At 62.4% G+C, this 111,118-nt stretch carries 102 protein-coding genes, 5 tRNA genes and 5 pseudogenes; 44 read left to right on the forward strand and 68 right to left on the reverse strand.

Annotated features, from left to right (window positions below; translation table 11 throughout):
- The first annotated feature begins 117 nt into the window (after nucleotides 1–117).
- From IWX85_RS14140 to IWX85_RS14170, 7 genes are all read left to right on the forward strand, one after another.
- Complete coding sequence (locus IWX85_RS14140) at nucleotides 118–1,011, forward strand: branched-chain amino acid ABC transporter permease (protein WP_051983900.1); 894 nt, start codon at nucleotides 118–120, stop codon at nucleotides 1,009–1,011.
- A 245-nt stretch (nucleotides 1,012–1,256) separates the two neighbouring features.
- Entirely contained in the window at nucleotides 1,257–2,333 is a 1,077-nt protein-coding gene (locus tag IWX85_RS14145) for a branched-chain amino acid ABC transporter permease (protein WP_196870164.1), read from the forward strand.
- A 140-nt stretch (nucleotides 2,334–2,473) separates the two neighbouring features.
- On the forward strand, nucleotides 2,474–3,802 hold the full coding sequence (locus tag IWX85_RS14150) for an ABC transporter substrate-binding protein (protein WP_196870165.1): 1,329 nt from the start codon (nucleotides 2,474–2,476) through the stop codon (nucleotides 3,800–3,802).
- Nucleotides 3,803–3,934: 132 nt separating this feature from the next.
- On the forward strand, nucleotides 3,935–4,744 hold the full coding sequence (locus tag IWX85_RS14155; protein ID WP_036808708.1) for an ABC transporter ATP-binding protein: 810 nt from the start codon (nucleotides 3,935–3,937) through the stop codon (nucleotides 4,742–4,744).
- Between the two features lie 274 nt (nucleotides 4,745–5,018).
- A complete protein-coding gene (locus IWX85_RS14160) occupies nucleotides 5,019–6,269 on the forward strand; it encodes a phenylacetate--CoA ligase family protein (RefSeq protein ID WP_196870166.1) in 1,251 nt (416 codons plus the stop codon).
- Nucleotides 6,270–6,363: 94 nt separating this feature from the next.
- Nucleotides 6,364–7,359: a tripartite tricarboxylate transporter substrate-binding protein gene (locus tag IWX85_RS14165; RefSeq protein ID WP_036808692.1), complete on the forward strand. Its 996-nt coding sequence runs from the start codon at nucleotides 6,364–6,366 to the stop codon at nucleotides 7,357–7,359.
- 153 nt (nucleotides 7,360–7,512) lie between these two features.
- The gene (locus tag IWX85_RS14170) at nucleotides 7,513–8,526 is read left to right on the forward strand and encodes a tripartite tricarboxylate transporter substrate binding protein (protein ID WP_036808683.1); all 1,014 of its coding nucleotides are present in this window, start codon (nucleotides 7,513–7,515) and stop codon (nucleotides 8,524–8,526) included.
- Nucleotides 8,527–8,600: 74 nt separating this feature from the next.
- Here IWX85_RS14170 and IWX85_RS14175 read toward each other — a convergent pair whose 3' ends face one another.
- Nucleotides 8,601–8,894, reverse strand: coding sequence for a DUF1840 domain-containing protein (locus IWX85_RS14175; RefSeq protein WP_036808682.1), 294 nt, complete (start codon nucleotides 8,892–8,894; stop codon nucleotides 8,601–8,603).
- A 145-nt stretch (nucleotides 8,895–9,039) separates the two neighbouring features.
- On the opposite strand from IWX85_RS14175, the gene IWX85_RS14180 reads away from it, so the two are divergent.
- From IWX85_RS14180 to IWX85_RS14220, 9 genes are all read left to right on the forward strand, one after another.
- Nucleotides 9,040–9,792: a 2OG-Fe dioxygenase family protein gene (locus tag IWX85_RS14180; RefSeq protein ID WP_196870167.1), complete on the forward strand. Its 753-nt coding sequence runs from the start codon at nucleotides 9,040–9,042 to the stop codon at nucleotides 9,790–9,792.
- Between the two features lie 149 nt (nucleotides 9,793–9,941).
- Nucleotides 9,942–12,437, forward strand: coding sequence for a bifunctional salicylyl-CoA 5-hydroxylase/oxidoreductase (locus IWX85_RS14185; RefSeq protein WP_196870168.1), 2,496 nt, complete (start codon nucleotides 9,942–9,944; stop codon nucleotides 12,435–12,437).
- 194 nt (nucleotides 12,438–12,631) lie between these two features.
- Complete coding sequence (locus IWX85_RS14190) at nucleotides 12,632–13,111, forward strand: MarR family winged helix-turn-helix transcriptional regulator (protein WP_036813129.1); 480 nt, start codon at nucleotides 12,632–12,634, stop codon at nucleotides 13,109–13,111.
- A complete protein-coding gene (locus tag IWX85_RS14195; RefSeq protein WP_036808679.1) occupies nucleotides 13,108–13,962 on the forward strand; it encodes an enoyl-CoA hydratase family protein in 855 nt (284 codons plus the stop codon). The genes IWX85_RS14190 and IWX85_RS14195 overlap by 4 nt, the downstream gene beginning before the upstream one ends.
- Before the next feature lie 34 nt (nucleotides 13,963–13,996).
- Nucleotides 13,997–15,178 (forward strand): acyl-CoA dehydrogenase family protein, encoded by a 1,182-nt coding sequence (locus IWX85_RS14200; protein WP_036808675.1) that lies wholly within the window; start codon nucleotides 13,997–13,999, stop codon nucleotides 15,176–15,178.
- Nucleotides 15,175–16,809 (forward strand): AMP-binding protein, encoded by a 1,635-nt coding sequence (locus IWX85_RS14205; protein ID WP_196870169.1) that lies wholly within the window; start codon nucleotides 15,175–15,177, stop codon nucleotides 16,807–16,809. Before IWX85_RS14200 ends, IWX85_RS14205 begins: the two co-directional genes overlap by 4 nt.
- Nucleotides 16,806–17,246, forward strand: coding sequence for a thioesterase family protein (locus IWX85_RS14210; RefSeq protein ID WP_196870170.1), 441 nt, complete (start codon nucleotides 16,806–16,808; stop codon nucleotides 17,244–17,246). Before IWX85_RS14205 ends, IWX85_RS14210 begins: the two co-directional genes overlap by 4 nt.
- Nucleotides 17,243–17,638, forward strand: a complete 396-nt coding sequence (locus tag IWX85_RS14215) for a RidA family protein (protein WP_036808658.1) — start codon at nucleotides 17,243–17,245, stop codon at nucleotides 17,636–17,638. Before IWX85_RS14210 ends, IWX85_RS14215 begins: the two co-directional genes overlap by 4 nt.
- Before the next feature lie 599 nt (nucleotides 17,639–18,237).
- Nucleotides 18,238–19,401 carry a glycosyl hydrolase family 18 protein gene (locus IWX85_RS14220; RefSeq protein WP_231379783.1) on the forward strand — a complete coding sequence of 388 codons (1,164 nt, stop codon included), beginning with the start codon at nucleotides 18,238–18,240 and terminating at the stop codon, nucleotides 19,399–19,401.
- Between the two features lie 76 nt (nucleotides 19,402–19,477).
- Here the strand turns inward: IWX85_RS14220 and IWX85_RS14225 are convergent, their stop codons facing one another.
- Complete coding sequence (locus IWX85_RS14225) at nucleotides 19,478–19,936, reverse strand: response regulator (RefSeq protein WP_196870172.1); 459 nt, start codon at nucleotides 19,934–19,936, stop codon at nucleotides 19,478–19,480.
- 478 nt (nucleotides 19,937–20,414) lie between these two features.
- Nucleotides 20,415–20,927, reverse strand: a complete 513-nt coding sequence (locus IWX85_RS14230; protein ID WP_231379784.1) for a hypothetical protein — start codon at nucleotides 20,925–20,927, stop codon at nucleotides 20,415–20,417.
- Here IWX85_RS14230 and IWX85_RS14235 point away from each other — a divergent pair.
- Nucleotides 20,922–21,902, forward strand: a complete 981-nt coding sequence (locus IWX85_RS14235; protein WP_196870174.1) for an RcnB family protein — start codon at nucleotides 20,922–20,924, stop codon at nucleotides 21,900–21,902. The two genes, IWX85_RS14230 and IWX85_RS14235, sit on opposite strands and share 6 nt — an antisense overlap.
- A 114-nt stretch (nucleotides 21,903–22,016) precedes the next feature.
- Here the strand turns inward: IWX85_RS14235 and IWX85_RS14240 are convergent, their stop codons facing one another.
- From IWX85_RS14240 to IWX85_RS14305, 14 genes and pseudogenes are all read right to left on the reverse strand, one after another.
- A complete protein-coding gene (locus IWX85_RS14240) occupies nucleotides 22,017–23,324 on the reverse strand; it encodes a Y-family DNA polymerase (protein WP_196870175.1) in 1,308 nt (435 codons plus the stop codon).
- A 15-nt stretch (nucleotides 23,325–23,339) separates the two neighbouring features.
- Nucleotides 23,340–23,780 (reverse strand): LexA family transcriptional regulator, encoded by a 441-nt coding sequence (locus IWX85_RS14245; protein ID WP_196870176.1) that lies wholly within the window; start codon nucleotides 23,778–23,780, stop codon nucleotides 23,340–23,342.
- A gap of 188 nt (nucleotides 23,781–23,968) precedes the next feature.
- A complete protein-coding gene (locus tag IWX85_RS14250) occupies nucleotides 23,969–24,145 on the reverse strand; it encodes a hypothetical protein (RefSeq protein ID WP_196870177.1) in 177 nt (58 codons plus the stop codon).
- Nucleotides 24,146–24,406: 261 nt separating this feature from the next.
- Nucleotides 24,407–25,213 (reverse strand): annotated as a pseudogene (locus tag IWX85_RS14255) (IS630 family transposase); the annotation flags it as partial.
- Nucleotides 25,214–25,322: 109 nt separating this feature from the next.
- Nucleotides 25,323–25,748: a copper-binding protein gene (locus tag IWX85_RS14260; protein ID WP_370584296.1), complete on the reverse strand. Its 426-nt coding sequence runs from the start codon at nucleotides 25,746–25,748 to the stop codon at nucleotides 25,323–25,325.
- A complete protein-coding gene (locus tag IWX85_RS14265; RefSeq protein ID WP_196870178.1) occupies nucleotides 25,693–26,202 on the reverse strand; it encodes a DUF411 domain-containing protein in 510 nt (169 codons plus the stop codon). Before IWX85_RS14265 ends, IWX85_RS14260 begins: the two co-directional genes overlap by 56 nt.
- On the reverse strand, nucleotides 26,183–26,698 hold the full coding sequence (locus IWX85_RS14270; protein ID WP_196870179.1) for a plastocyanin/azurin family copper-binding protein: 516 nt from the start codon (nucleotides 26,696–26,698) through the stop codon (nucleotides 26,183–26,185). Before IWX85_RS14270 ends, IWX85_RS14265 begins: the two co-directional genes overlap by 20 nt.
- Nucleotides 26,699–26,891: 193 nt before the next feature.
- On the reverse strand, nucleotides 26,892–28,325 hold the full coding sequence (locus tag IWX85_RS14275) for a multicopper oxidase family protein (protein WP_196870180.1): 1,434 nt from the start codon (nucleotides 28,323–28,325) through the stop codon (nucleotides 26,892–26,894).
- A gap of 45 nt (nucleotides 28,326–28,370) precedes the next feature.
- Nucleotides 28,371–29,789: a TolC family protein gene (locus IWX85_RS14280; RefSeq protein ID WP_196870181.1), complete on the reverse strand. Its 1,419-nt coding sequence runs from the start codon at nucleotides 29,787–29,789 to the stop codon at nucleotides 28,371–28,373.
- A gap of 17 nt (nucleotides 29,790–29,806) precedes the next feature.
- Nucleotides 29,807–30,145, reverse strand: coding sequence for a hypothetical protein (locus IWX85_RS14285; protein ID WP_370584297.1), 339 nt, complete (start codon nucleotides 30,143–30,145; stop codon nucleotides 29,807–29,809).
- Between the two features lie 122 nt (nucleotides 30,146–30,267).
- A complete protein-coding gene (locus IWX85_RS14290) occupies nucleotides 30,268–30,672 on the reverse strand; it encodes a hypothetical protein (RefSeq protein WP_231379785.1) in 405 nt (134 codons plus the stop codon).
- Between the two features lie 267 nt (nucleotides 30,673–30,939).
- Nucleotides 30,940–31,116, reverse strand: coding sequence for a CopK family periplasmic copper-binding protein (locus IWX85_RS14295; RefSeq protein WP_231379787.1), 177 nt, complete (start codon nucleotides 31,114–31,116; stop codon nucleotides 30,940–30,942).
- A gap of 173 nt (nucleotides 31,117–31,289) precedes the next feature.
- A complete protein-coding gene (locus IWX85_RS14300; RefSeq protein ID WP_370584298.1) occupies nucleotides 31,290–32,756 on the reverse strand; it encodes a heavy metal sensor histidine kinase in 1,467 nt (488 codons plus the stop codon).
- Nucleotides 32,753–33,433 carry a heavy metal response regulator transcription factor gene (locus tag IWX85_RS14305; protein WP_036808623.1) on the reverse strand — a complete coding sequence of 227 codons (681 nt, stop codon included), beginning with the start codon at nucleotides 33,431–33,433 and terminating at the stop codon, nucleotides 32,753–32,755. The genes IWX85_RS14300 and IWX85_RS14305 overlap by 4 nt, the downstream gene beginning before the upstream one ends.
- Nucleotides 33,434–33,585: 152 nt before the next feature.
- Between IWX85_RS14305 and IWX85_RS14310 the strand changes: the two genes are divergently transcribed.
- A complete protein-coding gene (locus IWX85_RS14310) occupies nucleotides 33,586–33,957 on the forward strand; it encodes a DUF4148 domain-containing protein (protein ID WP_196870183.1) in 372 nt (123 codons plus the stop codon).
- A gap of 40 nt (nucleotides 33,958–33,997) precedes the next feature.
- Nucleotides 33,998–34,348 (forward strand): copper-binding protein, encoded by a 351-nt coding sequence (locus IWX85_RS14315; protein ID WP_196870184.1) that lies wholly within the window; start codon nucleotides 33,998–34,000, stop codon nucleotides 34,346–34,348.
- A 377-nt stretch (nucleotides 34,349–34,725) separates the two neighbouring features.
- Here the strand turns inward: IWX85_RS14315 and IWX85_RS14320 are convergent.
- The 29 genes from IWX85_RS14320 to trpE form a co-directional block, all read right to left on the reverse strand.
- Nucleotides 34,726–34,801: transfer RNA gene (locus IWX85_RS14320), tRNA-Phe, on the reverse strand.
- Between the two features lie 58 nt (nucleotides 34,802–34,859).
- The gene (locus IWX85_RS14325; RefSeq protein ID WP_036808577.1) at nucleotides 34,860–35,537 is read right to left on the reverse strand and encodes a response regulator; all 678 of its coding nucleotides are present in this window, start codon (nucleotides 35,535–35,537) and stop codon (nucleotides 34,860–34,862) included.
- Between the two features lie 80 nt (nucleotides 35,538–35,617).
- Nucleotides 35,618–37,906, reverse strand: a complete 2,289-nt coding sequence (locus IWX85_RS14330; protein WP_196870185.1) for an ATP-binding protein — start codon at nucleotides 37,904–37,906, stop codon at nucleotides 35,618–35,620.
- Entirely contained in the window at nucleotides 37,903–38,559 is a 657-nt protein-coding gene (locus IWX85_RS14335; protein WP_196870230.1) for a DUF4390 domain-containing protein, read from the reverse strand. The genes IWX85_RS14330 and IWX85_RS14335 overlap by 4 nt, the downstream gene beginning before the upstream one ends.
- Nucleotides 38,519–39,874, reverse strand: coding sequence for a 16S rRNA (cytosine(967)-C(5))-methyltransferase RsmB (gene rsmB, locus IWX85_RS14340; protein WP_196870186.1), 1,356 nt, complete (start codon nucleotides 39,872–39,874; stop codon nucleotides 38,519–38,521). Before rsmB ends, IWX85_RS14335 begins: the two co-directional genes overlap by 41 nt.
- A gap of 158 nt (nucleotides 39,875–40,032) precedes the next feature.
- A complete protein-coding gene (locus IWX85_RS14345; protein ID WP_370584301.1) occupies nucleotides 40,033–40,854 on the reverse strand; it encodes a M48 family metalloprotease in 822 nt (273 codons plus the stop codon).
- Between the two features lie 418 nt (nucleotides 40,855–41,272).
- On the reverse strand, nucleotides 41,273–41,866 hold the full coding sequence (locus tag IWX85_RS14350) for a LemA family protein (RefSeq protein ID WP_196870187.1): 594 nt from the start codon (nucleotides 41,864–41,866) through the stop codon (nucleotides 41,273–41,275).
- Between the two features lie 276 nt (nucleotides 41,867–42,142).
- Complete coding sequence (gene rpoC, locus IWX85_RS14355; protein ID WP_196870188.1) at nucleotides 42,143–46,357, reverse strand: DNA-directed RNA polymerase subunit beta'; 4,215 nt, start codon at nucleotides 46,355–46,357, stop codon at nucleotides 42,143–42,145.
- 75 nt (nucleotides 46,358–46,432) lie between these two features.
- Nucleotides 46,433–50,557, reverse strand: a complete 4,125-nt coding sequence (rpoB, locus tag IWX85_RS14360; protein ID WP_036808549.1) for a DNA-directed RNA polymerase subunit beta — start codon at nucleotides 50,555–50,557, stop codon at nucleotides 46,433–46,435.
- Between the two features lie 324 nt (nucleotides 50,558–50,881).
- The gene (gene rplL, locus IWX85_RS14365; protein WP_011803004.1) at nucleotides 50,882–51,259 is read right to left on the reverse strand and encodes a 50S ribosomal protein L7/L12; all 378 of its coding nucleotides are present in this window, start codon (nucleotides 51,257–51,259) and stop codon (nucleotides 50,882–50,884) included.
- An 86-nt stretch (nucleotides 51,260–51,345) separates the two neighbouring features.
- Complete coding sequence (rplJ, locus tag IWX85_RS14370; protein WP_036808547.1) at nucleotides 51,346–51,897, reverse strand: 50S ribosomal protein L10; 552 nt, start codon at nucleotides 51,895–51,897, stop codon at nucleotides 51,346–51,348.
- Between the two features lie 266 nt (nucleotides 51,898–52,163).
- On the reverse strand, nucleotides 52,164–52,859 hold the full coding sequence (rplA, locus tag IWX85_RS14375) for a 50S ribosomal protein L1 (RefSeq protein ID WP_036808544.1): 696 nt from the start codon (nucleotides 52,857–52,859) through the stop codon (nucleotides 52,164–52,166).
- Entirely contained in the window at nucleotides 52,856–53,290 is a 435-nt protein-coding gene (gene rplK / locus IWX85_RS14380; RefSeq protein ID WP_036813114.1) for a 50S ribosomal protein L11, read from the reverse strand. The genes rplA and rplK overlap by 4 nt, the downstream gene beginning before the upstream one ends.
- Before the next feature lie 176 nt (nucleotides 53,291–53,466).
- Nucleotides 53,467–54,066 carry a transcription termination/antitermination protein NusG gene (gene nusG / locus IWX85_RS14385; RefSeq protein ID WP_036808542.1) on the reverse strand — a complete coding sequence of 200 codons (600 nt, stop codon included), beginning with the start codon at nucleotides 54,064–54,066 and terminating at the stop codon, nucleotides 53,467–53,469.
- Nucleotides 54,066–54,449, reverse strand: a complete 384-nt coding sequence (gene secE / locus IWX85_RS14390; protein WP_196870189.1) for a preprotein translocase subunit SecE — start codon at nucleotides 54,447–54,449, stop codon at nucleotides 54,066–54,068. The genes nusG and secE overlap by 1 nt, the downstream gene beginning before the upstream one ends.
- Before the next feature lie 132 nt (nucleotides 54,450–54,581).
- A tRNA-Trp gene (locus IWX85_RS14395) sits at nucleotides 54,582–54,657 on the reverse strand.
- Nucleotides 54,658–54,734: 77 nt separating this feature from the next.
- Nucleotides 54,735–55,925: an elongation factor Tu gene (tuf, locus tag IWX85_RS14400; RefSeq protein ID WP_036807038.1), complete on the reverse strand. Its 1,191-nt coding sequence runs from the start codon at nucleotides 55,923–55,925 to the stop codon at nucleotides 54,735–54,737.
- Between the two features lie 81 nt (nucleotides 55,926–56,006).
- A tRNA-Thr gene (locus IWX85_RS14405) sits at nucleotides 56,007–56,081 on the reverse strand.
- A 72-nt stretch (nucleotides 56,082–56,153) separates the two neighbouring features.
- A tRNA-Gly gene (locus tag IWX85_RS14410) sits at nucleotides 56,154–56,227 on the reverse strand.
- A 100-nt stretch (nucleotides 56,228–56,327) separates the two neighbouring features.
- Nucleotides 56,328–56,413: transfer RNA gene (locus tag IWX85_RS14415), tRNA-Tyr, on the reverse strand.
- Between the two features lie 108 nt (nucleotides 56,414–56,521).
- A complete protein-coding gene (locus tag IWX85_RS14420) occupies nucleotides 56,522–57,259 on the reverse strand; it encodes a uracil-DNA glycosylase (RefSeq protein WP_196870190.1) in 738 nt (245 codons plus the stop codon).
- Nucleotides 57,260–57,274: 15 nt separating this feature from the next.
- Nucleotides 57,275–58,066 carry an indole-3-glycerol phosphate synthase TrpC gene (gene trpC / locus IWX85_RS14425; RefSeq protein ID WP_196870191.1) on the reverse strand — a complete coding sequence of 264 codons (792 nt, stop codon included), beginning with the start codon at nucleotides 58,064–58,066 and terminating at the stop codon, nucleotides 57,275–57,277.
- Nucleotides 58,059–58,253 carry a hypothetical protein gene (locus tag IWX85_RS14430; protein ID WP_081932564.1) on the reverse strand — a complete coding sequence of 65 codons (195 nt, stop codon included), beginning with the start codon at nucleotides 58,251–58,253 and terminating at the stop codon, nucleotides 58,059–58,061. The genes trpC and IWX85_RS14430 overlap by 8 nt, the downstream gene beginning before the upstream one ends.
- Nucleotides 58,246–59,289 carry an anthranilate phosphoribosyltransferase gene (gene trpD, locus IWX85_RS14435; protein WP_196870192.1) on the reverse strand — a complete coding sequence of 348 codons (1,044 nt, stop codon included), beginning with the start codon at nucleotides 59,287–59,289 and terminating at the stop codon, nucleotides 58,246–58,248. The genes IWX85_RS14430 and trpD overlap by 8 nt, the downstream gene beginning before the upstream one ends.
- Nucleotides 59,290–59,327: 38 nt before the next feature.
- Nucleotides 59,328–59,993, reverse strand: a complete 666-nt coding sequence (locus IWX85_RS14440; RefSeq protein ID WP_196870193.1) for a LysE family translocator — start codon at nucleotides 59,991–59,993, stop codon at nucleotides 59,328–59,330.
- Between the two features lie 15 nt (nucleotides 59,994–60,008).
- On the reverse strand, nucleotides 60,009–61,058 hold the full coding sequence (gene ltaE / locus IWX85_RS14445; RefSeq protein ID WP_196870194.1) for a low-specificity L-threonine aldolase: 1,050 nt from the start codon (nucleotides 61,056–61,058) through the stop codon (nucleotides 60,009–60,011).
- 57 nt (nucleotides 61,059–61,115) lie between these two features.
- Nucleotides 61,116–61,700 carry an aminodeoxychorismate/anthranilate synthase component II gene (locus IWX85_RS14450; protein WP_196870195.1) on the reverse strand — a complete coding sequence of 195 codons (585 nt, stop codon included), beginning with the start codon at nucleotides 61,698–61,700 and terminating at the stop codon, nucleotides 61,116–61,118.
- Entirely contained in the window at nucleotides 61,697–62,020 is a 324-nt protein-coding gene (locus tag IWX85_RS14455) for a chorismate mutase (protein ID WP_196870196.1), read from the reverse strand. The genes IWX85_RS14450 and IWX85_RS14455 overlap by 4 nt, the downstream gene beginning before the upstream one ends.
- A gap of 5 nt (nucleotides 62,021–62,025) precedes the next feature.
- A complete protein-coding gene (trpE, locus tag IWX85_RS14460; protein WP_196870197.1) occupies nucleotides 62,026–63,525 on the reverse strand; it encodes an anthranilate synthase component I in 1,500 nt (499 codons plus the stop codon).
- Between the two features lie 436 nt (nucleotides 63,526–63,961).
- Between trpE and IWX85_RS14465 the strand changes: the two genes are divergently transcribed.
- The gene (locus tag IWX85_RS14465; protein ID WP_196870198.1) at nucleotides 63,962–64,549 is read left to right on the forward strand and encodes a chalcone isomerase family protein; all 588 of its coding nucleotides are present in this window, start codon (nucleotides 63,962–63,964) and stop codon (nucleotides 64,547–64,549) included.
- Nucleotides 64,550–64,578: 29 nt separating this feature from the next.
- Here the strand turns inward: IWX85_RS14465 and IWX85_RS14470 are convergent, their stop codons facing one another.
- Together IWX85_RS14470 and IWX85_RS14475 are read right to left on the reverse strand one after the other, a co-directional pair.
- A complete protein-coding gene (locus IWX85_RS14470) occupies nucleotides 64,579–65,301 on the reverse strand; it encodes an HAD family hydrolase (protein ID WP_196870199.1) in 723 nt (240 codons plus the stop codon).
- Nucleotides 65,302–65,351: 50 nt separating this feature from the next.
- Entirely contained in the window at nucleotides 65,352–66,230 is an 879-nt protein-coding gene (locus IWX85_RS14475; RefSeq protein ID WP_036808498.1) for an MBL fold metallo-hydrolase, read from the reverse strand.
- 77 nt (nucleotides 66,231–66,307) lie between these two features.
- Here IWX85_RS14475 and IWX85_RS14480 point away from each other — a divergent pair, with 77 nt between their 5' ends.
- Genes IWX85_RS14480 through IWX85_RS14495 form a run of 4 tightly spaced genes read left to right on the forward strand, consistent with a single transcriptional unit; the run spans nucleotide 66,308 to nucleotide 68,192 of the window.
- Nucleotides 66,308–66,634, forward strand: a complete 327-nt coding sequence (locus tag IWX85_RS14480; RefSeq protein WP_196870200.1) for a helix-turn-helix transcriptional regulator — start codon at nucleotides 66,308–66,310, stop codon at nucleotides 66,632–66,634.
- On the forward strand, nucleotides 66,631–67,065 hold the full coding sequence (locus IWX85_RS14485) for a YeeE/YedE family protein (RefSeq protein ID WP_036808493.1): 435 nt from the start codon (nucleotides 66,631–66,633) through the stop codon (nucleotides 67,063–67,065). The genes IWX85_RS14480 and IWX85_RS14485 overlap by 4 nt, the downstream gene beginning before the upstream one ends.
- Before the next feature lie 9 nt (nucleotides 67,066–67,074).
- Nucleotides 67,075–67,527, forward strand: coding sequence for a YeeE/YedE family protein (locus IWX85_RS14490; RefSeq protein WP_036808489.1), 453 nt, complete (start codon nucleotides 67,075–67,077; stop codon nucleotides 67,525–67,527).
- A complete protein-coding gene (locus tag IWX85_RS14495; protein WP_196870201.1) occupies nucleotides 67,524–68,192 on the forward strand; it encodes a DUF599 domain-containing protein in 669 nt (222 codons plus the stop codon). Before IWX85_RS14490 ends, IWX85_RS14495 begins: the two co-directional genes overlap by 4 nt.
- A 21-nt stretch (nucleotides 68,193–68,213) precedes the next feature.
- On the opposite strand, the gene rpe is transcribed toward IWX85_RS14495, so the two are convergent.
- Nucleotides 68,214–68,906, reverse strand: coding sequence for a ribulose-phosphate 3-epimerase (rpe, locus tag IWX85_RS14500; protein WP_036808483.1), 693 nt, complete (start codon nucleotides 68,904–68,906; stop codon nucleotides 68,214–68,216).
- A 116-nt stretch (nucleotides 68,907–69,022) separates the two neighbouring features.
- On the opposite strand from rpe, the gene apaG reads away from it, so the two are divergent.
- From apaG to IWX85_RS14520, 4 genes are all read left to right on the forward strand, one after another.
- The gene (gene apaG / locus IWX85_RS14505) at nucleotides 69,023–69,418 is read left to right on the forward strand and encodes a Co2+/Mg2+ efflux protein ApaG (protein WP_036808473.1); all 396 of its coding nucleotides are present in this window, start codon (nucleotides 69,023–69,025) and stop codon (nucleotides 69,416–69,418) included.
- 22 nt (nucleotides 69,419–69,440) lie between these two features.
- Nucleotides 69,441–71,405, forward strand: a complete 1,965-nt coding sequence (locus IWX85_RS14510) for a site-specific recombinase (protein WP_196870202.1) — start codon at nucleotides 69,441–69,443, stop codon at nucleotides 71,403–71,405.
- A gap of 195 nt (nucleotides 71,406–71,600) precedes the next feature.
- Nucleotides 71,601–72,860, forward strand: a complete 1,260-nt coding sequence (locus tag IWX85_RS14515) for a cation:proton antiporter (protein ID WP_196870203.1) — start codon at nucleotides 71,601–71,603, stop codon at nucleotides 72,858–72,860.
- Nucleotides 72,850–73,989 (forward strand): YbdK family carboxylate-amine ligase, encoded by a 1,140-nt coding sequence (locus tag IWX85_RS14520; RefSeq protein ID WP_196870204.1) that lies wholly within the window; start codon nucleotides 72,850–72,852, stop codon nucleotides 73,987–73,989. Before IWX85_RS14515 ends, IWX85_RS14520 begins: the two co-directional genes overlap by 11 nt.
- 124 nt (nucleotides 73,990–74,113) lie before the next feature.
- On the opposite strand, the gene IWX85_RS14525 is transcribed toward IWX85_RS14520, so the two are convergent.
- Entirely contained in the window at nucleotides 74,114–74,611 is a 498-nt protein-coding gene (locus IWX85_RS14525; RefSeq protein ID WP_196870205.1) for a BLUF domain-containing protein, read from the reverse strand.
- A gap of 62 nt (nucleotides 74,612–74,673) precedes the next feature.
- Nucleotides 74,674–75,243 (reverse strand): hypothetical protein, encoded by a 570-nt coding sequence (locus IWX85_RS14530; protein ID WP_196870206.1) that lies wholly within the window; start codon nucleotides 75,241–75,243, stop codon nucleotides 74,674–74,676.
- A 166-nt stretch (nucleotides 75,244–75,409) separates the two neighbouring features.
- Between IWX85_RS14530 and IWX85_RS14535 the strand changes: the two are divergent.
- Nucleotides 75,410–75,789: pseudogene (locus tag IWX85_RS14535) on the forward strand (AIR synthase related protein); the annotation flags it as partial.
- Nucleotides 75,790–76,210: 421 nt separating this feature from the next.
- On the opposite strand, the pseudogene IWX85_RS14540 reads toward IWX85_RS14535, so the two are convergent.
- A pseudogene (locus IWX85_RS14540) lies at nucleotides 76,211–77,369 on the reverse strand (MFS transporter).
- Nucleotides 77,370–77,426: 57 nt separating this feature from the next.
- On the reverse strand, nucleotides 77,427–77,705 hold the full coding sequence (locus tag IWX85_RS14545) for a metal-sensing transcriptional repressor (RefSeq protein ID WP_196870207.1): 279 nt from the start codon (nucleotides 77,703–77,705) through the stop codon (nucleotides 77,427–77,429).
- 318 nt (nucleotides 77,706–78,023) lie between these two features.
- Between IWX85_RS14545 and IWX85_RS20485 the strand changes: the two genes are divergently transcribed.
- The 6 genes from IWX85_RS20485 (at nucleotide 78,024) to IWX85_RS14575 (ending at nucleotide 82,117) form a co-directional block, all read left to right on the forward strand.
- Complete coding sequence (locus IWX85_RS20485) at nucleotides 78,024–78,167, forward strand: hypothetical protein (protein ID WP_231379790.1); 144 nt, start codon at nucleotides 78,024–78,026, stop codon at nucleotides 78,165–78,167.
- 68 nt (nucleotides 78,168–78,235) lie between these two features.
- Complete coding sequence (locus tag IWX85_RS14555; protein ID WP_196870209.1) at nucleotides 78,236–78,973, forward strand: HupE/UreJ family protein; 738 nt, start codon at nucleotides 78,236–78,238, stop codon at nucleotides 78,971–78,973.
- 20 nt (nucleotides 78,974–78,993) lie between these two features.
- On the forward strand, nucleotides 78,994–79,662 hold the full coding sequence (locus IWX85_RS14560) for a transmembrane anchor protein (protein WP_196870210.1): 669 nt from the start codon (nucleotides 78,994–78,996) through the stop codon (nucleotides 79,660–79,662).
- A 361-nt stretch (nucleotides 79,663–80,023) separates the two neighbouring features.
- The gene (thiL, locus tag IWX85_RS14565) at nucleotides 80,024–81,010 is read left to right on the forward strand and encodes a thiamine-phosphate kinase (protein WP_196870211.1); all 987 of its coding nucleotides are present in this window, start codon (nucleotides 80,024–80,026) and stop codon (nucleotides 81,008–81,010) included.
- Nucleotides 81,011–81,026: 16 nt separating this feature from the next.
- Nucleotides 81,027–81,599, forward strand: coding sequence for a phosphatidylglycerophosphatase A (locus tag IWX85_RS14570; RefSeq protein WP_196870212.1), 573 nt, complete (start codon nucleotides 81,027–81,029; stop codon nucleotides 81,597–81,599).
- Nucleotides 81,596–82,117: a CinA family protein gene (locus IWX85_RS14575; RefSeq protein ID WP_196870213.1), complete on the forward strand. Its 522-nt coding sequence runs from the start codon at nucleotides 81,596–81,598 to the stop codon at nucleotides 82,115–82,117. Before IWX85_RS14570 ends, IWX85_RS14575 begins: the two co-directional genes overlap by 4 nt.
- Nucleotides 82,118–82,123: 6 nt before the next feature.
- On the opposite strand, the gene IWX85_RS14580 is transcribed toward IWX85_RS14575, so the two are convergent.
- The 3 genes from IWX85_RS14580 to IWX85_RS14590 form a co-directional block, all read right to left on the reverse strand.
- Nucleotides 82,124–82,402 carry a hypothetical protein gene (locus tag IWX85_RS14580; RefSeq protein WP_036808456.1) on the reverse strand — a complete coding sequence of 93 codons (279 nt, stop codon included), beginning with the start codon at nucleotides 82,400–82,402 and terminating at the stop codon, nucleotides 82,124–82,126.
- Nucleotides 82,403–82,407: 5 nt separating this feature from the next.
- Nucleotides 82,408–82,851, reverse strand: a complete 444-nt coding sequence (locus IWX85_RS14585) for an OsmC family protein (protein WP_196870214.1) — start codon at nucleotides 82,849–82,851, stop codon at nucleotides 82,408–82,410.
- Between the two features lie 153 nt (nucleotides 82,852–83,004).
- Nucleotides 83,005–83,790 carry a transferase gene (locus IWX85_RS14590; protein WP_196870215.1) on the reverse strand — a complete coding sequence of 262 codons (786 nt, stop codon included), beginning with the start codon at nucleotides 83,788–83,790 and terminating at the stop codon, nucleotides 83,005–83,007.
- A gap of 171 nt (nucleotides 83,791–83,961) precedes the next feature.
- Here IWX85_RS14590 and IWX85_RS14595 point away from each other — a divergent pair, with 171 nt between their 5' ends.
- A complete protein-coding gene (locus IWX85_RS14595; RefSeq protein WP_196870216.1) occupies nucleotides 83,962–84,825 on the forward strand; it encodes a class I SAM-dependent methyltransferase in 864 nt (287 codons plus the stop codon).
- 128 nt (nucleotides 84,826–84,953) lie between these two features.
- Here IWX85_RS14595 and IWX85_RS14600 read toward each other — a convergent pair whose 3' ends face one another.
- The 4 genes from IWX85_RS14600 to IWX85_RS14615 form a co-directional block, all read right to left on the reverse strand.
- On the reverse strand, nucleotides 84,954–87,836 hold the full coding sequence (locus tag IWX85_RS14600) for an Hsp70 family protein (protein WP_196870217.1): 2,883 nt from the start codon (nucleotides 87,834–87,836) through the stop codon (nucleotides 84,954–84,956).
- A gap of 402 nt (nucleotides 87,837–88,238) precedes the next feature.
- Nucleotides 88,239–90,110, reverse strand: coding sequence for an Hsp70 family protein (locus IWX85_RS14605; RefSeq protein ID WP_196870218.1), 1,872 nt, complete (start codon nucleotides 90,108–90,110; stop codon nucleotides 88,239–88,241).
- Nucleotides 90,107–90,670: a DUF2760 domain-containing protein gene (locus tag IWX85_RS14610; RefSeq protein WP_036813080.1), complete on the reverse strand. Its 564-nt coding sequence runs from the start codon at nucleotides 90,668–90,670 to the stop codon at nucleotides 90,107–90,109. Before IWX85_RS14610 ends, IWX85_RS14605 begins: the two co-directional genes overlap by 4 nt.
- A 449-nt stretch (nucleotides 90,671–91,119) precedes the next feature.
- Nucleotides 91,120–93,357, reverse strand: coding sequence for an NADP-dependent isocitrate dehydrogenase (locus IWX85_RS14615; RefSeq protein ID WP_036808442.1), 2,238 nt, complete (start codon nucleotides 93,355–93,357; stop codon nucleotides 91,120–91,122).
- A gap of 297 nt (nucleotides 93,358–93,654) precedes the next feature.
- Here IWX85_RS14615 and IWX85_RS14620 point away from each other — a divergent pair, with 297 nt between their 5' ends.
- Together IWX85_RS14620 and IWX85_RS14625 are read left to right on the forward strand one after the other, a co-directional pair.
- The gene (locus IWX85_RS14620; protein ID WP_081932560.1) at nucleotides 93,655–94,050 is read left to right on the forward strand and encodes a ribbon-helix-helix domain-containing protein; all 396 of its coding nucleotides are present in this window, start codon (nucleotides 93,655–93,657) and stop codon (nucleotides 94,048–94,050) included.
- 6 nt (nucleotides 94,051–94,056) lie between these two features.
- Nucleotides 94,057–94,476, forward strand: a complete 420-nt coding sequence (locus tag IWX85_RS14625) for a putative toxin-antitoxin system toxin component, PIN family (protein WP_196870219.1) — start codon at nucleotides 94,057–94,059, stop codon at nucleotides 94,474–94,476.
- Nucleotides 94,477–94,576: 100 nt separating this feature from the next.
- Here the strand turns inward: IWX85_RS14625 and IWX85_RS14630 are convergent, their stop codons facing one another.
- The 4 genes from IWX85_RS14630 to IWX85_RS14645 are packed head-to-tail and all read right to left on the reverse strand — an operon-like array spanning nucleotide 94,577 to nucleotide 101,109.
- On the reverse strand, nucleotides 94,577–97,696 hold the full coding sequence (locus IWX85_RS14630) for a DEAD/DEAH box helicase family protein (protein WP_196870220.1): 3,120 nt from the start codon (nucleotides 97,694–97,696) through the stop codon (nucleotides 94,577–94,579).
- Nucleotides 97,687–100,347: a site-specific DNA-methyltransferase gene (locus IWX85_RS14635; RefSeq protein WP_196870221.1), complete on the reverse strand. Its 2,661-nt coding sequence runs from the start codon at nucleotides 100,345–100,347 to the stop codon at nucleotides 97,687–97,689. Before IWX85_RS14635 ends, IWX85_RS14630 begins: the two co-directional genes overlap by 10 nt.
- A gap of 18 nt (nucleotides 100,348–100,365) precedes the next feature.
- The gene (locus tag IWX85_RS14640; RefSeq protein WP_036808424.1) at nucleotides 100,366–100,941 is read right to left on the reverse strand and encodes a hypothetical protein; all 576 of its coding nucleotides are present in this window, start codon (nucleotides 100,939–100,941) and stop codon (nucleotides 100,366–100,368) included.
- Nucleotides 100,942–100,965: 24 nt separating this feature from the next.
- Nucleotides 100,966–101,109: a hypothetical protein gene (locus tag IWX85_RS14645; RefSeq protein ID WP_196870222.1), complete on the reverse strand. Its 144-nt coding sequence runs from the start codon at nucleotides 101,107–101,109 to the stop codon at nucleotides 100,966–100,968.
- Between the two features lie 184 nt (nucleotides 101,110–101,293).
- Between IWX85_RS14645 and IWX85_RS14650 the strand changes: the two genes are divergently transcribed.
- Both IWX85_RS14650 and IWX85_RS14655 read left to right on the forward strand, forming a co-directional pair.
- Complete coding sequence (locus tag IWX85_RS14650; RefSeq protein WP_036808420.1) at nucleotides 101,294–101,566, forward strand: antitoxin; 273 nt, start codon at nucleotides 101,294–101,296, stop codon at nucleotides 101,564–101,566.
- 3 nt (nucleotides 101,567–101,569) lie between these two features.
- A complete protein-coding gene (locus tag IWX85_RS14655) occupies nucleotides 101,570–101,977 on the forward strand; it encodes a type II toxin-antitoxin system VapC family toxin (protein WP_196870223.1) in 408 nt (135 codons plus the stop codon).
- 171 nt (nucleotides 101,978–102,148) lie between these two features.
- Here IWX85_RS14655 and IWX85_RS14660 read toward each other — a convergent pair whose 3' ends face one another.
- The 3 genes from IWX85_RS14660 to IWX85_RS14670 all read right to left on the reverse strand — a co-directional run bounded on the left by IWX85_RS14660 (nucleotide 102,149) and on the right by IWX85_RS14670 (nucleotide 105,938).
- Complete coding sequence (locus tag IWX85_RS14660) at nucleotides 102,149–104,368, reverse strand: malate synthase G (protein WP_196870224.1); 2,220 nt, start codon at nucleotides 104,366–104,368, stop codon at nucleotides 102,149–102,151.
- Between the two features lie 68 nt (nucleotides 104,369–104,436).
- Nucleotides 104,437–105,222, reverse strand: a complete 786-nt coding sequence (locus IWX85_RS14665) for a sulfite exporter TauE/SafE family protein (protein ID WP_036808414.1) — start codon at nucleotides 105,220–105,222, stop codon at nucleotides 104,437–104,439.
- Entirely contained in the window at nucleotides 105,219–105,938 is a 720-nt protein-coding gene (locus tag IWX85_RS14670) for a haloacid dehalogenase type II (protein ID WP_051984221.1), read from the reverse strand. The genes IWX85_RS14665 and IWX85_RS14670 overlap by 4 nt, the downstream gene beginning before the upstream one ends.
- A gap of 187 nt (nucleotides 105,939–106,125) precedes the next feature.
- Between IWX85_RS14670 and IWX85_RS14675 the strand changes: the two are divergent.
- The 3 genes and pseudogenes from IWX85_RS14675 to IWX85_RS14685 all read left to right on the forward strand — a co-directional run.
- Nucleotides 106,126–107,000 (forward strand): annotated as a pseudogene (locus IWX85_RS14675) (hydroxymethylglutaryl-CoA lyase); the annotation flags it as partial.
- Between the two features lie 54 nt (nucleotides 107,001–107,054).
- Nucleotides 107,055–108,192: pseudogene (locus IWX85_RS14680) on the forward strand (CaiB/BaiF CoA transferase family protein).
- A 57-nt stretch (nucleotides 108,193–108,249) separates the two neighbouring features.
- Nucleotides 108,250–109,215, forward strand: a complete 966-nt coding sequence (locus IWX85_RS14685) for a LysR family transcriptional regulator (protein WP_036808411.1) — start codon at nucleotides 108,250–108,252, stop codon at nucleotides 109,213–109,215.
- 105 nt (nucleotides 109,216–109,320) lie between these two features.
- On the opposite strand, the gene IWX85_RS14690 is transcribed toward IWX85_RS14685, so the two are convergent.
- The gene (locus IWX85_RS14690; RefSeq protein WP_196870225.1) at nucleotides 109,321–109,956 is read right to left on the reverse strand and encodes a LysE/ArgO family amino acid transporter; all 636 of its coding nucleotides are present in this window, start codon (nucleotides 109,954–109,956) and stop codon (nucleotides 109,321–109,323) included.
- A gap of 133 nt (nucleotides 109,957–110,089) precedes the next feature.
- On the opposite strand from IWX85_RS14690, the gene IWX85_RS14695 reads away from it, so the two are divergent.
- Nucleotides 110,090–110,986 (forward strand): HTH-type transcriptional regulator ArgP, encoded by an 897-nt coding sequence (locus IWX85_RS14695; protein WP_196870226.1) that lies wholly within the window; start codon nucleotides 110,090–110,092, stop codon nucleotides 110,984–110,986.
- The last annotated feature ends 132 nt before the right edge of the window (nucleotides 110,987–111,118 follow it).

Consider the following 111,118-nt stretch of genomic DNA (forward strand, 5'->3'; position numbering starts at 1 on the left):
GCCAAAGCTGCTCAGCAGGTAATCCGTGTACAACTCCAGTTCAGAATTTTTCATGCGCGTAGGCTAACAGGACAGGCGGCTGCGTAAGGTCAGTTAGAAACTCTTATCGGCGGCCTGATGGCCGGCATGCTGTATTCGCTGGTAGCTCTGGGCTTTGTCCTGATCTACAAGGCGTCAGGCGTCTTCAACTTTGCGCAAGGCGCGATGGTGTTGTTTGCCGCGCTGGCCATGGCCAGGTTCTCGGAATGGATTCCGAAGTGGACCGGCATTGACAACCTCATCGTTGCCAACCTGATCGCCTTTGTGATTGCCGCCGTATGCATGTTCATCGTCGCCTGGCTGATCGAGCGGCTGGTGCTGCGCCACCTGGTGAACCAGGAAGGCGCCACGCTGCTGATGGCCACGCTGGGCATTGCCTACTTCCTCGAAGGCCTGGGCCAGACGCTGTTCGGCAGCAACATCTACAAGATCGACATCGGCATGCCGAAGGACCCGATCTTCATCTTCGACACGGTGTTTCCCGGCGGCATCCTGGTCAACAAGGAAGACGTGATTGCCGCTGCCATTGCCGCCAGCCTGGTCATTTTGTTGAGCGTCTTCTTCCAAAAAACCACCACCGGCCGCGCCCTGCGCGCCGTGGCCGACGACCACCAGGCGGCCCAGTCGATCGGCATTCCGCTCAACCGCATCTGGGTCATCGTCTGGTGCGTGGCCGGCATCGTGGCGCTGGTCGCCGGAATGATCTGGGGCTCCAAGCTGGGCGTGCAGTTCTCGCTGACGACGATTGCACTGCGCGCCCTGCCGGTGGTAATCCTGGGCGGGCTGACGTCGGTGCCCGGCGCGATTCTGGGCGGGCTGATTATCGGCGTGGGCGAAAAGCTGTCTGAGGTTTACCTGGGCCCGTATGTGGGCGGCGGCATCGAGATCTGGTTCGCCTATGTGCTGGCACTCGTATTTTTGCTGTTCCGTCCGCAAGGCCTGTTCGGTGAAAAGATCATTGACAGAGTATGAAAGCCCCCACGCTTTTCACTTCGTGTAATGCGCTGCCCCCCGAGGGGGCCGCTGCCCTTGCAGGGCGCCACGCCGCCAGAGACGGTGCATCTGAAGGCTGTCCAAGCACGCGCAGGCGTGTTTGGAGCCGCAGTCTTCAGCCCACGGCCCGGCAAAGCCGGTTCCGTGGCCCTGACTGGCTTGGAGCGGCTCAGCGTCGGCTGTATTTTGCCTTTTACATTTCGCTTCTTTAACCGAATACTCCCATGCTCTACAGAGAAAACGGCCAGTTCAAGACCACCTACCGGGCTGACCAGCAGATCTTCCCGATCACCCAGGACCGCATCGCCATTGGCCTGATGCTGCTGTTTGCCTTTGTCGGCGTGCCGCTGATGGCCAGCGACTACCTGTATGCCTCGGTCCTGCTGCCGCTGGTCATCATGTCGCTGGCGGCCATCGGGGTGAACATCCTGGTCGGCTACTGCGGCCAGATCTCGCTCGGCTCGGGCGCCTTCATGGCGGTCGGGGCCTATGGCGCCTACAACTTTTTTGTGCGCGTTCCCAACATGCCACTGATCCCGGCCCTGATCCTGGGCGGCTTGTGCGCCATGTCGTTCGGCATTTTGTTCGGCCTGCCCAGCCTGCGCGTCAAGGGCCTGTACCTGGCCGTGGCCACGCTGGCGGCGCAGTTCTTCAGCGACTGGATGTTCCTGCGTATTAAGTGGCTGACCAACGATTCGGCATCGGGCTCGGTGTCGGTCAACCAGTTGCAGGTGTTCGGCCTGCCGATCCAGAGCCCGGCGTCCAAATACCTGTTCTGCCTGGCCGTGCTGGTCATCGTCGCCCTGCTGGCCAAGAACCTGGTGCGCGGCGCCATCGGCCGCGAATGGATGGCGATTCGCGACATGGACGTGGCGGCTTCGGTCATCGGCATCCGGCCCATGTATGCCAAGCTCAGCGCGTTTGCGGTCAGCTCCTTCATCATTGGCATGGCCGGCGCACTCTGGGCCTTCATCTACCTGGGCGCCTGGGAGCCGGCGGCTTTCTCGGTCGAAATTTCGTTTCGCCTGCTGTTCATGGTGATCATCGGCGGGCTGGGCTCGATCATGGGCGCCTTCTTTGGCGCGGCCTTCATCGTCGTGTTGCCGATTGCCCTGAACCGCTTTTTGCCGGCCTTCATGGACCTGTTCGGCATCGAAATTTCCACCGCCGGCGTGTCGCATGCCGAGCTGATGATTTTCGGCGGGCTGATTGTCTGGTTCCTGATCGTCGAGCCGCATGGCCTGGCGCGGCTGTGGTCCATGGCCAAGCAGAAGATGCGCCTGTGGCCCTTTCCCCACTGAAGGCTGCGGGCGGCAGCACCGGCTCATGGAAAGTGCTTACTGGCAACTACCGATGGCCGTCGCCGCGCCCGCCGTGTTTACTCAATGAACAACAAGGTTTTTTCACCGTGCTTCAACACTTTTATTCCAAGGAGACATCCATGAAGCTTTCCAGACTCGTGATTGCCGCAGCCGTGGTCGCCACCGGAGCGGCCTCGCTGTCCACCAGCGCCTTTGCGCAGGCCAAGGAGCAGTTCTTCCCGCTGCTGTCTTACCGCACCGGCCCCTATGCGCCCAACGGCACGCCCTGGGCCAACGGCAAGCAGGACTACATCAAGATGATCAATGCCCGGGACGGCGGCGTCAACGGCGTGAAGATCACCTATGAAGAATGCGAAACCGGTTACGCCACCGACCGGGGCGTGGAATGCTACGAGCGACTGAAAAATCGCCCTGGCGTGGCGCTGATTGACCCGCAGTCCACCGGCATCACCTTTGCGCTGACCGAAAAAGCCCCGATAGACAAGATTCCGCTGCTCACGCTGGGCTATGGCCTGTCGGTAGCGCAGGACGGCATGGCGTTCAAGTGGAACTTTCCTTTGATGGGCAGCTACTGGACCGCCGCCGACATCCTGATCCAGCACATCGGCAAAAACGCCGGCGGCCTGGACAAGCTCAAGGGCAAGAAGATTGCACTGGTCTACCACGACAGCCCGTTCGGCAAGGAGCCGATTCCGCTGCTGCAGGAACGCGCCAAGATGCACGGCTTTGACTTGCAGCTGTTGCCGGTAACGGCACCCGGCGTCGAGCAGAAAGCCGCCTGGCTGCAGGTGCGCCAGGCCCGTCCTGACTATGTGCTGCTGTGGGGCTGGGGTGTGATGAATTCCACCGCCCTGAAGGAAGCGCAGGCCACCGGCTTCCCGCGCGACAAGCTGTATGGCGTGTGGTGGGCCGGCGCAGAGCCGGATGTGCGCGACGTGGGCGAAGGTGCCAAGGGTTACCAGGCACTGGCCCTGAACGGCTCGGGCACCGAATCCAAGGTCATGAAGGACATCCTCAAGCTGGTGCACGACAAGGGCGAGGGCACGGGTCCGAAAGACGAAGTGGGCTCGGTGCTGTACGTGCGCGGCGCGATCATCCAGATGCTGAGCATCGAATCGGTGCGCCGCGCCCAGGAACGCTTTGGCAAAGGCAAGGTCATGACCGCGGAGCAGGTGCGCTGGGGCATGGAAAACCTGAACCTCGACCAGAAAAAGCTGGACGCGCTGGGCTTTGCCGGCGTGATGCGCCCGATTTCGACCAGCTGCGCCGACCACATGGGCTCGACCTGGGCGCGGGTGCAGACCTGGGACGGCAAGAAGTGGAACATGACGTCGGACTGGTACCAGTCGGACGACCAGATCATCAAGCCGCTGGTCAAGGCCGGCTCCGAGAAGTACCTGGGCGACAAGAAGCTGACCCGCCGCGACGCAGCGGACTGCCAGTCCTGATGAGGACGTGCGTTCCTGGCATGGCGGCAACGCCGCGCCAGGAACGCCATGTGCGGCTTCCTGTGCGGAGCCGCCAGGCCAGAGGCTTGCGCGCAAGCCTCTGGCCTGGCACAGACACGGAAAAGAAACCTTATGGAACCGAAAAAAATTGTCCTGAACGTTAACGGCATCGAGGTGATCTACAACCATGTGATCCTGGTGCTCAAGGGCGTGTCGCTGCAGGTGCCCGAAGGCAGCATCGTCGCCATCCTGGGCGGCAACGGCGCGGGCAAGACCACGACGCTACGGGCGGTTTCCAACCTGCTGCAGGGCGAGCGCGGCGAGGTTACCAAGGGCTCGATCGAGCTGCGCGGCGAGCGCATCGAAAACCTTTCCCCGGCCGACCTGGTGCAGCGCGGCGTGGTGCAGGTGATGGAAGGACGGCACTGCTTTGCCCACCTGAGCATTGAGGACAACCTGCTGACCGGCGCCTACACCCGCAGCAACAAGGGCGAGATCGCTGCCAACCTGGAGAAGGTCTACACCTACTTCCCGCGCCTGAAGACGCGCCGCACGTCGCAGGCCGCCTACACCTCGGGCGGCGAGCAGCAGATGTGCGCCATTGGCCGCGCCCTCATGACCAACCCGAGCATGGTGCTGCTCGACGAGCCGTCGATGGGCCTGGCACCACAGATCGTGGAGGAAGTGTTCAACATCGTCAAAGACCTGAACACCCGCGAAAAGGTCACCTTTTTGCTGGCCGAGCAGAACACCAACATGGCGCTGAAGTATTCCGACTATGGCTACATCATGGAATCGGGCCGTGTGGTGATGGACGGCATTGCCAGCGACCTGGCCAACAACGAGGACGTGAAAGAGTTCTACCTCGGCGTCGGTGGCGGTGAACGCAAAAGCTTCAAGGACGTGAAAAGCTACAAGCGGCGCAAGCGCTGGCTGGCCTAGATATGGCCCCCACGCTCCCCACTTCGTGTGGTTCGCTGCCCCCCGAGGGGGCCGCTGCGCCTGCGGTCTGGCAAAGCCAGTCCCGCGGCCCTGGCTGGGTGGGGACGACAGCCTCCACGCTTGTCGGTTGTCGGACTGTGCTGCCTTCTGAACAGTCCGTTTCCCCTGGAGCCTTACAAAGCCGATTCCGTGTTGCTGGCGGGCGAATGCTGTCTGAGCCAATAACTTCAACCCGTATTTCAGCGTGCTTTAACGCTCAACCCAACACCCTTTCATGACATCACACCACATGGATGCGCTGGAAACCCGCGCCCCCGCCGAACGCGAAGCCGCGTTGCTGGCCGCCCTGCCTGCGCAGATTGCCCATGCGCGCAGCGCTTCCTCCGCATTTGCCCAGATTCTGGCGGGTATCGATCCGGCTGCAATCACCAGCCGCACCGCGCTGGCCATGCTGCCCGTCACGCGCAAGTCCGACCTGCTGGCGCGCCAGCAGGCCGGGCGCGCTGAAAACGTGTTCGGTGGCTTCAGCACCCTGGGCTTTGGCGCGGCCATGCCGCGCGTGTTTTCCAGCCCTGGCCCGATGTACGAGCCCGAAGGCACGCGGCGCGACTACTGGCGCATGGCGCGGGCGCTGTATGCGGCGGGTTTCCGGCCTGGCGAACTGGCACATAACAGCTTCAGCTACCACTTCGTACCAGCCGGCTCGATGATGGAAAACGGTGCGCACGCGCTGGGCTGCACCGTGTTCCCTGGCGGCACCGGACAAACCGAGCAGCAGGTCCAGGCCATGGCAGAACTCAAGCCGGCAGGCTACATCGGCACGCCGAGCTTCCTGAAAATCATTGTTGAAAAAGCCGCAGAGATGAAGATTACGCTGCCCAGCGTGACCAAGGCGCTGGTGTCGGCCGAAGCGTTTCCGCCCAGCTTGCGCGACTGGCTGGCAGCGCGTGGCATTGCCGCCTACCAGTGCTATGCCACTGCTGACCTGGGACTGATTGCCTATGAAACCGAGGCGCGCGAAGGCTTGGTGATTGACGAAGGCGTGATCGTCGAAATTGTGCGCCCCGGTACCGGCGACCCGGTGCTTGAAGGCGAAGTCGGCGAATTGGTCGTGACCACGCTGAACCCCGTCTACCCGCTGATCCGCTTTGGCACCGGCGACCTGTCGGCCGTGTTGCCGGGACACTGCCCGAGCGGTCGCACCAACACCCGCATCAAAGGCTGGATGGGCCGGGCCGACCAGACCACCAAGGTGCGCGGCATGTTCGTGCATCCGGCGCAGGTCGCCGAGATTGCCCGGCGCTTTCCCGAAGTCATCAAGGCACGGCTGGTGGTCAGCGGCGAGATGGCGAACGACAGCATGAGCCTGCGGGTCGAGACCCGCTCTACGCCGGCCGGGCTGGACCAGCGCATCGGCGACGCGATCCGCGATGTCACCAAGCTGCGCGGCAAGGTAGAGCTGCTGGCCCCCGGCAGCCTGCCCAACGACGGCAAGGTCATCGAAGACGCGCGCAGCTACAAATAGCCCACAAAGGGAATGTCCCTAAGTAGTTCCCGCGATGCGTCCCGCCCAAAGCCCTTTTAAACTAGTTCCGCTTGTGTAAAAAAAGGAAACATCAATGAAACAACTGTTAGTTCTTGCCGCCGCTGCTGCCACCCTCTTCTCGGCTTTCTCGGCCAGCGCCCAAACGTTTCCCGGCTCCAAGCCCATCACCTTCGTGGTGCCTTTTGCCGCAGGCGGCCCGACCGACCGCGTGGCGCGCGACCTGGCCGAAGCGATGCGCAAGTCCATGGGCGGCGGCGCCAACTTCGTGGTTGAAAACGTCAACGGCGCCGGCGGCACCATCGGCGCCAACAAGGCCGCCAAAGCCGCGCCCGACGGTCACACCCTGCTGCTGCACCACATCGGCATGGCAGCCGCGCCCAGCCTTTACCGCAAGCTGCAGTACAAGCCGCTGGAAGACTTCGAATACCTCGGCATGATCAATGAAGTGCCCATGACGCTGATCGGCAAGCCCCAGCTGGAGGCCAACACCTACCGTGACCTGGAAAACTACATTCGCACCAATGGCGGCAAGCTCAATATTGCCCATGCCGGGCTGGGTTCCGCCTCGCACCTGTGCGGCCTGATGTGGCAGTCGGCCATCAATGCCAAAGAGGCCATGACGACGATTCCGTTTGGCGGCACCGCGCCGGCCATGAATGCGCTGGTTGGTGGCCAGGTCGACATGATGTGCGACCAGACCACCAACACCACCGGCCAGATTGAAGCCGGACGCGTCAAGGCCTATGCGGTCACAACGACCAAGCCCCTGAGCAACAAGCTGCTCAAGGATTTGCCAACCCTGCAGGAAATGGGCCTGAAAGGCTTTGACCTGACCATCTGGCACGGTCTGTACGCGCCCAAGGGCACGCCGCCTGCCATACTGGCCCAGATCAATACCGCCTTGAAGCTGGCACTCAAAGACCCTGACTTCATCAAGAAGCAGGAAGGCCTGGGTGCTGTCCTGGTGACAGACAAACGTGTCGAGCCAGCCGCGCACAAGGCCTTTGTGACAGCCGAGATTGCCAAGCTAAGACCCGTGATTGAAGCCGCCGGCAAATTTGCCGACTGATACGCCCCGCTTTTTCTGCACAGCCGTCCGGTGCTAGCCGGACGGCTTTTTTCATGCCCGCTTGATGCGCGCCTCGTCTCGGGATTAACCCTGTTGAAAATGCAACCGCGCACCGCTATGGTGAAAGCCAAAACACAAACGGAGTCTCTGCTAATGCTTTCTTTCAAGCCAAATCGCCGCTCTGCGCTCAACTGGTCTGCACTTATAGCTACTTTTTTCATAGTGCACCCGGTTTGGAGCCAGACGGCATGGCCGAACCGCCCGGTCAAGATCATCGTGCCGTTTGCCCCCGGCGGCACCACCGACATCCTGGCCCGGGCCATGGCGCCCGAGTTGCAGAAGGCCTTCGGCCAGCCCTTCGTGGTGGAAAACCGCGCCGGCGCGGGCGGCAACATCGGCGCCGACGCGGTCGCCAAGTCGGCGCCCGACGGCTACACGCTGCTGATGGGAACCGTCGGCACGCACGGCATTAACAAGGCGCTGTACAGCCGGATGGCGTTTGACCCGCAAAAGGACTTTGCGCCGATCACGCTGGTGGCCGGCGTGCCCAACGTGATGGTGGTCAATGCCGAAAAAGCCAAAGCGGCCGGCATCAGCAACGTGGCCGACTTCATCCGCGTGGCCAAGGCCAATCCGGGAAAGTTCAACATGGCTTCCAGCGGCAACGGCACCTCGATCCACATGGCCGGCGAGTTGTTCAAGACCATGAGCGGCACCTACATGATCCATTTTCCTTACGGCGGCTCGGGCCCGGCCCTGATGTCGCTGGCCGGCGGCGACATGGACGTGATGTTCGACAACCTGCCGTCGTCCATGCAGCTGATCAAGTCGGGCAAGCTCAAGGCGCTGGCCGTGACCAGCGCGCAGCGCTCGGCCGCGCTGCCTGATGTGCCGACCGTTGAAGAGGCCGGCGGCCCGGCGTTCAAGGGCTTCGAGGCCAGTTCCTGGTTCGGCCTGCTGGCGCCTGCCGGGACGCCACCCGAGATTGTCAACCGCATCCAGCAGGAGGCGGCCAAATCGCTCGGCACGCCGGCCATCAAGGAAAAACTGCTCGCGCAGGGCGCCATTCCCGGCGGCAACACGCCCGAGCAGTTCGCGGCCTTCATCAATGCCGAACACAAGAAATGGGCGCAGGTGGTGAAGACCTCGGGCGCCAAGGTCGATTGACACCGCCCTTGTCGCCAGACGCAAAAAAGCCCCGTTGACGGGGCTTTTTTGCGTCTGGGCGGTCTGGTAAAGACCTACACGCCCCAGACCACGTCTTCGCCGACTTTATGGTTCCATTGCAGCATGTCGATGAAAGGCTTGGCGCGCTGGTGCAAACCCACGCCTTCCGGCACGATACCGGGATCGTCCTCACCGGACTCTTCGAGCGCAATTGCGGCCTCCAGCGCCTTGACAGCGGCCGGCATTTCTTCGGACTGGATGATGCCCTTGGGGGAAGGCGTCTTGCCGATGATCTCCAGCATCCGGCGGCCAATCGACTCGAGCATGATCACATCACCCATATTTTTTGATTTGAATCTGTACAGCATTAAATGCTCCTCTGGTTAAAACAGCGAGTTCATTATCTGCAGCTTTGGCAAGTCTGTATGTAGGCCGGAGGCATTTCATGCAGCCGCCAGCCGTGGCCGCGAAAGCCCGTTCGCCAGGCAGCCAGTGTCAAGCAAAATAGCGTCCATGTTCAATATCGCCACTGTTCAAAAACCCGCCGACCAGTCCCTTCGCCAGGACGGACTGAGCCTGCTGATGCCTGCCGACTTCACGAGCAGCCTGCAACTTCCCGTCCCCTTGTGGACACAGGAATGGCAGGCACTGACCGAGTCATGGAACCGGCTGCCGCCCGACGCGCACCTGTTGGATGGCGGCAACTACCGGCGGCGGCGCCATGCCTGCTTCGTTCAGAACCTGGACGGCAGCGCGCTTGAGCAGACGCCGCACCGGGCCCACTGGCAGCCGACCGACTACAACGCGCTGCATGGCGGCTTCGAGCGCTGGTTTGACCCGGTCGAGCCGGCCGTGGCCGAAGCACCGGCCTGGCAGGACCTGCTGGCCAGCCTGGGCCGGCTGTTTGCGCAGGTCAAGGCCGTGCCGCGCTGGTACATCGAAGCGCACCAGTTCCGCATTGACACCACCGAAGGCGTGGGCCGGCCCACGCCCGAGGGTGCGCACCGCGACGGCGTGGATTTCGTCGTCGTGCTGCTGGTGGCGCGGCGCGACGTCAAAGGGGGCGAAACCCGCGTCTTCGATGCCCACGGCCCGCACGGCATGCGCTTTTTGATGCAGGAGCCGCTGACGGCGCTGCTCATGGACGACGCGCGGGTGATCCACGAAACCACGCCGATCTTCCCGGCCGACGGCCAGGACCGGCAGCGCGGTGTGCGCGACACGCTGGTGCTGACCTACCGGGCAGGCGGCTTCCAGGCCCCCTGACAGGCGGGTGCCTGCATCGCCGGGCGCCCGTTTCCTTTTCATGTCCTGCATGTTCCCAAGCCTCGTGAGGGGCTGCCGTAAACCCGCTTGACGAATTTACTTTAACCTTAAACAATTAAGGCTAGATCAATTTACAAGGCGCGCGTTTCATGCACATCCTTTGCCTGGGCGGCGGTCCCGCCGGTTTGTATTTCAGCCTGCTGATGAAGCTGCAAGACCCGGCCATCCAGGTCACGGTGGTCGAACGCAACCGCCCTTTTGACACCTTTGGCTGGGGCGTGGTGCTGTCGGACCAGACGCTGGCCAACCTGCAGGCCGCCGACCCGGCCAGTGCGAAACTGATCGGCGACGCCTTCAACCACTGGGACGACGTCGAGATGTTCTTCAAAAGCACCGCAGTGCGTTCGGGCGGCCACGGTTTTTGCGGCATCGGCCGCAAGCGGCTGCTCAATATCCTGCAGGACCGCTGCCTGGAACTGGGCGTCGATCTGGTGTTCGAGACTGACGTGAGCGACGACCAGGCGATCGCGGTGCAGTACGACGCCGATATCGTTATTGCCAGCGACGGCCTGAACAGCCGCATCCGCAGCCGTTACGCAGCGACCTATCAGCCTGATGTGGAATTGCGCAACTGCCGCTTTGTCTGGCTCGGCACCCACAAGACCTTTGACGCCTTCACCTTCGCTTTCGAGCAGACCGAGCACGGCTGGTTTGCCGCCCATGCCTACCCCTTCGATGCCACCACCTCGACCTTCATCGTTGAGACGCCCGAAGCGGTCTGGAAGGCGCACGGCCTGGACCAGATGAGCCAGCAAGACGGCATTGCATTTTGCGAGCGCCTGTTTGCCCAATACCTTGACGGCAACCCGCTGATGAACAACGCCACCCATGTGCGCGGCTCGGCCATCTGGATCCGCTTTCCGCGCGTGGTCTGCGGGCGCTGGGTGCACCACGAAACCATACAAGGCAAGCGCGTGCCCATCGTGCTGATGGGCGACGCGGCGCACACCGCGCATTTTTCAATCGGCAGCGGCACCAAGCTGGCGCTCGAAGATGCCATCGAACTGGCGCTTTGCTTTGCCGCGCACCCTGAAACCGACGACGCGCTGCAGGCTTATGAAGCGCTGCGTTCGGTCGAGGTGCTGAAAATCCAGAACGCCGCACGCAACTCGACCGAATGGTTTGAAAACGTCGAACGCTACAGCGGGCTGGAAGCCGAACAGTTTTTCTATTCGATGATGACGCGCTCACAGCGCATCAGCCACGAGAACTTGCGGGTGCGCGACGCCGCCTGGCTGCAGAACTATGAGCAGTGGCTGGCTGAAAAAGCCCCCACGCTTTTTACTTCGAACAATGCGCTGCCCTCCGGGGGCGCTACTGCGCCTGCGGTCGGGCAAAGCCAGTCCCGCAGCCCCGGCTTGAAAGACGAGGCGCCGTCGGAGGGCGGGCCTGAACAGGCTGAGAACGAACGGGAAAGTGCGACGAGCGCCAAATTCAGGTCAGTGCCACCGATGCTGCTCCCCCTTAAAGTGCGCAGCTTGACGCTGAAAAACCGCATTGTGGTCTCACCGATGGCGACCTACAGCGCGGTTGATGGCGTGCCGCAGGACTTTCATCTGGTGCATCTGGGCGCGCGGGCGCTGGGCGGGGCGGCGCTGGTACTGGTTGAAATGACGTCGCCCGAGCCCGAGGGCCGCATCACGCCGGCCTGCACCGGCTTGTGGAACGACGAGCAGATGCTGGCCTTCAAGCGGATTGCCGATTTTGTCCATGCCTCGGGCACGGGCGCAAAGATTGGCCTGCAGCTGGGCCACAGTGGCCCCAAGGGCTCGACCCAGGTCGGCTGGGAGTCGCCCGATGAGCCATTGCCTGCGGGAAACTGGCCGCTGCTGGCCGCCAGCGAAGTAACGTACGGCCCGACCAACCAGGTGCCGCAGGCCATGACGCACGGCGACATGCAGCGCCTGAAGGACAAGTTTGTGCTGTCCACGCGGCGGGCCGTAGAAGCCGGTTTTGACTGGCTGGAACTGCACTGCGCGCACGGCTACCTGCTGTCGAGCTTCATCACGCCGCTGACCAACCAGCGCAGCGACGACTACGGCGGCAGCCTGGAAAACCGCTGCCGCTACCCGCTGGAAGTGTTCCGCGCGATGCGCGATATCTGGCCGGCGCACCTGCCGATGAGCGTGCGCATCTCGGCCCACGACTGGGCGCCCGGCGGCAACACCGACGACGATGCCGTGCAGATCGCCCGGCTTTTCAAGGCCGCCGGCTGCGATGTCATCGACGTGTCGTCGGGCCAGACCACGCGCGATGCCAAACCGGTCTATGGCCGCATGTACCAGACGCCGTTTGCCGACCGCATCCGCAACGAGGTCGGCATCCAGACCATGGCGGTCGGCGCGATTTCCGAGGCCGACCAGGTCAACAGCATCATTGCCGCCGGCCGCGCCGACCTGTGCGCCATTGCCCGCCCGCACCTGGCCGACCCGGCCTGGACGCTGCATGAAGCGGCCAAACTGCAAAGCCGGCAAGTGAACTGGCCGCTGCCGTATTTGAGTGGCCGGGACCAGCTTTACCGTGAAGTTTTCAAGCAAAAAGAGGCCTTTGCGCAGGTGGGCGGGGCGCAAGCAGCTGTCAAATAAGGAGTTTGCAGGGGGCCGTTCGGGTTAGCGCAGCGTAACCCGACATCCGCGTTTGTGACGGTGTCTCTCGGGTTACGCCTGCGGCTAACCCGAGAAACGCACGATTTAAATAAAAAGAGGCTCTAGCGCACAGCATTCGGGCGCAAAAAGCTATCAAAATCATAGTAACTATGGGCCAGGCCAAGGAAAATAAAATGGACATGGAAGCAAGAGGCCACAGCGAGCACCCGCAAGCCCTGCGGCTCTGGCTGCGCATGCTGACGCTCACGCAACTGGTCGAAAAACAGGTGCGCAGCCAGTTGCGCGAGCGGTTCGAAACCACCCTGCCCCGCTTCGACCTGATGGCACAGCTCGAACGCAACCCCGACGGCCTGAAGATGAACGAGCTGTCACGCCGAATGATGGTGACCGGTGGCAACGTGACCGGCATCACCGACCAGCTGGTGGCCGAAGGACTGGTCGAGCGGGTCGAGGTTTCAGGGGACCGCCGCGCCTACCGGGTGCGCCTGACGCCGCGTGGCCGCAGCCTGTTTGGCGAGATGGCACACCAGCATGAAGGCTGGATCGTGAGCGCATTTGAAGGGCTTTCGCCCGAAGAAGTCCAGGCATTGCACCAGCTGCTGGGCAAGGTCAAGCAGCATTACAAAGACACCCCACTGGAAACTGCAGCATGAAGCACTACATCGGCCCGGCCAACCCCATGCATGCGCAGTTTGATGCGCTGGCACATCACCAGGCGCAGCACTTTGCCTATGCGTTTGACGGCGGCGTTGCCACCTTGACGCTGAACCGTCCGGAGCGCAAAAACCCGCTGACCTTTGAGTCCTATGCCGAGTTGCGCGACCTGTTTCGCGCACTGCACTACGCGACCGACGTGAAAGCCATCGTGCTGACGGGTGCCGGCGGCAATTTCTGTTCGGGTGGCGATGTGCATGAAATCATCGGACCGCTGACCAAGATGCGCATGCCCGAGCTGCTCGAATTCACCCGCATGACCGGCGACCTGATCAAGGCGATGCGCGGGTGCCCGCAACCCATCGTGGCGGCGATTGACGGCATTTGCGCCGGTGCGGGCGCCATGATGGCGCTGGCCGCCGACCTGCGGCTGGGAACGGCGCAGGCCAGGACCGCGTTCCTGTTCACCCGCGTCGGGCTGGCCGGCGCCGACATGGGCGCCTGCGCGCTGCTGCCACGCCTGATCGGCCAGGGCCGCGCGTCGGAGCTGCTGTTCACCGGCCGCGCCATGACGGCGGGCGAAGGTCTGCACTGGGGCTTTTTCAATGCGCTGCATGAGGCCGATGCGCTGCTGGGTGCGGCGCACACGCTGGCGCATGAACTGGCCAGCGGCCCGACCTTTGCCCACGGCATGACCAAGACCATGCTGCACCAGGAATGGGCCATGACGCTGGACCAGGCGATCGAGGCCGAGGCGCAGGCGCAGGCGATCTGCATGCAGACGCAGGACTTCACCCGCGCGTACCAAGCCTTCGCCGCCAAGCAAAAACCGGTGTTCCAGGGCGACTGAACCCGCCCCTCACGCGCACAGAAAGACCTTGACCATGACACCCACGACCGCCCACCTGGCGCTGCCTTTCTTTGACGACGTTCACCGCGAACTCGGCCCCCGGCTGGTCGACTGGATTGCCGGCCAGCAGGTGGACGAAAACGATGACCGCAAAGCCTGCAGGGAATGGGTGAAGCGGTTGGGCGACAGCGGCTGGTTGCGCTATTGCGTCCCAAGCGGCAGCGATGGCGCACTGGGCGGAGCACTCGACACGCTCGACTCGCGCGCGCTGGTCATCCTGCGCGAAACGCTGGCCTTTCATTCGCCGCTGGCCGATTTTGCGTTCGCCATGCAGGGCCTGGGCAGCGGCGCGATCACGCTGGCGGGCACGCCGGCGCAGCAGGCCGCCTACCTGCCGCAGGTCGCCAGCGGCGCAAAAATCGCCGCCTTTGCCTTGAGCGAAGCCGATGCCGGGTCGGACGCCGGCGCGATGACGACCCGCGCGACCCAGGTCGAGCGCGGCTGGGCCGTTAACGGCAGCAAGTGCTGGATCAGCAACGGCGGCATCGCCGATTTCTACGTCACCTTTGCCAAGACCGACCCCGGCGCGGGCACGCGCGGCATCACCGCCTTCATTATCGACGCCGCCGCGCCCGGCCTGGACGCCAGCGAGCACATCATGGTGATGTCGCCGCACCCGCTGGCAACGCTCCAGTTCACCGATTGCCGGCTGGATGGCGCTGCGCAACTCGGGCTGCTCAATGGCGGCTTCCGGCTGGCGATGCAGACGCTGGACATCTTTCGCGCCTCGGTGGCCGGTGCAGCGCTGGGCATGGCGCGGCGCGCACTGGCCGAAGCGGTGCGACATGCCAAGACCCGGCAGATGTTCGGCCAGACGCTCGCCGACTTTCAACTGACGCAGGCCAAAATTGGTGAAATGGCAGCCTTGGTGGATGCGGCGGCGCTGCTGACCTACCGCGCCGCCTGGCTGCGCGACGAAGGCGAACGTCTCGGCAACCCGGTGCGGGTCACGGCAGAAGCGGCGATGGCCAAGATGACGGCCACCGAAAACGCCCAGCGCGTCATCGACATGGCGCTGCAGATGCACGGCGGCCTGGGCGTGAAAGTCGGCACCAAGGTCGAAAGCCTGTACCGCGACATCCGCTCGCTGCGCATTTATGAAGGCGCGACCGAAGTCCAGTTGCTCATCATTGGGAAGGCGGTATTGCAGTCATGACGTCCCTTACACACCCTGCGTCCGCGCAAACCGACCGCTTTGTGCAGGAGCGCCTGCCGCCGCCCGGGCAGTGGCCCATGCTGGACTATTCACTTTTGCCCGGCCTGCACATTGCGCCACAGGCCAACCTGGTCGAGGTTTTGTTCGCGCGGGCTTTCCAGGCCGGTCATGCCGGCAGGCCGATGCTGCGCTCCGACCGGATCACGCTGAGTTATGCCGACGCGCTGGACCGCGTCAACCGGATTGCGCAGGTGCTGACGGAAGACTTCAAGCTGGTGCCGGGCAACCGCGTGTTGCTGCGCGGCGGCAACTCCATCGGCATGGCGCTGGGCTGGCTGGCCGTGGTGCAGGCAGGCCTGGTTGCCGTAGCGACGATGCCGCTGCTGCGCGCCAAGGAACTCGGCGAGATCATCGAAAAAGCCCGGCCGGCGCTGGCGCTGTGCGATGCCACCTTGCGGGAAGAGTTGCAGACCGCCCAGTCGCACGGCGGCACACTGCAAGCCATCATTCCTTTCAACCTGATGCGCGAGCCGGGCTGCATGGCCGTGCTGGCCTCGCAAAAGGACGGCCATTTCACGCCCTGCCCGACATCCAGCGACGACGTTGCCATGATGGCCTTCACCTCGGGCACCACCGGCCAACCCAAGGCGGCGGTGCACAGCCACCGCGACGTGCTGGCCGCCTGCGAAGCCTGGCCGCGCCATGTGCTCCAGGCGCAACCCGACGACATCGTGATGGGCTCGCCGCCGCTGGCCTTCACCTTTGGCCTGGGCGGCCTGCTGATCTTTCCGATGTGGGCCGGCGCGTCGGTCTATTACCCGTCGATTGCCTACACCCCCGAGGCGATGGTCAAGCTGGTGAAACAGGTGGGGGCGACGATCTGCTACACCGCACCGACGTTCTACCGCCAGATGGCCGCGTTTGCCCGGCAGCATGGCGTACCCGACTTGCGGCTGTGCGTCAGCGCCGGCGAAAGCCTGCCGGACGCCACGCGCCAGCTCTGGAAGGACGCGACCGGCATCGAGATCATTGACGGCATTGGCGCGACCGAGATGTTTCACATCTTTATTTCCTCGACGCCCGACGACATCCGCCGGGGCGCCATCGGCAAGGTGGTGCCCGGTTACACCACGAAAGTGGTGGATGACAGCGGCGCAGAAGTGCCGCGCGGCCGCATCGGCCGGCTGGCGGTGATCGGCCCGACCGGGTGCCGCTACCTCGACGATGCGCGCCAGCTGAACTATGTCAAGGACGGCTGGAACTACCCCGGCGACGCCTTCATGCAGGACGCCGACGGCTATTTTTTCTACCAGGCCCGCGCGGACGACATGATCATCACGGCGGGCTACAACGTGGCCGGACCGGAAGTCGAAGACGCGCTGCTCAAGCACCCGGCAGTGGCCGAATGCGGCGTGGTGGGCATGCCCGATGAAGACCGGGGCATGGTCGTCAAGGCTTTCGTGGTGCTCAAACCTGGCCAGACGGGCGACGCCGCCATGGTCAAGACCCTGCAGGACCACGTCAAGGCCATGCTCGCGCCCTTCAAGTACCCGCGCCAGATCGAATTTCTGCCCCGGCTGCCGCGCACCGAAACCGGCAAGCTGCAGCGTTTCAAGTTGCGCCAGCCATGAACTTCACGACGCAAAAACGGGTGCGATTTCACCATTGCGACCCGGCGGGCATTGTTTTTTATCCACAGTTTTATGTCCTGCTGCATGAGGTGCAGGAAGATTTCCTGGCCCACATCGGCTACCCCGAACATGAAATGATTGCCGGCGGACACGGCGTGCCCATCGCCGACATGAAAACCGAATTCCTCGGCATGTGCCGCCACGGCGATCTGCTCACGGTCACGCTGGCGCTGACCCGCATCGGTGGCGCCAGCCTCGGCATGCACTATGAAATTCAAGCTTCTGCGCAGGCTGGACAAGCACAAGGCGCTATTAAATTAAGATCGCATGGCGTGGTGGTCTATTCCGACATTCCGCACGGCAAACCGGTGCGAATTCCCGACGGCCTGCGTCAGGCCTTGCTGCCCTATCTTCAGACAACACCGCAAACGCCATGATCACCAGACTCCAGCCGCCCGACTGGGCCGAACCCAAGGGTTATGCCAATGGCATTCTGGCGCGCGGCGCCCTGCTGTTTGTCGGCGGCCAGATCGGCTGGAATGCGCAGCAGCGGTTTGAAAGCGACGATTTCGTCGCCCAGACCCGGCAGGCCCTGCAAAACATCGCGGCCGTCCTGAAGGCTGGCGGCGCCGGTCCCGAGCACATGGTGCGCATGACCTGGTACATCGTTGACCGGGTCGAATACAACGCCCGGCTGAAAGACATCGGCGTGGTCTACCGCGAGGTCATGGGCCGGAACTTCCCGGCGATGACCTGTGTGCAGGTGGCCGCGCTGGTTGAGGCGCAGGCCCAGGTCGAGATCGAGGTGACGGCCGTGCTGCCGGCCTGAATCACACGGCGCAGGTGCCCTCCTAGATCAAGGCGATGCAACGCTTTTTCTGCCGGGCCCGGAGACCCCAGGCCAAAGACCGGCCGGTCCATCGGATCAGCTTGCCTCATTTTGACGTGATCGCAACAAGTTGTTGCTAGCGGTTTACCTCGCGTTAACACAATCACTGGCAAAAACCATGTATTTCAGAGTCTGAAAAAGTCATTTTCGACCTGCTGCGGAACACTTTTCTCCTCTAGGCAGCCGTTGTATAAGAGGTTTTGGCGCCTTTGGGGGCAGGCCTGAAGCCCCGCGATACCCCCACCCCGTATTGCTGTTACTTTATATTTCGCTCGAAACCCCGTGTTACTTCACGCGGGTTGACCCCCCATAGCTCGACGGACAAAATCCGTTCACTTTTCGTTCACCGGCTTATTTGCCGCCTTCGAATGAATTGCAGCCGGGGGAAGCATCGCTTGATAACGCGTGCCCTGCCCTGGTTTCGCCGCCCGGCGCCAGGCTGAATTATCAGCACTTTCTGGTCGCCAGGCTCCCATTTAATCCGCAGTTATTCGGTTCATTCATTGGATCAAATGATCCTTCCACGTCCAAAATTCAACATGATGCATTCACGTCCAAAACTCAACTCGATCACCAAAGCCCTGACTGGCGCGCTTGTCCTTTGCCTGAGCCAGGCAGCCAGCGCGGCTGAGGTAGCCCCGTACTTTCATTCATGGGGCGGTTCGTTGAATGATGCGAAACAATCCGTTGGCATGAACAGTGCCATCCTTTCCTTTGCCACCACCAACGGCAGCTGCGCGCTGGTGCCGGACCTGACCAACAAGCTGGAGGATGCACGCAACTACGTCGCGGCCGGCGGACGGCTGCTTATTTCGTTTGGCGGTGCGCATGGCGTGTATGCCGAAGTTGCCTGCAGGAACGATGACCAGCTGTTCAGCCTGATGGAAAATCTGATGCGCGATTCGAACAGCCGCCGCTTCGATTTCGACATTGAAGGCCATCAGTTGAAGGATGTGGAAGCCACGGCCCGCAGGGCGCGTGTTCTGGCGCGGCTTCAGGCGAAGTATCCTGACCTGTATATTTCCTTTTCCTTGCCTGGCTGGCTGCTGGGCTTTGACCCGAATTCCATGAATTTATTGAACACGACCGTGGCAGCCGGCGTGCGAATCGACATGGTCAACGTGATGACGCAGAGCTTCGGCGTGCAGAACCTGCAGACCATGGTGCCGTCCTCCACGGTGGGCGAAGCGTCGGTCATGACATTCCGCGCTGCGGTGAACCAGATGACGGCGGTCTTTCGCAACAAGACCCAGGCACAGCTTCACGCCATGATGGGGATCACGCCCATGATTGGAAAGAACGACGACGGTTCGACCTTCACACTTGACGATGCGTACACGGTTGCCAACTTTGCCAAGCAAAACGGCGTGGGCCTGATTTCCTACTGGTCCTTTCAAAGAGACCGCGCGCAATCCAGCAACGGCTCGACCAACCTGGGCTCGTTCAGCGGTGTGGCGCAATCTGACTTCCAGTTCTACAACATCTTCAATTCTTCCGGCGGCTTTGTGACCGCAGCCGCAGCTCCGGCGCAGGCAGCCGCCGTGGCGGGAACCTGCAGCGCTGCAGGGTGGAGCCAGGGCAAGCAGTATGCGGCGGGCAGCATCGTGTCCTATCCGGACAGAAAGCTGTATATCGCCAAGTTCGCCAACCCTGGCTACAACCCGACCATCAGCACCTATTACTGGTCGCAGTACGTCTGCTAAAGGCGGCAGGCCCGGCCTTGAACTGGTTTCAGGCACGGGCCCGTGATGCGCAAAGCCCAAGGTTCGGCGAAAAACTTTAGGCGGCATGCCCCGGTTTCCGGGAGCGTGGCGGCGCTTTCAGTTTGCCAGGCGGCAAAGGCTTTTCGATGTCTGCCCACGCCTGATGGTTTGCGCTTTCCTCGAACACGAAAGTCGTGAACTCATCGAGTTCCGTTGACTTGTCAAAAAAAGCATCGGCACCGGCAGACATGCACAGTTCACGCATTTGCGGGGTCGGATAATTTGTCAGCACGACAACTTTCTGCGCCAACGTCGGTTGGAGGTGCTTGATCACCTCAAGCCCGTTGCCTTGGGCAAGCCACAGGTCAACCACCACCACATCCCAGGAACGCTGGTGCGTGCTCAGCCAGCGGCAGGCCTCACATTCGCTTCCCGACGAACCGATCACCTTGGTATTGGTCAATTCCTCAAGGGCTTCGGCCAGCCATTCCAGAATGATCGGGTTGTCTTCAACAAGGTAGATTCGCAAGTGCATGAACAAGGGTAACCAGCGCACGGCAGGCAAATGTAGGACGCCGGCCTTGCTGCGCCTAAGGCTGGTACGCCCTTTGTGCCTGTTCCTTCGGCAGGCCGGACACCTGCGGCGCACCCGGCATCGGCCATTCGAACACTATGTGCGGCCACGCCCATAGTGTTTCATCGCGGCGTGTTATTTTCGGCAGAAAACCCCCGACACGACAGGCTTGCCGTGTTCGTTCTGGCCAGCCAACCTGTTTTTAACACCAAATAGGCCTCTGGCGCAGGCGCAGAAAGCGCGAATAACTATAAATTTAATAGCAAATAATTGTCCGGAGCATTGACTGCCGCGAGGAACAGCCAAGGGTGACTTCACGCTGGCTTCCACAGCTCCGATGCAGCTTGCGTACTGGGCGATCGAAGCGTCGGTGGAGTCCCTTGATCGCAAGCAAACGGCTTGAAACGCCAGGAACATTGACACCATGATGAACGAGTTTTTAGCCCACAATCGCGACAACCTGATTGCCAGGTGCATCGAAAAAGTCGCCAAAAGACCAAAGCGGGCCACTACCGTGCAGCAATTGAAAAACGGCGTCCCGATGTTCATCGACCAGTTGACCAGTTGACCAGTTGACCAGTTGACCAGGACACTGAAAGCCGAGCAAGACAATGAAGACGGCGTCAGCCTTCAAATTTCCGGCCCGTCGGGCGGCGATGTCTCGAGGTTGTCTGAAATGGGGATCACTGCGGCGGCGCATGGCAAGGCGTTGCTGCACCTTGGCTACAGTGTGGACCAGGTCGTGCATGACTATGGCGACCTCTGCCAGGCCATCACCGACCTGGCCTTCGAGCGGGATGCGCCTTTCAGCATCGACGAATACCGAACCTTGAACCGTTGCCTGGACAATCCCATTGCGGATGCCGTGAGCGAATTCAGCGCCCAGCGCGATGCGGCCATCACGGCGCAGCAAAGCCTGCATGAGAACGAGCAGCTGGGTTTTTTGATGCACGAGTTGCGCAATGCGCTTGGAGCAGCAAGCCTTGCGGCCACCGCCATGGAGATAGGCAACCTGACACCGGCAGGAGCCACAGGCGCGGTGCTAAAGCGCAGTCATGCACCCATGGCCAGGCTTATCAGCAACGCGCTGAACGAAGTGGTCGTCGAAGGCAGAGATCCCTGTCAACAGCAGCCCCTTTCGCTGGCATCTTTCATTGCCGACGCCAAAAGTGACGCCGATCTGGAAGCCGGCACCGCCAACACGCATGATGCGGGTCGGTGTGCCATTTGCCCCCTGCCCGGGCAAGTCGAGCCCAGCGGGGCAGCAACATGCGCGCGTATCCTACACACGCCCATCAGCGGCGGCGTGAAACTAACTGATGAGCTTATTTCGAGCTTGATGGACTACACAATGACCTGCTTACTGCCCTCTACCACCCCACGCCGCCTTGTCGCGCTGGCCATGGCATCCCTTTTCCTTGCAGCAGCCCCCAGCTTTGCCAAAGACCACGGCGACGAGGGAAACGGCGAGGGAAAACACGCGCAGAAGGAATACCGAAAGGCCCAAAAACACGCGGACAAGGAATATGCCAAGGATCTCAAGGATGATCAGAAGCACGATGCAAAAGCCCAGAAGCAGGCCGAAAAGCGTCAACGTGAAGACATCAAGCAAGGCCGCTACTTTGATGACGGGCAACGTACCTTGGTGCGCCAGTACTACACCCAGACCTATGGCAATGGCAAAAACTGCCCGCCGGGGCTGGCCAAAAAGCACAACGGCTGCCTGCCTCCGGGGCAAGCCCGCAACTGGCAAGTCGGCCAGCCCGTGCCCAGGGGCGTGATGTTTTACACGGTTCCCCAGCCCGTGATTCGCCTGTTGCCGCCTGCCCCATACGGCTACCGTTACGCCCGAATCGGCGGCGACATCGTCCTGGTGCAGCAACAAAACAACCTGATCGTGGACATCATCATCGGCCTGCTCGGCTGATCTGACCCGCGCAGGCCAGGCAGCGGGCATCGCGGGCGAGGTGGCAGTGATGCTTGCGGGGCGGGCTAGATGAAAGCGATCCGGATATGCTGCAAAATTTCCCCAGACAGTTCTTCATGCCCGTACCACCGGCATGTCTGCCCAGCACGTCGTATACCCCGGCGTGAGCCTTTCCTGCTTCATCGCCCAAGCCTTCGGGTCCCCGGCCAGCCCGCTACTGGCCATCTGCACCGTGCCCCGGCCGTAGCGTAGGTTGAGGTCGTCCATTGCGGTCATCAAGCGGCCTCTCTGGCTTCTTTCAGGCACCTCGCCACGCTCCAAATCCAGCGCTGCCTGCTGCACTGTCGTGGGCTGCAATTCCAGCAGCATGACCCCTGCCTTGGCCATCTGGTAACCCGGCCGGTAGATGGCACGAAGCCCCCTGAGCGCTGCCGCGACGATCACGCCCGTATCGGCGCTGGCCCGGCGAAGCGGCATGCTCACTGTGCGGCTGTACTGGGGCGCTTGCCGAAACGGACTGGTGCGAACAAACACCAGCACTTGATGGGTCAGGCTGCCCTGGCGGCGCAGCTTGTACGCTGCCCGGCTGGCAAACTCAGTGACGGCTTGGCTCAAGTCCATCAGGTCCGTGACCGGCTGCCCGAATGAACGGGTGCAGGCGATCTCCTGCTTGCGCGCCGGCGCAAGGTCAAGCCCAATGCACGCCATGCCCTGCAACTCGCGCACCGTGCGCTCCAGCACCACCGACCAGCGCCTGCGCACCATCGCCGGGTCCAGCCGGGCCAGGTCCAGCGCCGTATGGACACCGCTTTCCTTGAGCTGCGCCGTCATGCGTCGCCCGACACCCCAGACCTCGCTCGCGGCCGTGGCGGCCAGCACCTCATTGAGCGCTGCGGACGTGAGTTCGGCCAGGTTGCACACCTGGGCCAAGCCTGCCGGGTAGCTGCCGGGCTTGCGTTCGGCGGTCTTGGCGACATGGTTGGCCAGCTTGGCCAGTGTCTTGGTCGCGCCCATGCCCACGCAGCAGGGAATGCCAATCCAGTCCAGGATGCGTGTCCGCACCTTGAAGCCGCGATCTGCCAGGCAGCCGCGCACGCCCGCGAGGTCAATGAACGACTCGTCAATCGAGTAGATTTCCTGCGCAGGCCCCAACCCGGCGGCCAGGCTCATCATGCGGTCGCTCATGTCCCCATAAAGGGCAAAGTTGGCCGACAAGGCCACGAGACCAGCCGATTCGGTCAAGTGCTCGATCTCGAACCAGGGCGCGCCCATGGCGATCCCCAACGCCTTGGCTTCATTGGACCGGGCGATGGCGCAGCCGTCGTTGTTGCTGAGCACCACCACCGGGTGGCCTGCCAGGCTGGGGCGAAACACCCGCTCGCAACTGACATAAAAATTGTTGCCATCCACCAGGGCGTACATTGCGCAGCCCTTTTTTCAGGCAGTGAACTGCTTGATGCAGGCAGTGACCACGCCCCAGACCTCGATGGTCTGCTCGCCATGGGGAACGATGTCGGGATACGTTGGATTGGCAGCCTGCAGCTTGGTGCGCCCCCCCGACTGGTACAAGCGCTTGACGGTGAATTCGCCATCGACCACTGCCACGACGATATGCCTGTGGCGCGGCGCCATGGCCCGGTTCACCACCAATATGTCATTGTCAAAGATGCCCGCTTGCACCATCGAGTGGCCACTGGCGCGCAGCAAGAAGGTTGCCTGCGGATGCGTGATCAGCACCTGCGTGAGGTCGATGCGCTGGGCGCCCAGGTCTTCGGCTGGCGATGGAAAACCGGCGCAGACCCGGCTGATGAGCAGTCTTGCCAACAGCGGCGCTTCGGAAACGGGCACCGGTCGGGTTGGCGAAAATATACTGGTCATACATACAGTATAGGCCGCCCCATGTGTTTCCCCCGTCTGTTTCTAGCTCGACTGTTAGAAAAGCTGTGGACGCAACATCAGGCGCATCGGTCCAGGACAGCAAAAAGCCCGCACATGGCGGGCTTGGGCGGTGCAGTGAACTGCGGCTAAAAGTCAGTGGTTCCCTGCGGGGAACGGGCCGATCTGCCTCAAGGCGTGGTCTTTTTTTCGCCATGCTTGTGGGGTCCGGTCGGGGAATTGGGCGAACTCTTTTTGGCTTGTGCCTTGTCGCCTGTCTTGCCGGTGGCTGCAGTTTTATTCGGTGAATGGTTTTTACCGCCTTGGGAGTCTTTGGTGTTTTGAGGCATCTTCGTTCCTTGGGTCATGCGGCTGAACCATTTCAACCGGTCTGCACACTCTAGGCAGACACCCAGCGCTGCGCTGTGGGAAAAATAGCATCTGCCCGTAGGACGCGGTCATTAGTTTTCCGCCATGACGCACAGTGTCGTCCCGCCCCTGACGCGGCGCTCGACCCTGCAAATGCTGCTTCGCCTTTTGCCTAGTCTTGGCTGGCACGGAACAGCCGCGTTGCAGCGGAGGACCAAACCGCTCGCGCGGTCAGCCACCGACAAGACCGTAGTGTCGCGTCACGAAGCCATTGTCGGATAAAGGCGTTTGCGCTTGATGCGGGCGCCCTGGGTGGTGAATTGCCAGTTGACCTTGGCCTGCTCGGGGGCAAACGCCTCGTACAGTGAGGCCGGTGTGTGCGTGTTGAGGTTGTCCATGACCAGCGTGATGCGCGCAGCTTCGGGGTAGCTCGCTGCGATGGCCTGCACGAACAAAGCCCAGTCCGCTTTCGTTCTGCGCTCTGTGACCTTGCTCAAGCGTCGTCCGGCCAGCGGCTCGCTCGCCCTGAAGACCTTGCACGCCCCGCAGCGTTCGTATTCGTAGTCATGGCGCTCGGGGCGCCCCGGCGCCGCTGCAATGGGCTCGCGGGTTTCACGAATCAACTGCCGTGGCGTCTCGTCCATGCACACCACCGGGTGCCTGACATCGTAAGGCCTGCCGTAGATGTCCAGCACTTGTTCCATGGCTGCCACGAAGGCGGCGCTGGCCTGGGGCGCAATCACCCAGCCGATTTTTCTCCACGGCTTAAGTTCATTTTTGTTAGCGCCCGCCGGACCGTCTCGTGAGACACGCTGTCGATGTATTCGAGCGCCACCAGCCGATCGGCCAGCAGCCGCAGCGACCAGTGTGCCTGGCCGTCAGGGGGCTCCGAGCAACTCATGGCCACCAGTTGCGCTTCCAGGCGGCCATCGACCTTCAGCGCGTACGCGCGCTGCGAAGCCTGACGGTTCAGGGCCAGTTCCCGGCTTCTCCTGAACAAACTTCTTTTTCACCCGGTCCACCTTGCGCTCGCTCACGCGCAGCATCGCCGCAATGCCGCGGCTCCTGGATGGACAGAATAACGTCACGACTCTCCGGGACCATACACCTGGTCTGACACGGAGTGGTGCTAATGAGACCACCGGGAACCGGCTTGCTTCCCCGACGGCTTTGCCCTCATTTGACGGGTTGAATATCCGTCACCACCATGGCACCACCGGCTTTTTCTGCTTTAAAACGGATCTTTTCCCCGACCTTTGCTTTTTCCAGCAGGACAGGGTCCTTGACCTGGAACACCATGGTCATGCCCGGCATGTCCAGATTCTTGATCTCCCCGTGCTTGATGGTGATTTTCTTGTTGTCCAGGTCAACTTTTCGGATTTCGCCTTCTGCCATGTCGGCGGATGCCGCCATGGGCATGTCCTTCTTGGCATCGCCCATGGGCATGGCGCCACCGCCCGAAGGCATGTTCGTTTGTGCCGAAACAGTACCGGCCAGCAGGGCGGTTAGAAGCAGCAAAGCGTTGAATTTTTTCATGATGATTCTTTCAGGATTTGACAGAAGATTTGGAGGCGTAAGACTGGTAAATGCGCGAGTTGCCATCGGCCAGAACGAGCAGCACATCGTAGGCATCCCGGGTGTCGCCCATTTCCATGCCCGGTGAGCCCATCGGCATGCCGGGTACGGCCAGGCCGAGTGCCTTGGGTTGCTCACGCAGCAATCGGCGCAATTCTTTCGCCGGAACATGCCCCTCCACCACGTAGCTGCCCAGACGCGCGGTGTGACAGGAACCAAACTTGGCATTCAAACCAAATTTCTGACGAATGGGTGCCGTGTCTTCGACGTCATGGGTCACCACCTCAAAGCCGCTCTTGCGCAGATGCGCCACCCATTCATGGCAGCAGCCACAGCTTGGCGTTTTCCAGACGGTGATCTGGTTCGCGCTGCCAGCAGCCAGTGCGCGCAAGGGCTGCGTCAAGACGGCAGCGCCCACCAGTGCAAGCGACATCTTCAATGCGAAGCGGCGGGAAATCGTATCAATGCTTGTTGTCGACATGGCCATTTCCTTTGGATTGCGCCTTGCTGCTTGCCACATTGACCACACCCTTCATGCCGGCGTCAAAGTGGCCAGGCTGCAGGCAGGCAAAGTCCACCTTGCCGGCCTTGGTGAAATGCCAGATGATTTCGCCGCTTTTGCCTGGCGCGACCGTGACCATGTTTTCGTCGGCATGTTCCATCTCGGGATTTTTCTTCATTACCTCGTAGTGGTCCTTGAGCTCCTTGGCGGTTCCCAGCACCATTTCGTGCTTGACCTGGCCCGAGTTTTTGGCGACAAAGCGGATAGTTTCACCCTGTTTGACCGCGATTTTTGAGGTGTGAAAGCGCATGTCGTCGGTCATGTCGACGTTCACGGTGCGCGTCACATTGGAGGCGACGCCGGGCTTGCCGATTTCATCGACACCGCCATGGCCGCCTGCGTGGTTGCCTGCAGCCATGGCCGTTATGGCCAGAAAAAGGCCGGGAATGGCGATCAGGAGGTTGCGTGATTTCATGAAATACCTTTCAAGGGTGGAAATGAAAAAAGTGTGGTGGCCGGGCCAGTGCCAGCTTGCACGTTGGATGCATGGCTGAGATTTTGAGAAAAACAGGCTGTAGCGCAAGCAGGCAGAGCGCTAACAGCTATTATTTTTATAGTGAACCGGTTTTGCATCGGATGCCTTTTTTTGAGCAATGGCTTGCTGACGGTCAGTGTTTCATACCGCCCATACCGCCCATACCGCCCATGACGGGCTTGCGGACCTGAACTTCGACTTCTTTCGCCGGCATGTTTTGGGCTTTCATGGACTGGCCGCCTTCGGCTGCAAAGCGTGCCGGATGGGGCAAGGCGCCAGTCCATTCATAAGCCACTTCACCTGCCGGGTGCTTGTACCAGCCCGGGTCCTTGTAGTCGCCGGGCTTCTGGTCCTTGCGCACCTTGACCATGCTGAACATGCCGCCCATCTCGACCGAGCCGAACGGGCCCTCGCCGGTCATCATCCTTTCGGTGTTGTCCGGCAAAGGCATTTCCATCTCGGCCATGTCGGCCATGCCGCGCTCGCCCATCACCATGTAGTCGGGAATGACGTGGGTGATGTCGCGGGCGACCTTGCGGTGATCGACGCCGATCAGGGTCGGCACGTCGTGGCCCATCGCGTTCATCGTATGGTGGCTCTTGTGACAATGAAAGGCCCAGTCGCCTTCCTCGTCGGCCAGAAACTCGATTTGCCGCATCTGGCCCACAGCCACGTCGGCAGTCACCTCGGGCCAGCGGCTGGCCCTGGGTGTCGGGCCGCCGTCGGTGCCGGTCACCGTGAATTCATGGCCGTGCAGGTGCATCGGGTGATTGGTCATGGTCAGGTTGCCGATGCGGATGCGCACCTTGTCGTTCTTTCGCACCACCAGCGGGTCAATGCCCGGAAAGACCCGGCTGTTCCAGCTCCACAGGTTGAAGTCAAGCATGGTCATGATCTTGGGCGTGTAGGCGCCGGGGTCAATGTCGTAGGCATTGAGCAAAAACACGAAGTCGCGGTTCACCTCGTCGATCAAGGGGTGCCGGGCCCGGGGGTGCGTGATCCAGAAACCCATCATGCCCATGGCCATCTGCGTCATCTCGTCGGCATGCGGGTGGTACATGAAGGTGCCGGGACGTTTGGCCACGAATTCATAGACAAATGTCTTGCCGACCGGAATGGCTTTTTGCGTCAGGCCCGACACGCCATCCATGCCGTTGGGCAGGCGCTGGCCGTGCCAGTGCACGCTGGTGTGCTCGGGCAGCTTGTTGGTGACAAAGATGCGCACCCGGTCGCCTTCGACCACTTCGATCGTCGGCCCTGGCGACTGGCCGTTGTAGCCCCACAGGTGCGCTTTGAAGCCAGGCGACATTTCGCGCACCACGGGTTCGGCCACCAGGTGGAATTCCTTCACGCCAGCGTTCATGCGCCAGGGAAGCGTCCAGCCGTTGAGCGTGACCACCGGGTTGTAGGGGCGGCCCGTGCTGGGCACCAGCGGCGCCATGGTGTCGGGCGTGGTCTGAAAGACGGGCTCGGGCAATGCGGCCATGGCCACCCGGCTCACCGCAGCGGCGGCCACCGCCGTGGTGATGGCGCCTGCACCGGTCAAAAAATTTCTTCTGTTCGTCATAGGAGTTTTATTCAATGTGTTTCGTGAATCTGGGCGTGACTGGATTCAGTGGCCAGCTGCGTCGCCACCACCACCGACAGCAGGCGCGGCCATGGCCAATGCGGTCGGTTTGCCGGTCATGGACGCGGCGAGCGCGGCATCGGCCAGCCAGAACTGCTGGTAGGCGTTGAGGGCGGCGGTGACGCTGGCGATCTGGTCGCGGTTGTCGGCCAGCAACTCGAACACGCCGATCAGCATGCCGTTGTAGCGCAGGATGTTTTCATCGGCCATGGTTTTGCGCAGCGGCACGATTTCATCGCGGTAGTGGCGCGCCACGTCGTAGGCGGTGCGGTAGGCCGAATAGCTTTCGCGCAACTGCGACGATGCGCCGCGAACCGTGCTCTCGTAGCGGTGGACCGCTGCCAGCGACTGGGCGTTCATGGCATCGCGCTTGGCCGTGCCCCAGTCGAAGATCGGCAGTCGAATGGCCAGCTCGTAGCCTTTGCGCGGTGTGCTGGTGCCTTCGGCATTGTCAAATACCGTATCGCGGCGCACGCCAAGCTCCACGTCCACCAGACTGGTGACCAGGTTCAAACCTTGCGATTTTCCTGCCATCTCGAGCTGGTTGCGTGCGATCTGCACATCCAGCCGCTGCTGGGGGGCGTTGGCATTCACCACGGCGGCCTGCAAAGGTTCCTTGGGCAAGTCGGGCAGGCGATCGGGCAGCTTGAGTTGACCGGCTTGTGCGTCGGTTAGTCCCAGTTGCCGAATCAATTCTTCCCTGGCGGCGGTGCTGGCATGCTGGCTGGACGCCAGCTGGGCTGCGCTGTCGGCATAAAAGCTTTGCTGGCGCGCGCGCTGCAGCTTGGTGAAATTGCCCACCTGCTGCATGCGCTTGGCCAGTTCGGCGCTCGCCTGCGCGCTGCGGTTGACCTGGTTTGCATAGGCCAAAGACTGCTGTGCGGCAACAGCGCGCACCCATGCCTGGCGAACCTGGGTGACCTGCTCCACCACATTGGCGCTGAGCTGTACCCTGGCTTGCGCCATCTGGCCCCGTGAAATCTCCAGGCGCCGTGGCAGCGTCAGCAAGTCCAGCAGGCCAAACGACAGCAGGCGGCCCAGCTCCAGTTCGTCGGCAAAGCGGATGCGCTCGAACGTGAAGACCGGGTTGGCGATGCGGCCGGTCTGGTTGGCCTGGGCCATGTCGGCCCAGCTTTGCGCCAGCAGGCTTTGCACCGCCGGGCTGTTGGCCAGTGCCAGCTGAACGGCGTCATCCATGCCCAAGGGATTGGCCAGCAACTCACTGCTCAGCCTGGCTCTGGCTTGCGCTTGCTGCTGGGTACGACTGAGTTCAAGCTTTCCTTGGGTAAACGTGCCTGTGGTGTCGTTGGTGTCCCGCACGGCCTGGTCCATGTTGACCGATGCGCAGCCCGCCAGCACCAGGCTGGCCGCCGCCAGGGTGGTCAATCGAAAAATATTTTTCATGGTGTTTGTTGTTCCTGTCACGGTTTGGCCGGTGCTGCGCCGGAATCGGGCTTGCCAGAGCCTTCTGGCGCCTGCGGTTGACTGGCTTCCTTGGCGTACTCGCGCCAGCCACCGATGCGCGCGGTGGTGTCGTTGGCGTCTTTCCAGTTGACCGTCTTTTCGTCGGTGTAGCGCTGGTAGCCCTCAAGTGCCGAGCGGTAAGCGGGCAGAGCCGCTGGGGCCGTCGCGGCTGAAGCGCCGGGGTTTGCGGGGGAAGCTGCAGAAGCAGGCGCTTGTGCACTGACCTGGGTGGTCCACAGGGACGCTGACAGCACAACCAGTGCAGCAGGCAATTTTGAATAGAGGTAAATGCTCACAGAAATCTCCTGAAATACAAGCAGTGCGATGGGGAAATTGCGGTTGTCCGGGCACGCCGCCAGGTGTGCAAACCCAAAGGGCCGTGCCGGCAGCAAGTACAGGCCCAGTACGGGCCTGGAAATCAGGAAATCGGCGGTTTTTGGTCGCGTGCAGCTTCTGCACTGGCGAATTGGGCAACTTCCGCGCGAGGCAGTGTGCCCAGGTTGAATGCAGCAGAGTCAGTGGCTGGCACGGGCGACAGCGCCACCGTATGGCATGCCTGGCAAGCGCTGCAGGACTCACAATGCGTGTCTGCTGCGTGGGGATTACGTCCCGACGCATGGTCCAAGCACTTGGCTTCAGCCAAAGCCGAGGTTACATCCCCTGGATCGAGATCAAGATCGATATGGGCTTGTACGCCCGCTTCGTGAGCGTGAATAGCTACTGAATTTGTAGCGGAATGCTTCAAATTCTGTACCTGGCTAGCGGCCATGCCCGTCGCCATCGCATCACTGACCCAACCGCGCAGGGGCAGCAGGGCGATCATGAGGATGAGGAATAGGTGGCGCATGAGAAGCTCAGATACCGAAGATTTTTAGTAGTTCATTTTATATTGCACGGCATTGCACCGCTTACGGCAACATTGCGCAACCCACGGTCATCAACCTGCCAACCTTGGTTGGCAACGAATTCGCAGGGCATAAATAGGCGTGGCCAACATTTATTGCAACAAAGCCCAAGAAAAAGTACAAAGGGTACTAAGAACTCAAGTGCGCCCGCATGGCCGTGGAAAGTCTGGCACCCTCATCGTCTTTCATACGGCAGGAGCGTCCGAATTTATTTTCCATGGCCATCTGCCATCTTTGAACAGATGCACTGTTGCTCCATCGTTGAGTTGAAAGGACTTTTCGATGCTTCCTTGATCGATGGCGAAAGCAGACAGACCCGGAAAAATGAGACCGAATCCAACGACGGCTTTGAAAATAGACATAACAAAAATCTTTCGTGGAACTTTGCAACAGGCCTCAGAAAATGTATACGGCTAGGGATGTCACCCTTTGCATCATTGACGGTAATGTAGAGGAGGGGGTCAGGCAGCTGTCTGACCGGAACATTACGATTTTGATATATTTGATTTAGTCAACCACCAGCCTGGATTTCAACTCAATCATCCTTGCCAGATACTGCCGCAGGTCTCGACGGATTTAGTCGCGAAACAATCTTTGCTGGAAATGAAAGCGTGAAAGTTGTTGTGCCGTTCACAAGACTTTTCGCGCTCACCTGTCCTCCATGCGCTGACATGATGGATCGAACAATCGCCAAGCCAAGACCTGCGCCTCCGTCAAGACGTGCTCTGGCAGAGTCAACACGGTAAAAGCGGTCGAAAATGCGTTGTAAATGATCCGGCGCGATGCCATCTCCTTCATTGCCTACAGCCAATGTGGTGCTCTCATTTTCAACAGATATCATCAAGTTCACTTTGGAGTTTGCATGCGCATGGCGAATCGCGTTGGACACGAGATTTGTAATTGCGCGTTGCACCAACAGGCGGTCGCCCAAGACAGTCGCTGCGCCTGCGACTTCAACCGTCAATCCTCGCTCTTCCGCAATCAGCGACAAATACTCTGCTACCTGCTGGGCCTCTCGGGCCAGTTCGACCGACTCACATTTGAGAATATTCTCGTTGTGGTCTGCGCTGGCGATGAAAAGCATGTCGGAAATCAAGCGGGACAGGCGTTCGAGTTCTTCGACATTGCCTTCCAGGACCTCTCGCAGCTCAGAAACTGTGCGGGTTTTGGAAAGCGCCACCTGCGTTCTTCCTAAAAGCGTTGCAATGGGCGTGCGCATTTCATGGGCAAGTTCGCCCGAAAACTCCTGCAGCCTTTTATAACCGTCATCGATTCGTGCCAGCATGCCGTTGAACGATTCCGCAAGTTCGTAGAGTTCGGTGGGCAATCCCGAAGAAGACACCCTGTGGCTAAGGGACTGAGTTCCAATCGATGCTGCCAATCGATGAAATCGTCGCAGTGGCGCCAAACTGGTGCGCGCAATGAGCCAGGCGCCAAGCGCCACGATGAGCAGCAGTATCGGCAACGCAACCAATGTGGTACCGATGAAGCCATCCAGCAGCTTGCGGTCATGGCGCCGGTCCAGAGAAAGGTAATAACGCACCGCCTTACCATTGACAACCTGACCGATACCCCGAATGGCATTGAGTTGACCACCGTTGGGCATCCTCCATGCTTCAATGGACGCATTGATCACCGCATTGGCGTGCAGCTCAGACACTGATTGCTTTGCAATTTCGGAAAAGCTCGCCGCCCATTGACCACCGGCTGGATCAGTCAAGGCCAAATGCAGGTCGTCATGGCCAATCAACAGATCCCCAAACCTGTGCTGGTTTTGAAGGATCGCTTCAGGTGTTGGCATTTCAGATAACACGTGCAGGAGCAGGTCGCGCTTTCCCTTGAGCTCTTCGGCGGCACGTGCATCGAGTTGTTGTGACAGGGCATAAAAACCGACCACAATGGCTCCACCCGTAACGACGAGGCCAAAAAATGCACTGGTGACTGCGATTCGTGCCGCCAGTGACTTCTGAGACCAGAGGCTGAGCAGCGCGCGTTGCGTCACACCGGATTCCGACGTTCAAGAACGTAACCTACGCCGCGCACCGTGTGAATCAGTTTTTCCTCAAAAGGATCGTCGATCTTGGCGCGCAGACGTCTGATCGCCACTTCGACAACATTGGTGTCCGAATCAAAATGAATGTCCCATACAAGCGAGGCAATCTGTGTCCTGGAAAGTACCTCACCCGTTTTCTGGGCCAAAAGAGTCAGCAAGGCGAACTCTTTGGCGGAAAGGTCGATCCGCTGGCCTGCCCGGGTTGCCCGGTGACGCACTGGATCTATCTCAAGATCGGCTGTCCGTAAAACGGAATCGTTTGTAACTGGCTGGCCGCGTTTGAGCAGTGCGCGCACCCTTGCCAACAGCTCGGGAAACTGAAAGGGCTTGACCAGGTAATCATCAGCGCCTAGGTCAAAGCCGCGCACCTTGTCGTCTGTCTTGCCGCGGGCGGTGAGCATCAAAACGGGGACTTGCTTGGAGGTGCGCAGCGCTGAAAGCACGGCAAATCCGTCAATGCCTGGCAGCATGATGTCCAGAATCACCAACACATGGTCGCCGTTGGCAGCTGCGTGAAGGCCGTCCGTTCCATTGTGGGAAACCTCAACGGCGTAGCCACTTTCCGTCAGGCCCTGGCGCAAATACTCTGCAGCCCTGGGCTCGTCCTCAATCACCAAAATCTTCAAAATGGGTTCCCGTCGTACATAACGTATTCGTAATCTGCAGGTCAGCATGGTGTTGCCGTCTGGCTTCTACATTGGGAACCGTGGTGCAGCAGTTGCATACAGGTTGTTCCAAAGTTTGGGACAGCACAAATGATATTAAAGGAATTTGGACCATGCTATTTCGTAAAACCGTATTCGCCCTGACCCTCGTTGGTGCTGGTATTCCTGCCGCATTTGCCAACAGCCATACCGGCTGGGCAGGCAGCGAGCGTGGCGTTGGCATCATCCAGGCGGACACCAGCGCCAGCACCAAAACCCGCACTGAAGTTGTGCAAGAGTTGCAAGCTTTTCGCAAAAACCCCGTTGCCGCTGACGGCAGCAGGCTCGCCAATAACGATCGAGGCTTTGCGCCCGCCCAGCACAGTTACGCGTTTCAAGGAGGCGCCCTTGTCCATACGGACACCATTGCGCACAACACCGCCAAACCAAACGTGGTGATAACGGACGCCGACAAGCGACTGAACCGCGAACTGTACCGCCAGTAAACACCGCGTCGTCCATTGATCAACCTTACGTAGGAGTTTTATGAAGACAAATATCAATGCCTTGCTGGTTGCTGCAGCCCTGTTTGCGGGGAGTTCCGGGCTGGCGATGGCTGCCTCTGATGTGCAGACTTTGCCCTTGAGCGCAACTGCAACGCCTGGCGTTTCAGCAAAGTTGACATCTGGAGAGGTGCGCAAGATCGACACCGAGCAGGGCAAGCTCACCATCAAGCACGAGGCAATCGAAAACCTTCAAATGCCAGGCATGACCATGGTGTTCAAGGCGACTGATCCAGCAATGCTTCAAAAATTGCAGGTCGGAGACAATATCCAGTTTGCGGCCGAAAAAGCCAACGGTGCCATTGTTGTGACGAATATCCAGGCAGTTGAGTAATCTTCAGCCGGCAGGATGCTTGATGCTCTCTAGGGCTTATTCAATGAGCGACCTCGCCCCTGTTTTCCGTACTTTATAGGCTGGACTCACCCCATTCACACTGAATCGCCCCGGGGCGATTCAGATAGTTCCTTCCGACCCAACTGAATCAATTGACACACGTCGAACAAGATTCCTTGGTGTGAGCGTGCCGGTGGTGTCAGTGCGAAACATCGGCTGGCCAGCGCGGCTGACGAGTGAAACTATTGGCAGAGGGAAAAGTAGGGGAAGCTTTCCGAAAAAAGTCGCACCCCGGAAATGGACCGGACATGAGAACTGTTTGTCCCCGGAAACAAAGAAGCCAACCGCATGGGTTGGCTTCTTTGCAAGGTAAACCTTGGTGGCCTGGGGCGGAATCGAACCACCGACACAAGGATTTTCAATCCTCTGCTCTACCGACTGAGCTACCGGGCCTGAACAAGTGAGTATATATCACCCGAAGGGCACTTTTGCACTGCTTCAGCTCCAAAATTCACAGGCTGCGCTTGCCGCGTGTCAGGTCAACGCCGAGCTGCTTGAGTTTTCGGTAAAGATGGGTTCGCTCCAGACCGGTTTTTTCAGCCACGCGGGTCATGGAGCCGCCTTCCTTGGCCAAGTGGAATTCGAAGTACGCTTTTTCAAACTCGTCACGCGCGTCGCGCAGCGGCTTTTCGAGCATGAAGCTCTGGGTTGACTGCAGCCCCCTGTCGGCGGAGGCCATCAGGACACTGCCGGCCATGATGACTTCAGGCACGAAATCGATCATGGGCGAAGTTGGCTTCAAGGCACTGGCGAGTGGCCGGGCAACCGTTCGGGCAAGGCCCTGTTCAACGGCCTTGAGCAGCTTTTGCAGCGTGATGGGCTTTTCCAGGAAGGCCATGGCGCCGATCTTGGTGGCTTCGACTGCCGTGTCGATGGTGGCATGTCCGCTCATCATGATCACGGGCATGTTCAGCAGGCCGGTGGACGACCATTCCTTGAGCAAGGTCACGCCATCGGTATCGGGCATCCAGATGTCGAGCAGTACCAGGTCGGGCCGCGCCAGGGCACGGGCAGCGCGGGCCTGGGCGGCATTTTCAGCCAGATCGACCTGGTGCCCCTCATCATTGAGAATTTCTGAGAGAAGGTCGCGTATGCCCAGCTCGTCATCGACCACCAGAATATTTGCCATGATTGAATTGCTGCCTGCCTGTTGTTGACGTGTTTGCTGCCGATAAGAAGGTTCTTGTGCCTGGATTGTCCCAGACGTGGTCAAGTCGCAACGCCAAATGATAACGACACTTGCGCGCCCTGCACGCTCCCCTCCAGCACACGGTTTGAAATATCAATCCGTGCGCCATGCTCATCGGCGATTTTCTTGACCACCGCCAGGCCCAATCCGGTGCCTTTGACCTTGGTGGTGACGTAAGGCTCGAAGGCGCGCTTGAGGATGTGCTCCGGGAAACCTGCCCCATTGTCACGTACCGTCAGACGCACCCGATGCGAGCTGTCGGAATAGTCGGTCTTGAGGGTGACCAGGGCGTTCTCCTTGCCTTCCTGTGCATCCTGCGCGTTTTGCAGGAGGTTGTGGATGACCTGACGCAACAACTGGGCATCGCCCCGGATGGGTGGCGCATGGGGATCGAGTTCGGCCACCACGGGCATCACCTGGCCTGCCGGATCGCCGTGGTAGAGCTGCAGCACGTCGCCCACCAGCGCATTGAGGTCCACCGCCACCAGTTCGGCGGCCGGCAGGCGTGCATAGTCGCGGAACTCGTTGACCAGCCGCTTCATGGCGTCCACCTGGTCGACGATGGTCTTGACCGACTTGGTCAGCAGCGCCTGCTCGACCGGCGCCAGTTTTCCATTGAGCTTCATTTCCAGCCGTTCGGCCGACAGCTGGATTGGCGTGAGCGGGTTCTTGATCTCGTGCGCGAGGCGTCGCGCCACCTCGCCCCAGGCCTGCGCGCGCTGGGCGGACACCATGTCGGAAATATCGTCGAACACCAGCAGGTATTCCTCGGTGCCGGGCATCTTGGCGCCACGCGCGATCAGCGTGATGGCATTGTCGCTGGCGCCGTGGCCGGCGCCATGCAGCTCAAACGACTGCTGCCAGTGGGCCAGCGTCTGGGCCGCATTGCTGAGGTAGTCGGCAAACTGCGCCAAAACATCCTTGGCAAAGATTTCCAGCCCCGGGACCTGCCCCAGCGGCTGGCCCTGGTAGTCGTGCAGGGGCGCGCGCAGGATCCGGGTGGCGCCCGGATTGCTCGACTGGATGCGGCCATGCACATCGAGCACGATGACGCCGGCGGTGAGGTTGTCCAGGATGGTCTGGAGATTGGCACGCGAGGCGTCCACCTGGCTCATGCTGTGCTGCACCGCCGACCGCGCATCGGCCAGCTGCTGCGTCATGTCGGCAAACGAGCGCGTCAGCCCACCCAGCTCGTCCTTGCCCTTGAGCGCGGCCTTGGGCGTCAGGTCGCCCTGGGCCACCTGCTTGACACCTTCGGCGAGCAGCAGCAGCGGCTTGGCCAGCTGGTTGCCCAGAATGACGGCCAGAAGCACCGCGCTGAACACCGCCAGGAACAAGCTGAGCGTCAGCGTGCCGATGTACATTTTCTGCAGGCCGCCGCGCGCCAGCGCCCGCTCCTGGTACTGGCGGTTGGCCTCCTGAACGGCGATCGCGTTGGCCACCAGGCTGGCGGGCAACACGGTGGTGACCTGCAGGAAACGCGATTGCCCGAGCACATTCAGGCTCGGGTTGTTGACCACGGCAATCGCCTTGACCCGGGCCGCCGTGGTAACGCCGGGCGCCGCAGGACCGGGGCTGGCGCCGAGTTCGCCATTGCCGCCAGGCGCGACTTCATCCAGCCCTTCAATCTGGGTCGTCACCTGCTGGCTGCGCGCGCTGCGCAGTTGCTGCACCGACGGTCGTTCAGGCTGGATCAGGAAGCGCGATTCACCCGCATTGGCAATCAGCTGGCCGGAGGCGCTCCAGAGCACCACGTCGCTGGCGCCAAGCTGTTCACGCAGGCGCTCCAGCGCCAGGCCGACCGTCGCATCGGGCGTTTCCGCCAGTTGCGTGGCGGCCTGGCGTGTCTTGTTTCCCGTGTCCGCGGCCAGGGTGTCGAGGGTTGCCCGCCCCAGGTTCAGGCCGGCCGCGAGCGCGGACTCCACCTCGACATCGAACCAGCTTTCAATCGAACGCGAAACGAACTGGTAGGACACCACATAGATCATCAGGCCCGGCATGAGGCCGACCAGTGCAAAGATGGCGGCCAGCTTGACCAGCAGGCGGCTGCCGAAACGCCCCTGGCGCACTCGCAGCACCAGGCGCAGGGTGATCCACGCGACGACCGCGAGCAGTAGCACGGCGACGGCGACATTCAAGCCAAAAAGCAAGGCGTAATTGCGCTCGTACAGCTCGCGGTTGTCGGTCGCCTGGGTCAGCAAATAAAGCAGGACCAGGCCCAGCGCCACGACCACACCGGCCCCCACGCCGACGGTCCAGCGAAACGCAGGACTGCTTTTCAGGGCAATCAGCTTGACAGTGCGGCTCATTTACCCCCCTCGGTGGCGGATGGCGCAGGCGTCAGACGGAGCCGTTCCCTGACCTGGGCAGAAATGGTCCAGTCGCGTTGCCCGGCGACACCGATCTGGAAAGGACGCGGTAACTGCGACAAATCAAGCCAGAAATTCAGGTTGAGCATGTATTGCTCACCCGGATCGACCTCGGCGGCATCGGCAATTTTCCAGTGGGACACGCGCTGGATCGCTGAAAGCGCTTCGGGCAGGGTTTCGTAGTTCTGGCTCAGCGTGGCGCGAAGGCCGGAAGAACTGGTGATGAGGCCGGAGACGATGTTCACGCGCCAGCGGCCGGTCAGGGGCTGGTAGGCCAGGCGCAAGGTGCGGGCAGCGCTGGCCACGCGCAGGTCGGTCCAGTACCAGCGATCGCGGTAGACATCGGCCTCCACGACAAAATAGACCGCAATCCCCTTGAGCAGCGCGTCTTCCACCACGGACGGAACCTCAAACCGCACCACCGCCGAGAGGTAGACCCCGTCGTCGGTGCGTTCGGTGCGCAGCTGGGTGATCTCGGTCGGCGCTGCCGCCCAAGTGGCTGACGCCCACAGCAGGCACAGGCAAGCGGCCAGCAGGCAATGCGCAAACGCTTCAAGCGCTGCGTTTTTCAAGGACTGCGTAGTAAAAGCCATCGTGTTCACGCATCAAATTGTCGGGGAATACGGCGCCTTTGACACTCCCCTGCGGCAGCAAATGCCCGGGCGAAGGCATCAACACCGCATCCGGGTGGTCAGCGGCAAACGCCTGCGCCTGCTGCTCGCCTTCTGCCCTGAACACCGAGCAGGTGCAATACACCAGCCGGCCGCCGGGTTTGAGGAGCGGCCAGAGCGTGGCCAGCAGCCGGGTCTGGATAGCCGCCAGCTGGGCAATGTCGGTTGGACGGCGCAGCCAGCGCACGTCGGGATGGCGGCGCACGATGCCCGATGCGGTGCACGGCGCGTCAAGCAGGATGCCGTCGTACGGCTGGCCATCCCACCAGTTGCCGGGCCGGCTGGCGTCGCCCACGACGATGTGCGCCTGCAGGCCCAGGCGCGCCAGGTTCTGCGCGATGCGCTCGCAGCGCCTGGCGTCAATGTCCAGCGCGGTCACGTCGCAGTCGGCCAGTTCCAGCAGGTGCGCGGTCTTGCCGCCGGGCGCGGCGCAGGCATCCAGGATGCGCAAACGGGGCGGGCCCTCGCCGGCAACAGCCATGAGGCCATCGAGCAGCAAAGGCGCAGCCAGCTGGGCAGCAGCATCCTGGACCGAAAAATGCCCTTCGGCAAACCCCGGCAGCGACATGACCGGACGCGCCTCGGTCAGGACCACGCCATGCTCACCGATGGGGAATGCTCCTATATCCATAGCTAACAATGCTTGCACATATTGCGCAGGCGTCGTTTTTCGTTCATTAATCCGCAAAATCAGCGGGGCGCGGCTGTTGTTGGCGCGCAAGATATCCTGCCACTGCGTTGGATGGTCCTTGCGCACCCGGTCGATCCACCACTGCGGATGGTTCCAGACCGCCAGTGGGCTTTTTTCGGTCAGCGCCATCAAGGCGTCACGCTCGCGCAGGAAGCGGCGCAGGCAGCCGTTGATGAAACTGGCCTGGTGCAGCGTCGCGTCGCTGCGCTTGGCCGCTTCCACCGCCTGGTCAACCAGCGTGTGCGCGGTGTAGGGCGCCGCTTCCTCGCCGCAGGCCAATGCCAGCGCCACGCACAGCAGCGCATCGGCTTCAGGCGGCGGCGGGCGCTTGGCGAGTTGCTGGCGCAGCGCTTCGGCCCGGCCCAGCCAGCGCAGCGCATGAAAGGCCAGCGCCTGGACGCCGGGACGCAGTTGCGCATCGACGTCTTCCAGCGCCGGCGTCATCGACTGGCCGTCGCGCACGGCCAGCAATATGGAAGCGGCACCTTGAAGCTGGCGCCATAACGGGACTTGGGCAGACGGGGAAGAATTCGGTTGAGGTTGCATCGGTTCGGTAGGGTCAAGGCCGGCCTTGCACCGGCTGGCGTAAATCCGCCCGCATGACGGGCAGTGGTTTTTCCCTATTAGACCAGCCCCGGCCGCAGATAAGACAAAGCGGTTGTGTCTGCACCCGCCAGGCCAGGCGCACAAAAAATCTGGTCTGGCTAAAACAGGGCATCGGGCCGCGTCACGGCCTCATCGTGCCGGGCGGGCAACACCGGCATCGACCGGCCGTAAATCCGGCGAATGCGTTCAGCCAGTGGCGGGTGGCTGGCAAACCAGCGCGTCGGGGCGGCGTTGCTGACCAGCAGCATGTGGTGCACCGCCGGGTGCAGGTGAGGCGTCCTGCCACCCGGCCGCCGTCCGGCGCTGGCCCTTTCTCCGGCGACCTTGCGCAGCACGCCGACCAGCCCGTCCTTGCTGCGGGTAAATTGCACGGTGCGCGCATCGGACAGGAATTCGCGCTGGCGCGAAACCGCCGCCTTCAGCGCCCGGCCCGCCAGCCAGCCCAGCGAGCCGGTGCCCATGATGGCAAAGCCCGGCAGCGCCAGGAAAGAGCGGCTGCCGTTTTCATTGGCTTCGCACATGCGCTGGCCCAGGCTGAAAATCATCTCCAGACCGCACACCATGCCCGCCAGCCGCATGTTCAGCCGGGTATCGCCTTCGCGCAGATGGCTGAACTCGTGCGCCAGCAGGCCCTGCGGTTCGTCGCGGCTCAGGCACTCCAGCGCGCCCTGCGGGACCGCCACGATGGCGTCGTCTTCGTCCCAGCCGGCGGCAAAGGCGTTGATGCGGTCCTCGCGCGGCAGCACCATCGCCTGGGGCGGCTTCATGCTGGCGGCAATCGCCAGTTCATGGACGATGTTGCACAGGCGCTGCTCGTCGTCATGGCTGGCTGGCCAGGCTTTGCGAGCACCCGCCTGACGCGCCAGCACCTGGCCTCCGCCGTCCAGCACCGGGGTTTCCAGCCACCAGCCGCCCAGCACGAACAGCAACGTGATACCGGTATTGACACTAAAAAATACGCCGGATAGCCGGTCCAGCCGGGCGACACCAGCCGCCAGGTCAGCGCCAGTGCGCCATTGACGGACAGCACCAGCGCCAGCACGGCCAGGCCAAACAGCAGCAGCAGCCTCAGGGCTTGCGCCCGGGCTTGCTCCTGCGCTTCAAAAAATCGCATCTATCAAACCCCCACGGTCGCTCACTGCGTGTAGCGCCCTGCCCCCGAGGGGGCCGCCCCGCCTGCAGTCCGGCAAAGCCGGTCCTGCGGCCGGTACTTGAAAAGACGCGAACTCACGGGTTCCCCGCCATGCACGTGCCGGCCGCGGAACTGGCTTTGCCAGGCCGCAGGCGGGGCGGCCCCCTCGGGGGGCAGCGAACCACACGCAGTGGGGAGCGTGGGGGTCACAATCTGATGCGAGCAGCCTGGCGTTCGGCAGCGCTCTCGGTGGCCTGCAGCATGGCCAACGGCGCAAAGCCGAACAGCCGGGCGAGCAGCAGCGCGGGAAACTGGCCCTGCGCGTTGTTGTAGTCGAGCACGGCGTCGTTGTAGGCCTGGCGGGCAAAGCCGACCTTGTTTTCGGTGCTGGTGAGTTCTTCGCTGAGTTCGCGGATCGTCTGGTCGGCTTTCAGGTCGGGATAAGCCTCGGCCAGTGCAAACAGTCGCCCCAGGCTGCCGTCCAGCGTCTGCTCGGCGGCGGCCAGGGCAATGACCGCATCGGCCTGGCCCGGACGGCTTCGCACGGCATCACTGGCGCTGCGGGCCTGGTTGCGGGCGGCAATGACAGCGTCCAGCGTGGCTTGTTCATGCGCCAGGTATTTTTTGGCAGCCTCCACCAGGTTGGGAATCAGGTCGTAACGGCGCTTGAGCTGGACATCGATCTGGCCAAACGCGTTGGCAATGACGTTCTTCAGCCGCACCAGCCGGTTGTAGGCACCCACCGCCCAAAACACCAGCATGGCCAGCAAAGTGAGTGAAACAATGGTTTGCAATGACATGGGGCAATTCCTTGAGAAGCAGGACAGTTTCGCACTGAAGTCCGGTTTTTATCTGACCCTCTTGGCGGTATGAAGGCAAGGATGACGCCAATTTTTCCAAGCCTTGAAAGCATGGCATCGCCGCACCGCTACTTTATTAATAGCTATTAATACGCGCTCATATTGCGCAAAAGTCATATTTCATTGATAAATAATGATTTTGGAGCGTGAAAAAAGCCCCGCGCTTTTTCAAGGGCGGGGCCGGGTGCCTGTCAAGGCACGGTGCGTTCGCAGAAGTTAGTCGGCGGCGGCGTTTTCATCGCTGGTTTCGGCCTGCGAGGCTTCCAGTTCAGCGGCTTCGGACTCGGCAATGGCACGACGCTCGGAGTCGTCCATCAGGTCCTTGGCCTTGCGCGCTTCGTGGTAGGCCATGCCGGTGCCGGCAGGAATCAGGCGGCCGACGATCACGTTTTCCTTCAGGCCGCGCAGCTCGTCGCGCTTGCCCATGATGGCCGCCTCGGTGAGCACGCGGGTGGTTTCCTGGAAGGAAGCCGCAGAGATGAACGAATCGGTCGACAGCGAAGCCTTGGTGATGCCGAGCAGCAGGTTGCTGAAGGTGGCCGGGATCTTGCCATCGGCGCGCAGCGCGTCGTTGACATCCAGCAGCGCCGAACGCTCGACCTGTTCACCGGCGATATAGGTGGTGTCGCCGACGTTTTCAACGACCACGCGGCGCAGCATCTGGCGAACAATCACTTCGATGTGCTTGTCGTTGATCTTCACGCCCTGCAGACGGTACACGTCCTGCACTTCATCGACGATGTAGCGGGCCAGTTCGGCCACGCCCAGCAGGCGCAGGATGTCCTGCGGATCGGCCGGTCCATCGACAATCGACTCGCCTTTGTTGACCACCTGGCCTTCGTGCACCAGGATGTTCTTTTCCTTGGGAACCAGGTCTTCCCAGACCTTGCCTTCAGGATCGGTGATCTGCAGGCGAACCTTGCCCTTGGTCTCTTTGCCGAACGACACGGTACCGGTCATCTCGGCCAGCGTGCCCTTGTCTTTCGGCGTACGGGCTTCGAACAACTCGGCGACACGCGGCAGACCGCCGGTGATGTCGCGGGTCTTCTGGCCTTCGATCGGGATGCGGGCCAGCACTTCGCCGGGTCCCACATCCTGGCCGTCGCGCACCTGAACCAGTGCGCCGATCTGGAAGCCAATTGTCACCGAATGGTCGGTGCCGGGGATCTTGACTTCGTTGCCGGTCGCATCGATCAGCTTGACCTGGGGACGAATCACCTTGGTCGCGCCGCGCCGCTTCGGATCGATCACCACCAGCGTGGACAGACCCGTCACGTCATCGACCTGCTTGGCCACGGTCACGCCTTCTTCCACATTCTCGAACTGCACCTTGCCGGCGAATTCAGTGATGATGGGGCGGGTCAGTGGGTCCCAGTTGGCCAGGATCGCGCCCGCCTTGATGGTCTGGTCGATCTTGACCGTCAGCGTGGCGCCGTAAGGCACCTTGTGGCGCTCGCGCTCGCGGCCATGCTCGTCATGGATGATGATTTCGCCGGAACGCGCAATCACCACCAGGTCGCCCTTGCCGTTGGTTACATAGCGCATCGGTGCATTGAAACCGATCACGCCATTGGACTTGGCTTCGACGCTCGAAGCAATGGCTGCGCGCGATGCCGCGCCACCGATGTGGAAGGTCCGCATCGTCAGCTGGGTGCCGGGCTCGCCGATCGACTGGGCGGCGATGATACCGACCGCCTCGCCGATGTTGATGAGACCGCCACGGCCCAGGTCACGGCCGTAGCAGCTGGCGCACAGGCCGAAGCGGGTTTCGCAGGTCAGCGCCGTGCGGACCTTGACTTCGTCAACACCAGCAGCTTCGAGCCCGTCGATGATGTCCTCGTCCAGCATGACGCCAGCCTTGGTCAGCACCGAACGGTTCTCGGGGTGCAGCACGTCCTCGACCACGGTGCGGCCAAGAACCCGGTCGCGCAGCGATTCGATGACTTCACCGCCTTCGACAATGGCGCGCATGACCGAGCCATCGAGCGTGCCGCAGTCGTGCTCGGTCACGACCAGGTCCTGCACCACATCGCACAGGCGGCGGGTCAGGTAACCGGAATTGGCGGTTTTCAGCGCCGTGTCGGCCAGGCCCTTGCGGGCGCCGTGGGTGGAGATGAAGTACTCCAGCACGTTCAGGCCTTCGCGGAAGTTCGCGGTGATCGGCGTCTCGATGATCGAGCCGTCAGGCTTGGCCATCAGACCCCGCATGCCGGCGACCTGGCGAATCTGCGCGGCGGAACCGCGCGCGCCGGAGTCGGCCATCATGTAGATCGAGTTGAACGAATCCTGTTCGACCAGATTGCCGTGGCGGTCGATGACCTTTTCCTTGGACAGCTGCGCCATCATGGCCTTGGACACGTCGTCGCCGGACTTGCCCCAGATGTCCACCACCTTGTTGTAGCGCTCGCCGGCCGTCACCAGACCCGAGGTGTACTGCTGCTCGATCTCTTTGACTTCCTTCTGGGCATGCGCAATGATCGCCGTCTTTTCCTTGGGCACCAGCATGTCTTCGATGCAGATCGAAATGCCGGCCCGGGTGGCCAGGCGGAAGCCTGACTGCAGCAGCTTGTCGGCAAATACGACGGTCTCTTTCAAGCCGCACTTGCGGAAAGACACATTGATCAGCTTGGAAATTTCCTTTTTCTTCAACGCCTTGTTGATGTTGGAAAAAGGCAGTCCCTTGGGCAGGATTTCGGACAGCAGCGCGCGGCCGCCGGTGGTTTCCCACAACTTGGTCGAGGGCACGAACTCGTTGGTTTCCTTGTCCTTGCTCCACTCGGTCAGGCGCACGCTGATGCGGGCGTTCAGGTCGAGTTCGCCCGCGTCAAAGGCGCGGCGGACTTCGCCGGTGTCGGAGAACACCAGGCCTTCGCCCTTGCCGTTGGTCCGGTCGCGGGTCGTGTAGTACAGGCCCAGCACCACGTCCTGCGAAGGCACGATGGAAGGCTCGCCGTTGGCCGGGAACAAAATGTTGTTCGACGCCAGCATCAGCGTGCGGGCTTCCATTTGCGCCTCGACCGACAGCGGCACGTGAACAGCCATCTGGTCACCGTCGAAGTCGGCGTTAAAAGCCGAGCAAACGAGCGGGTGCAGCTGGATCGCCTTGCCTTCGATCAGGATCGGCTCGAACGCCTGGATGCCCAGACGGTGCAGCGTAGGCGCACGGTTGAGCATCACCGGATGCTCCTTGATGACCTCTTCCAGAATGTCCCAGACCACCGGCGTGCCGGTTTCGACTTCCTTCTTCGCGGCCTTGATGGTGGTGGCGATGCCACGCACTTCGAGTTGCGCAAAAATGAAGGGCTTGAACAGTTCGAGCGCCATGAGCTTGGGCAAGCCGCACTGGTGCAGCTTGAGCGTCGGGCCCACGGTGATCACGGAGCGACCCGAGTAATCGACGCGCTTGCCCAGCAAGTTCTGGCGGAAACGGCCTGACTTGCCCTTGATCATGTCGGCCAGCGACTTCAGCGCGCGCTTGTTGGCGCCGGTCATGGCCTTGCCACGGCGGCCGTTGTCCAGCAAGCTGTCCACGGCTTCCTGGAGCATGCGCTTTTCGTTGCGGGCAATGATTTCCGGCGCTTTGAGTTCCAGCAAACGGCGCAGACGGCTGTTGCGGTTGATGACGCGGCGGTACAAATCGTTCAGGTCGGAGGTCGCAAAACGGCCGCCGTCCAGCGGCACCAGCGGACGCAAATCCGGCGGCAGCACTGGCAGCACGTCAAGCACCATCCACTCGGGCTTGATGCCGGACTTCTTGAATCCTTCCATCAGCTTCAAACGCTTGGCGTTCTTCTTGATCTTGATCTCGGAGCCGGTCAAATCGTTGCGCAGCTTGTCGATTTCAACATCCAGGTCTAGCCCTTCGAGCAGGTCCTTGATGCCTTCGGCGCCCATCTTGGCGGTGTACTCGTCGCCGTATTCCTTGCGCTTGGCATCGAAATCGTCTTCCGACATGATGCTGAACTTTTTCAGCGGGGTCATGCCGGGGTCGGTGACGACATACGCTTCAAAATACAGCACGCGCTCGATGTCGCGCAGCGTCATGTCGAGCACCAGGCCCAGACGCGATGGCAGCGACTTCAGGAACCAGATGTGCGCGCACGGAGCGGCCAGGTCGATATGACCCATGCGCTCGCGGCGAACCTTGGTCTGCGTGACTTCAACGCCGCACTTCTCGCAGATCACGCCGCGGTGCTTGAGGCGCTTGTACTTGCCGCACAGGCATTCGTAGTCCTTGATGGGGCCAAATATCTTGGCGCAAAAAAGACCGTCGCGCTCTGGCTTGAAGGTGCGGTAGTTAATCGTCTCGGGTTTTTTGACCTCGCCGAAAGACCACGAACGGATCTTCTCGGGCGAAGCCATGCCAATCTTGATGGCATCGAAATGCTCATCGGGCGTGAACTGCTTGAACAGGTCTAGTAACGATTTCATGTGTAAATCCTCTTAATCAGTTGAGGACAGGGCAGATTGCGTCGCAATCCTGCCCTGTCCCGCAAGGCCACTGGACTAGCTGCGTTCGAGTTCCATGTCGATACCGAGCGAGCGAATTTCCTTCACCAGCACGTTGAACGACTCCGGCATGCCGGCGGTGATCGCATGCTCGCCCTTGACGATGCTTTCGTACACCTTGGTACGGCCGACCACGTCATCAGACTTGACCGTGAGCATTTCCTGCAGCACGTAAGCCGCGCCGTAGGCTTCCAGCGCCCACACTTCCATCTCGCCGAAACGCTGGCCACCGAACTGGGCCTTGCCGCCCAGCGGCTGCTGCGTGACGAGGCTGTAAGGACCGGTCGAGCGGGCGTGCATCTTGTCGTCCACCAGGTGGTGAAGCTTCAGGAAGTGCATGTAGCCGACCGTCGTCGTGCGCTCGAACGCATCGCCGGTGCGGCCGTCATACAGCTGCGCCTGGGTACGCGTCGGCGTCAGGCCCTTGGCCTTGGCAATCGCGTCAGGATAGGCCAGTTGCAGCATAGTCATGATGTCCTCTTCCGAGGCGCCGTCAAACACCGGCGTGGCAAAAGGCACGCCAGTGGTCAGGTTCTGGGCCATCTCGACGACCTGCTCGTCCGAGAGCGAAGCCAGGTCTTCCTTGCGGCCCGACTTGTTGTACAGCGTGTCCATGAACTGGCGCAACTCGGCCACCTTTGACTCGGCCTGCAGCATGTCGCCAATTCGCTGGCCCAGGCCCTTGGCGGCCCAGCCCAGATGCACTTCAAGCACCTGGCCAACGTTCATGCGGGAAGGCACGCCCAGCGGGTTCAGCACGATGTCGCACGGCGTGCCGTCGGCCATGTGCGGCATGTCTTCGACCGGAACGATTTTCGACACCACACCCTTGTTGCCGTGGCGGCCGGCCATCTTGTCGCCGGGCTGCAAGCGACGCTTGACAGCCAGGTAGACCTTGACCATCTTGAGCACGCCCGAAGGCAACTCGTCGCCCTGCGTCAGCTTCTTGCGCTTTTCCTCGAAAGACAAGTCGAAACTATGGCGCGTCTGCTCCATCGAGTTCTTGATGCTTTCCAGCTGCGTCGCGACTTCATCATCCGCCGGACGGATGTCAAACCAGTGGTACTTCTCGACGTCGGTCAGGTAGGCCTTGTCGAGCTTGGTACCCTTGGCCAGCTTTTTCGGGCCGCCATTGGCAATCTTGCCGGTCAGCAACTTTTCGATACGGTCAAATGCATCGGCTTCCACGATACGCAACTGGTCATTCAAGTCCAGGCGGTAGCGCTTGAGCTCGTCGTCGATGATCTGCTGGGCCCGCTTGTCGCGGGTGATGCCTTCACGCGTGAAGACCTGCACATCGATCACGGTGCCCGACGAACCCTGGCTGACGCGCAGCGAGGTGTCTTTCACATCACTGGCTTTTTCGCCGAAGATGGCGCGCAGCAGTTTTTCTTCCGGCGTCAGCGTGGTCTCGCCCTTGGGCGTGACCTTGCCAACGAGCGTGTCGCCCGGCTGGACTTCGGCACCGACGTAAATAATGCCGGATTCGTCCAGACGGTTGAGCTGCTGCTCGGACAGGTTGGGAATGTCGCGGGTGATTTCCTCGGAACCCAGCTTGGTGTCACGCGCCATCACGACGAGTTCTTCGATGTGGATCGAGGTGTAGCGGTCTTCGGCCACCACGCGCTCGGAAATCAGGATCGAATCCTCGAAGTTGTAGCCATTCCACGGCATGAAGCCGATCAGCATGTTCTGACCAATGGCGATTTCGCCCAGGTCGGTCGAGGCGCCGTCAGCCACCACGTCACCCTTGGCCAGTTGGTCGCCCATCTTGACGATGGGGCGCTGGTGGATGTTGGTATTCTGGTTGGAACGCTGGTACTTGATCAGGTTGTAGATGTCCACGCCGATTTCACCGGCGAGGGCTTCTGCGTCATTGACACGCACCACGATGCGGGTCGCATCGACATAGTCCACGATACCGCCACGGGTGGCGGTGACGACCGTCCCCGAATCGACTGCCGCCACGCGCTCGATACCGGTGCCGACCAACGGCTTTTCCGGACGCAGCACGGGCACGGCCTGACGCGACATGTTGGCGCCCATCAGCGCACGGTTTGCATCGTCATGCTCCAGGAACGGAACCAGCGAAGCCGCGACCGACACGATCTGCGCCGGCGACACGTCCATGTACTGCACCCGCTCGGCGCTGACCAGGATGGACTCGCCCTTTTCACGAGCGGATACCAGGTCGCCAGTTAAGCGGCCCTCCTTGTCCAGCGCGGCATTGGCCTGGGCGATCACGTACTTGCCTTCTTCGATGGCCGACAGGTAGTCGATGTCCATCGTCACCTTGCTGTCAGCCACCCGGCGGTAGGGCGTTTCAATGAAGCCGTATTCGTTCAGGCGGGCGTACAAGGCCAGCGAGTTGATGAGGCCAATGTTCGGACCTTCAGGTGTTTCAATCGGGCAGACGCGGCCGTAATGGGTCACGTGCACGTCACGCACTTCAAAACCGGCACGTTCGCGGGTCAAACCACCCGGGCCAAGGGCCGAAACACGGCGCTTGTGGGTGATTTCGGCCAGCGGATTGGTCTGGTCCATGAACTGTGACAGCTGCGACGCACCGAAGAATTCCTTCAAGGCGGCCGAAATCGGTTTGCTGTTGATCAGGTCATGCGGCATCAACGGCTCTTGCTCGGCCTGGCCCAGACGTTCCTTCACAGCTTTTTCTATACGTGCCAGACCGGTGCGGTACTGGTTCTCGGCGAGTTCGCCGACGCAGCGCACCCGGCGGTTGCCGAGGTGGTCAATGTCATCGACTTCGCCGTTGCCGTTGCGCAGGTCCACCAGAATCTTGACGACGGCGAGGATGTCCTCGTTAGTCATCACCATCGGGCCAGTCGATTCGTCCCGGCCCACGCGGGCATTGAACTTCATGCGCCCCACGCGCGACAGATCGTAGGTGTCCGGGTTGTAGAACAGGCGCTGGAACAGGGCTTGCACTGCATCTTCTGTCGGCGGCTCGCCAGGGCGCATCATGCGGTAGATGGCCACACGCGCGGCAAACTCGTCGGCCGTCTCGTCGGCGCGCAGAGTTTGCGAAATGTACGCACCCTGGTCGAGTTCGTTGGTGTACAGCACCTGAACATCATGGATGCCGGCGACGCGCAGCTTTTTCAGCAACGCTTCAGTCATTTCATCATTGGCCTTGGCAATGATCTCACCGGTATCCGTGTCAATGATGTTCTTGGCGACGACACGGCCGATCAGGAAGTCTTCCGGCACGCTGATGCTGGTGGTGCCGCTTTGCTCCAGTTCGCGGGTATGGCGAACCGTGATGCGCTTGTCCTTCGCCACCACGACCTTGCCGGCCTTGTCAGTCAGGTCAAAGCGGGCGACTTCTCCGCGCATGCGCTCGGCCACGAACTCCATCTGGGCACCACTGTCCATCAGGCGGAAATTGTCGAAGACAAAGAAGTTTGCCAAGATCGATTCGTGGTTCAGGCCGATGGCCTTGAGCAGGATCGTGACAGGCATCTTGCGGCGACGGTCAACACGGAAGTAGAGGATGTCTTTCGGATCGAATTCAAAGTCAAGCCAAGAGCCACGGTAAGGAATGATGCGAGCCGAGAACAGCAGTTTGCCCGAACTGTGGGTTTTTCCCTTGTCGTGTTCGAAAAACACGCCGGGTGAACGGTGCAGCTGCGACACGATGACGCGCTCGGTACCGTTGATGACAAAAGAACCTTTGTCGGTCATGAGCGGCACTTCGCCCATGTAGACTTCCTGCTCCTTGACTTCCTTGACGACCTTGGACTGCGAAGTCGATGACTCGCGGTCATAAATGATCAATTGCACCTTGGCGCGCACGGCCGAGGCAAACGTCAGTCCGCGGGTCTGGCATTCGCGTACATCGAAAGCCGGTTTGGCCAGGTTGTACTCGATGAATTTCATCTCGACAAAACCGTTGTGCGAGACAATGGGGAAAGCGTTTTGAAAAGCGGCCTGAAGGCCTTCAAGCATGCGTTTTTGCGGCGCACGGTCAGCTTGCAGGAATGCGATGTACGCATCTTTCTGCATTTGCAGCAAGTAGGGAACCGTCAACACGCTCTCGCGGTTGCCGAAGCTTTTACGGATGCGTTTGCGTTCGGTGAAGCTGTAACTAGAAGTTAGGGCCATGAGTTCTCCGTAATGATGGGCTCTGGGACTCTCGAACCTGAATACACCACGTATTCAGGTAACTTGGTGGTTGGCCACTACCAACCATGGCGGACGGTGATGCATTGCACAGCACCCGAACCAAGGCGTTTCTGCAGTCGGGGATTCAGAAAACACTGGGAAAAAGACTTTAAGTCCCTTTTCCAGTATTTTTTTATCCGGATTAAAAGACACTTGTCTTTTAAGGGAGTCAAAAATGGCTGAGCCCGGTGTACCTGGCTGATCCATAAACGGGGAAAGGCTGGAAGCCCGTGGAGGTCTTCCAGCCTTTGCGAACCGCAAGAATTACTTGAGTTCGACTTTCGCGCCGGCGTCTTCCAGCTTCTTCTTGGCGGCTTCTGCGTCGGCTTTGTTGGCGCCTTCCTTGACGTTCTTCGGAGCGCCGTCCACCAAGTCCTTGGCTTCTTTCAAACCCAGACCGGTCAGTTCACGTACGGCCTTGATGACCTGCACTTTTTGCGCGCCGGCTTCGAGGAGAACGACGTTGAATTCGGTCTTCTCTTCAGCAACAGCAGCACCTGCGCCACCACCGCCAGCTGCAGGAGCAGCCATGGAGGCTGCGCTCACGCCAAACTTCTCTTCGATGGCTTTCACCAGGTCATTGAGTTCCAGGACCGTCATGCTGTCCAGCACGGTCAAAAATGCGTCTTTATCGAATGCCATTTTGAATTCCTAAAAAAATTTCTTTAACAGTTGGGGACAAGGCTTGGCGCCTGAGCGCTGCAACCTGTCCCGCAAAGGTCTGTACGTTACACCGCTGCGGCTTCTGTAGCTTCTGCGGCGGGCTCTGCAGCCTCGGCCACTTCTTCTGCGCCAGCGCCACGTTGCGCGGACAGCGCTGCAAGCACAGCAGCGGTACGCGAAATAGGCGACATCAGCAAGCCACACAACTGGGCCAGCAACACTTCCTTGGAAGGGATACTCGCCAGTTGCTTGACGCCCTCGATGTCCAGGGTTTTCCCAGCGAATGCACCTGCGCGAATCACCAACTTGTCGTTGGTTTTTGCGAAGTCAGCCACTACTTTTGCAGCAGCAACGGCATCAATGGAAAAGCCGTAGATCAGCGGACCGGTCATCTGGTCGGACAAGACTTCAAAGCTGCTTCCTGCCACGGCACGGCGAGCCAGGGTGTTCTTCAGAACACTCAGGGTCACGCCTTTTTCGCGGGCTTGGCTACGCAGCTTGGTCATGTCAGCGACCGTGATGCCGCGGTATTCCGCCATCACGAGCGTTTGAGCTTTAGCGGCGAGGCCTGTCACTTCATCAATGACGGCTTGTTTCTCACTGCGATTGAGACTCAAGGTCTACTCCTTAAAAATGTGTTGTCGGGTTTGAGCTTGCGCAGCCACCCTTCAGCACGCTCATGTTCAGCGACCAACTGTTTTCAGATTTCTTTCAAAACCATTCAAGCAGCGGGACCGCCATCTGCGTTGGCTGTCTTTCGATTAAGTACCCGACCTGATTAATTCAGGCTGTGCACACCAACGGTCCTGGATGACCTGCCCGAGAGAAACCCCGGCAGCCCACCACTCTGAACGACGCCTGCGCGCCATTCAAATTTCTCCCCCTAACCCGCGATGGTTTGCGTGTCGACGCGAACGCCCACGCCCATCGTTGACGAAACGGCGACTTTCTTCAAGTACACACCCTTGCTGGTAGCAGGCTTGGCCTTGATCAGCGCATCGATCAAGGCCGCCAGGTTACCTTGCAGCTTTTCGGTGTCGAACGAGCGACGACCAATCGTGCCGTGCACGATACCGGCCTTGTCAACGCGGAACTGGACTTGGCCAGCTTTTGCGTTGCGGACAGCCGTCGCAACGTCAGGCGTCACGGTGCCAACCTTGGGGTTGGGCATCAGGCCCCGTGGACCAAGGATCTGGCCCAGCGTACCAACAATACGCATGGCATCGGGGGAAGCAATCACCACGTCGAAGTCCATCTTACCGGCCTTGATGTCCGCAGCCAGATCATCCATACCGACGATGTCGGCACCCGCAGCCTTGGCTTCGTCAGCCTTGGCGCCCTGGGCAAACACGGCAACGCGCTTGGTCTTGCCGGTGCCGTTAGGCATCACAACAGCGCCACGAACAACCTGGTCGGATTTCTTCGCATCGATACCGAGTTGCACGGCCACGTCGATGGACTCATCGAACTTGGCGACGGCGAACTCTTTGACAAGTCCCAGTGCGTCGGACAGTGCGTACAGCTTGTTGCTGTCAACTTTGTCGCCGATATTTTTTTGACGTTTGGTCAGCTTGCTCATACAACACCCTCCACCGTCACACCCATGGAACGGGCAGAACCGGCAATAGTACGGACTGCAGCGTCGAGATCGGCGGCAGTCAAATCTTTCATCTTGGCTTTGGCGATTTCTTCCAGCTGGGCGCGGGTGATCTTGCCAACTTTTGCGGTATGCGGCGTGGCCGAACCCTTGTCGAGTTTGATAGCTTTCTTGATCATAGAGACAGCGGGAGGTGTCTTGATGATGAAGGTAAAACTCTTGTCCGCGTAAGCGGTGATCACCACGGGCAGTGGTGTGCCCGGCTCAATGCCCTGGGTCTGGGCATTGAATGCCTTGCAGAACTCCATGATATTCAAACCACGTTGACCCAAAGCGGGTCCGATCGGTGGGGATGGATTGGCCTTGCCAGCTGGTACTTGCAGCTTGACGAAGCCGACGATTTTTTTCGCCATACTTTTCTCCTTGCGGGTCATAACACCTGAAAACTGTAACCACAGCTGCAGGCTTCCCGGGGGTTGCACAACTCAAAGTGAATTCCTTGGAATCCTCTGCGCCGAGTTGCAAGACGCAAATTTTATCTGATCAGTCTGGAATATTTCCCAGGCTTTTTTCCGAAAGAAAACCGAAGTCAGGTCTTTTCGATCTGGCTGAACTCAAGCTCAACCGGCGTCGCACGTCCAAAAATTGTGACCGACACGCGGACCTTGTTCTTTTCGTAGTTGACTTCTTCTACAGTCCCGTTGAAATCAGTAAATGGGCCGTCTTTGACACGAACGTATTCACCCGTCTCAAACTCGACTTTGTGGCGCGGTTTGTCGGTACCGACCTGCATCTGGTTGACGATCTTTTGCACTTCTTCTTCAGAAATAGGCGCAGGGCGGTTTTTTGCGCCGCCGACAAAGCCCGTAACCTTGTTGGTGTGCTTCACCAAATGCCAGGTTTCGTCATCCATGACCATTTCAACCAACACATAGCCCGGAAAGAAACGGCGCTCGGTCGTCTTTTTTTGGCCGTTCTTGATCTCCACCACTTCTTCGGTAGGCACCAGGAAACGCCCAAACTTTGATTGCATGCCGGCGCGGTTGATTCGCTCGACGATGTTACGCTCAGCCGCTTTTTCCATACCGGAATATGCATGGACAACATACCATTGCATACCAGGAGCCAATGCATGAGATGCATCGGCAACCACAACATCTCTGGAAGTCGTATCGTTCAGATCACTCATTATCTTTTCCATCCCAGGATCAGGTCGTAGAACACCCATTCAAGCGTCTTGTCCGTCAACCACAAAAACAATGCCATCACCACCACAAAACCGAACACGTAAGCCGTCATCTGGACGGCCTCCCTGCGCTCAGGCCAGACGACTTTTTTAACTTCACGGACCGAGTCACGACCAAAAGCCAAAAACTGCCTGCCAAGTTCCGACCATACAAAAACAATGACGGCCGCAACCAGGCCTGCAAGCAAAATACCCCACTGCGCAACCTGGCCCTGCTTGGCCAGCAAATAAAAACCAAAAAGGGAGGCCAGCACTAGCACCACAGCCAAGCCCAGCTTGGCTTTGTCCGCATTGGTACTGACCGTTTCAACTTGAGTAGAGGCCATGGTTGCCGAATTTCCTGTTCAATCTTCATGCGCCCTTGCAGACGCTTAAGCCCACCTGAAGCGTTCAACTCCTGGCGGGCTTGCTTGTTATCTTTCACACCACCTTCGACGTTGACCATCTCAACAATCGAGTGGCAGGGGCAGAAGGAATCGAACCATCAACCTTCGGTTTTGGAGACCGACGCTCTGCCAATTGAGCTATACCCCTGCATCAAACCTCTAAAACAGCCAAGGACGAAGAAAAAATGCTTTAAATTTTTTATACGCGTCCCGCAAACAAATTAATTACGCGAGGATCTTGGCCACAACGCCAGCGCCTACGGTACGGCCGCCTTCACGAATGGCGAAGCGCAGGCCTTCTTCCATTGCAATCGGATTGATCAGCTTGACGGTGATCGACACGTTGTCGCCAGGCATGACCATTTCCTTGCCTTCTGGCAACTCGATCGCGCCCGTCACGTCCGTCGTGCGGAAGTAGAACTGGGGACGGTAGTTGTTGAAGAAAGGCGTGTGGCGCCCGCCCTCGTCCTTGGACAGGACATAGATCTCGCCGGTGAAGTGCGTGTGCGGCTTGATCGTGCCGGGCTTGCACAGCACTTGACCACGCTGCACGTCTTCACGCTTGGTGCCGCGCAGCAAGATGCCGACGTTGTCGCCAGCCTGGCCTTGGTCGAGCAGCTTGCGGAACATTTCCACGCCGGTGCAAATCGTCTTTTGCGTGTCGGCAATGCCGACGATCTCGATTTCTTCGCCAACCTTGACAATGCCGCGCTCGATACGGCCGGTCACGACGGTGCCGCGGCCGGAGATCGAGAACACGTCTTCCACAGGCATCAGGAAAGCGCCGTCAATCGCGCGCTCCGGCAATGGAATGTAGTTGTCCAGGGCGTCGGCCAGCTTCATGATGGCTTCTTCGCCCAGCGGGCCCTTGTCGCCTTCGAGGGCGAGCTTGGCAGAACCGTGGATGATCGGGGTGTCGTCTCCCGGAAAATCGTACTTGTCGAGGAGCTCGCGCACTTCCATCTCGACGAGCTCAAGCAGCTCGGCGTCGTCCACCATGTCGCACTTGTTCAGGAACACGATGATGTAAGGTACGCCGACCTGGCGAGCCAGCAGGATGTGCTCGCGCGTCTGGGGCATCGGGCCGTCAGCAGCCGAGCACACCAAAATCGCACCGTCCATCTGGGCTGCACCGGTGATCATGTTTTTCACATAGTCAGCGTGGCCTGGGCAGTCAACGTGGGCGTAATGGCGCGCAGCCGTTTCGTACTCGACGTGGGCGGTGTTGATGGTGATGCCGCGTGCTTTTTCTTCCGGCGCCGCGTCAATTTGATCGTAGGCCTTGGCTTCGCCGCCAAACTTGGCCGCCAGCACAGTGGCAATCGCCGCCGTCAGCGTGGTCTTGCCATGGTCAACGTGGCCGATCGTGCCAACGTTGACGTGCGGCTTGGTCCGCGAAAATTTCTCTTTTCCCATTTCCAACTCCGAAAAGTTACAAAACTACCCAACAAAACCATTGCCTGCTGCGCCAAAAAATGTAACGCAACCAACTAAAATTGGTGCCCATTCCGGGAATCGGACCCGGGACCTCTCCCTTACCAAGGGAGTGCTCTGCCACTGAGCCAAATGGGCTGAAATCAAAAATCTCTTTCAACAAACGAACGCGACATCAATCTGCAAAACCACAAAACGCCTTCGGCATTCTGGAGCGGGAGACGGGAATCGGACCCGCGTCATTAGCTTGGAAGGCTAGGGTTCTACCATTGAACTACTCCCGCGCAGCCTTGCCAGATCAACTCACACTCAATTTGCCTTGCAAACCAAAACCCGTAAAAACCGCGACGGCGCAATAAAAAACTCGTCAAAGTCCACCAAATTTGGTGGATGGGGCTGGATTCGAACCAGCGTACGCGTTAGCGAACAGATTTACAGTCTGCCTCCTTTAACCACTCGGACACCCATCCTTCAAGAGAATCACGGATTATGCCACTTTTTTTCAAGAAGATAAATATCTCGTTGATAAGCCAACTTTAATCTTTCAAATGCTGTCAAACGCATTCACCAACTGGCAATCAAGCCTTTGGATGCGGGAGGCGCCACTCGCGTGCCTGCGAGAAATGTCCGCAGCCGATGAAGGGCAATGGCGGGCGCATCGCGGACAGTGGCGAGGGATGATTGGCCACAAGTACCCGGTGGCGATCCTCGTCGATCAGAACGCGCTTGGACTGCGCATGCGCGCCCCAGAGCATGAACAGCACCGCATGATCGCCTGCCGATACCTGACGGATCACGCTGTCGGTCAGCATTTCCCAGCCCTTGCCCGCATGGCTGGCGGGCTTGCCCTCCTCCACCGTCAGGCAGGTGTTGAGAAGCAGCACGCCGTGCGTGGCCCAGTTGACCAGACTGCCGCCTGGCACTGGAAACTTCGGCGGCGGCGTGCCCAGGTCGCGCTGCAATTCCTTGAAGATGTTGCGCAGCGAGGGTGGCAGGGCCACGCCAGGCGCCACTGAAAACGCCAGCCCTTCGCCCTGACCGCGCCCGTGATACGGGTCCTGCCCCAGAATGACCACTCTCACCTCCTGGGCGGGTGTCAGTTCGAGCGCACGCAAAGGACGGGGCGGAAAGATCACCGCACCGGCATCCAGGCGCGCGCGCAGGAACGCCAGCAGGGATTGACCTGCGGCACTGGCAAAAAATGCGTCCACGATCGGTGCCCAGTCTGCTGCAACCGGCCAGTTCGACGGATCTGCGCCCATCAACTGGCCTGGATTTGCAACGTCAGGCCTTGGGGGAAATTCCTCCTGCGCCATCACACGCTCCTTTGTTTACTCACCAAACAGTTCGACCAGTGCTTCGCCCGGTTCGTCGGCGCGCATGAAGGCTTCACCCACCAGGAAGACGTTGATGTTGACATCGCGCAGGCGCTTGACGTCTTCTGGCGTCATGATGCCCGACTCGGTCACCAGCAGGCGCTCAGCGGGCACCTTGCCCATCAGCGACAGCGTGGTATCCAGCGACACATCGAAGGTGTTCAGGTTGCGGTTGTTGATGCCGATCAGCGGCGTTTTGAGCATGAGCGCGCGCGCCAGTTCCGCCTCGTCATGCACCTCAACCAGCACCGCCATGTCGAGCGACATCGCCAGCGCCTCAAAGGCCTTCATCTGCGCGTCATCCAGGCAGGCGGCGATCAGCAGGATGCAGTCGGCACCCATGACACGCGATTCATAGACCTGGTAGGCGTCGATGATGAAGTCCTTGCGCAACACCGGCAGGCTGCACGAAGCCCTGGTCTGCTTTAGGTAGTCGGTGCTGCCCTGAAAAAATTGCTGGTCGGTCAGCACCGACAGGCAGGCCGCGCCGGCCTCGGCATAGCTTTGCGCAATGTCGGCGGGAATGAAATCGCTGCGCAGCACGCCCTTGGACGGGCTGGCCTTCTTGATTTCGGCAATCACGGCGGGTTTGCCTGTGGCGATCCTGGCGCGCAGGGCGCCGACGAAGTCCCGGGTCTGGACACGCGACTCGGCGTCCTGGCGCATTGCCGCCAGTGGCTTGCGGTTGAGGGCGTCGGCGACTTCCTGGCGCTTGACGGCAATGATCTTGTTCAGAATGTCACTCATGGGATTCCAGTGGTGGGTTTGCGGGCAGCGGCTGGGCCTGCCCGGCGGATGAAACGGACGGCTCGGATGAGCCGTTTTTGAGAATTTTCAGAAAGCCGCTGTGCATGAAGAATCCGGCGACGATAAACACCAGCGACACGCCCGGCGCAATCCAGACACCGGGATCGCGCCATATCGCCTTAAGCACCGACCGACTGGCTGAAGGCGACCAGTTGCGCCAGTTTAGCCTTGGCAGCTCCTGATTCGATAGCGGTTTGCGCTTTATGCACACCCTCCTTCATCGAATTGACGACATTGGCGGCATACAGCGCGGCGCCCGCATTCAGGATCACGATGTCGCGCGGCGCGCCCGGCTGGTTGTCGAGCACGCCCAACAGCATGGCTTTGGACTGCTCGGGCGTTTCCACCCGCAGGGCGCGATTGCCGGCCATCGGCAGGCCGAAGTCTTCCGGATGGATTTCGTATTCGGTGATTTCGCCGTCCTTGAGTTCGCCGACCACGGTGGCCGCGCCCAGGCTGACCTCGTCCATGCCGTCCTTGCCATAGACCACCAGCGCATGCTCGGCGCCCAGGCGCTGCAGCGCGCGGACCTGGATGCCGACCAGGTCGGGGTGGAACACACCCATCAGGATGTTCGGCGCGCCGGCCGGATTGGTCAGCGGGCCGAGGATGTTGAAGATCGTGCGGATGCCGAGTTCCTTGCGTACTGGCGCGACGTTCTTCATGGCCGGGTGGTGGTTCGGCGCAAACATGAAGCCGACGCCCGCTTCGGCGATGCAGCGGGCAATCGCCTCGGGCGCCAGGCTGAGCGAAATGCCCAGCGATTCGACCACATCGGCACTGCCCGAGCTGCTGCTGACGCTGCGCCCGCCGTGCTTGCTGACCCGGGCGCCGGCCGCCGCCGCTACAAACATGGCGCAGGTCGAGATGTTGAAGGTGTGCGAGCCGTCGCCGCCGGTGCCGACGATATCGACCAGGTGCGTCTTGTCGGCGACATGCACCTTGGTCGAGAACTCGCGCATCACCTGCGCGGCGGCGGTGATTTCGCCGATAGTTTCCTTCTTGACGCGCAGACCGGTGATCAGCGCCGCCGTCATCAGGGGCGACATTTCGCCGCTCATGATGAGCCGCATGATGTGCAGCATTTCGTCATGAAAAATCTCGCGGTGCTCGATGGTGCGTTGCAGCGCTTCGCTGGCCGTGATCTTGTGGCTGTGGGGCATGGGGTGTTCCTGTTCGGCTTTTTTGTTGATGTGAAAGATCAGGTCGTCGGATGATCGGAAAAGGCCAGCTTCAGGCCGAACCCGATGAACATCAGGCCGGCGGCCCGCTCCAGCCCGTGCAGGGCGCGCTGGACCGACGCCATGCGCCCGGCCATCCAGGCAGCCACTGCAGCCCAGCCGATGTTGACCCACAGGGCATTGAAGTTGAACAGCAGGCCAAGCAGCAGGAACGCCAGCGCCTTGTGTTCCACACCGGGCGCGATGAACTGCGGCACGAAGGCCAGGAAAAACAGTGCCACCTTGGGATTGAGCGCATTCGTCCAGAAACCCTGGAAAAATACACGTTTTAGGGCTTTTGCGCTTTTCTGGCAAGCGTGACCAGCTATTGAATTAATAGCAATTGATACGTCTGGCATGGGCGCGCGTGCCAGCAGCATGCGCAGGCCGACCCACACCAGATAGGCCGCGCCCGCCCATTTGAGCAGCGTGAAGGCGGTGACGGACGCCGCCATCAGCGCGCTCACGCCAATCGCCGCGGCAAAGATATGCACAAAGCAGCCCGCCGTGATGCCCAGGGCCGCGACGACACCGGCACGGACGCCCGAACGCAGCGCATTCGTCACGATGTAGAGCACGTCAGGGCCGGGCGTCAGGTTAAGCACCAGGCCGGCGACGACGAACAGCGCAAGGTGGTCAATGCCCATGGACTGGCGCCGGGTTCAGGCGTTGAAAAACTGGCGGATCGCGGCCACTGCGCCATCGACGCCAGCGGCATCGACATCCAGGTGGGTGACAAACCGCAGGCGGTACAGCCCGGTGGCCTGAACGCCGTGCGCCGCCAGATGCTGCAGCAAGGCGGCCGACTGGTCGCGCGCCGCGCCGCTCAGGTCAACGAACACGATGTTGGTTTGCGGCGCTTCGACCTGCAGGCCGGCGATGCCTGCCAGCCCGTCGGCCAGCCGCTGCGCCAGCGCATGGTCTTGCGCCAGCCGCACGACATGGTGGTCCAGCGCATGCGAGGCGGCCGCCGCCAGCATGCCGGCCTGGCGCATGCCGCCGCCGGCCATTTTGCGGATGCGGTGCGCGCGCGCAATGAACTCACGCGAGCCGCACAATGCCGAGCCGACCGGCGCACCCAGCCCCTTGCTGAAGCACACCGACACGCTGTCAAAACACTGGGCGATGCGCCGCGCTTCGGTGAAGGCATCACTGCCGGTTTGCAGCGCCTGCGCCACGGCGGCATTGAACAGCCGCGCGCCGTCCAGATGACGCATCAAACCCCGGTCTTTGACCAGTTGCGTGGTTTGGCGCAGATAGTCCATCGGCATCAGCTTGCCGCCCAGCGTGTTTTCCAGCGCCAGCAGCCGCGTGCGGGCGAAATGCGCGTCGTCGGGCTTGATGGCCGCGTCGATATCGCCAAGAGCCAGCGTGCCATCGGGCTGGTGGTTCAGCGGCTGCGGCTGCACGCTGCCGAACACCGCCGCGCCGCCGCCTTCCCAGCGGTAGCAATGCGCCTGCTGGCCGACGATGTACTCGTCGCCGCGCTGGCAGTGGGCCAGGATGGCGCACAGGTTGCTTTGCGTGCCGGTGGGCACGAACAACGCCGCCTCGAAGCCCAGCATGGCGGCGATTTTTTCCTGCAGGGCGTTGACGCTCGGATCGCCGCCAAACACATCGTCGCCCAGCGGAGCGGCCAGCATGGCGTCGCGCATGGCCGGCGTCGGTTGCGTGACGGTGTCGCTGCGCAGATCAATCATTTTTTCAGTCATTTTGGCCTTTGGCGCATGGTGGACGGTCGCAAGCAGCTATTGATTCAGTAGCAAGCATCACGCCCGCTGCTCCAGGAAGTTTTTCAGCATCGCATGGCCATGCTCGGTCAGGATGGATTCTGGGTGAAACTGCACGCCCTGGATCGGCAGCGTCTTGTGCCGCACGCCCATGATTTCGCCGTCGTCGGTCCAGGCCGTGACTTCCAGCACCTCGGGACACGACGATTTTTCAATCGCCAGCGAGTGGTAGCGGTTCACGGTGAACTGTTCCGGCAGGCCGGCAAACACGCCTTGCTGCGTGGTGGTGATGACACTGGTCTTGCCGTGCATCAACTCTTGCGCGCGGATGATCTTGCCGCCAAAGGCCGCGCCTATCGCCTGATGGCCCAGGCAGACGCCCAAAATCGGCAGCTTGCCGGCAAAGTATTGAATCGCCGCGACCGAAATCCCCGCCTCGGCCGGCGAGCACGGGCCGGGCGAGATCACCAGGCGGTCGAGCTGCCCGGCGTCGAGTTTGGCGGCAATGTCGGCCACCGTGATTTCGTCGTTGCGAAACACCTCCACCTCGGCGCCCAGCTCGCCAAAATACTGGACGATGTTGTAGGTGAAGCTGTCGTAGTTGTCGATCATCAAAAGTTTCATGGCGGGCTTCCTTCCTGGCGCAGGCGCTTGAATTCGCCATGCTCAAATTCAATGGAGGCGTCAATCATGGCGCGGTAGGCCGCTTCAATGACGGCTTCGGGCGCGCCTTGCGCCCGGGCCATGGCCGTTACCCGGTCGACGATGAAGTCGATGCGCGCCTGGTCATGCACCTGATCGGCGTTTTGCTTGATGCGCGCGGCTTGCGTCATGTAGCCACTGCGCTCGGCCATCAACGCGACGATCCGCTCGTCCAGTGCGTCGATGTTGCGGCGCACGTCGGCCATGCTTTCGCAATGTTCCACCTGGTGAATCAGCGTCATGGCAATCACTCCAGTCCTTCTTCGACCAGCTCGCTGGCGCGCAGCAGCGCCCGCGCCTTGGCTTCGGTTTCTTTCCATTCGAGCTCGGGCACCGAGTCGGCCACGACACCCGCTGCCGCCTGCACATACAGCGTGCCGTCCTTGATGATGCCGGTGCGGATTGCAATCGCCACATCCATGTCGCCGGCATAGCTGAGGTAGCCGCAGGCGCCGCCGTACAGGCCGCGCTTGGTCGGCTCCAGCTGGTCGATCAATTCCATCGCATGCACTTTCGGTGCGCCGGTCAGCGTGCCGGCCGGGAAAGTCGCCCGGAGCACGTCCATGCTGGTCATGCCGTCGTTGAGAATGCCCTCGACGTTGCTGACGATGTGCATCACATGGCTGTAACGCTCGACGGCAAAGGCTTCGGTCACCTTCACCGTGCCGGTCTGGGCGATGCGGCCGATGTCGTTGCGCGCCAGGTCGATCAGCATGACGTGTTCGGCGCGCTCCTTCGGGTCGTTGATCAGTTCGTGCTCGGCGGCCTTGTCGGCTTCCAGCGACGGGGCGCGCGGCCGGGTGCCGGCCAGCGGGCGGATGGTAATTTTTTGCCCCTGCTCGACCTGCTCCTGGCGCACCAGGATCTCGGGCGATGCGCCGACCACATGGAAGTCGCCAAAGTGGTAGTAGTACATGTAGGGCGACGGGTTGAGCGAACGCAGTGCGCGGTACAGCGACAGCGGCGACTCGGTGTAGCGCTTCCTGATGCGCTGGCCGACCTGCACCTGCATGAAGTCGCCGCCCTCGATCAGCTTCTTGGCGCGTTCCACGGCGGCAATGTAGTCGGCCTTGGCGAATTCGCGCTCGGCCGGGTAGCCTTGACTTGGCTTGACGACGGGCGCGCTGACCGAATACTTCAGCTGTTCCTTGAGTTCGCGCAGGCGTTTCTTGGCATTGGCATAGGCCTCGGGACGCGCCGGGTCGGCATAGACGATCAGGTAGAGCTTGCCTGACAGGTTGTCGATGACCGCCAGTTCCTCGCACTGCAGCAGCAGGATGTCGGGGCAGCCCAGCGTGTCGGGCGGGCAGGAATTTTCGAGCTTTTTCTCGATGTAACGCACCGCGTCATAGCCAAAGTAACCCGCCAGTCCGCCGCAAAAGCGCGGCAATCCGGGCCGCAGCGCGACCTTGAAACGCTGCTGGTAGTCGCTGATGAAGTCCAGCGGATTGACGCGGGAGGTTTCAACCACCTGGCCATCGGTCACGACCTCGGTCAGCGCCTCAGTGCCAAAGCCCGACGAACGCAGCAGCGTTCTGGCCGGCAGTCCGATGAAGCTGTAGCGGCCGAAACGTTCGCCGCCCACCACCGATTCGAGCAGGAAACTGTACTTGCCGCCGTCCTTCGCATGGGCCAGCTTGAGGTAGAGCGACAGCGGGGTTTCCAGGTCGGCAAAGGCTTCGAGCATCAGCGGAATGCGGTTGTAGCCTTGCGCCGCAAGGCTCTTGAATTCAAGTTCGGTCATCACTGTGTGTCCTTTTCCGGAAAAGCGCTGCGTGTCAAAAACGCGGTATTCCGTGATTCAAAATGCCCCGAAGCCCGGGGGCGAAATGCGCTTGCGCAAGGCACGAGCGCATCAATTCAGGAGGTGGCAGCGGTGCCAGCGGCAATGCAGGCTCAGGGCGACAAGCGATGCGCGCCTCAGGCGTTCCAGGAACGACAGGGGCGCCAAAGCCAGGCTCCCCGGCTTGTCAAAGCTGTTTGAACGATGTGTTGAATGGACATGTTGGCCAAAGTGTAGCAAACAGCCGCAAATTTCGGCCACGCGTTAAAAAAGTCACAACGCCACGTTGCGAGACCTGCAACCCTCATGGCAAACCCTTCTTGTCGGCAGGGCGGCACGGGCCGGACAATGGCCTCGCAAACGAACAACCGTTCGATCATAAATTCCCTGGAGACTCTTCATGACTTTGACAAATCGATGCCTGGCAGGCCTGGCCGCCCTGCTGATGTCGTCAGGCCTTTTGGCGGCCCCGGTGGAGGTATCAGGCATCAAGCTCGCAGATCCGGTGGAGCTGGCGGGCTCCAGGCTGCTGCTCAATGGCGCCGGAATCCGCTACAAGGCGGTGTTCAAGGTCTATGTCGCGGCGCTGTACCTTGAAAATAAGGCCACCACCCCGGAGGAGGTCTTTGCTGCCCCGGGCGCCAGGCGCATCAGCATCACCATGCTGCGCGAGATCGATTCGAATGAACTCGGCAAGAGCTTTACCAAGGCCTTCGAGGAAAACGCACCGAAAAACGAAATGTCCAAGCTGATTCCGGGCCTGCTCAAGATGAGCCAGGTGTTTTCAGACCAGAAAAAAATGCTTGCCGGTGAAAGCTTCACCATCGACTGGATTCCTGGCACCGGCACGGTGATTTCGGTCAAGGGCAAGCCGCAGGGCGAGCCGATCAAGGAAGTCGAGTTCTACAACGCCATGCTGCGCATCTGGCTGGGCACCAGGCCGGCCGAATGGAAACTCAAGGAAGAACTGCTGGGCAAGGCGGCCTGAAACCCTTCGGTTCCGGCAGCGCTGAAAGCTCAGTGCCGTCCGGACAGTTCGGCCAGAGAATCGACAAAGCCGTCGGCGTCCACCGCGCGCACCGGCTCGCCATGGTTGTAGCCGTAGGTCACCAGCAGCACCGGACAGCCCGCAGCGCGCGCCGCCCGGGCGTCATTGCTGGAGTCGCCAATCATCAGCGTGCGTGCCGGCAGCGTTCCCAGGAACTCGCAGGCCTTGAAGAGCGGCAGCGGATCGGGCTTCTTGCGCTCGAACGAGTCGCCGCCAAAGACTTCGCAAAAAAACCCGTCCAGTTTTTTGCGCCTGAGCAGGGTGCGGGCAAAGGCCAGCGGCTTGTTGGTCAGGCATACGAGGGGCAGACCGCTGTTGCGCAGCGTGTCCAGGCCGTCAAGCACCCCCGGATAAAGCGTTGAATGCTGGCCGTTGATGGCCGCATAGTGCCGCTGGTAGCTGGCCTGGGCGCGGTCATACAGCGCTACCGAATCTATAGCTGCATCCGCCCGTCCATATTGCGCAAACACATGATTCAGCACTGATTTCACAAGATGCTCGGAACCTTTCCCAACCATGCGGCCCACCTCGGCCGAATCCAGCGGCACGCCGGCGCAGTCGGGGGGCAGCACGTCAGCCAGCATCAGCCTGAGCGCCACCGCGAAGTCGCCCAGGGTGTCGACCAAAGTGCCGTCCAGATCAACGATGGCCGCGTCGTAGCGGCCGGAGTGCAGGCAAACAGGAGTTGTCATCAGGTAATTCGGGTGAGCAAGGAAGGGCTGGATTGTGCCCGCAGGCCGAATCAGCGATGTACCGGCAGGGTATTGAGCGGAATCCTCAGGTAGCTGATGCCGTTGTCGTCAGCCGGCGGCATCTCCCCGGCGCGCACATTCACCTGGATCGCCGGCAGGATCAGCGTCGGCATGTCCAGCGTGGCATCACGGGCGGTGCGCATGGTGACGAACTCGTCTTCTCCGATGCCATCGCGCACATGGATGTTGCGGGCGCGCTGCTCGGCCACCGTGGTTTGCCATGCGGGTTCGCGCGATGCCGGCGGGTAGTCGTGGCAGACGTAGACCACGGTTTGCGGCGGCAGTTGCAGGATGCGCTGGATCGAGCGGTAGAGCTGATGGGCATCACCCCCCGGGAAATCGGCGCGGGCCGTGCCCACGTCGGGCATGAACAGCGTGTCGCCGACAAACACCGCGCCCCCGACCCGGTACGCCATGTCGGCCGGCGTGTGGCCCGGCACCAGAAGGGCCGTGGCCTGGACTTCGCCGATCATGAAAGTCTCGCCGTCCTTGAACAGATGGTCAAACTGCTTGCCGTCGGGCATGAAACTGCGTTCAAGATTAAAAATCTTGCTGAAAGTGGCCTGCACCTCGCGGATGTGCTCGCCGATGGCAATGCGCCCGCCGATGCGCTCTTGCAGGTAATGCGCCCCCGACAGGTGGTCGGCATGGGCATGGGTTTCAAGAATCCAGTCCACCTGCAGGCGCTGGTCCCGCAGGAACGCCAGCACGCGTTCGGCCGATTCCGTGTGGGTGTGGCCGGACTTGAAATCGTAGTCAAGCACCGGGTCAATCACCGCCGCGTGGCGGCTGGCCTTGTCCCAGACCACATAAGTCACGGTCCAGGTGGCGGGATCGAAAAAAGCATGGGTGTCGGCTTGGGCGTGCATGTGAACCTTTTCAATGTATTGACTAATATTATATATACTGATATATTAAAGTCAACTCAAACCTTGCAGGCACCCGGATGCTACTTTCCCACCCCGTGATTGATACCGACACCCTGCGCCAGGGCGCGGCCCAGGCGGTTGCCGCCCTGAAACTGCTGGCCAATGAAGACCGGCTGCTGCTGCTGTGCCAGCTCTCGCAAGGCGAGCTGTGCGTCAGCGAACTGGAAGCGCAGTTGGGCATCCGCCAGCCGACGCTGTCGCAGCAACTCGGCGTGCTGCGCGCCGAAGGCGTGGTGAACACCCGGCGCCAGGGCAAGAACATTTACTACAGCGTGGCCGACTCGGCCATGCTGGAGATCGTGGCGGTGCTGCACCGCCTTTACTGCCCGAAGGAAACCTCATGAACATCGACTGGAGTCATTTCACGCCCTGGCCGGCGCTGGCTGGCGGCGCATTGATCGGGCTGGCTGCTGCCCTGTTCCTGCTGCTCAACGGGCGCATTGCCGGCATCAGCGGGGTGCTGGGCGGACTGCTCAAGCCGGCCAGGGGCGACATCGCCTGGCGCGCGGCATTCATCCTGGGCCTGGTCGGCGCGCCGCTGGTCTATGGCCTGTTCGCCGGGCTGCCCGTGCCGCAAATTGATGCCGATTACGCCGCCCTCATCGCCGCCGGCCTGCTGGTCGGCGTGGGAACGCGCTACGGCTCGGGTTGCACCAGCGGGCACGGTGTCTGCGGCGTGGCGCGCCTGTCGCCACGCTCGGGGGTGGCCACCGCCTGCTTCATGGCCGCCGGCTTTGCCAGCGTGTTCGTGATCCGTCATCTCTTGAACTTTTAAGGAAGCACCATGCTTGCATTCACTTCTTTGCTCGCCGGCCTGGTGTTTGGCATCGGCCTGATGGTGTCCGGCATGGCCAATCCGGCCAAGGTGCTGGGCTTCCTGGACCTGTTCGGGCGCTGGGATCCGTCGCTGGCGCTGGTGATGGGCGGGGCGGTCGCCGTGAGCGCCGTGGCGTTTGCCATTGCCCGCAGGCGCAGCGTGTCGCTGCTGGGCGCCGCCATGAAGCTGCCCACGGCGCGCCAGATCGACCGCCGGCTGGTCATGGGCAGCGTGCTGTTCGGCATCGGCTGGGGCATCGCCGGCTTCTGCCCGGGGCCGGCGCTGGTCGCGCTGGGCATGGGCGAGGCCAAGGCGCTTGTTTTCGTGGCGGCCATGCTCGCGGGCATGGGCCTGTTCGAGGGGGTCGAACGGAAAAAGCAGCAGTCGTCCGCCCTGCGCACCCGCCAGGGCCAGGCATGATAGTGACCACCACCTGGCTGGCGGCATTCGCGACTGTGGCCACACTGCTTTTTTACGAAGCGGCGGTTTTGCTGACGCAGCAGCGCAAACCGGAGCGCCTGGCCAGAAGCGCGCATGCCTTGCTTCGGGAAGAATGGTTCGCGGCGGTCTCCAGCCATCCCGGCTCGGAAATCCTCGCCGTGCAGACGCTGCGCAATTCGCTGATGTCCGCCACCATGACCGCCTCCACGGCAGTGCTGGGGCTGATGGGAACGGTCACCCTGGCCGCGCCCTCCCTGCGGTCCAGCCTGGGCGATGCTGGCGCGGGCGGGCTGGCTTTCACGCCACGGCTGGCTCTCGAGCTGATGCTGATGACGCTGCTGTTTGCCTCTCTGGTCTGCTCGGCAATGGCCGTGCGCTACTACAACCACGCCAGTTTTATCTGCGCGATGCCGGTCGGCTCGGCGCCAAGGCAGCGCTGGTCAGCGTCGGGTACGGCCTATGTGCGCCGGGCCGGAATGCTGTACAGCTGGGGGCTTCGCCATTTGGTGATGGTGGCGCCGATCGTGGTGTTCATTGTTCATCCGCTCGCCGGCCCGGTCGCGGCCCTTGTGGTGGTGGCAGCGGTGCTGCGCAGCTTTGACCGCGCAAGCAGCGCCAGCGCAGCCTCATCCGACCTTGCGTAGCCGGATGTCTTCTGGCGCAGTTCAGGTCTGCAGCGCTCCGCGCATCGCGTCCATCACCGCCTTGTAATCGGGCTTGCCAAAAATGGCACTGCCGGCCACGAAGGTGTCGGCGCCGGCATCGGCCACGCGGCGGATGTTGCCTTCCTTGATGCCGCCATCGACTTCCAGGCGAATGTCCCGGCCCGAGGCGTCGATGCGGCGTCTGGCCTGCTCGATCTTGCGCAGCGCCGAGTCGATGAAGCTTTGTCCGCCAAAGCCGGGGTTCACGCTCATGATCAAAATCAGGTCGATGTCGTCAATCGTCCAGTCCAGCACGTCCAGCGGCGTGGCCGGGTTGAACACCAGCCCGGCCTTGCAGCCTTTGCTTTTGATGGCCTGAATGCTGCGGTGCACATGGCTTGAGGCGTCGGGATGAAAGCTGATCAGGTCGGCGCCGGCGTCGGCAAAGGCGGCGGCCAAGGTGTCGACCGGCTGCACCATCAGGTGCACGTCAATCGGCACGGCAGAGCCATCGGCGCGTTGGCAATGCGGCTTGAGCGCCTGGCAGACCATCGGCCCGAAGGTCAGGTTCGGCACGTAATGGTTGTCCATCACGTCGAAGTGGATCCAGTCGGCGCCGCCGGCAATGACGGCTTTCAGCTCGTCGCCCAGGCGGGCAAAGTCGGCGGACAACAGGGACGGGGCAATGCGGTAAGTGGGCGTGGTGTGGGGCATGCGCAGGATTGTCGCAGCAAGCAAAAAAAGGGTACCCCGGGACAAGACCGGTGCCAGAGCGCTTCAGCCCGGGGCGGTTAACATCACGGCCAACCGATTTTCCTGCCACCCCTGCCATGCCCAAATACCAATTTTCCTGCGACGCCACCCCCCGTTACCTGCCTGAACAGTCAGCGCCGGAACAGGCAATCTACGGCTTTTCGTACACTGTGACCGTGACCAATACCGGCGAGGTGGCGGCCCAGCTGATTTCACGGCACTGGATCATCAGCGATGCCAATGGCCATACCGAAGAGGTCAAGGGCCTGGGCGTGGTTGGCCAGCAGCCGCTGCTCAAGCCCGGCGAATCCTTCCAGTACACCAGCGGCTCGCGCCTGCGCACCGCCAGCGGCACCATGCACGGCAGCTATTTTTGCGTGGCCGAGGACGGCGAGCGCTTTGAAGCGGCGGTTTCCCTGTTTGTACTGGAAGCCATCGACGGCAACGGCCCTTCCGGGCGCGTCCTGCATTGACCGGATGGCAGCAGAGTTTGCAATGAAGGACCTGGCCCGGCTTCTGGGGGCGCTGGACCCGGGTGCCGGACTGGCGGACCGGCATGTCTGGCTGATCAAATTGTTCGAATGGATTCGCGGCGACCGGACCTCGGTCCAGGCCGCCGTGGCGCGGGTGCAGGCCTTCATCGACGCGGTCCAAAGGCAGCCCGAACTGCGGTCCCGCCTGCAGGCCTGGTGGACAATCCTGACCCGCACGGTGGACATCACACCGTTGCTGGCGGATTTCGGCTTTGCGCCGCGCACCGCCTTTGCCAGCGAACTGGCCGAGCGCCTGCGCCGCAAGCTGCTGCCCGGCACCCCGGAAACCACCGACGCCTCCGAGCTGTTTCCGCTGGTGGCGACCGCGCGCTTCGATTTCCAGTGGATGAGCGCCCTTGAAGAGTCGCAGATCGACCAGCTCGCCGCGCTGCTGTCGGCCGACCCGGCGCAGGGCACCCAGGAATGGCACCACAGCCTGATGGACGCGCTGACCTATTGCACGGCGCAAATCCGTGCCACCGGTTTTGCGCCCGAGTTGCGGCTGCGCATGAACCGGGCCAGCCCGCATGCACGCGCCTTTCATGCCCTGCCCGCCGATGTCCAGGAACTGCGCACGGCGTTTTTCCAGCCCGTGCCTGACGCGCTAGCGCTGCAGGCCGCCGTCAGGCAGTACCGCGAGCGGCTCGATGCCTGCCGGCAGGCGGTGGGCAGCATCTATGCGCATCTGGAGGAAAACGGCATTTCCCTGGGCATGGTGTTCCGCCTGCGCCAGCTGCGCGCCCGCATGCTGCGCCAGCGCGAACTGCTCGAAGCCCTGCTGTCGGCCAAGCCGGCGATGGCCGCGCTCAAGCTGCTGGCGCGCCGGGTCACGATTGCGCAGGAAAGCAAGAGCATCCTTGCCCTGATCAGCGCCAATTCGACCCTGCTGTCGGCCAAGATGGCCGAGCGCAGCGCTGAAACCGGCGAGCGCTACATCACGCGCAACCGCGCCGACTACAAGGAAATGCTCGGCAAGGCGATGGGCGGCGGCGCCATCACCGCGCTGACGACGCTGCTGAAATTCATGGTCGTGGCCGTCGGCCTGTCGGCGTTCTGGAGCGGCTTCTGGGCAGGGTTGGCGTATGCCGCCTCGTTCATCCTGATCCAGCTGCTGCATTTCACGCTGGCCACCAAGCAGCCGGCCATGACCGCGCCGGCCATGGCCGCCAAGCTCAAGAACATCGACTCGGACGAATCGACCGCGACGCTGGAAGACTTCGTCGACGAGGTCACGCACCTGGTGCGCTCGCAGGTGGCGGCGGTGTTTGGCAACGTCTTCATGGTGGTGCCGGCAGTGCTGCTGGTCAATGCGGCAATCGAACTGGCGCTGGGCCGCCCCATGATCGGCGCGGACAGCGCCCGGCATGTGCTGGAATCGCTCACGCTGCTGGGCCCGACGCTGTTATGGGCGGCCTTCACCGGCGTAGTGCTGTTTTCGGCCAGCATGATTGCCGGCTGGGTTGAGAACGGGTTCGTGCTGCACCACCTGGACTCGGCGATGCGGCACAACCCGCGTTTTACCGCCGTGCTGGGCAACGCGCGCGCCGCGCGCTGGTCGGTTTTCATGCGCGAGCATGTTTCGGGCTTTGCCTCGAATATTTCACTGGGCTTCATGCTCGGGCTGATTCCTGCCTTCACCGGTTTTTTCGGCCTCGAACTCGAACTGCGCCATGTCACGCTCTCGACCGGGCAACTGGCCGCTGCCGGCGCGTCGCTCGGGCTGGAGGTGTTCGCGCAGGCGGCGTTCTGGTGGAGCGTGGCGTCGATTCCGCTGATTGGCGCGCTCAACCTGGGCGTGAGTTTTTACTTTGCCTTCCGGCTGGCGCTGCAGGCGCACAACGTCAGCAAGCGCGACCGGGCCCGTATCCGCTCAGCCATCTGGGCGCGCTGGCGCCGCCATCCCTTGAGCTTTTTCATCCCCCGTTAACATAGGCGCCTTCGCCCTTGTCCCACATGAAGATTCGGACAAGAACTGTAGATTTAAGAAACATTGCTGTTTCCCCTATTGGCACACGCCGGTTTTCCTGGACGGTTTGAGGCCTTTCCAAGGCCGGGCCTGCCGTCGGGGCACCCGCCCTGCCCGGGCAGTTCAGCCCCAATCATCGCGTGGAGACACTACCCTATGAATGAACTCATGGCCATCTGGGCCGAATGGATCAAGCCTTCGGCCGGGCTGCCCACGGTGCAATGGTCCATCCTGCTGGCGCTGGCGGCGGCTGCCGGCCACCTTGTCAACCGCTACACCGGCCTGCCCAAGGTCATCGGCTATTCGGCCGTCGGCGCCTTTGCCGGCCTGGCCGGCTTCACCGGCGCGGCCTGGCCGCTGCAGGGGACCGGCCTGTTCCTGCTCGAACTGGGCGTGGCGGTGGTGCTGTTCGAGGCCGGCGGGCGCATTTCGCTACGCTGGTTTCGCCACAACCCGATGCTGCTGGTGCAAAGCGTGGCCGAGTCGGCCCTGACCTTTTTGGGCGTGCGCTGGCTGCTCAGCCTGCTCGGCATGCCCTCCGTGGTGGCCGAGTCGCTGGCGCTGGTGGCCATTGCCGCTTCGCCGGCGGTGCTCTCGCGCGTGGCCATCGACACCCGGGCCGCCGGACCGGTCACCGAGCGCGCGCTGGCGCTGTCCACGCTGAGCAGCCTGTACGCGCTGACGCTGTGCAGCGCCAGGGCCGGCATGCTGCCGCGCGGCGAAGCCGGCCTGTCCAACACACTGCTGCCGGTGCTGGTGGTGCTGGGACTGTCGGTGGTGGTCGGCGCGGTGCTGGCGCTGGTGCTGCGCGCCGCCTTGCGGGTGATGAGTCCGACCAGTGAAAACACCGCCATCCTGCTGCTCACCCTGATTGCCGCCGGCGCCGCGCTGGCGGCCAACTTTGGCGGCTCGGCGCCGCTCGCGGCGCTGCTGGGCGGCATGCTGCTCAAGCAGCTCAACCCGCGCCCCTGGTCCTGGCCCCGGCAGATGGGCACCGCCTCGTCGATGCTGACCATGCTGATGTTCGTGCTGGTGTCGGTGGTGGCCGCGCAGGCCGACTGGAGCCGGCCGGTCGCCGGCCTGGTCATCGGCCTGGTGCTGGTGCGCATGGTCGCCAAGGTGGCCGGCGTGTCGCTGGGCAATGCCAGCAGCGGCGCCAGCTGGAAGCAAAGCGTGTGGGTCGGCTGTGCCATGTCGCCGATGTCATCGGTCGCGCTGCTGCTGGTGTCACAGTATGTTGCCGCGTCCGGCCCCATTGGGGGCCAGGTTGCGATGGTGGCGCTGCCGGCCATCCTGCTGATGGAAATGCTCGGTGCCGTGCTGGCCACCGTAGCACTGTACCGCGCCGGCGAATGCTCCAAGCCTTGGGCGCCGGTGGTGCGCGCCGCTTCAACCGGTCCTGTCCATGAGTCTTGAACACTTCGAAAAATCAGCCGCCCTGTCGCTGGGCGTTGAGCTGGAAATGCAGCTCGTCAACACCCACGACTACGACCTGGCGCCCTACGCCGAGGACATGCTGCGGCTGATGAGCAAGATTCCGCTGCCCGGCGCGGTGGTGCCCGAGATGACATCCAGCATGATCGAGGTCTCGACCGGCATATGCCACACCTCGTCGGAGGTGCTGGGCGAGCTGACGCAGATTCGCGATGCGCTGGTCAAGTGCGCCGACAAGCTCAACATTGCCATCGTCGGCGGCGGCACGCACCCGTTCCAGCAGTGGCACGAGCGCCGCATCTACGACAAGCCGCGCTTTCGCGAGCTGTCCGAGCTGTATGGCTACCTGTCCAAGCAGTTCACCATCTTTGGCCAGCATGTGCACATCGGCTGCCCCGACGCCGACACTGCGCTGCTCACGCTGCACCGCATGTCGCGCTACATCCCGCACTTCATCGCGCTGTCAGCCTCCAGCCCGTATGTGCAGGGGCAGGACACGGCGTTTGACTCGGCGCGGCTGAACTCGGTGTTCGCCTTTCCGCTGTCGGGGCGCGCGCCGTTCGCGCTGACCTGGGACGAGTTCACGGTGTACTTCAACAAGATGGCGCACACCGGCGTGGTGAAAAGCATGAAGGACTTCTACTGGGACATCCGGCCCAAGCCGGAGTTCGGCACCATTGAAATCCGCGTCTTCGACACGCCGCTGACCATCGAGCGCGCCACCGCGCTGGCCGGCTACGTGCAGTCGCTGGGCTGCTGGTTCATGAACGACGACACCTTCATGCCGACCGAAGACGATTACCTGGTCTATACCTACAACCGTTTCCAGGCCTGCCGTTTCGGCCTGGACGCGGTGTATGTGGACCCGGCCACGGGCGGCCACATGCCGCTGCGCGAACACATCCTGATGTCCATGGACCGGATCGAACACCACGCCGCCAGCGTGGGCGCCAGTGCGTCCATCGACTTGCTAAGGCGCAGCGTCGAGCGCAACGACAACGACGCCCGCTGGCTGCGCGAGCGCCAGGGTGAGGAACGCCTGCTGGCCGAAGTCATCCGCCAGGCGGCCGAGCGGTTTCGCGGCGGCATGGGCCATGTACTGCGGGCATGAACCTGAAATTTTTTGATCAAAAACAGCTATGGCCGATGCCATACCTGCATTTTTTGCTATTTTTTCAATGGCATTGAGGGCCAACGGAAGTTGGTTCTTTCTTGCGCGTGATCGCCACACCCACTCACTTCTTGAGAAAGCGGCCGAAAATCCCGGTAACGGCCACTGGCGGCGTCTGTGGTGGAGCGGCTGGCGGCTCGGTTGTGCTCAGCGAGAGCGAGGTATTCATCATTTCCATCATCATCTTTTCGGCCGCATCAGCTTTCATCGTGTAGGGGCTGAAGGTACTGTGCTGGGAGTATTTCATGAACAGCGCACGGTTGTCCGCATTGGGCGCGGCAAAACCCATCGACCAGTTGGCCCAATGACGCTCCTCGATCTCCTTGCAACTCAGTACAGCGACGGTGTGGTGGCGCGGGTCGCGCAGCAGCCGGGTATATAAGTCGTTGACCTCATCGCGCGCGCCTTCAAGCACCTGCAGGAACAGCTTGCTGTTGAAGGCCAGCATGCCAGTGAGGTCACGGCGGTCGTTGTTGGCCTGGGACTGCAGCAGGATGCGCTTGAATTCCTCGAGGTCCACACCCTCTTGGGCAGTGCTGGCATAAAGAAGACGAATTAACATGAGAACGTTCCTTTGTAAAAAATTAAAACCCAGTCCGCCAGCGAAGGCGGGTAGCGTATGCATTAGTTCGTCGTGAGCACCTGGCGCAGTTCGGCCAGGTGCTGTCGAGCCGGCATGCCCAGGGGCGTAACCAGCGCTTCGTAGCCCTGGAGGCTGCCGACGAGCTGCTCGACCGAACCCAGCGCCTCCAGCGCCAGCACGATCTCCATCGACTGGTCGGGCAGGTGCAGGGTGACGAAGTCACTGATCAGCAGCAGCGCTTTGCGCAGCGGGTAGCCGGCGGCACCGGATGGGGCGCCAAAGGCGCTGCGTCCGGTCGCTGGCGCCCAGTTCTTGGCCGGAGCTGGTGAAGTAACCGCAAACAGCGGTGCGGTGCTGTGCGCGGAGCGCACGCTGGTGGCACCGTCCGGATCGGCAGGCTTGCGTTTTTCCACCAGTTCGACAAAGCCGCTCTCTTCCAGCGCACCCAAGAGCGCCGCCACATCGCCAAACGAATACAGGGTGCGGACGTAGATACCCAGTTCGGTATGCCCGTCCACGGCCACCAGCAGGGTGCGCAGCTTGCGCGGCACAGAAGACTTGATGTTGAATGCAGCCTCAGTGCCTGCGGGGGTTCGTCGGTAAATGGGCATGTGGTGTCGTCCTGGTCCGATGGTTTTTTAGCCGCATGGCGCTAGGCGCCGACTGATTCTTGAGAATTAAATCAATTTACACACACATGTAACTTTATGTCAAAACAAGATTTTTTGCTGGCCGGCGCGCCCCGGGTCGCGTCAGGCAGTCTGTATGCTTGCCGCCATGGGTGAATTCGATCTCATTGCGCGCTACTTCACGCGCCCCACCTACTGCGCAGCGCTGGGCGTGGGCGACAACTGTGCGCTGCTCCAGCCCAAGCCGGTCACACAACTGGTGATCTCCAGCGACATGCGGTTCGAAAGCCGGCATTTTTTGCCGATGCCAATCCGGCCGCGCTTGGCCACCAGGCGCTGGCGGTCAAGCTCTCGGACCTGGCCGCCTGCAGTGCCATGCCGCAAGCCATCACACTGGCGCTGGCAAACCGCCACGACTGGGAACTCGTCGGCGGCGACACCACGCGGGGACCGCTGAACAGCTGCATCACCGTGTTTGGCAAAGTACCCGTGGTCCACGGTAAAAGCCAGGCGCTGCTTCGCTCGGGCGTCTGGCGCTCGAAGCGCGGCGTGGCCTCGGCGACGGCTTGTTGGGCAACCTGCAACACCTGCTGAAGGCATCGGGCACCGGTGCCACGCCGGATACCTCAGTTGCTATTTATTTGATAGCTGACAACGACCACGCAGCTTGCGGAGAAGGCCTTATTTCCTTTGAAAAACGGCATGGAAACTGAATCGGCCGTGGCGCGCGCCAAGCCGCTGGCAGCGCTCACCACAACTACCGGGATGGCAAATATCACTCTTGCCATCGGAACCGCAGCTCACATGGTCGGAGTTCGATTGCAGTGTGAAGTCCTCAAGGCAGCTTTGCTGCTGTATCCGCAATCCGAGCGAGGCCAAAGTGGCTGGAGGCGCCCTGCTGACCTGTCTCGAACAATTCAAAGGACAAATCAGGCATACAGATTCGCCATCAACGACCCGCCCTGGGCCAATGAGGATGAGCGTCGTCGACCACGAAGGGATGCGAATGACGTAACCCATGGCCGGGTGTGGGAGCGCCAATTGCATGCGGATGCCCGGCCGGTAGATTGGAATGCTCGTGCTCGATGGCTTCTGGATCAAAAGACGGCCAGACCCTCAAGGCAAGCCATATGGCCAATGCAGCAGCACTCCCCAGCACACCAAAAGCCACGGGTATGCCGTAGCGGGCACCCAGCCAGCCCGCCAAGGGATAGAACAACAGCCAACTGGCATGAGACAACGCAAACTGCGCGGCAAACAGCGCAGGGCGATCTTCCGGATTCGAGGATCGCCGCAACAAGCGCCCGGAGGGTGTCTGGGCGGTGGAGTAACCCAAACCCAGCACGAACCACAAGGCCAGGAGCGCGCCTTGTCCTCTCAGCAGCGTGCCAGCGAACATGCCCGCGACCAGCAACCCGATGCCGCCCAGCATCACGCTGCGGTCTGCCAGCTTGCCCAGCACGGTTGGCAAAGCCAGCGCAGCTACCATGGAGCCCGCGCGTGGTCCGGTCGTAGATGCCGCGGCGCTGTGGCGCAGGGTGCACTGGCAGTACGACCGACACCACCAGCATGGCAGACGCCAAGAATCCCACCACCGTGGCAGCAAACACATCGTGAAAGCCGATCACTGTCAGCAACGCGGCGGCCAACATTGGACTGACCAGACTCTCCATGTCGTACGCAAGGCGTGAGAGCGACAAGGCCTTGGTGTAATCCTCTTCCTGCGGCAGCACATCGGGGATAGTGGCCTGGAACGTGGGCGTGAAGGCCGCCGACGCTGCCTGCAACACAAAGATCAGCAGGTAAACCTCCCAGATCTGGGAGACAAACGGCAGGAGCAGGGCAACACCCGCTCGTACCAGGTCCAGCGTTACCCGCATAGTGCGTCTGGGCAGCCGTTCGGCAAATGCGGCTGTGATCGGCGCCGCGCCGACGCACGCGATCATTTTGATGGCCAATGCGGCTCCCAAGACAACCCCGGCATGGTCGCCGGCCAGATCAGACGCCAGGAGACCTAACGCTACGGTAGCCAGACCGGTGCCGATCAAGGCGATCACTTGCGCGGCGAACAAATGGCGATAGGTCCGGTTGGTGAAGATACCGAGCATGCTGCGTCTTTCGAGCTTGGGCGACAGCGCCTTGGAGGGGCAGTTTGAGCCCGCGCCTCATAAGTAACGGGTGATTTCCTTGAACTCGTCCATGGCATGCCGCTGATCTGCACCAAGAGGGCCTACGAGGCCGTCAAGACAATGGTCCAAATGGTCCTGGATCAGCGCCTTCTTGGCTTGCTGAACGGCCTTCTCCACGGCCTGCAACTGCTGCGCAATATCAAGACAAGGGCGGCCCGCTGTCAGCATTTCAATCGTGCTGTTGAGATGCCCATTGGCTCTTTTCAGTCGTTTGATGATGGCAGGGTGAGAATCATGTGTGTGTGGCTGTGTCATGGTAAATAGTATCCTCCCCAGGGGGATAATATAATCGTCCGGTTTCCCGAATACCCCATGACCTTGCTTGCCCATTCCTGCACACGACCCATCCTGGCAACGCTGGGCATGCGGTGGCTCGTGCTGGTCGTGATCACGTTTGGGATGATCGTCTCATCGATTGGGATGACGAGTTCTCACGGCGTCGCCGTCATGGCAGCGTTACACGATTCCGTGCAGCCTTCTTCCGAGAATTCTCACGGGCACGCGCATGCAGACCCAGGAATCGAATTCCCGGTGGCGGATGAGAGTTCAAGGGGTGAGCCTCCGCACCACGGCATGGACCATTCGCACGACACAGCGCACCACCTGCCCCTGGCCTGGGGCGTTATAGCGTCGCAACTCCCCAGCTGGGATGTGATGGTGCGGCCATGGATTGAAATGGGGCGGGCCTTCCGGCTGGATCGCCCACCCATGGGCTAAGACACTTCTCGTCGTCTTCGCGCTGCACCATGCAGCGCATCCATTTCTTTCATTGCATCGGAGTCTTCATGCACAGCCATGTCCGCGACTGGCTGCCACGTTCGCCTTGGGCGACTTGGCAGACCCGTCTGCTATTTCTTTCGGCACTTTTCATTTGCCTTCTCATCGGGAGCAATGAAGTCTTTGCGCACGCCGTAACGGCGGGTGACAAGGGCTACATCCAGGAGATTTCCGGCGTCAACCTGTTGCCCTTCATGTACCTGGGTGCCAAGCACATGATGACGGGCTACGACCACATCCTGTTTCTTTTCGGGGTGATCTTTTTTCTCTACCGCATCCAGCACATCGGCATCTATGTGAGCCTGTTTGCGTTGGGCCATTCCACCACCATGATCCTGGGCGTGTACTTCAACGCCGGAATCAACAGCTACCTGATCGACGCAATCATCGGCCTGTCCGTCGTTTACAAAGCCCTGGACAACCTCGGTGCGTTTCAGCGCTGGCTGGGGTTTCAAGCCAACACCAAAGTGGCGACGTTGGTGTTTGGCTTGTTTCACGGCTTCGGATTGGCAACCAAGATCATTGAATACGAGATCTCGCCCGACGGTCTGGTGCCCAACCTGCTCGCATTCAACCTGGGCGTGGAAATCGGGCAGCTACTGGCGCTAACGGTCATCCTGATAGGCATGAGCTACTGGCGCCGCACGCCAAGTTTCGGCCGCAACGCCTACACCGCCAACGTCGCCATGATGAGCGCGGGTTTCATTTTGGTGGGCATGCAGCTCACTGGCTATTTTGTGTCCTGAACACCCAAGGAATTTTTAACATGTACAACAGCGATACCCCTTTGCACGCCGAGCTTCCATCGTCCAGGCAGCTCTTGCGATCCACCATCCTGGCCGCTCTCTCGGCACTGGTCCTCTTGGTTGCCGTGGTTCTCCCGGCTGAATACGGCATCGACCCCACGGGGGTCGGCGGGATCCTTCGAATGACCAAAATAGGAGAAATCAAGCAACAACTGGCGGCAGAGGCTGCAGCAGATGCAGCCGGTACGCCGGTCGCGGAGCCAACTGCGACCGCAACAGCTGTCATCGCCAGTTCCAATGCAGCGGAGCCGGCAACGAAGGCTGCACCGGCCAACACCAAAAGTGTTGCCACCCAAGCCGCTGAGCCCAAGGTGGAGTGGCGCGATGAAATTCCCCTCACTTTGACGCCGGGTGAAGGAATGGAAATCAAACTGAAAATGGTTGCGGGCGCCAAGGCCCAATACTCTTGGGTGGTCAAGGGCGGTGAAGTCAACTTCGACACACACGGTGACGCACCGGGCAAGTCAATCAGCTACCAGAAGGGTCGAGGGGTTGCCTCTGACGAAGGTGTTCTGCAGGCCGCATTCACTGGCAACCACGGCTGGTACTGGCGCAACCGGGGCCAGTCAAATGTTCAGGTGATCCTGCGTACCCGTGGCGACTACAGCGATATCAAAAAAATGATGTAAAAAAAAGAAGCCGCGACGCTGGGGATGCTGCTCGAATTTTCCGGCTATGAGGTCCGCATGGTGCACGATGGCCTGAGCGCGGTGGAGGTGGCGCTGGCCTAGCGCCCAACGCGGTACTGCTGGACATCGCCCTGACCGGCTACAGCCAGAACACAGACCGGCAGTTTTCACGGGAAGCAGGATTTGACTACCACCTGGCCAAGCCGGCCAACTTTGACGTGCTCGAAAACCTCCTGAAGGCGGTGTCGGAAAAACTGACGTGATGCCGCGCAAGGCGGGTTGAACCAGCCTGCGCAAGGCGTTCCTGGCCTGGCAAAAAAATCGCTCAGGCGCTGGCAACACGCACGGTATGCTTGCCACCATGGGTGAATTTGACTTGATTGCGCGCTACTTCACGCGCCCCACGCCGCGCGCGGTGCTGGGCGTTGGCGACGACTGCGCGCTGCTCCAGCCCGCGCCGGGAACGCAACTGGCGATTTCCAGCGACATGCTGGTCGAGGGCCGGCATTTTTTTGCCGATGTCGATCCTTTTGCGCTCGGCCACAAGGCGCTGGCGGTCAACCTGAGCGACCTGGCCGCCTGCGGCGCCACGCCGCTGGCCTTCACGCTGGCGCTGGCGCTGCCCGACGTGGACGAAGCCTGGCTGGCGCCGTTTTCACGCGGCCTGCTGGCGCTGGCCGACGCCCACGGCTGCGAACTCGTCGGCGGCGACACCACGCGGGGGCCGCTGAACATTTGCATCACGGTGTTTGGCGAGGTGCCGGTGGTGCATGGCAAAAGCCAGGCGCTGCTGCGCTCGGGCGCCCGGGCCGGAGACGACGTGTATGTCAGCGGCACGCTGGGCGATGCGCGGCTGGCGCTCGAAGCGCTGCGCGGCAACATTGCCCTGCCGGCCGAACTGCTGGCGCAGGCCAGGGAGCGGCTGGAGCGGCCCACGCCGCGCGTCGCGCTGGGCCAGGCATTGCGCGGCGTGGCCTCGGCGGCGCTGGACATCAGCGACGGCCTGCTCGGCGACCTGCGGCATCTCCTCAGGGCCTCCGGCGTCGGCGCCACGCTGGACACCTCAATCGCTATTCATTTAATAGCTGCCTGCGCCCATCCAGACTGCGCAACAGGCCTTATTTCCTTGAAAAACCGGCTGAACTGCGTGCTGGCCGGCGGCGACGACTATGAACTCGCCTTCAGCGCCCCAGTGTCGGCCCGCCAGGCGGTGCAGGCCGCCGCGCGCCAGGCCGCCACGCCCGTGACCCGCATCGGCTGCATCGACGCCGAACCCGGCCTGCGGCTGCTCGACGCTGACGGCCAGCGCCTGTCGGGCGCGTTTGCTTCCTTTGACCACTTTGCCTGAACCCGGAAACCCGCGCATGACCGAACTTCCCCTGACGCCCTTGACGCCCCTGACCACCAGCGCCGGCCCCCGGCAGCCCACGGCCAGATTCATGCTGGCGCATCCGGCACATTTCATCGCCCTGGGCTTTGGCTCGGGGCTCAGCCCCTTCGCCCCCGGAACCGCCGGGACCCTGTGGGCCTGGCTGTCCTTCCTGGCGCTGCAGCGATGGCTGTCGCCAGCAGAGATCGGCTGGCTGATTGCCGTGTCGATTCCGCTGGGCTGGTGGGTCTGCACCATCACCGCGCGCCACCTGCGGGTGCTCGACCCCGGCAGCATCGTCTGGGACGAGATCGTCGCCTTCTGGGCCGTGTTGTGGCTGATCAGTCCGGCCGGCCTGCTGGGGCAAGCCATTGCGTTTGCACTGTTTCGCTATTTCGATGCCGCCAAGCCCGGTCCGGTGGGCTGGGCCGACCGGCTGTCGCACGGCGTGGACCCGGCCACCAGCCGCAACGCCTGGAGTATTGCCGGTTTTGGCATCATGTTTGACGACCTGGTGGCCGCCGGCTGCACGCTGCTGGTGATGGCGCTGTGGAGGTTTTTTGCATGAGCAGCTTGCTATCAATAAAAGAGCATCTTTCAAATGACCAGCTTGCGCCAGCAGCCTTTTTAGCTGATATTTTACTAAAAAGGGGCTGGCTGATGGCGACCGCCGAAAGCTGCACCGGCGGCCTGATTGCAGCGGCCTGCACCGAGCTGGCCGGCTCGAGCCACTGGTTTGACCGCGGCTTCGTCACCTATTCCAATGCCGCCAAATCCGAACTGCTGGGCGTCGATGCGGCGCTGATTGAACACCACGGCGCCGTCAGCGAAGCGGTGGCGCGGGCCATGGCGCAGGGCGCGGTGGCCCGCTCGCAGGCGCAGGCGGCGGTGGCGGTGACCGGCGTCGCCGGCCCGGGCGGCGGCAGCTCCGGCAAGCCGGTGGGGACGGTGTGGTTTGGCTGGACCACGCCGGCCGGCACGGTCACTGAAATGATGCGCTTTGACGGCGACCGCGCCGCCGTGCGCCAGGCCAGCGTTGCCCATGCACTGGCGCGGCTGCTTGAACAGCTGGCCGCGCCTGCCTGAACCGTCTTACTCGAAGGCGGCCACGCTGACGCCGTGTTGCTCTGAAAAGTCCTTCAGGATGCCGGCAAGCTGCGCATCCTGAAGCGTGGTGGTCAACTCCACCAGCTTGTTGCCGTCGCCCCGCTGGCTGTCGCTGACCATGACTTCGGCTTCGGGGTCCTGCGCCGCCAGCAATTGCTGCAGGGTGGCCTGCAGCGAGCCCATGACCTTGTCGCGCTGGGCCTTGTTGCGGCTGGAGCCGGCGGTGTACTGGACCTCAAACGAAAAATTGGTTTTCAGGGCCATGGCGTTCAGCGCGCGTTTTCAAGTTTGGCCGACAGCGTGATCTCGGGCACGCTGGCCAGCGCCTGGGACAGCGGGCAGGCGTTCTTGGCACCCTCGGCAATCTCCTGGAACCGGGCTTCGCTGATGCCCGGAACCACGGCCGCAAGCGTCAGCGCAATGCGGTCGATCACAAAACCGTCGCCCTCTTTGACCAGGCGCACCTTGGCTTGGGTGTCGACCAGTTCAGTGGCAAAGCCGGCCTTGTCGCAGGCAAACGAGAACGCCATGGTGAAGCAGGCCGCATGCGCAGCGCCCAGCAGTTCCTCGGGATTGGTGCCGCGCCTGTCGTCCTCGAAGCGGCTGCCAAACCCGTAGGGATAGGCTTTCAGCGCGCTGGTTTCGGTGCTGATGTGGCCCTGACCCTTTTTGCCCTGACCTTGCCAATGGACGGATGCGGTTTTTTCAGTCATAACGGTGCCTTTTCGGTTGCAAAAGAGCGCACAAGCGCGCCGATGCCAAAGTGTGCGTGTCAGACTGCGTGCAAAGCGTCAGACAAGACCGCAAACGCCGCTTGAAGGCTTCCTACATCCGACCTTCATGGTTCGCTGAAAAAAGCGTCGCACTCAGCGGCCGTCGCCCGTGCCGGGGTTTTTCATCTGCCAGAGCATGCGCGCCAGTTCGGGCTTCAGGATTGCCCGCGCCCGGGCATCCAGCGCCGCCAGGCTGCCGGCCAGATTCAGCGCCTGCGGAGAAATCGACGCGCCTTTGCGGGCAAAGACAATGCTGTTGCTCTTTTCCAGCGTCACGATCTCGACCGCATTGCCGCCAAAGCTGCGGCGGATGCGCTCGAACAGCAACCCGTAGTCGGGATGGTCGTAATGCAGGTTGACCACCAGCACGCCGCCCTCCGGCAGGGCCGCCAGGCAGTCGTCGTAAAAGCGCTGGCTGCACAGACCAGCGGGCTGGCCGTCGGGGTCAAAGCCGTCGACCAGCAGCACCGCATACTGCGGCGCCCGGGTCTGCAGGTACAGCGCGCCGTCGGCCGCCAGGACCTCGAAGCGCTCGTCGTCCGGCGGCACCTGAAACGCAGCCCTCAGCGCGATCACATGCGGGTTGATCTCCAGCACCGTCATGCGGCTGGCGGGCAGGAAGCGGTGGCAAAACTTGGCGATCGAGCCGCCGCCCAGTCCGATCATGCCGATGTGCCCGGGGACCGGATTGAACAGCAAAAAACCCATCATGGTGCGGGTGTAGTCCAGCTCGAGCCCGCAGGGGCTGTCCAGGCGCATGCGGCTTTGCAATTCCCCCGACGTGAAATGCAGCGACCGGGACGCGCCATCGTCGAGCACGAAAGGCTGGACATGTTGCAGCGACAGGAAATCGCCCGGCAGCGGTGGTTTAGAGGTCATGTGGCAAGGGCGGGGGCTTGGGAGGCATCGGGTTTTTCTGGAGCGGCGGGTCGGGGGCTGATTATCGGCGTACCGCCTGCGCCTGCGCCCACGTCCCGGGTTTGGCGGCTTGTGCAGTCTGCGCTTTGGTAGCAGACTGGCGACACCGAAATCCCCCCGCAGGAGACCCGCATGACGCCAGCCAGCCCCGAACAATTCAAGGACGCCGTTCGCCAGGCGTGGGACGCGTCGGCCAGCGGCTGGAACCACCAGACGCCGGCGATCCGCAACTGGCTTGCCGCGCCCACGACGGCGCTGCTTGATGCGGCGCGGATCGGTACCGGCCTGCGCGTGCTCGACATCGCAGCCGGCGCGGGCGACCAGACGCTGGACATCGCCCACCGGGTGGGGGATGGCGGCCGGGTGCTGGCCACCGACATTTCACCCGCCATCCTGCAGTTCGCCAGCGAGCATGCGCGGCGGGCCGGGCTGGCGCAGGTGCAGACGCGGGTCTGCGACGCCGAGGACCTGCTGCTCGATGAAACCGGTTTTGACGCGGCCGTGTGCCGGCTCGGCCTGATGCTCTGCCCGAATCCCCTGGGCGCGCTGCGCCAGATGCACCGGGTCTTGCGCCCGGGCGGGCATGCCGCGGTGCTGGTTTTTTCGGAACCGCAGCGCAACCCGTGCATCGGCATTTTGATGACCACCGCGTGCCGGCATGCGGGCCTGGCGCCACGCGATCCATTGACGCCGGGCGGGCTGCTGAGCCTGGGCAAACCGGGGCTGCTGCAAGACTTTTTCAGCCAGGCCGGGTTCACGGACGTGGCCACGGAGCGTATCCAGGCCCCGTTCGAGCTGCCATCGGCCCGCGACTACCTGCATTTTGTGCGCACGTCGGCGTCGCCCATCCTGCAGATCCTGGGCCACCTGAACCCCGAAGCCAGGGAAGCGGCATGGGCCGACATGGAGGAGCAGCTGGAGGTTTTCCAGCTGCCGGAGGGCTGGGAAGGGCCGAACGAGCTGCTGCTGGCGTCGGGCAGCAAGCCGGCGGACTGATGCCGTTTTTCAGCATCAAAATGGCCTTTACCGCTTTACTTTCTTGCGGTGGCAGCTATTGATTTCATAGTAAATCCGACGCATTTTGGCGCCCGCTGTTCAAGGCCACCCGCCGCACGCACCAGCGTTCAAGCCATCAACCGCAGCCCCGGCGGCAGCGATTCGCCAAGCAGGCGGCGTTCGGTGGCTTCGTCGAGTTCGACCTTCCCGGCCACCATCGCCAGCCAGGGCGCGGGCGCCTGAATCGCATGGAGCCGCGCCAGTACCTGCTCGCGCAGCGCCAGCGGCAGGTCGCGGGCCCGGTCGTCGGTGACGCGCGCCAGGTTGACGGCGGCAAAGGCGGCGGCCTCCAGGCGCTTCCAGTCGAGCGCCAGCAGGCGTTCGATCCACGCCGAAGCGGTATCGGGCGGCACCACATCATGCGGGCTGCCGTGAAAAGGCTCGCGCGTGCCGATGCGGCCCAGCGCCCACAGGAGCAAGCTCTCGTCGGCGCTGCCGCCCGGGCCCGTGCGCGGGCGCGCTAGCGGTGCGGCGGCGGATTTGCTGATCCGCCCCAGCAGCCATTCGCCGATCTCGGCTTTGTAGGCCGACGGAATTCGCTCCAGCGATGCGCCCAGCCGCAGCATGTCGCCGGCGCTGCCGCTGACCGGCCGGGCGCCTTCCAGGCCGTCCGCGCCCTCTTCGCTGATCTGCAGGTTGAAGGCAAAGTCGTCCAGCAGGCGCAGCTGCCCGGCGGCGTCCAGCCCGCCGGCCACGCGCCGCCACAGCGTCCACCATTCGGCACCCACCTGCCGGTCGTTGGGATGCTGCACGCCCAGCGGCAGCAGCGTCCAGAGCTGCTGCGCCCGCCAGGCGTCGAGCGGGTCGCCAAAGCCGGGGCGCAGGCCGTAGCCGGCCAGGTTCAGCCAGACGCGCTCGTGCGCCGCGCTGCGGCGCCGGCCGCGTTCGCGCTGCCACAGCGCGTCGAACAACTGGCGCAGCACGGGCGTGGTCCATTGCGCGCGGTCGCCTAGCAGGCGTTCGAGTTGCGCGCGCAGTTGCGTGACCTCTTTCGGGCTGACGGGCTGCTTGTTCGTGCCAAAGATACGGTCGATCTGGGCAATGGCCTCGGCCATGCGCGCTGCCAGCCGTGGGTCTGGTGCTTCGGGGCCACCCGCTTCAGCTTGCGGCTGGCGCAAATCGAACGCCAGCAGCCAGCGTTGGCGCGCGTCAAGCTGCGCCACACAGTGCAGTTCCAGCGTGCCGACGTCGGTCAGGGACGCGGCCAGCTGCACGGCAATGTCCTGCCGCACCGGCTGGCCGTTGCTGGCGCCGGGATCGGCCGGATCAGCCGCCAGCACCATGACGATGGGCGGCAGCCGCACCAGCGCGTCCTCGTCGAGCGTGACCAGCTCGCCGGCTTGCGCCAGCGCCTGGCCGGCGCCCTCGGCCACGGCGCTGAACAGCTGGAAGCGCACCGGCTGGCCAACGCGCAGGGCAAAGCTGCGGCCGGTCAGCAGCGCCTCGTGCCCCGGCTCGCTGCCGCGCGGCAGGATGCAGATGCCGCGCGCCTGGCCGGCATTGGCCTGCTGGCCGGGCGCTTTCGCCTCGTCAAGCCGCAAGAAGTAGCTGCGCGCCGAGCCGCCGCCAATGCGCGGCGCCAGCCCGCGCTGCGCCAGCCCATGGGCGACCGCGCCGCGCGCCACCGCCACATCGGGGTTGTCGTTGTGCAGCAAACGCAGCGGCGCGCCACGCCAGGCGCCCAGCGTCTCGGCCAGCCGCTGCGCCAGCGCCCCGGCGCGGAACACGCCGCCATTAAGCAGCAATGCATCAGGCAGGTCCGGGCCATGCTGGCGCAGGAAGGCGGCGATGTGGCGCGTGATGGCCGCGTCGCGCGCATACGGCAGGCCAAAGGCGACGATGCCGCCGCGTGCCTGCACCGGCTGCGCGTCCAGCCCGACCGGCGGAAAAAAGCCGTCGACGATCAGGCGCTCGACCTCGTCGCGCTGCAGCATCACCGTGCGGCTGCCGCCCACCAGCCGGGCGCCGCCGCCCAGCAGCGTGACTGGCGCCTGTTCAGGCGCGCCAGGGGCCAGCAACACCTCCTTGGCAGCGCGGCAGCGGTCCATCAGCTGCGCCAGCCGGCTGGCCGACAACGGCGCACCCGGCGCGCCCGGCACATTGCCCATGCGCGCTTCCACGGCGTGCGCCAGCGCCAGGTCCATGTTGTCGCCCCCCAGCATCAGGTGGTTGCCGACGCCGACACGCATCAACCGGGGCGAGCCACCGGCGGCATCCGGTTCCACGTCGATCAGGCTCAGGTCGGTGGTGCCGCCGCCCACGTCGCAGACCAGCACGCGGCGGGTCTGCGCCAGTTCCTGGTCCAGCCGGCCCTGGTGGCGCAGCAGCCAGTCGTGGAACGCCGCCTGGGGTTCTTCAAGCAGTTGCACCTGCGGCAGGCCCGCCAGCCGGGCGGCGCTGAGTGTCAGGGCGCGGGCGCCTTCGTCAAAGGATGCCGGCACGGTCAGCCGGAGTTCCTGCCGCTCCAGCGGGCTGTCCGGAAAGTGCGCATTCCACGCGGCGCGCACATGGGCCAGGTAGCTGGCGCTGGCCTCGACCGGCGAAATTTTCGGCACGCCGTCGGGCGCCCCCCAGGGCAGGATGGGCGCCAGCCGGTCCACCGCCGCATGCGACAGCCAGCTCTTGGCGCTGGCCACCAGCCGGCCCGGCACCTGCGCGCCCAGCCGGCGCGCCAGTTCGCCGATGACCCCGGGCGGCTGGCCGGCGTTGCCGCTGTCGGCCGGCCACGGCAGTTGCAGCGCCGAAGCGGCCAGTTCGCCGTCGGCCGGGTGAAAGCGCACCGAGGGCAGCAGCGGCAAGGCGGCCACCTCGCCCGGCGTGACCAGCTGCGCGATGTCGAACACGCGAATGCCGTCCGGCGAGGCCAGGGGTGCATAAGCGACCACGGTGTGGGTGGTGCCGAGGTCGATGCCGACGATGTAGTGGGTGGCAGGCTTGGGGTTTTTATTCATCGCCTGGGCAACTCTGTTGGGTTGGGCTGGCCGGATTCGCCCGGCAGGCGACTTGCTTTCTTTGATTCGCCAAAGAAAGTAAGCAAAGAAAGGCGACCCGCTGTCCGGGTCCCCTGCGCTTCGCTACGGGGCAACCTGCGCTGCGCCAGGACGGGTTGGGGGATAACTATCATTTGCCAACTGTCATAAAAAGCAAAGTCAATGTAACGACTCGAATTGCCAAATGCGATCCCTTCTTACGCCCTCTCCCTCTGGGAGAGGGCTGGGGTGAGGGCTCCCCGATAGCGATTTCTTGTGCCTAACACCACGTCCGCAGGTCCCCGTCCCTGCCTTCTCCCCAGAGCGGGAAGTCGTTATGCAGACTCGCAGGCATGTATCACGGGCAAGCCGAATACTCACCCATCAATCGCTGCAACCCCGCACATCAAACTCCACCTTCCAATGCGCGCCGCCCTGCGTGGCCACCGCCGTCAATTCCAGCGTGCCGGTGTCGGTAGCCACGGCGCGCAAGCGGACCTGCACGATCTCGCCGGCCTGACGGCCTTCGGCGGGCAGCGTGGCCTGGATCTCGCCGAGTTCCTGCAATTCGTCGGGCTGCCAAAAGTCGAGCAGCACGCCCAGCGGGTCCTGGCGGCGCACCGACGAGCCAAAAAAGCGCAGGTGCATCGGCTCGCCGACGACCAGGCCGAATTCCTGCGTCTGCAACTCGGCCTCGATACCTTCTTCCATGCCGAAGGGCGCAATGCACAGCGCCTGGATGGGCGGCTCGAAGCCGGGAATGGCCGGCATCGCCGACTCGACCGCCACGTAATAGGCGCGCGCCGTGCCGCCGCGAATCCGCACGCCCTGGCCGCGCCGCACGTAGCCGTAGTAGGCCGCGCCGCGTGCCACTGCCAGGTCCATGTCGGCGCCGGCAAGCGCGCGCGCCGGCGCAGCCTGCTCGGCAGCCAGCCAGCCGTTCAGCGTGGCCAGCGTGCGCTCGACCAGGATGTCGGACTTGAAGACGCCGCCGTTGAACAGCACCGCCGTCGGATGCAGGAAGCTGGCACCGTCATTCACTTGGCCGTCAAAGCCTTCGAGTTCGGCCGTGGCGCCGGCCTGTCGGCCCAGCAGCGCGGCCAGGTGGCGCGTCACGCCGGCGTCCTGCGCGTACGGCAGGCCCAGCTGCGTCAGGCCGCCGCGCGCACGGTTCACCGGCCGGGCCGCTGCGTCCACCTCGGGGAAAAAGCCTTCGAGCAGCGAAGCCCGCACCTCGGCCTGGGTCAGCTCGGTGCGCACCGAGCCGCCGATCAGTTTGGCGCCCCGGCTGGGAACGACGATGGGCTGCACGTCGAGCGTGGCATCGCCCAGCAGGCTTTCCTTGGCGCTGCGGCAGGCGTAAGTCAGCGCGCGCATCTGCCACGGGTCCAGCTGCTTGCCTTCGGCCGCCAGCTTGCGCGCCACGACATGCGCCAGCATCAGGTCCATGTTGTCGCCGCCAAGCAAGATGTGGTCGCCCACGGCGATGCGGTGCAGTTCCAGCTGGCCTTCGCGCTCCAGTACGGCAATCAGCGAGAAGTCGCTGGTGCCGCCGCCAACGTCGATCACCAGGATGATCTCGCCCGGCCTGACATCCTTGCGCCACTGGCCGCTGCTCGCCTGTATCCAGTGGTAAAGCGCGGCCTGCGGTTCTTCCAGCAGCGTCATCGAAACGTAGCCGGCGGCGCGGGCAGCCTCGGCCGTCAGTTCGCGCGCGGCCGGGTCGAACGAGGCCGGAATCGTGATGGTCACGTCCTGCCGGTCGAACGGCGCTTCGGGGTGCGCCTGGTCCCAGGCGCGGCGCAGGTGGGCCAGGTAGCGGGTTGAGGCTTCGAGCGGCGAGACGCGCGCGACTTCGGGCGGCGCATCGTTCGGCAAAATGGTCGCGCGCCGGTCCACGCCGGGGTGACACAACCAGCTCTTGGCGCTGGACACCAGGCGGATCGGCGTCTGCGCGCCGCGTGTCCGCGCCATTTCGCCAACCGCAAAGTCCTGCTCGCCGGTCCACGGCAGCGCCAGGTCATTGGCGGCCAGTTCGCTTTCATGCGGCAGGTAGAGGAAGGATGGCAGCAGCGGCAGGTTGCCGACGCTGCCGGGCGCGGTCAGCTGCGCAATGTCGAGCACGCCGTAAACCGTTTTTTCGCCATCGCTGGCGCCCATGTCGACCCAGGCCAGCGCGCAGTGCGTGGTGCCCAGGTCGATGCCGATGGAAAACTGCGGCTGGCCCGCCGTGCTTTCAGCCCCGGCGGCGTTCACAGTTCCACCTCGGCCTGGGCCAGCACGCTGGCGTCGTGGCCGGCGGCCAGACGTGGCAACCGGGTGTCGGTGGCGCGCCAGCCCCGGTGGCTCAGGGCGCCATGGAACGGCGCCTGGCCAACCACGTTGCCGGTCAGGCGGATGGCACGGGCGTCAAAGCCGTCATTCAGCGTGATGCGGCTGCCTTCGGCCTCGGGCTGCACCGGCGCCAGCGTGAAATGCTCGCGCAGCACCTTGGCGCAGCCTTCATGCACCAGCCGGGCCGGCCCGCCGATCTCGGCGTCGGTGTAGCTGGACAGGTCTTCCTGGACGAAGTCGATCAGGCGCGCCTCGCGCTGCAGCAGGGCCAGCAGTTGCAGCGCCGCGTCGGGCGTGGCTTCCTTGAAGACGGGCGGCGCGGCGGGCGCGGGCGCAGCCGCGGTGACAGGCGCAGCAGGCGCGTCGCCGTGCTCGCGCAGCGCCTGCACCCGGGCGGCATAGCCGGCATCGCCCAGCGTGCTGAAAAACGAGCCGAAGGCCAGCGAAACACGTTTGAAAAAGGAAGGGGTCGGGTCGGTCATCAAGGCTCCTGATGGCGTCGGCCAGGGGCCGAACATGAAATGAAGGGAGGGGGTCTTGCAGGGCAAGCCGCGCCGGGCGGCACGGCTTGCCCGCAGGCGTGGACCGGGGGGACAGGCTGCAGCGCCCTGGCGCCTGATAGCCTTGCCGGGTCTGGAGCCCCGTTGCAAAACGCTATTGTCCATAGAAAAACCGCGCCCACAGGCGTTGGCGGGTAGTTTTTAAGCGTAAAAAGTACTCTGTGCGCATGTCCAGCATGCACATTCAGCTATTTAATCAATAGCATCATCAGGCCATACCTGCAGCGCATGCGTCGGGTCGCTAGGCGTCGAGGCCGGCACGAAAAAGCCGCAGACCCTCTTGCGACGGCATGCGGCCTGGACAATCCTGAACGGCTGGTTTTTAACCCAGCGCGGACCGGCGGATAAGCCCCCATCCGGCTTTGCGGTCTTTAGCCGTTCACCGCGCTCAACGCGGCGTTGAAGGTGGCGCTCGGGCGCATCACGGCCTTGACCTTTTCTGCATCCAGCAGGTAGTAGCCGCCGATGTCGACCGGCTGGCCCTGCACGTCCTTCATCTCGGCGACGATTTTTTCCTCGTTTTCGGCCAGCGATTGGGCCAGCGGCGCGAACTGCGCCTGCAACGCCGCGTCTTCAGTCTGCTCGGCCAGTGCCTGCGCCCAGTACATCGCCAGGTAGAAATGGCTGCCCCGGTTGTCGAGTTCACCGGTGCGGGTCTTGGGGCCCTTGTTGTTGTCCAGCAGCTTGCCGGTGGCGGCATCCAGCGAGCGGGCCAGCAAACCGGCCTGGGTGTTGCCAGTCTTCAGCGCCAGGTCTTCGAGCGACACGGCCAGCGCCAGAAACTCGCCCAGTGAATCCCAGCGCAGGTGGTTTTCTTCCACCAGCTGCTGCACGTGCTTGGGCGCCGAACCGCCGGCGCCGGTCTCGTACATGCCGCCGCCAGCCATCAAGGGCACGATGGACAGCATCTTGGCGCTGGTGCCGAGCTCCATGATGGGGAACAGGTCGGTCAGGTAGTCGCGCAGGATGTTGCCGGTCACCGAGATGGTGTCCAGCCCGCGCGCGACGCGTTCCAGCGTGAAGCGCATGGCGCGCACCTGGCTCATGATCTGGATGTCCAGGCCCTTGGTGTCGTGCTCTTTCAGGTAAGCCTGCACCTTCTTGATCAGCTCGTTTTCATGCGGACGGTACGGGTCGAGCCAGAACACGGCCGGCATGCCCGAGTTGCGGGCGCGCGTCACGGCCAGCTTGACCCAGTCGCGGATCGGCGCGTCCTTGACCTGGCACATGCGCCAGATGTCGCCGGCTTCCACGTCCTGGCTCAGCAGCACCTCGCCGGTGGCAATGTCCACGATGTTGGCCACGCCGCCTTCGGCCATCTCGAAGGTCTTGTCATGCGAGCCGTATTCCTCGGCCTGCTGCGCCATCAGGCCGACGTTGGGCACGGTGCCCATGGTCTTGGGGTCGAAGTTGCCGTGCCACTTGCAGAAATTGATGATTTCCTGGTAGATGCGGGCAAAGGTCGACTCGGGCATCACCGCCTTCACATCCTTCAGGCGGCCGTCGGCGCCCCACATCTTGCCGCCATTGCGGATCATCGCCGGCATGGACGCGTCGACGATGATGTCGTTGGGCGAGTGGAAATTGGTGATGCCCTTGGCCGAATCGACCATCGCCAGCTCGGGCCGGCCTTCGTGGCAGGCATGCAGGTCGCGCTTGATCTCGTCCTGCGTGCTTTGCGGCAAGGTGGCGACCTTCTCGTACAGATTGGCCATGCCGTTGTTCACGTTCACGCCAATTTCATCAAACAGCGCGCCATGCTTGGCAAACGCGTCCTTGTAGAAAATCTTCACGCAGTGGCCGAACACGATGGGGTGCGAGACCTTCATCATCGTCGCCTTGACGTGCAGCGAGAACATCACGCCGGTGTTGAAGGCGTCGTCGATTTCCTTTTCGTAAAACTCGGCCAGCGCCTGCTTGCTCATGAACATCGAGTCGATGATCTCGCCGGCCAGCAGCGACACCTTGGGTTTCAGGACGATGGTCTTGCCGCTTTTGGTGAGCAGTTCCATCTTCACGTCGCGCGCCTGGTCCAGCGTCAGCGACTTTTCGCCGTGGTAGAAGTCGCCGTGGTGCATGTGCGAGACATGCGAGCGCGACGCCTGGCTCCAGTCGGCCATCGAATGCGGGTGCTTGCGGGCGTATTCCTTCACGGCCTTGGGCGCGCGGCGGTCCGAGTTGCCTTCGCGCAGCACCGGGTTGACGGCGCTGCCGATGCAACGGGCGTAGCGCGCGCGAATGTCTTTTTCGGCGTCGCTCTTGGGGCTTTCGGGGTAGTCGGGAAGCTTGAAGCCCTTGGACTGCAGTTCCTTGACGGCGGCGATGAGCTGGCCCTGCGAGGCGCTGATGTTGGGCAGCTTGATGATGTTGGTGTCCGGGTCTTGCGTCAGGCGACCCAGTTCGGCCAGCGTGTTGGGCACCTTCTGCGCGTCGGTCAGGCACTCCGGGAATTCGGCCAGCACCCGCGCCGCGACCGAGATGTCGCTTTCGGACACTTCAATGCCGGCCGGCGCCGTGAAGGCGCGCACGACGGGCAGAAAGGACCAGGTCGCCAGCAGCGGCGCCTCGTCGGTGAGGGTGTAGATGATTTTTGATTTTCCGGCTGTCATGGTGCTCCTGTGGCTTGTAGGTAGTGAGGCTGGCTTGCGCAATATAGGGGGTGTCCCTGTCATGAACCTGAAGGCTGCGCCGGGCCAGGCGCCGGGGCGGCAAATTTCGTGACTCGTGATGACGGAATTTTCGCGGGTGGCGCGCTGGCCTGAACAGCCGTGGAATGAATGCCAGGCCATTCCGGAGAAGAAGTTTACGCCTGTGCGATTCAGTGCACTCCATAGCCCAGACGGGCTTGCGATAGACATCGCACAACAGTATATTTGCGCCTATACACACAAACACACAACCCAACCATGCCATCTGCACCTCTCCTTGTCGCATCCACTCGCTGGAATTTGGTGATTTCCGAGCAAACGAATGTCGCTGTGCGTACTTTCCTGGCCCAACGTGGATTTAAAAAAGGCGATCTGTCTGCTTTTGTTGAAGACGCTGTTCGCTGGCGCGTGTTCGATCAGGTGATGGGCCAAGCCCGTGAAGGGCTGGATGCCTTGCCTTCGCAAGAGGCAGAGAGTTTTTTGGACGAAGCCCTGTCGCAAGTGCGCGAAGAAGGTTTGGCCGCTGCCCTGTATGACCCGTTCAAGCCGACAACGCCGCCCATGGCGATGGAACCGCAACCGGACCCAAGTGGTAAAAGTGGCAAAGCCCTCAAGGCAGCGGCTGCAAAACCTGTTTCCAAGAAGCTCCGTTAAGGCCACATGCGGGTCGTTCTGGACACCAATGTGCTCATCAGCGCCTTGCTGGTGGGCAAATCAACGTCTGCGCAACTGGTCACCGCATGGCGGCGCGGCCAGTTTGAGCTGCTGACTTGCGATTTGCAATTGCAGGAAATTCGAGCTGTCACGCGCAGGGATGCGGTGCGCGCGCTCATTCGTCCGGCATTGGCGGGCGAGCTGATCAACCAGTTGCGCGGCATGGCCGTCTGGATTGACGCCCTGCCCCCAGTGGAGCGCTCGCCCGACCCGTTCGACAACTTTTTGCTGGCCATGGCCGAGGGCGCTCAAGCAGACGTGCTGGTGTCGGGCGACAAGCGCGGTGTGCTGGCGCTCAAAAGCCATGGGCCGTGCCGCATCGTGACGGTGCGGCTGCTGGTGGATGCGCTGGTGCTGGGGCGATGACAGGCGGAGTTTTGGGAATAATTGCAGGCTAAATAGGCCGACGGCGCTTATAGATTCGGCGTAAGCCACTATTAAATCAGGAGCGCTTTTCCCGTTTCACTCAATAAGGCTTGAGCAGGCCAGCGCACGTCAGCATGCGTTCCACATAGCAACGCCCATCCGGCGGCAGTATCACCTTGTCGCCATCTTCATCGACGCGTTTTCCATTCACCTCGGGCGCCCAGTTCAAATGCAAAACATGCTTGCGCTCCATATCGGCAACCACTTTCGGGTCGTAAGAGCTGCCGTTTTTGGGTTTCCCCAAGGGCGATGACTTGCGCAGCAAGATGAAGGAGTCCACCTTGAACGGGCGCCCGGTGCCCCGGCCCAAAGCCAGCGCCAGCGCCGGCAGATCGCCGCTGTGCGCCAGCGCCACCTTGGCATTGACGCGCTCCAGCGAACTCCAGTCCTGAAGACCCGACTGACCCTTGGGGTCCACCAGCAAGATGTGCGTCAGGCGCTTGCCCACAGCCCACAGCACAAAGTCGGGGAAGTAGGCGCGGGTTTCGGTGTCCAGGTAAACGCCCACCGAACGCAAACTCTCCACATTGCGCATCAGGTAGAAGGTAAAACCCCTGAGCCGCCCCTGATTGACCGGATTTTCCAGAAAACCATGCAGGTCTTCGACGAACTTGCGCTCGCCAGGGTTGAGCGCATCGGGGCTGATGTGCAGGGTCTTGAACGGCAAAGCCTGCACTGCGCGGTCTTGCCCATCGCGCAACAGCGGCGCGTAGAGGTGACGAGGCTCTTCAAAAACCAGTTTCAGCTGCTCGGGATATTGCGGATCAGGGTATGTCTGATTGAAGGCCTTTTGCCCGGCCGGCTTGTCAAACTCGATGCGCAGGTCGTAATGGCTGATGAAGTCACCCGGCGCGCCGGCAACCGATTGCACCAGCGGCTCGCCGAAACGGTAGCGCCGCTTGTTGATGTCATAAATCAGCTTGTGGTGCAACTGCGCCACCGCATCGGCAAGCGCCTGCCACACCAGTTTCTCCTTGTGGGCAAAACTCAAGCCTGCCCAGGGGCGGTGATAGTCCACGCTGTCCAGCACGGACAGCACATCGGCCGGCGACAGCAGCCGCGCGCCTTCGGGCCGGGCGGCCAGCAACTGGGTATTGCGGGTGCGCAGCAGCGCCTGCAGCCGGGTATGCAGATCGGTGTGCCCCACAAACGCCGACGGCACTGCGCCCGTTTGCACATGCTCGCGCAGGTCTTGCGCCAGGTTGTGCGGCGTTTGCGTCACCTCGGGCCGGTAGTCGAGCTGGGCGCTGAAGCGGGACAACACGCCGGTCTCTTCTCGTCCTTCTTGAAGGTAGGCCCATTGCCAGGTGCCATCGGTTTGCCGCGTGACCACCAGACGCGGCTCGGTGGTGTCGCGCCCCACCTTGAAAATTGGCAGCTTCGGGGCATAGTCGGCAAACGACTCGTCAGATTTCCCCAGCCGCAGGCTTTGCGCCACCACGGGCACGCGCCTGGCTTCTACCCATCGCGGAATTTCTTCGGCAAGCGCTTCCAGAAACCGGCTGAGGTAAGTCGCCCGCAGGCTGAAGATATTGAGCGTTTCCAGGCGCCGCAGGCGGTTTTCGGGCGAATCGTCCGCCACCAGGTCGTCGTAAGACTCGCCGTGTGCAATGAAGCGCCGCTTGCCATCGCCCTTGAGGCCCTTCAGGCGCACGCCGCGCCCGAAAATCTGGATGATCTTGTTGCCTTTGCTGCTGCCCAGGTTGATCAGCCCGATCACTGAGACGCGGTAGCAGTTCCAGCCCTCGGCGAACTTGCGGCTGCCCACCAGCACATTGATCGGCGAGTCCGGCAGGTCGATGTCGGTGAACTGGCAGCGCCGCTCGACGATCGCCGCCTTGCGCAGCTGCACCAGGCTCTGGCCGTGGGCGTCCTGCAGTTCGGGGTGGTTTTCGCAGTCGTTGAAGAACTTGTCGCCGTTGCCCACGTTCACGATGCCCCAGTAGCCGCCGTCGCCCCACGACAGGAAAATCTCGTCCGCCACGGCCGGGCTGCGCGTCAGCGTCAGCAGGCCGGTGCTGTCCTGGTTGAACACGGCACCCAGCGACTGCCGCTGGGCCGGCGTCAGCTTGGCGAGAAAGGCCAGCAGCTTGCGAATGTCCGACACCTCGTCGCCCGCGCCCGACTTGGCGAGCTTGCCCTCGTCCTTCTTGTCTTCGACCGTGTTGCCCATGAAGGCAATCAGCGGCTTGTCGGTGAAGGCCGCCGTGAAACCCAGGCCCGCATCGTCTTGCAGCCGCAGTTCGTCAAACACCGTCAGCTTGCCCGCCAGCGTAGCGAAAGCCGCCATGAAGTTGTCCCAGGCCTCGGCGCCCTGCTCGGTGCTGTCAGCGCCAATTTTCTGGATGCCGTAGTCCTTGCCGTAGCCATCCTTGTAGAAGCGGTAGTAGTTGTAGTCGTAAACAATCTGCTCGCCGTACTCGGCCACATGCTTGTCGCTGATGCCGTGGTAGGTGGCCGAATACTCGAACAAAAACGCGTTCGGGTAGTCGGCAAGTTCGTGGCGCAGCGTCTTGAAGGCGCCGGCCTCCTTGCCGCCGCCCGCCAGGCCAATGTGCCCTTCATCGACCAGTACCAGGCGAAAGACGCGGCTGGACGGTGTGAGCTTGAAAAACCCCGGCTCATGGTTCAGCAGGCTGCCGGTGGATTCGACCGTCAGCTTGATGCCGCCGGCGCACTGGCGGTTCAGCGCCTCGACAATGGGCGTGATTTCGCGGCGGTGCTGCTCGATCAGGTTCACGCCCGGCGTGGTCAGCACCAGCTGCAACTCGTCAAACGCGTGCAGGCCGCCAATGTGCTCGATATATTGCAGGATGTTCAGGTGCATCAGCAGCGTCTTGCCGCTGCCCGTGGCCATCCAGTAGGCCAGCAGATTGCGCCGGGGCGCCGCCGGGTTGCCGCGCTGCTCGCGCAGTACGCCCTCGGTGAAATACAGCGCCAGAATCTGGTAGTAGCGCAGGCGCACCGGGCGGCTCACCAGCGCGTTGTAGCGCGCCAGCCAGTCGGCAATGGCGTCGCGGCCCCATTTTTTGATGCCCGATTCAGCCTCGGGCGCATAGCGTTCGACGGCGTGCTGGTAGGCGTCGTCGTGCCGCTCACTGGCCGGGGCCAGGCTGCCCAGCAGCTCGGCCTTGAGCTGTTGGTAGAGCTTTAGTTCCATGTGGCGCCCCGGTCAAAGTCGGTGGCGGCCATCAGCGCGCAAGGCAGCGTCACGCGGCGCAGGTCGGCCCAGTGGTTGACTTCGAGGCGGTGGATGCGCAGGCTGCCGTTGTCGTGCGTGTAGCGGGCGGCGATGGCGTTCAGGACGGCGCTGTCGTCTTCGGGCTCGGTGATGTCGCGCAGCACGACCAGGCAGCCGCACACCGTTTCCAGGCACAGGTAGCGTTTGCCGCCCTCCAGCACCACGCGGCGCGAGCGCTGCCAGTAGCCCTGCAGCAGCGCCCAGGTTTCCATCAGGTCCAGCGGGGTGGCGTCACGGGCCTTGCCGACGCAAATCATGTTGGTGAACGGCCGCGACAGGTCGAGCGCCAGGCGCACGCGGTTTTCCTCGGGGCGGAACAGGTAGCGCACCGGCACGCCTTCGGGCATGGCCGCTTCGTCCCAGGCGGTGTCGAGGTTGGCGATCACGTCTTCGTATTGTTCGAGGCGCTGGACTTTGACGATCAGGCGCTGGCGGTTCGCTGCGCCGGGCGCGCCCAATTTCCAGTGAGAGCTGAACATGACGCGGGCAATGCGCGGCTTGGTCACGGTATCGAAGTAGCCGCCCATCTCGCTCAAAACAAACTTGCGTTTGCTGTCCAGTCCCATGACCGCGTGGCCGGTGGTGCCGCTGCCAGCGAAAAAATCCATGACCCACTCGGCGGGCTCTGTGGTTTGCTCGACGAAGCGGCTAATCAGGGACGTGGGCTTGGGATTGGGAAAGCTGCGTTGCTGGTCGGTGATGGCGGTCAACTCCTTCTCGCCATCTGAAAAATCGTTGATTACTGACTTGCCAACTTGAGTGTCCACCTCATGCAAAAATTTCTTGGCACGAGGTACTGCTTTCTCTGTGCCACCCCAAATCAACCTTTGTGCGGCCATCATTTCCTCAAGCGATGTGCTCAATCCCATTGGCTTTTCTGGGAAACCCCACCCCCTTTTTGGATGCGGACATGGTTTATTGGTTATTGAGTGGAGTGGTTTGTAAAAACGATAGTCGGGGTCGCCGGGCGTATGTACGCCTTTTTTGTTATCTGTCCCACCCCCCTTTGGCATAGACGCATCCGCCGACATCCACAACCAGATACGAGCCTGCGCTTCACGCGCTTGATTTACTTCAACCAAATTTCCTTTTGCATCCCGATATTCCGCGTTGCAGTATGGGTATGTTCCTTTCCACGCGTCCAAGTTTTTCTCATATTCAATACCAGACTCTTCTAACTCTGCTTTAAACGCGATGCGGTGCGCCTCATAAAGTGAGTTCATAGCCGATTGAATCTCCGCAATACTGGGATAGTTCGGATTCAGTTTTTCAAGTAATTCGGTTACATCGGCGTAGCCCGGCTTGACTTCGCGAAACATATTGGGCGCTGCACGAACACGCGCCAAGCTTCGCGCAAACACTTCAACGTATTCGTGGTTATTGGAGTAAGTCGGCGACTGGTTCTTGGTCGAGTTCTGCGCCCAAATCAATTCTTCCACCCGATTCTCAGTACCAAACGTGTCGCCCAACAGGCGCTCCAACGTCAGCCGTTCCTTGTCGTCAATGCTGGCAAACAGCACGTCATGACTATCCAGCAATGGCTTCGCCAGCGCCAGCCGGTCGGCCATCATCGACGCCCAGCTCGAATGCCGAAAACTGTCCTTGTACAAAAACCCGTCGCCGCCGGTGTTGTAGGGCGGGTCAATGTAGATGCACTTGATGCGTTCGCGGAACTTGTCCTGCAACAGGTTCAGCGCCTGCCAGTTTTCCGAGTGGATCAAGAGTCCGTCCGTCTGTTCGTCCAGATGGTCAAACGCCGGGTCCGACAGCATCTCGTCGATCAGGGCGCGCTCAGGCTCGGTGCTGAACAGGCTGGTGTCCACCACCAGCGTGGGCAGGCGCTGCAAGTCTTCCACCGTGGCCACGGCCTGCTTGAACTCGCTTTCAAAATACGCCAGCAGCCGCTGGTTTTGCAGCAGGCGCGGCCAGTAGGCGGCGGGAATCTTGCCTACCGAGATCAGCCAGTGGGTGTCGATGACCTTTTTCTTGAGCGTGTACAGGTTGCGCTGAAAGGTTTCGGTGGCGTCCAGAAACTCGATGATCCGGCCGGCCACGGCATTGAAGGCCCGCGCAATGATGAGCGTGGCCGCGTCGGCGCGGCGGTCGAGCAGGGCTTCAAGGGTGCTGAAGACGACGTTCTTGATGAAGCGGTCTTTTTCGCGGGTCAGAAAGCCGCGCAGGTCCTTGTGGATGAAGTAGTCGGCGTCCTGGCCCACGTAAAAGCGGTTCAGCGCCTTGTCAAGCTGGTGCAGCGCCTGCGCGGTGGCGTCGGTTTTCAAGGCCAGGGCGCGGGCTTCGGCGTTTTTGCCCAGCGTTTTGAAAGCGTCGTTCTTGCCAATAGCGTCGAGGTAGGCGTCTTCGTTCAGGCGCAGCTGGTTGATGCCCTTGATCTGCCCGCCTTCAGCCTTGTCGTGGTCCTTGCCCAGATCCTTGAAGACCGGCTTGTCGCCATCCACGCTTTTTTGCATCAGGTACGGGGCCAGGCCGGTGCTGTCGCTTAGTGCGGCGCGCCAGAGGCTGGCGTAAATCTCGGCCTTCGGCGTGCCGGTCTTGGCGAGCTGAAAGCGCACCACCCACGCGCCGCCCTGCTAGGTGATGTCGGCCAGGCGGTACTGCTTGATGTCGCTGTCCTTGTTGTTGTTTTGCGCGCTGCTCTCGGCGTCGCCGCCGGCTTGAAGGCGAAAAACAATGGTTTTCCCCATGATCTGCAGCCGCACCTCGGGAAAGCTGTTGGCGGTCTTGATGTAGTAGCAGTCCTTGTGCTTCCAGTGAAACAGCGTGTCGGCGCCGTCGTAGTCGGCTTCGTAGGGCACCTTGAAAGCGCTGGTGGCGCGGGCGTTGTAGCCAAAGTCGCCGTTTTGGTAGTACAGCTCGAAGTAGTTCAGCAGGTAGTTGTAGAGCTGGGCTTCCAGGTGGCTGGTGCTGTAGGACTGGGTTTGCAGCCAGCGGTTGAGGCGGGCCTGGGTGTTTTCAAGCTGCTCTTCGTATTCCGCGCCTTGAAGGATGGTGGTGAGCTTGGCTTGCAGGGCGGGGTTTTGGGGGCTGGCGGCCACGGCGGCCCAGGCGTCCTTGGCCTTGATGCCCAGCATTTCGCAGCGGTTGGCCAGCCACTGGCGCTCGTCTTCGGTGTCGGCGCCGCGAATCGATTCGAGTTCGCGGGCCACGATGTGTTTGAGGTCTTGCGTGCCCTAGCCGCTGATGAACTGCTCGATGTAGGTGCGCTTGAGGCGCAGCACCTTGAACAGGCCAAAGTCCAGCTCTTTGTGGTCTAACTGGAACATCTCGCGCAGCAGGTTCTGGAACTGGGAAAAAGGGGTCAGGGGAGCGGGCATGTCGGGTTCTCGTGTTCGCGGTTTTTGCCTGCGGTGGATTCATTCAGTGCCGTCCATCGGTTCGGCGGCTCCCGCAGGCCAGGGCGTGATGTGCAACCCGCGATGGTAACAAGCACGCCGACAGCGCCTGCGATGTAAATCCTGTATATACTTTATATACTTTATATTTTCAAGGAGAAACTGCATGCGGACCCGAGTTTTTAAAAGCGGCAATTCGCTGGCCGTGCGCATTCCCAAAGAACTTGGCTTTGTGGACGCTGCGCAGGATGTGGAGGTCGAGCGTGTGGGCAACACGCTGGTGCTGCGGCGGGTGGCAACGGAAACCATTGGTGACTTGACAGAAATACTGGCCGCTTTCCCTCCGAGTTTCATGGCCGAAGGCCGCGAGCTCCATGAAGAGCAAGAACGCGACTGGAGCGGATTTGGCAATGCGAGCCCCCACAAGGCGCAAGGCTAAGCCATGCGCTTTCTGCTGGACACCAACATTTGCATCTACTTGCTCAAGGCCCATCCGCCGCAAGTGCTTGAGCGCTTCAAGGTCACGCCCCTGGGCCACGTTGTGATGTCGGTCGTCACCTATGCCGAGCTTCGGCATGGCATTGAACGCACCCCCGCAGAAGACCGAGCCGCAGCCCGCCATGCCTTGCAACGCTTTGTTGCACGCGTGCCGGTGCTGCCCTTTGATGAAAGCGCGGCTGAAAGCTATGGCGTGCTCGCTGCCGCCGTGCGCGACCGCCGCCGGGACACCATGGACCGCCTGATTGCCGCCCACGCGGTGAGCGTCGGCATCATCCTGGTCACCAACAACGAGGCCGATTTCAAGGACTACCCTGGTCTGGTGGTCGAAAACTGGGCGCGTGCTGCCTGAACTCCTTTGCACCCGGATGCTGGCAACGGCCGATGCTGGTTTCCCGTGCCGTGAATGGAAAACGGCACCCGAAGGTGCCGTTTCTATGGATTTACAAGTCAAATAGCCTGCTAGCGCTTGCAGCGCCTACGTACGCAGCTATTCAATTCATAGCAAATCACCTCAACCGAATCAAGCAGCCCGAGCCTTGACTTTCAGGCGCCAGGCGTGCAACAGCGGCTCGGTGTAACCGCTCGGCTGCGCCAGGCCCTTGAACACCAGATCGCACGCCGCCTGGTACGCCGCCGACGTGTCAAAGTGCCCGGCCATCGGCTGGTACAGCGCGTCGCCGGCGTTCTGGCCGTCGACCACGGCGGCCATGCGCTCGAAGGTTTCGGTGATTTGCGCTTGGGTCACCACGCCGTGCAGCAACCAGTTGGCCATGTGCTGGCTGGAAATGCGCAGCGTGGCGCGGTCTTCCATCAGCGCGACGTTGTGGATGTCGGGCACCTTGGAGCAGCCCACGCCCTGGTCGATCCAGCGCACCACGTAGCCCAGGATGCCCTGCGCGTTGTTGTCGAGTTCCTGCTGCTTCTCAAGCACTGACCAGTTCGGCGTGCTAGTGACGGGAATCGTCAGCAGGCCGTTCAGAATCGTGTCGCGTTCGGCGTTGGCGTCGATCTTTTCCAGCTCTTTTTGCACATCGGACACCAGCACCTGGTGGTAATGCAGCGCATGCAGCGTGGCAGCGGTTGGGCTGGGCACCCAGGCGGTGTTGGCGCCGGCTTTCGGGTGGCCGATTTTCTGCTCCAGCATGGCGGCCATCAGGTCGGGCATGGCCCACATGCCCTTGCCGATCTGCGCCTTGCCGCGCAGGCCGCAGGCCAGGCCGGTCAGCACGTTGTTCTTTTCGTAGGCGGCAATCCAGGCGGTGGTCTTCATGTCGCCCTTGCGCAGCATCGGGCCGGCCTGCATGGCGCTGTGCATCTCGTCGCCGGTGCGGTCGAGGAAACCGGTGTTGATGAAGGCGACGCGCGCTTCGGCTTCGGCAATGCAGGCTTTCAGGTTGACGCTGGTGCGGCGCTCTTCGTCCATGATGCCGAGTTTCACCGTGTTGGCGGGGAGGCCCAGCAGGCTTTCGACGCGGCCGAACAGTTCGCTGGCAAAGGCGACTTCGGCCGGGCCGTGCATCTTGGGCTTGACGATGTACACGCTGCCGGTGCGCGAGTTCTTGATGCCGGGCTGGCCTTGGCGCTTCAGGTCATGCATGGCGATGGTCGTGGTGACGACGGCGTCCAGGATGCCTTCGGGAATCTCCTTGCCGTCTGCGTACAGGATGGCCGGGTTGGTCATCAAATGGCCGACATTGCGCAGGAACATCAGCGAGCGGCCGTGCAGACGCACTTCGCCATTGCCGTTGGCGGCGGTGTATTCGCGGTCGGGGTTCAGGCCGCGCGTGAAGGTCTTGACGCCGCCCTGGGCATCTGTTTTCGTGACTTCTTCGGTCAGCGTGCCCTGCAGGATGCCGAGCCAGTTGCCGTAGGCCAGCACCTTGTCTTCGGCATCAACCACGGTGACCGAGTCCTCCAGGTCAAGAATCGTGGACAGGGCGGACTCGATCACCAGGTCGCTGATGCCGGCCGCATCCAGCTTGCCGATGGTGGTGGACCGGTCGATGATGATGTCGATATGCAGGCCGTTGTGCACCAGCAGCACCGATGTGGGGGCCGTGGCATCGCCCTGGTAGCCGACAAACTGGGCCGGGTCCTGCAGCCTGGTGCTGCCGTTTTCCATGGCAATGACCAGCTGGCCGCCTTCCATGCGGTAGCCGGTCGCCTCCTTGTGCGAGCCGCTGGCCAGCGGGGCGGCCTGGTCGAGCAGGTTGCGGGCGAAGGCAATGACCTTGCCGCCGCGCACCGGGTTGTAGCCCTGGCCTTTTTCAGCGCCGTCGGTTTCGGGAATCGCGTCGGTGCCGTAGAGCGCGTCATACAGCGAGCCCCAGCGCGCATTGGCCGCGTTCAGCGCATAGCGCGCGTTCAGGATCGGCACGACGAGCTGCGGGCCGGCCTGCACGGCGAGTTCGGCATCGACGTTAGCGGTGGTGATGGCAACCTGGGCCGGCTGCGGTACGAGGTAGCCGATGCCTTCGAGGAAAGCGCGGTAGGCCGGCATGTCGGCGACGGGGCCGGGGTGGGCCTGGTGCCAGGTGTCCAACTCTAGCTGCAGGCGGTCGCGTTCGGCCAGCAGGGTGATGTTTTTCGGCGCCAGGTCGGCGACGATGGCGTCAAAACCGGTCCAGAATTTGTCGCGGTCCACGCCGGTGCCGGGCAGCACCTTGTCGTTGATGAAACGGTAGAGTTCGGTGGCGACGTGCAGGCCGTGGGCGGTGGTGCGTTCGGTGTTGGTGGTCATGGGAAATTCCTTTTAAAAACAGAAAAGATGAAAAAACCGGGTTAATTGCGGGGTGGCCAGCGGCCGGCTCAGCCCAGCGTCTTGTAAAAATAATAAACCGTCAGCGCGCTGCCCACCGCAATCACCATGCGGCGCAGCCACGGACCCTGGATTTTGCGCGCCATGCGGGCGCCCCAGTAGCCGCCGAGGGTGGCGGTCAGCACCATCACCAGCGTGTGCGGCCAGCTGACCGCGCCGGCGACGATGAAGGTCACCACCGTCACGCTGTAGATCACCGCCGAGAGGAGGTTTTTCAGCGCGTTGATGTGCTGCACGTCTTCATGGCCGCCAATCGCCAGGCTGGCCATCATCAAAATGCCCATGCCGGCGCCGAAGAAGCCGCCATAAACCGACACCAGCAGCTGCACGAACCAGCCGATGGGCGAGCCGGCGCCATGCGCCGTGCCGACGGGTTCAGCCTGTGCAGGGCGTATCCGTTTCAAGGCGGTTGACAGCTGCGGGCTGAAGGCAAACAGCCCCGTGGCAAAGGCCAGCAGCCAGGGAATCAGCGCGGCAAAGCGCGCATCACCGGCCGCCAGCAGCAGCAGCCCGCCGGCCGCGCCGCCCAAAAACGAGGCCATGCCCATGGGCAGAAGGTAGCGCTTGTAGCGCGCCAGTTCCTGCCGGTAGGCCCAGGCGCCGCTCAGGCTGCCGGGCCACAGCGCCACCGAATTGCTCGCGTTGGCGACCACCGGCGGCAAGCCCACGGCCAGCATCGCCGGGAACGAGAAAAATGTGCCGCCGCCCGCCATGGCATTGACCGCGCCGGCGGCAAACCCGCCCGCGCCGATCAGCGCCACGTCCCAAGGCGTCACGCCTGCGTGCTTTCAAAGGGCAGCGCCAGCACATCGCGCAGGCTGGCGCCGGTGTACAGCGGCTGGGTGCCGAGTTCCTCAAACGGCAGCTGGTAGCGGTTGACCCACAGCGTCTGGTAGCCAAACCAGGTGGCGGCCAGCGCGTCCCAGCTGTTGCAGCTGACAAAGGCGGTTTGCTGCACCGGCAGGCCGGTCGCCTGCGGCCCCAGCGCATAGGCGTCGGGATGGGTCTTGTACTTGCGGATGCTGTCCACGCTGATGACATGGTCGAGCAGGTCGTCCAGCCCGGCGGACTTGACCGCCACGGCGAGCATGGCCGGGTCGCCGTTCGACAAAATGCCGGTGACGATGCCGCGCCCTTTCAGCGCCTGCAGCACCTCGCGGTTTTCAGGAAAGGCGGTCAGGCAGCGGTACTGGTTCATCAGCTGCTCTTCGTGCCCGCTGCGCAGGTCCAGACCGAGCCGCTTGCAGGCATAGCGCAAGGCGGCGCGGGTCACGTCCCAGAAAGGCTGGTAGTGCGCGCCGTGGCTGCTGGTGCTGACCAGGTGGGTGTATTCAATCTGCTTGTCGCGCCACATGACGCCAAGCGCCTGGCCGCGACCGGGAAACAGCTGCTCGGCCCGCAGGCCGACGCTGTACACGTCGAACAGCGTGCCGTAGGCATCGAACAGAACGGCACGCAGGGGCGGGCGGCTGGGGGTGCGGTTTTTTTCCATGTCGCTACTTTATTTGATCCCAGGGCAAAGATTAATAGACTGAAATGTTCTTTATCTGTGACCTTCATGAAAGTAATGGGCGCTTGCAGCCCAGCCTTTCCCGCTTTCCTCCTTCTCCCTGCGGGAGAAGGAGCATGAAAAAGCCGGCAGCCGTGATGAAACCGGTTTTGACCGCATATGGGCAACAATGCCCGGGCAATTCCCACAGCTGCCCTCCACACGACCTTCTGAAATCAACCGCCTGCCCGATCCCCAACTCCTCATCAGCGAAATCGGCCCTCGCGACGGCCTGCAATCGGTCAAGGCCTGCATGCCGACGGCCGACAAGCTGCGCTGGATCGACGCCCTGTATGCCGCCGGCGTGCGCGAGATCGAGGTCGCTTCCTTCGTGCCGGCCCGGCTGCTGCCGCAGATGCGGGACGCTGCCGAGGTGGTGCGCCATGCCATCACCCTGCCCGGCTTGAGCGTGATGGCGCTGGTGTCCAACCGGCGCGACGCCGAGGCGGCGCTGGCCAATGTGCGCAAGACACGCGAAGAGATGGTCGAGGAAGTGCGCATCATTTCGGCCCTGCGCCAGGACCTGGCGCCGCATGTCGGCCTGGAGGTCGGCATTTCGACCGCCTTTGGCTGCACGCTGCAGGGCGCCGTGGCCGAGGACGACGTGATCTGGCGGGCCGCGCAGTGCGTGGCCGCCGGGGCTGACGAGGCGGGCCTGTCGGACACCGTGGGTTACGCCAACCCGGCGCAGGTGCGCCGACTGTTCCGGCGCACCTGCGCGCCGAGATCGGCCGGCACGCGGGCGCCGCCCACCTGCACAACACACGCGGCCTGGGCCTGGCCAACTGCCTGGCGGCGTATGACGAAGGCGTTCGCACCTTTGACGCCTCGCTGGGCGGGCTGGGCGGCTGCCCGCATATGCCGGGCGCATCGGGCAACGTCGTGACCGAAGACCTGGTGTTCATGTTCGAGGCCATGGGCTTGCGCACCGGCATCGACCTGGACAAGCTGATCGCCGCGCGGGCGCCCCTGAAGGCCGGCCTGCCCCGGGGTTTTGTGCAAGGCGCCCGCATGCCAGCGCCCGCCAGCCCGGCGCTTGAAGCCCGGCCAGCCGGGGACATGCCGCTGCCCTACGCCGGCATCCGCGTTGTCGAATTCACCCACATGGTGATGGGGCCGACCTGCGGCCTGCTGCGGGGCGACCTGGGCGCCGAGGTCATCAAGGTCGAGCCGCCCGAGGGCGACAGCACGCGCCGCCTGCTGGGCTCGGGCGCCGGCTTCTTCCCGACCTTCAACCGCAACAAGAAAAGCCTCACGCTCGACCTGAAGACGCCCGAGGGCTTGGAAGCGGCGCTGCGCCTGGTCGCCACCGCCGACATCGTCAGCGAGAACTTCAAGCCCGGCACCATGAAAAAGCTCGGCCTGGATTACGAGACGCTCAAGCAACGCCACCCGCGCCTCATTTACGTCAGCCACAAGGGTTTTCTGCCCGACCCCTACGACCACCGCACCGCGCTGGACGAGGTGGTGCAGATGATGGGCGGGCTGGCCTACATGACCGGCCGCAGCGGCGACCCGCTGCGCGCCGGCACCAGCGTGAACGACACCATGGGCGGCCTGTTCGGCGCCATCGGCGCGATGGCCGCGCTGCGCCAGCGCGAGTTGACCGGATGCGGCATGGAGGTGCAGTCGGCGCTGTTCGAGAACAATGTGTTCCTGGTTGGCCAGCACATGATGCAGTTCGCCGCCACGGCCCAGGCCGCCGCGCCCATGCCCAGCCGCATTTCAGCCTGGGGCATCTACGACGTGTTCACCGTCAAGGACGGCGAACAGATCTTTCTGGCCGTGGTCAGTGACAGGCAGTGGGCAATTTTTTGCAGGGCCTTTGCACTGCAAGAGTTGCTGGCCGACCCGCGAATGGATGATGCCGCTGCTGCGCGCGCACCTGGCCGGGCGCAGCGCGGCCGATCTGGGCGCGGTGTTCGAGGCCGGCGAACTGCCGTTTGCGCCCATCGTGCGGCCTGAGCAACTGTTTGACGACCCGCACCTCAACGCCACCGGCGGGCTGGCGCCGGTGCGCATGAACGACGGCAGCGAGTCCAGGGTGCCGTTGATGCCCTTCACGCTGGGCGGCCGGCGGCCCGGCCTCCGGCTGCAGCCGCCACTGCTGGGCGAGCACAGCCGCGAACTGCTGCGGGAACTCGGCTATGGCGACGAGGACATCGCCGCTTTCCAGGCGGCCCAGACCCGGCCTTGAGGCGGGCCATCCCCGGCAGCCCGAAGAACTGGCCGCCTCGCCGCATAATTCGCGTCCATGGCCAAACTCAAGCAGCTCGAATCCTTTGTTTCCGTGGTTGCGCGCGGCAGCCTCACGGCGGCGGCGCTGGCCGAAGGCGTGGCGCCGGCCATCATGGGCCGGCGGCTCGATGCGCTGGAAGAGCGCCTGGGCGTCAAGCTCTTGGTGCGCACCACGCGGCGCATCACGCTGACGCACGAGGGCAGCGCGTTTTTAGAGGACTGCCAGCGCCTGCTGGCCGACCTGGCGAACGCCGAGGCCAGCGTGTCGGCCGGCGGCGTCAAGGCCAGCGGCCACCTGCGCATCACCGCGCCGGCCGGCTTTGGCCGGCGCCATGTGGCGCCGCTGGTGGCCCGGTTTCGCGCGCAGCATGCCGACGTGACCATCACGCTGAACCTGAGCGACCGGGTGGTGGACGTGGCCGGCGAGGGCTTTGACTGCGCGGTGCGCGTTGGCGACATGCCCGACTCGTCGCTGGTGAGCGTGCGGCTGGCTGACAACCGGCGGCTGTGCGTGGCCACGCCGCGCTATTTGAAGCAGCACGGCATGCCGCAGCATCCCAATGAACTGTCCCGGTTCGACTGCCTCACGCTGTCGAGCGACGCCTCGCAGACGCGCGGCTGGGCGTTTCGCGTTCCGCGCAGCGCCCTGGGGCAGCAAAGTGAAGGCATGCCCGCGAACGCGCAGCCTGGCGGTGACACCGAGATCATTCACCTCAAGCCCGGCGGCCCGCTCGACTGCTCGGACGGCCAGGTGCTGCACGACTGGTGCCTGGCCGGCTACGGCATTGCCTGGCGCAGCACCTGGGAGGTCGAGTCTGAAATTGCGGCCGGCCGGCTGGTGGCGGTGCTGGAAGACTTTGCCGCGCCGGCCAACGGCATTTACGCCGTGTTTCCGCAGCGCAAGCACCTGCCGCTGCGGGTGCGGCTGTGGATCGATTTCCTGAAGCACCACTACAGCCAGCCGGAATTCTGGCGGCAGTGAGGCAAAGGGACGCGCCGGGAATCAAACGTATGCATCAAAAAAGGCCTAGGCGCCTGCCTGCACTGCATAAGCAGCTATTTTTTTAATAGCAGCTCCGGAAAAACCCTAAACCAGCCCGGCCAGCAGCCACAGCGCGGTGCCCCACATCATCAGCGCCACCAGTCCATCGAGTGCGCGCCAGATCCACGGCGCGGTCAGCCGGCGGCCCAGGCTCCACATGGCCACGCCCAGGGCCACGAACCACAGCAGTGAGCCTGCCGCAGCGCCCAGGCCGAACACGGCGTTGTCAGGCCGGGCATAGGCCAGCGAGGCAGTGCCCATCAGCACGGCGGTGTCCAGCCAGGCATGCGGATTGAGCCAGGACATGGCGACGGCCAGGCCCACAGCGCGGCGGCGCGACATGCCTGGCCCGGCGTCTTGCCTTGCGCCCGGCACGGCTGGCGCCGCAGGCCGCACAAAGCGCTGCATGGCCTGCGCGCCGTACAGGAACAGCAGCACGGCGCCGGCGCCCGTCAGTGCGCCCAGCACCTTGGCGGGCAAGCCGCCGAGTTGCGCCAGCCCGCCGACGCCAACGGCAATCAGCGCCACATCGGTCACGACGCAGATCGCCACGGTCAGCCACAGGTGCTCGCGCCGCAGCCCCATGCGCATGACATGGGCGTTTTGCGGGCCAATGGCCATGATCAGCGACAGGCTCAAGGCCAGGCCAGCGAAGAAAGCCGGGGCGGTCAGGATATTCATGGTGAGACAAGGCCAGGGGTGGGTTGCGGGAACGCCGACGGTGCAGGCGCCTGGCCAGTGTCGCCAATCCGGCCCGTCAATTAAATGGATTTAACTAAAATTGGCTTTACTCAATAAAAACTAAAGTCAGCACATGCTCGATGTCCGGCAACTCGAAGCCCTCGCCGCCGTGATTGAAGGCGGCAGTTTTGGCGCGGCCGCCAAGGCGCTGAGCCTGACGCTGGCGGCGGTGTCACTGCGCATCAAGTCGCTCGAAGCCGCGCTCGGCCAGCGGCTGCTGGTGCGCGGCAAGCAGGTCCGTGCCACGCCGGCCGGCCAGGCGCTGGTCGGGCATGTGCGGCAATTGCGCCTGATGGAGGCCGACCTGATCGCCGGCCTGCCGGGCGCCGATGCGGGCGCGGCGGCGCCCCTGCAGAGCCTGAGCGTGGCGGTGAACGCCGACTCGCTGGCCAGCTGGTTCTTGCCGGGCGTGGCGCCGGCGCTGCAACAGCACCGCCTGCTGCTCGACGTGGTGGTCGACGACCAGGACCACACCCATGGCGCGCTGAAAAGCGGCGACGTGACCGGCTGCGTCACCACGCTGGCACACGCCATGCGCGGCTGCGTGGCCGAGCCGCTGGGCATCATGCGCTACCGTTGCGTGGCCGCGCCAGCGCTGGTGGGCGAATGGGGCAGCGCGCTGCCGCACCGCATGCTGCGCAGTCCGGCGGTGATCTTCAACCGCAAGGATGCGCTGCAGGATGCCTGGCTGGCGCAGCATTTCAATTTGCAGGGTGCGCTGTATCCGCGCCACTTCGTGCCGGCGGTCGATGCTTTCGAGCTGGCGCTGGAACTGGGAATGGGCTGGGGCATGGTGCCCGACCTGCTGCTGCGGGCACGCGCCGGGCGGGCGCCGCTGCACGAAGTCCTGCCAGGCCATCCGGTCGACGTGGTGCTGTACTGGCAGCACTGGGCGCGCGAGCCGCTGGCCGCCGAGCGCCTGACGCAGGCCATCAAGCAGGCCGCGCGGCATTGCCTGCTGCAAGGCTGAAGCGCCAACCTAGCGACCTCAGCGACCCTATTTCACATCGCGGATTCAAGAACAAACTGCATCGTTAAGGAAACGGGTGGGCCAAGGGCATATAGCATGCGTCCTTCAGACCAGCCAGTCGAAAGAAACGCG

Source organism: Polaromonas sp. CG_9.11, from assembly GCF_015752225.1.
Taxonomy (GTDB): domain Bacteria; phylum Pseudomonadota; class Gammaproteobacteria; order Burkholderiales; family Burkholderiaceae_C; genus Polaromonas.

Bases quoted from the DNA above. Each gene is read 5' to 3' on its own strand.
- IWX85_RS14140 (WP_051983900.1), top strand. From the start codon at position 118: ATGGCCGGCATGCTGTATTCGCTGGTAGCTCTGGGCTTTGTCCTGATC.
- IWX85_RS14145 (WP_196870164.1), top strand. From the start codon at position 1,257: ATGCTCTACAGAGAAAACGGCCAGTTCAAGACCACCTACCGGGCTGAC.
- IWX85_RS14150 (WP_196870165.1), top strand. From the start codon at position 2,474: ATGAAGCTTTCCAGACTCGTGATTGCCGCAGCCGTGGTCGCCACCGGA.
- IWX85_RS14155 (WP_036808708.1), top strand. From the start codon at position 3,935: ATGGAACCGAAAAAAATTGTCCTGAACGTTAACGGCATCGAGGTGATC.
- IWX85_RS14160 (WP_196870166.1), top strand. From the start codon at position 5,019: ATGACATCACACCACATGGATGCGCTGGAAACCCGCGCCCCCGCCGAA.
- IWX85_RS14165 (WP_036808692.1), top strand. From the start codon at position 6,364: ATGAAACAACTGTTAGTTCTTGCCGCCGCTGCTGCCACCCTCTTCTCG.
- IWX85_RS14170 (WP_036808683.1), top strand. From the start codon at position 7,513: ATGCTTTCTTTCAAGCCAAATCGCCGCTCTGCGCTCAACTGGTCTGCA.
- IWX85_RS14175 (WP_036808682.1), bottom strand. From the start codon at position 8,894: ATGCTGTACAGATTCAAATCAAAAAATATGGGTGATGTGATCATGCTC.
- IWX85_RS14180 (WP_196870167.1), top strand. From the start codon at position 9,040: ATGTTCAATATCGCCACTGTTCAAAAACCCGCCGACCAGTCCCTTCGC.
- IWX85_RS14185 (WP_196870168.1), top strand. From the start codon at position 9,942: ATGCACATCCTTTGCCTGGGCGGCGGTCCCGCCGGTTTGTATTTCAGC.
- IWX85_RS14190 (WP_036813129.1), top strand. From the start codon at position 12,632: ATGGACATGGAAGCAAGAGGCCACAGCGAGCACCCGCAAGCCCTGCGG.
- IWX85_RS14195 (WP_036808679.1), top strand. From the start codon at position 13,108: ATGAAGCACTACATCGGCCCGGCCAACCCCATGCATGCGCAGTTTGAT.
- IWX85_RS14200 (WP_036808675.1), top strand. From the start codon at position 13,997: ATGACACCCACGACCGCCCACCTGGCGCTGCCTTTCTTTGACGACGTT.
- IWX85_RS14205 (WP_196870169.1), top strand. From the start codon at position 15,175: ATGACGTCCCTTACACACCCTGCGTCCGCGCAAACCGACCGCTTTGTG.
- IWX85_RS14210 (WP_196870170.1), top strand. From the start codon at position 16,806: ATGAACTTCACGACGCAAAAACGGGTGCGATTTCACCATTGCGACCCG.
- IWX85_RS14215 (WP_036808658.1), top strand. From the start codon at position 17,243: ATGATCACCAGACTCCAGCCGCCCGACTGGGCCGAACCCAAGGGTTAT.
- IWX85_RS14220 (WP_231379783.1), top strand. From the start codon at position 18,238: ATGATGCATTCACGTCCAAAACTCAACTCGATCACCAAAGCCCTGACT.
- IWX85_RS14225 (WP_196870172.1), bottom strand. From the start codon at position 19,936: ATGCACTTGCGAATCTACCTTGTTGAAGACAACCCGATCATTCTGGAA.
- IWX85_RS14235 (WP_196870174.1), top strand. From the start codon at position 20,922: ATGCACGAGTTGCGCAATGCGCTTGGAGCAGCAAGCCTTGCGGCCACC.
- IWX85_RS14240 (WP_196870175.1), bottom strand. From the start codon at position 23,324: ATGTACGCCCTGGTGGATGGCAACAATTTTTATGTCAGTTGCGAGCGG.
- IWX85_RS14245 (WP_196870176.1), bottom strand. From the start codon at position 23,780: ATGACCAGTATATTTTCGCCAACCCGACCGGTGCCCGTTTCCGAAGCG.
- IWX85_RS14250 (WP_196870177.1), bottom strand. From the start codon at position 24,145: ATGACCCAAGGAACGAAGATGCCTCAAAACACCAAAGACTCCCAAGGC.
- IWX85_RS14260 (WP_370584296.1), bottom strand. From the start codon at position 25,748: ATGGCAACTCGCGCATTTACCAGTCTTACGCCTCCAAATCTTCTGTCA.
- IWX85_RS14265 (WP_196870178.1), bottom strand. From the start codon at position 26,202: ATGTCGACAACAAGCATTGATACGATTTCCCGCCGCTTCGCATTGAAG.
- IWX85_RS14270 (WP_196870179.1), bottom strand. From the start codon at position 26,698: ATGAAATCACGCAACCTCCTGATCGCCATTCCCGGCCTTTTTCTGGCC.
- IWX85_RS14275 (WP_196870180.1), bottom strand. From the start codon at position 28,325: ATGACGAACAGAAGAAATTTTTTGACCGGTGCAGGCGCCATCACCACG.
- IWX85_RS14280 (WP_196870181.1), bottom strand. From the start codon at position 29,789: ATGAAAAATATTTTTCGATTGACCACCCTGGCGGCGGCCAGCCTGGTG.
- IWX85_RS14290 (WP_231379785.1), bottom strand. From the start codon at position 30,672: ATGATCGCCCTGCTGCCCCTGCGCGGTTGGGTCAGTGATGCGATGGCG.
- IWX85_RS14295 (WP_231379787.1), bottom strand. From the start codon at position 31,116: ATGTCTATTTTCAAAGCCGTCGTTGGATTCGGTCTCATTTTTCCGGGT.
- IWX85_RS14310 (WP_196870183.1), top strand. From the start codon at position 33,586: ATGCTATTTCGTAAAACCGTATTCGCCCTGACCCTCGTTGGTGCTGGT.
- IWX85_RS14315 (WP_196870184.1), top strand. From the start codon at position 33,998: ATGAAGACAAATATCAATGCCTTGCTGGTTGCTGCAGCCCTGTTTGCG.
- IWX85_RS14325 (WP_036808577.1), bottom strand. From the start codon at position 35,537: ATGGCAAATATTCTGGTGGTCGATGACGAGCTGGGCATACGCGACCTT.
- IWX85_RS14330 (WP_196870185.1), bottom strand. From the start codon at position 37,906: ATGAGCCGCACTGTCAAGCTGATTGCCCTGAAAAGCAGTCCTGCGTTT.
- IWX85_RS14335 (WP_196870230.1), bottom strand. From the start codon at position 38,559: ATGGCTTTTACTACGCAGTCCTTGAAAAACGCAGCGCTTGAAGCGTTT.
- rsmB (WP_196870186.1), bottom strand. From the start codon at position 39,874: ATGCAACCTCAACCGAATTCTTCCCCGTCTGCCCAAGTCCCGTTATGG.
- IWX85_RS14350 (WP_196870187.1), bottom strand. From the start codon at position 41,866: ATGTCATTGCAAACCATTGTTTCACTCACTTTGCTGGCCATGCTGGTG.
- rpoC (WP_196870188.1), bottom strand. From the start codon at position 46,357: ATGAAATCGTTACTAGACCTGTTCAAGCAGTTCACGCCCGATGAGCAT.
- rpoB (WP_036808549.1), bottom strand. From the start codon at position 50,557: ATGGCCCTAACTTCTAGTTACAGCTTCACCGAACGCAAACGCATCCGT.
- rplL (WP_011803004.1), bottom strand. From the start codon at position 51,259: ATGGCATTCGATAAAGACGCATTTTTGACCGTGCTGGACAGCATGACG.
- rplA (WP_036808544.1), bottom strand. From the start codon at position 52,859: ATGAGCAAGCTGACCAAACGTCAAAAAAATATCGGCGACAAAGTTGAC.
- rplK (WP_036813114.1), bottom strand. From the start codon at position 53,290: ATGGCGAAAAAAATCGTCGGCTTCGTCAAGCTGCAAGTACCAGCTGGC.
- nusG (WP_036808542.1), bottom strand. From the start codon at position 54,066: ATGAGTGATCTGAACGATACGACTTCCAGAGATGTTGTGGTTGCCGAT.
- secE (WP_196870189.1), bottom strand. From the start codon at position 54,449: ATGGCCTCTACTCAAGTTGAAACGGTCAGTACCAATGCGGACAAAGCC.
- tuf (WP_036807038.1), bottom strand. From the start codon at position 55,925: ATGGGAAAAGAGAAATTTTCGCGGACCAAGCCGCACGTCAACGTTGGC.
- IWX85_RS14420 (WP_196870190.1), bottom strand. From the start codon at position 57,259: ATGGCGCAGGAGGAATTTCCCCCAAGGCCTGACGTTGCAAATCCAGGC.
- trpC (WP_196870191.1), bottom strand. From the start codon at position 58,066: ATGAGTGACATTCTGAACAAGATCATTGCCGTCAAGCGCCAGGAAGTC.
- trpD (WP_196870192.1), bottom strand. From the start codon at position 59,289: ATGCCCCACAGCCACAAGATCACGGCCAGCGAAGCGCTGCAACGCACC.
- IWX85_RS14440 (WP_196870193.1), bottom strand. From the start codon at position 59,993: ATGGGCATTGACCACCTTGCGCTGTTCGTCGTCGCCGGCCTGGTGCTT.
- ltaE (WP_196870194.1), bottom strand. From the start codon at position 61,058: ATGACTGAAAAAATGATTGATCTGCGCAGCGACACCGTCACGCAACCG.
- IWX85_RS14450 (WP_196870195.1), bottom strand. From the start codon at position 61,700: ATGAAACTTTTGATGATCGACAACTACGACAGCTTCACCTACAACATC.
- IWX85_RS14455 (WP_196870196.1), bottom strand. From the start codon at position 62,020: ATGACGCTGATTCACCAGGTGGAACATTGCGAAAGCATGGCCGACGTG.
- IWX85_RS14465 (WP_196870198.1), top strand. From the start codon at position 63,962: ATGACTTTGACAAATCGATGCCTGGCAGGCCTGGCCGCCCTGCTGATG.
- IWX85_RS14470 (WP_196870199.1), bottom strand. From the start codon at position 65,301: ATGACAACTCCTGTTTGCCTGCACTCCGGCCGCTACGACGCGGCCATC.
- IWX85_RS14475 (WP_036808498.1), bottom strand. From the start codon at position 66,230: ATGCACGCCCAAGCCGACACCCATGCTTTTTTCGATCCCGCCACCTGG.
- IWX85_RS14480 (WP_196870200.1), top strand. From the start codon at position 66,308: ATGCTACTTTCCCACCCCGTGATTGATACCGACACCCTGCGCCAGGGC.
- IWX85_RS14485 (WP_036808493.1), top strand. From the start codon at position 66,631: ATGAACATCGACTGGAGTCATTTCACGCCCTGGCCGGCGCTGGCTGGC.
- IWX85_RS14490 (WP_036808489.1), top strand. From the start codon at position 67,075: ATGCTTGCATTCACTTCTTTGCTCGCCGGCCTGGTGTTTGGCATCGGC.
- IWX85_RS14495 (WP_196870201.1), top strand. From the start codon at position 67,524: ATGATAGTGACCACCACCTGGCTGGCGGCATTCGCGACTGTGGCCACA.
- rpe (WP_036808483.1), bottom strand. From the start codon at position 68,906: ATGCCCCACACCACGCCCACTTACCGCATTGCCCCGTCCCTGTTGTCC.
- apaG (WP_036808473.1), top strand. From the start codon at position 69,023: ATGCCCAAATACCAATTTTCCTGCGACGCCACCCCCCGTTACCTGCCT.
- IWX85_RS14510 (WP_196870202.1), top strand. From the start codon at position 69,441: ATGAAGGACCTGGCCCGGCTTCTGGGGGCGCTGGACCCGGGTGCCGGA.
- IWX85_RS14515 (WP_196870203.1), top strand. From the start codon at position 71,601: ATGAATGAACTCATGGCCATCTGGGCCGAATGGATCAAGCCTTCGGCC.
- IWX85_RS14520 (WP_196870204.1), top strand. From the start codon at position 72,850: ATGAGTCTTGAACACTTCGAAAAATCAGCCGCCCTGTCGCTGGGCGTT.
- IWX85_RS14525 (WP_196870205.1), bottom strand. From the start codon at position 74,611: ATGTTAATTCGTCTTCTTTATGCCAGCACTGCCCAAGAGGGTGTGGAC.
- IWX85_RS14530 (WP_196870206.1), bottom strand. From the start codon at position 75,243: ATGCCCATTTACCGACGAACCCCCGCAGGCACTGAGGCTGCATTCAAC.
- IWX85_RS14545 (WP_196870207.1), bottom strand. From the start codon at position 77,705: ATGACACAGCCACACACACATGATTCTCACCCTGCCATCATCAAACGA.
- IWX85_RS20485 (WP_231379790.1), top strand. From the start codon at position 78,024: ATGGACCATTCGCACGACACAGCGCACCACCTGCCCCTGGCCTGGGGC.
- IWX85_RS14555 (WP_196870209.1), top strand. From the start codon at position 78,236: ATGCACAGCCATGTCCGCGACTGGCTGCCACGTTCGCCTTGGGCGACT.
- IWX85_RS14560 (WP_196870210.1), top strand. From the start codon at position 78,994: ATGTACAACAGCGATACCCCTTTGCACGCCGAGCTTCCATCGTCCAGG.
- thiL (WP_196870211.1), top strand. From the start codon at position 80,024: ATGGGTGAATTTGACTTGATTGCGCGCTACTTCACGCGCCCCACGCCG.
- IWX85_RS14570 (WP_196870212.1), top strand. From the start codon at position 81,027: ATGACCGAACTTCCCCTGACGCCCTTGACGCCCCTGACCACCAGCGCC.
- IWX85_RS14575 (WP_196870213.1), top strand. From the start codon at position 81,596: ATGAGCAGCTTGCTATCAATAAAAGAGCATCTTTCAAATGACCAGCTT.
- IWX85_RS14580 (WP_036808456.1), bottom strand. From the start codon at position 82,402: ATGGCCCTGAAAACCAATTTTTCGTTTGAGGTCCAGTACACCGCCGGC.
- IWX85_RS14585 (WP_196870214.1), bottom strand. From the start codon at position 82,851: ATGACTGAAAAAACCGCATCCGTCCATTGGCAAGGTCAGGGCAAAAAG.
- IWX85_RS14590 (WP_196870215.1), bottom strand. From the start codon at position 83,790: ATGACCTCTAAACCACCGCTGCCGGGCGATTTCCTGTCGCTGCAACAT.
- IWX85_RS14595 (WP_196870216.1), top strand. From the start codon at position 83,962: ATGACGCCAGCCAGCCCCGAACAATTCAAGGACGCCGTTCGCCAGGCG.
- IWX85_RS14600 (WP_196870217.1), bottom strand. From the start codon at position 87,836: ATGAATAAAAACCCCAAGCCTGCCACCCACTACATCGTCGGCATCGAC.
- IWX85_RS14610 (WP_036813080.1), bottom strand. From the start codon at position 90,670: ATGACCGACCCGACCCCTTCCTTTTTCAAACGTGTTTCGCTGGCCTTC.
- IWX85_RS14615 (WP_036808442.1), bottom strand. From the start codon at position 93,357: ATGACAGCCGGAAAATCAAAAATCATCTACACCCTCACCGACGAGGCG.
- IWX85_RS14620 (WP_081932560.1), top strand. From the start codon at position 93,655: ATGCCATCTGCACCTCTCCTTGTCGCATCCACTCGCTGGAATTTGGTG.
- IWX85_RS14625 (WP_196870219.1), top strand. From the start codon at position 94,057: ATGCGGGTCGTTCTGGACACCAATGTGCTCATCAGCGCCTTGCTGGTG.
- IWX85_RS14630 (WP_196870220.1), bottom strand. From the start codon at position 97,696: ATGGAACTAAAGCTCTACCAACAGCTCAAGGCCGAGCTGCTGGGCAGC.
- IWX85_RS14645 (WP_196870222.1), bottom strand. From the start codon at position 101,109: ATGCCCGCTCCCCTGACCCCTTTTTCCCAGTTCCAGAACCTGCTGCGC.
- IWX85_RS14650 (WP_036808420.1), top strand. From the start codon at position 101,294: ATGCGGACCCGAGTTTTTAAAAGCGGCAATTCGCTGGCCGTGCGCATT.
- IWX85_RS14655 (WP_196870223.1), top strand. From the start codon at position 101,570: ATGCGCTTTCTGCTGGACACCAACATTTGCATCTACTTGCTCAAGGCC.
- IWX85_RS14660 (WP_196870224.1), bottom strand. From the start codon at position 104,368: ATGACCACCAACACCGAACGCACCACCGCCCACGGCCTGCACGTCGCC.
- IWX85_RS14670 (WP_051984221.1), bottom strand. From the start codon at position 105,938: ATGGAAAAAAACCGCACCCCCAGCCGCCCGCCCCTGCGTGCCGTTCTG.
- IWX85_RS14685 (WP_036808411.1), top strand. From the start codon at position 108,250: ATGGCCAAACTCAAGCAGCTCGAATCCTTTGTTTCCGTGGTTGCGCGC.
- IWX85_RS14690 (WP_196870225.1), bottom strand. From the start codon at position 109,956: ATGAATATCCTGACCGCCCCGGCTTTCTTCGCTGGCCTGGCCTTGAGC.
- IWX85_RS14695 (WP_196870226.1), top strand. From the start codon at position 110,090: ATGCTCGATGTCCGGCAACTCGAAGCCCTCGCCGCCGTGATTGAAGGC.